Source organism: Roseococcus microcysteis, assembly GCF_014764365.1.
Taxonomy (GTDB): domain Bacteria; phylum Pseudomonadota; class Alphaproteobacteria; order Acetobacterales; family Acetobacteraceae; genus Roseococcus; species Roseococcus microcysteis.
Genome location: NZ_CP061718.1, coordinates 3,397,634 through 3,508,813, shown reverse-complemented (window position 1 = coordinate 3,508,813; position 111,180 = coordinate 3,397,634). Strand labels below are relative to the sequence as shown.

Sequence of the window (111,180 nt, the reverse complement as noted above, 5' to 3'; positions counted from 1 at the left end):
AGGCCATGGGGGCGGATTTCGCCTATATGGGCACCGCCTTCATCGCGACCCCCGAGGCGCGGGCGGTCGAGGACTACAAGCGGATGATCGTGGAGAGCGGGGCGGGCGACATCGTCTACACCAACCTCATCACCGGCGTGCATGGGAACTACCTGAAGCCCTCCATCGCGCGGGCGGGACTCGACCCGGACAACCTGGAAACGGGCGACAAGTCGCAGATGACCTTCGCCTCGGACCGCAAGAAGCGCTGGAAGGACATCTGGGGCGCGGGGCAGTCCGTGGGCGGCATCCATGAGGTGGTGCCGGCGGCGGCGCTGGTGGACCGGCTGGCCGCCGAATATGCCGAGGGTCGGCGGGCACTGGGGGCGCATTCGCCCATCGTGAATCCTGGCTGGGGCCAAGGGGGGAGCCAGGGCGGCGCGCGGGCGGCGGCCGAATAGCGGCGTAACCTTCCGGCTCCGGACGGCGAAGCGGGAGACAGCCCCTCCCTTTCCCTGCACGGATGCTTATCTTCCGGCCATGGAGTTTGAAGCCACCCTGCGGCTGGGCGCCTTCGCGGGCGTCCTGGCCGCGCTGATCCTGGCGGAGCGGCTGCTGCCCTGGGCGCAGCCACGCCCCCTGGGCATGCGGCGCTGGTGGCCCAATCTCGGGCTGGTGGCGGTGGGCTCGGTGCTGGTGCGCTTCACCCTGCCGCTGGCCGCCGTGGCCGCGGCCTTCTGGGCGCAGGCGCAAGGCATTGGGCTGATGAATTGGCTGGACCTGCCGTTGTGGGTGGCCATCCCGCTGACGGTCGTGGTCTTCGACCTGCTGATCTATTTCCAGCACCGCGTCTTTCACCACGTGCCCTGGCTGTGGCGCCTGCACCGCGTCCATCACGCCGACCCGGAGATGGACGCCACCACCGGCGTGCGCTTCCACCCGGTGGAAATCTGGCTGTCCATGGTGATCAAGATCGCCTTCGCGGTGGCGCTCGGCGCGCCGCCCGAGGGGATTTTGGCCTTCGAAATCCTCCTGAATGCCGCGAGCCTTTTCGAGCACGCGGCCATCCGCCTTCCGCCGAAGCTGGACCGCGCGCTGGGCTGGGTGATCGTCACGCCCAACCTGCACCGCATCCACCACAGCGAGCGGGCGCATGAGACCAACAGCCATTACGGCTTCTGCCTCTCCCTCTGGGACCGGCTGTTCGGCACCTGGCGCGGCAAATGGGAGGGCGAACTGGTGCTGGGCGTGCGCGGCCATCGCGAACCGGACCGGCAGACGCTGCGGCGCATGCTGACCCAGCCGCTGGATTAGCGTCCGGTCGGCTTCGGTGGAATCACCGAAGCCGTGAATCAGCTGCTCAGCCCGGCCGCCCGCTGCTGGCGGATGCTCTCGGCCGAAGCCCCCACCTGGTCCCGGAAGCGGGCCAGCCCCTCCCGCACGCCCCGATGGGCATCGGGGAATTCCTGTGGCGGGGTGAAGCGGTCGGGCTGGCTTTCGTCATGGGCCAGCACCGCGTCCATGGTGCGGACCAGGGCCGGCACGTCGCCGAAGGCCCATTCGTTCAGCGGCCGCCCCACGCTTTCCGTCAGCGCGGCGAAGAGGGCGCGGTCCCCATCCGCCGGCAGGTCGGGCCGGGCCACCAGATGCGTCCGGTAGCGCAGCTGGCCCAGGTAGAACACGAAGACCGCATCCTCCCGCTGCCCCGCCCCGAACAGCCGCCCCGCCTCCCGGTAATAGGCCGCGGGGTGTTCGCCATTCAGCCGCGCCCCCAGCGCCGCATCGGCGCGCCCTGCGCGGGGCGCCAGCGCCAGGAGGGGGAGTGCGGCCAAATGGCGTCGGTGCATGGAGCGTCCTTTCCTTCGGTGGGCCAGATCAGCCCAACCCGTTCACAATGCCCGCATAACGCTCCAGCACCAGCCGGCGCTTCACCTTCATGGTAGGCGTCAGCATGCCGTTTTCCACCGAGAAGGGCTCGGTGACGGGGGCCCAGCGGCGGATGCGCTCGACAGGCGAGAGCTTGGCATTCACCCGCGCCACCGCGCCCGCCAGGCTTTCCGCCTGGCCCTCGGCCGCCACCAGCAGGGCCACCACGCCGGACATGCCCTCGCCGGCGGCCACCGCCTGGGCGATCTCGGGCTCGCCCACCAGCAGGGCTTCGAGCTTGGAAGGGGCCACCATGTCGCCGCCCTTCAGCTTGATGAAATCCCGCTTGCGGTCGGTGATGACGAGGCGCCCCTCCTCCATCCGCCCCACATCGCCGGTGTGCAGCCAGGTCTTGCCATCGCCCTCAGGCACGCGCAGGGCGGCCTCGGTCGCCTCCGGGTTGTTCCAGTAGCCATCCATGACGAGGTTGCCCGCCACCAGGATCTCGCCATCCCCGGCGATGCGGACCTCCACCCCCGGCAAGGGCGGGCCCACGCTGCGCCGGGCGTTGTCCCAGGGCAGGTTCACGCTGATGACGGGGCCGGCCTCGCTCTGCCCGTAGCCCTGGATCAGCGGCAGGCCCAAGGCCAGGAAAAAGCCGGACAGCTCGGGGTCCAGCCGCGCGCTGCCCGAGACCAGCGCCCGCACATTGCCGCCGAAGCGGCCGCGGATCTTGTTGCGCACCAGCCGGTCCAGCACCGCATCCTGCAGCTTTTCCAGCAGGTTCAGCGGCGGGCCGTCCATCTTCCGCAGGCCCAGCGCCAGCGCCTGGTCGAAGAGGCGCTTCTTGAGGCCGCCATCCTTCTCCACCTGGGCGGTGATGCGGGCGCGCAGCACCTCGAACAGACGGGGCACGGCGGTGATGATGGCGGGCTTGAACTCGGCCATCTCGGCGCCGAGGCGGTCGGCGCCGCGGGAATAGACCACCTCCATCCCGAAGGAGGGCAGCAGGAAGCCGCCCACCGTGTGCTCATAGCTGTGCGACATGGGCAGGAAGGAGAGATAACGCTCACCCGCCACATGGAGCCGCTCGATCAGCGGGCGCACGCCCTCGCGGTTCGCCAGCAGGGCGCGGTGGGGCAGCATCACCCCGCGCGGCGCGCCGCCGGTGCCGGAGGTGTAGATGAGACAGGCGAGGCGCCCGGCCGGGATCTGCTCGGCCTCGGCCATCAGCGTGACCACGTCGCCCGGCGCGGCCTCCAGCGCGGCCCATTCGGCCAGGCGGCCGCCCTGGGGTTCGGGCGCGCCGGCCTCCATGCACACCAGCAGGTCGAGCCCCCCGGTGCGGCCCGCCGCCTCGCCCACCGCACGCGCCAGCGCGGCGGTGGACACCACCGCCACCCGCGCCCCGCTGTCGCCCAGCACATGGGCGTGGTCGGCCACGGTGTTGGTGACATAGGTGGGCACGGTGACGGCGCCGATGGTCATCACCGCCACATCCGTGATCAGGAATTCGGGCCGGTTCTCGCTGACCAGCAGCACGCGGTCACCGGGCATCACGCCCTGGGCGCGCAGCCAGGCGGCCACCGCCGCCACCTTCATGGCGAAATGCCCCCAGGACAGCGTCTGCCACCGCCCGTCGCGCCAGGCCGTCAGCATGGGCCTGTCCGGCATTTCGCGTGCCAGGCCCAGCATCATGCCGGGCAGGCTGGTCCAACGTGTTCCGGCTTGATTCATGTTTCCCTCCCGGCTCTCCGCGCGTGTGCCTTGGCCGCGCCTTGTCTTGGCATATATGAGAGGAATGCAAGACCGCCCCTTTCCGCTGCGCGCCCCCCTCGATGCCTCCGCGGGGGAAGCCGCCCTCCCCGCCTGGGACCTGTCCGACCTCTACAAGGGGGAAGACGACCCCGCGCTGGAAGCGGACCTGACCCGGGCCGAGGCCGAGGCCAGCGCCTTCCAGGACCGTTTCGCCACGAAGCTGGGCGGGCTGTCCGGCGACGGGCTGGCCCAGGCCATCGCGGAATATGAGCGGATCGAGGAAATCCTGGGCCGGGTGATGAGCTTCGCTCAACTGGTCTTCTCGGGCGACGCGCAGAACGCCGGCAATGGCCGCTTCTACCAGACCATGCAGGAGCGGGTGACGACCATCTCCTCCTACCTGGTCTTCTTCACGCTGGAGCTGAACCGGCTGGAGGAATCCGCGCTGGAGGAGAGGCTGCGCGAAAGCGCGGCCCTGTCCCGCTTCCGCCCCTGGCTGCGCGACCTGCGCGTCTGGCTGCCGCACCAGCTTCCCGACGAGATGGAGAAGCTGCTGCACGAGAAGGAGGTGACGGGCCGCGCCGCCTGGAACCGCCTCTTCGACGAGACCATGGCCAACATGCAGGTGACGGTCTCGGGCGAGGAACTCTCCGTCTCGGCCGCGCTGAACAAGCTGTCCGACACCGACCGCGCGGTGCGCGAGGCCGCGGCCAAGGGCGTCTCGGAGGCCTTCGCCTCGCGCATCCGCCTCTTCTCCCTCATCACCAACACGCTGGTGAAGGACAAGGAGGTGATGGACCGCTGGCGCAAGCACCCGCGCCCCGGCTCCTCCCGCAACCGCGCCAACATGGTGGAGGACGAGGTGGTGGATGCCCTCGTCACCGCCGTCCGCGGCGCCTATCCGCGGCTGTCGCACCGCTACTACGCCATGAAGGCGAAGTGGCTGGGGCTGGACAAGCTGCAGCACTGGGACCGCAACGCGCCCATTCCGCGCGACACCGACGCGACCATCCCCTGGCCCGAGGCCGTCTCCCGCGTGCGCGCGGCCTATGGCGCCTTCTCGCCGGAGCTGGAGCGGGTCGCCGCGCCCTTCTTCGACAAGCCCTGGATTGACGCGGCCCTGCGCCCCGGCAAGGCGGGCGGGGCCTTCGCGCACCCGACGGTGCCCTCGGCGCACCCCTATCTGCTGCTGAACTATCACGGCAAGGCGCGGGACGTGATGACGCTGGCCCATGAGCTGGGCCATGGCGTGCACCAGCGCCTGGCGGCCGAGCAGGGCTATCTGATGAGCGGCACGCCGCTGACCCTGGCCGAGACCGCGTCGGTCTTCGGCGAGATGCTGACCTTCCGCGCCATGCTGGACGCCGAGACGGACCCGCAGAAGCGCCGCCTGCTGCTGATCGGCAAGGTGGAGGACATGCTGAACACGGTGGTCCGCCAGATCGCCTTCTACCGCTTCGAGACCCTGCTGCATGATGAGCGCCGCAAGGGCGAATTGAGCGCCGAACGCATCGGCGAGCTCTGGATGAAGGTGCAGACGGAAAGCCTCGGCCCCGCCTTCGAGTTCACGCCGGATTACGCCGTCTACTGGGCCTATGTGCCGCACTTCGTGCACAGCCCCTTCTACGTCTATGCCTATGCCTTCGGGGATTGCCTGGTGAACGCGCTCTATGGCGTGTTCCGCGACGGCACGGTGCCGGATTTCGAGGCCAAGTATCTCGACATGCTCCGCGCCGGCGGCACGCTGCGCCACAAGGAATTGCTGGCGCCCTTCGGCCTCGACGCCTCGCGGCCGGAATTCTGGAACAAGGGCCTCGACGTCATCGCGGGCTTCATTGACGAGTTGGAACAGACCGCATGAGCGAGCCCCGCGAGAGCACCCTGTTCGGCGAGGTGCGGCGGATGGTCCGCACCTCCGGCGCCGTCACCGGCATCGCGGCCCGCGTGGCGGGCGAGCGCTATCTCGGCATCAAGACCAACAAGGACAGCCATGCCGAGGACCTCAAGGCCATCCTGGGCGGGCTGAAGGGCCCGATGATGAAGGTGGCGCAGTTCCTCGCCACCATCCCCGACGCGCTGCCCGAGGAATACGCGCGCGAACTGGCCACGCTGCAATCCAACGCGCCGCCCATGGGCTGGGCCTTCGTGAAGCGCCGCATGGGCACGGAGCTCGGCCATGACTGGCAGAAGCATTTTTCCGAGTTCGGGCAGGAAGCGGCCGCGGCCGCGAGCCTGGGGCAGGTTCACCGCGCCACGCTGAAGGACGGCACGCGCGTCGCCTGCAAGCTGCAATACCCGGACATGCCGAGCGTGGTCGAGGCCGACCTGCGCCAGCTCAAGCTCGGCATGCAGCTCTACCGCCGCATGGACAGCGCGCTGGACAATGAGGACGCCTACGCGGAAATCGCCGACCGGCTGCGCGAGGAACTCGACTACACGCGCGAGGCCTCGCACCAGCGCCTCTACGACATCATCCTGGCCGATGAGCCGAACGTCCATGTCCCCACGCCCATAGACCACCTGACCACGCGCCGCCTGCTGACCATGACCTGGCTGGAGGGCGGCTCCATCCTGAAGCGCCTGGACGAGGACCCGCCGCTGGAGGAGCGCAACGACTACGCCCGCGCCCTCTTCGCCGCCTGGTACAAGCCCGTCTATCGCTATGGCGTGATCCATGGCGACCCGCATCTGGGCAACTACCAGATCCGCCGCCCGACCGATGGCGCGCCGGGCGGGCTCTCCCTGCTCGATTTCGGCGTGGTGCGGATCTTCCCGCCGCACTTCATCACCGGCGTCATCACCCTCTACGAGGCGGTGCGCGACGGCGATGACGACAAGGCCCACCATGCCTTCGAGGTGTGGGGTTTCCGCAACCTCTCGCGCGAGACCATGCTGGTCCTGAAGAAGTGGGCGGATTTCCTCTACGAACCGCTGCTGGAGGACCGCGTGCGTCTCATCCAGCAATCCAGCGACCCCACGCATGGGCGCAAGGTGGCGGAGGAGGTGCATCGTGGCCTCAAATCCACGGGCGGCGTGCGCATCCCGCGCGAATTCCCGCTGATGGACCGCGCGGCGATCGGCCTGGGCAGCGTGTTCTTCCGCCTGAAGGCGGAGCTGAACTGGCACCGCATGTTCCACGAGCTGATCGAGGGCTACAACGAGGCCGCCCTCGCCCAGCGCCAGGCGGAAGCCCTGGCCCAGGCGCGTGTGCCCGGGCCGGTGGTGGCGCCCACGAAGTAGGGGTCAGCGGCGCGGCTGGACCTCCTCGATCCGGCCGCCGCATCCGCGGAAGCAGCGGTCGAAATCGCCGCTGCACCGCCAGGACTGGTTGAGGCAGGCGGGCGGCTGCACGCAGCCCATGCCGCGCGATTGCACGCAGCGGTTATACGCCGCCATGGCGAAATTCCGGCTGGCGTTGCAGTGCTGGTAGTCGCGATCCGCGAAGGCGCGGCATTGCTGCTGGTCGAAGCGGCATTGCGAGACGCAGGCCTGCCCCTCGGGCCCCGGCGGCGGAATATAGGCGTATTCCGTGCAGGCCCCCAGCGCGAAGAACGCCAGCAACAGCACCCAGCTTCGAAACTTCGTGAACATCCGGCCCGCCATGATCTGCACCGCAGATGATGGCGGGCCGCGTCCGGCTTGGCTACAGGATGTAGCGCGACAAATCCGCGCTGGCGGCCAGCGGTGCCACACGGTCGCGCACCATGGCGGCGTCCACCGTCACCGTCTCGCCGCGGCGGTCGCTGGCGTGGAAGCTGACATCCTCCAGCAGGCGTTCCAGCACGGTGGCGAGTCGCCGCGCGCCGATGTTCTCGACGCTGGCGTTGATCTCGGCGGCGAGGTCCGCCAGCGCGTCCACCGCCTCGTCCAGGAAGACCAGTTCCACGCCCTCGGTCGCCATCAGGGCGCTGGCCTGCTTGAGCAGGGAATGCTCCGGCTCGGTCAGGATGCGGCGGAAATCGTCGCGGGTCAGCGCCTTCAGCTCCACGCGGATGGGCAGGCGGCCCTGCAATTCCGGCAGCAGGTCCGAGGGCTTGGACAAGTGGAAGGCGCCCGAGGCCACGAAGAGGATGAAGTCCGTCCGCACCGGGCCGTGGCGCGTGTTGACGGTGGTGCCCTCGATCAGCGGCAGCAAATCACGCTGCACGCCCTCACGCGAGACATCGCCGCCGCGGAAGCCGCCCTCGCTGGTGCGCGCGCAGATCTTGTCGATCTCGTCCAGGAAGACGATGCCGTTGTTCTCGGCGTTCTGCACGGCGGCGCGGGTCAGCGCCTCGCTGTCGAGCAGCTTGTCGGCCTCGTCGCGGATCAGCGCCTCGCGCGCCGCCTCCACCGTCATGCGGCGGGGCTTGGCACGGCCGCCGAACATCTTGCCCAGCATGTCCTGCATGTTCTGCATCTGGCCAGGGGGCATGCCGGGCATGTCCATCATGCCGATGGGCGTGCCCTGCGGCTCGCTCACCTGGACCTCGACCTCGCGGCCCTCCAGCGTCCCCTCGCGCAGCATGCGGCGGAACTTCATGCGCGTCTCGCCGGACGCGCCCTCGCCCACCAGGGCGGAGATGATGCGTTCCTCGGCCTGCAACTCGGCCTTGGCCTGCACGCCGCGCCGCGCCTGCTCGCGCTGCTGGAGGATGGCGGCCTCCACCAGGTCACGCACGATGCTCTCCACGTCGCGGCCCACATAGCCGACCTCGGTGAACTTCGTGGCCTCGACCTTGAGGAAGGGCGCATTGGCCAGCCGCGCCAGGCGCCGCGCGATCTCCGTCTTGCCGCAGCCCGTGGGGCCGATCATCAGGATGTTCTTCGGCACCACCTCTTCCTGCAGGCTCTCCGGCAGTTGCTGCCGGCGCCAGCGGTTGCGCAGCGCGATGGCCACGGCGCGCTTCGCGTCGTTCTGGCCGATGATGAAGCGGTCCAGCTCGCTCACGATCTCGCGCGGGGAGAGGTTGACCGTCTCGATGGGGGTGATCTCGTTCATGCGGGCAACGTCTCCAGGATGAAGTTGCCATTGGTGTAGACGCAGATATCGGCGGCGATCTTCATGGAGCGGCGGGCGATCTCCTCGGCGGAAAGCCCCTCCACCGTCATCAGCCCCCGCGCGGCGGCCAGCGCGTAATTGCCGCCGGAGCCGATGCCGATGATGGCGTCCTCCGGCTCCAGCACGTCGCCATTGCCGGTCAGCAGCAGGGAGCGGTCCTTGTCGGCCACTGCCAGCAGCGCCTCCAGGCGCCGCAGGTAGCGGTCCGTGCGCCAATCCTTCGCCAGCTCCACGCAGGCGCGTTCGAGCTGGTCGGGGAAGCGTTCGAGCTTGGCCTCCAGCCGCTCCAGCAGCGTGAAGGCATCGGCGGTGGCGCCGGCGAAGCCGGTCAGCACGCGCCCCTGGGCGATGCGGCGCACCTTGCGCGCATTGCCCTTCACGACGGTCTGGCCGAGCGAGACCTGGCCATCGCCCGCCATCGCGACCTTTCCGTCGCGCCGCACGCAGAGGATGGTGGTGCCGTGCCAGCCGATCGGATCATGTGTTGTGTTCGACATGCTGCCGATGTGGCGCGTCGGCCCCGCTTCGGCAATGCGGCTTGCCCGATCGCATGACGGACCCGAACATCGCGCATCTATGGAGAGTGACCCGATGCTGCCCTGCCTCGCCCCGGCCGATTCGCCCGCCCTGCCGCTGCATGTGGTGACGCCAGGCGGCTGGGAGGCCCTGCCCGGCGCCGGTTTCGCCCGCGCGAGTGGCTTCCGCGCCAAGCCGGGGGAACTCGTCCTGCTGCCGGGCGCGGAGGGGTTGGCCGGCGCGTTGCTGGGCGCGCCCGAGACGCCGCACGGCTTCGGCGGCCTGCCCTTCGCCCTGCCCGAGGGCACCACCTGGCGCGTGGAAGGTGCCGATCCGGCCGATGTGACCCTGGGCTGGTGCCTGGGCGCCTACCGCTTCACCCGCTTCAAGCCCGGCAAGCGCCCGCCCGCCCGGCTGGTCGCCGCGCCCGGCCATGAGGACGCCGCCATCGAGGCCGCGGCCATCTGGCGCGCGCGGGACCTGATCAACACGCCCGCCAACCACCTGGGGCCGGCCGAGCTGGCGGCCGCCGTGGCGGAAATCGGCGCCGCGCATGGCGCGCGCGTCGAGATCATCGAGGGGCCGGCGCTGGAACAGGGCTTCCCCGCCGTGGCGGCCGTCGGCCAGGGCAGCCCCCGTGCGCCCCGCGTGGCCGTGCTGGAATGGGGCGAGGCCGATGCGCCCTTGGTGGCGCTCTGCGGCAAGGGGGTCTGCTTTGACACGGGCGGGCTGGACCTCAAGCCCTCCTCCGCCATGCTGCGGATGAAGAAGGACATGGGCGGCGCCGCGGTGATGATCGGGCTGGCGGAGGCGCTGATGGCCTCCCGCGCGCCCATCCGCCTGCTGCTTCTGGTGGGCGCGGTGGAGAACAGCGTCTCCGGCACCGCCTTCCGCCCCCTGGACGTGATCCGTACCCGCAAGGGGCTGACGGTCGAGATCGGCAACACCGATGCCGAGGGAAGGCTGGTCCTGGCCGACCTGCTGGCCTTCGCCACCGAACGCCGTCCCCGCCTGATCCTGGACGGCGCCACCCTGACGGGCGCCGCGCGCGTGGCGCTGGGCCCGGACCTGCCCGCTTTGTTCAGTAACGATGAGAGCCTTGCCGCCGCGCTGCTGGCGGGCGGCGAGGCCGCGGGCGAACCGCTCTGGCGCCTGCCCCTGCACCAGGGCTATGCGGGCTGGCTGGACAGCCCGGTCGCCGACCTCAACAACGTGTCCGCCAAGCCCATGGCCGGCGCCATCGTGGCAGGTCTTTTTCTTCAGCGATTTGCGCCAAGTGACATTCCGTGGGGACACCTGGACCTGTATGCTTGGAATGACAGTTCCCGCCCTGGCCGTCCCGAAGGAGGCGAAGCCACCGGACTGCGCGCCCTGCGCCGAGGGATGATGAACTTCCTGCATGATTGAACCGGCATTCGCTCAACCTGCAAGTTTTTGAACGAGCGGTTGATGAATTCCTTGCAATTTTCTCGGCGCTGATCCCTACTGTTCATATGGCGGCAACCCCATGTGGACGCCATCACAGTCAAATTCCGCGAGCCAGAGGGGCCTCCGACTTCATCCGACCCCTCCAAGGCCCTGCCGGGAAAGGAAGGATGCCATGTCTGTCCACTCCAACCCCGACCAGCTGGTGGGCGTCCTCCGCGACACCATCGTGGCGCTGGTCCGCCGGGATGGGCCGGACTTGTCGGCCCGCCAGCTTGGTGTGTTCCTCACCGTGTATCTGAGCCCGGGGCCGCACACGGTCCGGGGCCTCGCGCATGAGCTGAACGTCTCCAAGCCCGCCATCACCCGCGCCCTCGACCGCCTGGGCGAGCTGGACCTGGCCCGCCGCAAGGTGGACCCCATGGACCGCCGCAGCGTGCTGGTGCAGCGCACCCTCAAGGGCTCGGTCTTCCTGCGCGACCTGCGCCAGACCATGGCCGAGGCCGAGGGCATCATCACCGAGATGCCCCTGCCGGACTCGGCCATCGCGGCCGAGCTGGAAGGCGCGGGCTACCGCTGAGCCCGCTTGCGGGGCGCGGCGGCCTTCAGCCGCCCGCCTCCAGTCGCTTGCCCGTCTCGCCGTCGAAGACGTGCAGGGTGTGCAGCGGGACGATGACGTTGAGCGCGCCATCGGAATAGGCGCTGCCGGGCAGCTTCGCCGTCACTTCCGTGCCATCCGCCAGGCGCGCATGGATGACGCTCTCGCCTCCCAGAGGCTCCACCAGATCAACCTGGAGTTCCAGCCCGCCCTGGCCGGGCGTGAGGTGCTCAGGCCGCACGCCGATGGTCAGCTTGCGGCCGGCCGGGCCTGGGCGCGGGCCGTCATGGAAGGGCAGGACGAGGCCGTTGCTGTCAAGGCGCGCGGCATGGCCGCCCTCCTCCAGCGTGGCGGGGAAGAGGTTCATGGCCGGGCTGCCGATGAAGCTCGCCACATAGGTGTCGGCGGGACGCGCCCAGATCTCCATGGGGGTCGCGATCTGCGCGGCGTGGCCGGCATGCATGACCACCAGGCGGTCGCCCAGGGTCATGGCCTCCACCTGGTCATGCGTCACGAAGAGGCTGGTCACACCCAGGCGCTTCTGCAGGCGCCGGATTTCCGCGCGCATCTGCACGCGCAGCTTGGCGTCGAGGTTGGACAGCGGCTCGTCGAAGAGGAACAGCTTGGGCTCGCGCACGATGGCGCGGCCCATGGCCACGCGCTGCCGCTGCCCGCCCGAGAGCTGCCGCGGCCGGCGTTCCAGCAGCGCGCCGATGCCCAGCAGGTTCGCCGCCTCCTGCACCCGGGCCGCGATCTGGTCGCGCGGCAGGCCCCGGATCTTGAGGCCATAGGCCATGTTGTCGAAGACGCTCATGTGCGGGTAGAGCGCGTAGTTCTGGAACACCATCGCCACGTCGCGCTCGGCGGGTTCGAGCGCCGTGACATTGCGCCCGGCGATGACGACATTGCCGGTGCTGGCCGTCTCCAGCCCCGCCACGATCCGCAGCAGGGTGGATTTGCCGCAGCCCGAGGCGCCGACGATGACAATCATCTCGCCATCGGCCACGTTGAGGTCAATGCCGTGCAGCACATGGGTGGGCCCGAAGGCCTTGGTCACGCCCTGGATGTTGAGGGTCGCCATTACTTTTCGGTCTCCGTCAGGCCCTTCACGAACCAGCGCTGCATGAGGATGACAACGGCGACCGGCGGCAACAGGGCCAGCACGGTGGTCGCCATGACGATGTTCCATTCGGTGTCGGCTTCCGCCCCCAGCATCTTCACGATGCCGATGACGATCGTCTCCACATCCGTGCTGGTCGTGACCAGCAGGGGCCAGAGATACTGGTTCCAGCCATACACGAAGAGGATGACGAAGAGCGCCGCGATGTTGGTGGCCGAGAGCGGCAGGACGATGTCCTTGAAGAAGCGCATCGGCCCCGCGCCGTCCATCTTGGCGGCCTCCACCAGCTCATCCGGGATGGTCAGGAAGAACTGGCGGAACAGCAGCGTGGCCGTGGCGGACGCGATCAGCGGGATGATCAGCCCCTGATAGGTGTTCACCATGCCAAGGTCGCTCACCACCTGGAAGGTGGGGAAGATGCGCACCTCCACGGGCAGCATCAGCGTGATGAAGATGGCCCAGAAGCAGAGCATCCGGCCGGGGAAGGAGAAGAACGCCACCGCATAGGCCGAGGTGATCGAGATGGCGAGCTTGCCCACCGTGATCAGCAGCGCCATCACCGCGCTGTTGAACATCATGGTCGAGACGGGCACGGAGGCGCGGCGGGTGTTCCCCTCGCTCCAGGCCGTCGCGTAGTTGTTCCACCCCTCGGAGCCCGGCAGCAGGGGCACCTCGCCCCGGCCGATGGTGGCCGCGTCATGGGTGGAGCCCATCAGCACGATCCAGATGGGCAGGGCGAAGAGCACCACGCCCAGCAGCAGGATCACATGGGTGGTGAGGTCGGCGCCGAGGAAGCGGCGGCGGCGCGGCGCCTCCGCGGCCAGCGGCACGGGGGCCGCAATGGCGGGCTGAACCTGAGACATCAGTAATGCACCCTGCGTTCGATGAAGCGGAACTGCACCAGCGTCAGCGCCATCACCGCGATCATCAGCACCACCGACTGCGCGGCCGAGGAGCCGAGGTCGAGGTTCACCCGCCCGTCCACATAGGCGCGGTAGATCATGGTCTGGGTGGCGTTGCCGGGCCCGCCGCCGGTCAATGCGTCAATGATCCCGAAGGTGTCGAACACGGCCGAGGTGATGTTGATCACCAGCAGGAAGAAGGTGGTGGGCGACAGCAGCGGGAAGATGACGGTCCAGAAGCGGCGCGAGGGGCTGGCGCCATCAATGGCCGCCGCCTCCAGCACGGATTTCGGGATGGATTGCAGCCCCGCCAGGAAGAAGAGGAAGTTGTAGGAAACCTGCTTCCACGCCGCGGCCAGGATGACGACGAGCATCGCCTGGTCCCCGTTCAGCCGGTAGTCCCAGGGCACGCCGAAGCCGTTCAGCGCCCGGCCGAGCAGGCCAAGGCTCGGGTGGAACAGGAAGATGTAGAGCACCGCCGCGATGGCGGGCGCGATGGCATAGGGCCAGATCAAGAGGGTGCGGTAGGTGTCGCGCCCGCGGATATGCCGGTCCGCCAGCACGGCCAGCAGCAGCGCCACGCCCATGGAGAGCACGGTCACCCAGAAGCTGAACCAGATCGTGTTCCAGACCACCTGCAGGTAGCGATCATCGGCGAAGAGGTCCTGGAAGTTCTCCAGCCCCACGAACATGACCGAGATGCCGAAGGCGTCCTGGCGCAGGAAGGAATACCGGATGGCCTCCGCCGCGGGCCAGAAGAAGAAGATGGCGGTGACGATGAGCTGTGGCGCAAGCAGCAGATAGGGAAGCAGCTTGTTGCCGAAGATGACCTTGCGCCGCATGGGGCCTCACGGAAAGGAAGGGGGGCGGAACAGCCGCCCCCGGGATGGTTCAGTCTCAGCGGCGGTTGGCGCGCTCGAAGTTCCGCAGCACCACGTCGGCGCGGCGGTTGGCGTTGGCCAGGGCCGTCTGCGCGTTCTGCTGGTTCTGGAAGCCGCGCTCAAGCTCTTCCTGGATGATGTTGCGGATTTCCACGAAACCGCCCAGGCGGAAGCCCTGGCTGTTCGGCGTGGGCTCCGCGCGGGAGAGCTGGGTGATGGCGGCGTCCGCGCCCGGGTTGCGCTCGTAGAAACCCTCGGCCTTGGACGCCTCGTAGGCGGCCAGCGTCAGCGGCACATAGCCGGTGACCTGGTGCCACCACTTGTCCTGCTCCACCTCGGAGATGAAGCGGTAGAACTCCGCCACGCCGCGATATTCGGCCGCGGTGCGGTTGCGCGAGGTCAGCGCCCAGAGGCTCGCGCCGCCGATCACGCCATTCTTCGGGCTGGTGGTGATGTCGCCATGGTGCGGCAGCACCACCGAGGCCCAGCGGAACCGCGCCTCGCGCTGCACCGCGGCCCGGCCGGCGGAGGAGTTGAAGCTGATCGCCGCCTGGCCGGCCGGGAAGGCCGCGCCGCCGCCGCCGTCGCGGCCGCCATAGGTGAAGTGGCCGGCGCGCTGCATCTCCAGCAGCATCTCGGTCTGCTTCAGGAAGATCGGGTCCGCGAGGTTCATCCGCGCGTCCAGACCCTGGAAGCCGTTCGCGGGCGTGGCCAGCGCGACGTCGTGGATGGACGACATCTGCTCATACATCACCCAGGTCGGCCAGGCGGTCGTCATCGCCATCTCGGCCGCGTTGCGGGCGCGGATGGCCTGGGCGGCGGCGCGCACCTCGGCCCAGGTCTTGGGCAGGTCGGTGGTGGACAGGCCCGCGCGCTCGAAGGCGTCCAGGTTCAGCCACATCACCGCCGAGGAGGAGTTGTGCGGCATGGAGATCATGCGGCCCTGGGTGTCGCTGTAGTAGCCGCGCACACCGGCCAGGTAGCGCTGCGGGTCGAGCTCGATGCCCGCCTCGCCCAGCAGTTCATAGACGGGACGGATGGCGGGGCCCGCGCCCATCATGGTGGCGGTGCCGACCTCGAAGACCTGCGCGATGTGCGGGGCCGTGCCCGCGCGCCAGGCGGCGATCGCGCCGCTCATCACCTCAGGGTAGGAGCCGCGGAAGGTCGCCACGACGCGGTAGCGGTCCTGGCTCTCGTTGAAGCGCTGCGCCTGTTCGGCCACGCGCTCGCCCAGGGCGCCCGCCAGCCCGTACCAGAACTGGATCTCGACGCGGCCGCCGGCGCCGGTCTGGGCGCGGGCCGAGGGGGCGATGAAGGGAACGGACAAAAGGCCGGCCGAACCGGCCAGCAGTGAGCGGCGCTGCATGAAGGTGCTCTCCCAGGGTGTTGGTCTTGCGGGGCGCTATACGCGCTTGGTTGCCTCGGTGTGACAGTTTCTTTGCAGAATGATGAAGGCGACCATCCCCTGGCAAGAGGCTTCGTTCACCCTCCCGTAAGTTCGGCGTAGAGGGCGGGGTCCGTGGCGCCCTCCGTGCCGAAGACCAGCACCCGGCTGTCCGCCCCCAGGCCGAGCACCGCCCGGGCCGAGACATCCGCCATGGCCGATTCGAAGGCGATCAGCCCCGCCACGGCACTTTCGCCCGCCTCGATGCCCCGCGCATGCAGGGCGCGCATGGCCGGCGCCACGGCCGAATCGGGGACCGCCATGAAGGCGAAGGCCGCCCGCTCCAGCTCCTGCCAGGCGAGCAGGGAGGGCTCGCCGCAGGCCAGCCCGGCCATGATGGTGTCCAGCGCGCCGGTCACGGCCCGCATCTCGCCGGCGGCGGCGCTTTCCAGCAGGCAGGCGGCCTCCTCCGGCTCGGCCACCACCAGCCGGGCGCCGGGGGCCTGGTGGCGCAGCTGGACCGAGACGGCAGCCGCCACGCCGCCCACGCCGCCGGGGACGAAGACATGGGTGGGGGGCGCGGGCATCTGCGCCAGCGCCTCCTCCGCCATCAGGCGGTAGCCCTGCATCACGTCGCGCGGGGGCTCGGTGTAGCCGGGGTAGGAGGTGTCGCTGATGACGAACCAGCCCTTCTCGTCGGCCGCGCGCTGGGCGGCGCGGACGCTGTCATCGTAGTTGCCCGGCACCTCGCGCACCTCGGCGCCGAAGGCGGCGATGGCGTCGCGCCGCCCCTGGGACACGTTCTCGTGCACGAAGATGACGCAGCGCGCGCCGAAGCGCTGGGCGCCCCAGGCCACGCTGCGGCCGTGATTGCCATCGGTGGCGCAGGTGACGGTGATCTGTTCCGTCGCATGGGCATATTGGCCGGATTCCAGGGCTGCGCCGTTCGCGTTGTTGGCCGTGCCGCGCCGCGCCAGCTCCTGCCCCAGCAGCCGGGCCACCGCATAGGCGCCGCCCAGGGCCTTGAAGCTGCGAAGCCCGAAGCGCGCGCTTTCATCCTTGTAGTGCAGGCTGGCGACCCCCTCGGCGGGGATGGCGTGGAGCGGGGTGGGGGCATAGCCCGGCCAGGCGGTGATCTCGGCGCGGGCGCGGCGATACCCCCCTTCGGGCAGGACGATGATGCCGGGGGTGCCGTGGTTGGCGTTCAGGACGAGACGGTGCATGGCCCGCACCTTGGCGGGGCTTCCGGCGCGGGGCAATCTCGGCGTCATGCACATCACCATCCTGGGCGGCGGGGGCTTCCTCGGCCGCAAGCTGGCACAACGGCTGGCGGCGGGCGCCCTGCCCGGCTGCACGGGCCTGACCCTGTTCGACCTGCACGAACCCGCGCCGCTGAACGCCCCCTTCCCGGTGCGCCGCCTGGCCGGCGACGTGGCGGACCCGGCACAGCTGCGCGCCGCCATCCCGCCCGGCACGGGCCTCGTGGTGCATCTGGCCGCCGTGGTGAGTGCCGCGGCCGAAGCGGATTTCGACCTGGGCATGCGGGTGAACCTGCACGGCACGCTGGCCGTCATCGAGGCCTGCCGCGCCCTGCCCGCCCCCCGCGCGTGATCTTCACCTCCAGCGTGGCGAGCTTCGGCGGCGGCCAATCCGCCCATCTGCCCGATGATTCGCGCCAGCTTCCGGCCAATTCCTACGGCGCGCAGAAGGCGGCGGCGGAACTGCTGCTGCAGGACGCCACGCGCAAGGGCTTCATGGACGCCGTCTCCATCCGCCTGCCCACGGTCATCGTCCGCCCCGGAAGGCCCAACAAGGCGGCGAGTTCCTTCGTCTCGGCCATCCTGCGGGAGCCCTTGCTGGGGCTGGAGACGCCCCTGCCCGTGGGCGAGGATTTCGCCGTCTGGGTCTGCTCGCCCCGCCGCGCGGTGGAGTGGTTCCTGCACGCGGCGCGGATGGACACGGCCCCGCTCGGCCTCGACCGGGGCGTGAACCCGCCGGGGCTCTCGGTCACGGTGCGCGAGATGCTGGCCGCCCTGACCCCCGCCGAGCGCGCCCTGGTGAAACCCGAGCCGGACGCCAATGTGGCCGCCATCGTGGGCGGCTGGCCCGCCAGCTTCACCGCAGACCGCGCCCGCGCCCTGGGCTTCACCCCGCAGGAGGGCGTGGCCGACATCCTGGCCGCCTTCCGCGAGGATGACCTGGGGGCCACACGGGCCGAGCGGGGCCTGTGACGGACCTTACCCATTTCGTCCTGGGCGATGGCCCCAGGCGCGTCGCCCCCTTCAGCCATGCGGTGCGGGCGGGGGATTTCCTCTTCGTCACCGGCCAGATGCCGACCGACCCTTCCGACAACACGCGCTGCGTGCCGGGCGGGGTGGAGGCGCAAACGCGCCAGGTCATCGCCAACCTGAAATCCGTGCTGTTGGGCTGCGGCGCGGAGTGGGAGCGCGTGGTGATGGCCCGCATCTACCTGACCGAATTCGCCCGCGACTACGCGGCCATGAATGCCATCTGGGAGGCCGAATTCCCGCCGGGCAAACTGCCCGCGCGCACCACGGTGGGGGTGACGGGGCTGGCGCTGGGCGCGCTGGTGGAAATCGACTTGGTGGTGGCGGTCTAGTTCAGCGCCTGATCCGCGGAGGCGGAATCGCCGGAGCGGTGAATCAGTCGCTCAAACCAGGCTCAGGCCTGCCGCGCGCCGTCCCGCTCCACCATCAGCTTGCGCGCGTCATCGGGGATGGGCGTGGACACGCCATCCTTCACGCAGACCAGCAGCGCCTGGCATTCGAAGACCAGCCCGTTCTTCCACACCGCATACTCATGCACATAGCTGGTGCGGCGCAGGCTCGGGCAGCGCAGCGTCAGCAGCACCTCCTCCTGGAAGCCGATGGCCCGCACATAGCGCGCCTCCAGCTTGGCCACGACCGGCCCCGGCGCATCGGCGCGCAGCACCTGGCCGAGCGAGGCCCAATGCTCGATCCGCATGTCCTCGAACATGATGAGGTAGGCGGCGTGGTTCACATGGCCGTAGAGGTCGCATTCCGCCCAGCGGATGGTGTGCCGCTTGGCCAGGGTCCATTCGCCCTGGACGCCGAATTCCTCCGTCATGCTGCCCGTCATGGCCTGCCCCCCGTTGCGGGCCGCAGCCTCGCGCAAAACGCGCGGCGCCGCTACTCCGGGAGGTAGAGCGACCTGATCTGCAACCGCCGCAGCAGGTTCCGGCAAAGCAGGTCAATTTCCCGCCGGTCGGTCGTCTCGGGATGGACGGTGGCCCAGGCGGCGGCGATGCGGCGCCAGAACAGGCCGAGTTCCGTGAGCCGGTCGCGCAGCCGGGCCTGGGTGTCGGTCATGCGGGTCACGGCTTCCAGGCTGCCCTGCTCCTCCAGCGCGGCCACGGCGGCGGAGAGCAGCATGTCGGCGGTCTGGCGCGGCACCGTCACCAGCGGCGAGACCTGCCGCAACGCCTGGGCGATGAGGTCGCCGGACCAATGGGCGTCGCGCAGCATCACCTTGGTGGTGGCGGTCACCATGCGCTCCATGCCGGGATAGTCGGGCTGGGCGGCGTGGGCGCCCAGCACCTCCGCATGGGCGCGGGCCAGGCGCTTCAGCGCGCGGGCCAGCTTGGCGATGCGCTGCAGTTCGAACTGCCCATCGGTCACGCAGCGCGCCGCCGCCGTCTCGAACATGTCGAGGCCGGGGGGCGTGCGGCGCAGCGCGGCCAGATAGGCCTCGCCCGCCTCGCCGGCACCGCGCGACAAGGCACCGACCAGCGCCGTGGTGGCGGAATAGAGCAGGTGTTCGGCCGGAAGCGGCAGGGGCTCGCCCAGCAATGCGGGCGGCATGGGGTCGCCCGGGACCACGCATTCCACCAGGCGCAGCGCGGAGGGGATCAGCCGCAGCAGGCGGAAATCATGGCTGCCCGGCTTCAGGTCCAGCGCCGAATGGGCCGTGTCCACGTCCAGCACCAGGCGGATGGCGTCATAGCGCCGCACGAAGATGATCTGCCCGTCCATCCCGCATTCGAAGGCGAGGTCATTGCCGCGGAGCCAGGGTGCCTCGAAGGAAAAGCTATCGGGGGGCCATCGCACGCCCTCGGGCACACCGGGGAAGCGGACCGGATCGAACTGCGCGGCATCGAGTTGGGGCACGGGGCAGCCATGCCATCCGGATGGTGAAGGCTTGGTGAAGGCGCCTCAGCCCATGCGGCTTTGCACCCATTCGGCGCGCGTGATGCGGTAGAGGCGCTGCAGGCGCTTGGGATGCCCCTCGGGGATGCGCGGTTCCTCGAAGGTGCCATCCTGCCGCATGCCGAGCTTTTCCATCAGCCGCCAGGAGGGCTCGTTGTCCGGGATGGTCCAGGCCACGATCTCGGGCAGGCGCAGCGGGCCAAAGCCGGCCGCCAGCGCGATCCGCGCGGCCTCCTCCGCATAGCCCTGGCGCTGGTGCGCGGCCGCGATGCGCCAGCCGATTTCCACATTGGGCGTGAAGCGCGCCTCGAAGGCCACGCGCAGCAGGCCCACCATGCCGACCAGCCCCGGCGCGTCGCGGCGGAACACGCCCCAGAAGCCGAAGCCATGCTGGGCGATGTGCGCCGCCATGCGGGCGCGCAAGGCCTCGGAGGCAGCGAAATCCAGCGGCTTCACGAAGTGGCGCATCACCACCGGGTCACCGTTCATGGCGGCGAATTCCGCAGCGTCGGAATCTTCCAGCGGGCGCAGGATCAGGCGCGGCCCTTCAAGGATCATGGCGGCGTCCCCTTCCCCCGATGCCCCTTGGGCATAATCATGCCGGGGGAGGGACGCAACATGACCCCGATAAGCTTGGAGGCGATGGCCGCCTCGATCCCCGATGGCGCGATGGTGGCGGTGCCGCCGGACAACTCCATCCCCTCGGTGGCGCTGGCCAAGGCGCTGATCCGCCGCCGCGCGCGGGGGCTGCGCCTGGTGGGCGTGCCCATCTCCGGCTTCGCGACCGACATCCTGATCGGCGCGGGTTGTGTCGCCGAGGTGAACACCTCCGCCGTGACGCTGGGCGAGGCCGGCTTCGCGCCGCGCTTCTCCGCCGCGCTGAAGGCCGGCACGCTCACGGTGCGCGACGCCACCTGCCCCGCCATGCACACCATGCTCCAGGCGGCCGAGAAGGGCGTGCCCTTCATGCCCCTGCGCGGGCTGATCGGCAGCGACATCCTGGCCAACCGGCCCGACTGGGTGGTGATCGAAAGCCCCTTTGGCACCGGCGAGAAGATCACCCTGCTGCCCGCCCTGCACCCCGACGTGGCCGTCTTCCACGCCGTGATGGCCGACAGCGCGGGCAATGTCTGGGTGGGCCGCCGGCGCGAATGCGCCACCATCGCCCATGCCAGCCAGCGCAGCCTCGTCACCGTCGAGCGCGTGGTGGAGGGCAATTTCCTGGAGGATGAGCGCCTCTGCCCCGGCGCCATCAACGCCACCTACATCAGCGGCATCGCCATCGCCGAACGCGGCGCGCAGCCCTCGGCGCTGCTCGACGAATATGGCTTCGACACGGACTACGTCATGCAATATGCCCGCGCGGCCAAGACCGAGGCGGGCTTCGCCGAATGGTGCGCCGAGCACGTCTTCGACAACCAGGCGGTGGCCGCGGAATGAGCTACAAGACCGAGGAACTTCTGGCCGTCTGCATCGCGCGCCTCATCCGCGCGCGGCCCACGCGGCACATCGCGGTGGGCGCGGCCTCGCCCATTCCGGCCGCGGCCGCCTGGCTCTGCGTGAAGCAGGGCGACCCGTTGCACCTGTCGCTGCTGCACAAGCGCAGCGGCAACCCCTTCACCGATGGCTCGCGCGAATTGTTCGACCTGACGGGCCAGGGCCGCATTGACCTGTTCTTCCTGGGCGGCGGGCAGATTGACGGGCAGGCGAACATCAACCTCATCGGCACCGGCCCCTGGCCGGGGCTGGAGGTGCGCTTCCCGGGCAGCTTCGGTTCGGCCTTCATGTACTACATGTCCGGCCGCACCATCCTGTTCCGCGAGGAACATTCGCCGCGCGTCTTCGTGGACCGCGTGGACCACATCTCCGCCCCCGGCACCTCCGAGCCCGGCGTCTTCCGCCGCGGCCATGCCCAGGCGCTCGTGACGGGCCGCTGCGTGTTCGACTTCCACCCCGATCGCGGCCGCTTCTCGCTCGCCTCCTACCATGCGGGCGAGAGTGTGGAGAGCATCCGCGCCATGACCGGCTTCGACTTCGACGTGCCCGAGGGCGTGGCCGAGACCGTGCCGCCCTCCGACGCCGAACTGGCTTTGCTGCGCGGCGCCGTCTGCGACGAGATGCTGGAAACCTACCCCGATTTCTGCGCCCGCGTGTTCGAGAGAAAGGCCGCCGCATGACCGATGCTGTTCCCATGAATGAGGGCCGCGCGCTGGCCACCGGCCCCGGCGCCCTGTCCGGCCTGCGCGTGGTGGACCTCACCCGCGTGCTGGGTGGCCCCTATTGCACCATGATCCTCTCGGACCACGGCGCCGAGGTCATCAAGCTGGAACCGCCCCAGGGCGACGAGGTGCGCGACTGGGGCCCTCCGTTCAACGCGGATGGCGACGCCAGCTACTTCGTGGGCGTGAACCGCAACAAGAAGTCCGTGGGCCTCGACCTCGGCAAGCCCGAGGGGCGCGAGGTGCTGCTGCGCCTGCTCGAAGGCGCCGACGTGCTGATCGAGAACTTCAAGCCCGGCAGCATGGAGAAGTGGGGTCTGGGCTATGAGGAGGTGCTGTCCAAGCGCTTCCCGCGCCTGGTGCATTGCCGCGTCTCGGGCTTCGGCGCCACGGGGCCGCTGGGCGGCTTCCCGGGCTATGACGCCATCGTGCAGGCCATGGTGGGCCTCATGTCCATCAACGGCACCGAGAATTCCGGCCCCACGCGCCTCGGCACGCCCATCGTGGACATCGCGACGGGCCTCTACTCCGCCATCGCCATCCTGATGGCGCTGCATGAGCGGGAGCGGTCGGGCAAGGGCCAGTATTGCGACATGACGCTGCATGATTGCGGCATGGCGCTGCTGCACCCGCATGCGGCCAACTTCTTCCTCTCGGGCAAGCGGCCGGTGGCCACGGGCAACCCGCACCCGAACCTGGCCCCCTACGCCAAGTTCAAGACCAAGACCTGCGAGATCTTCGTGGGCTGCGGCAATGACCCGACCTTCCGCAAGTTCGCGGCCTTCCTGGGCCTCGGCGACCTGGGCAGCGACCCGCGCTTCGCCACCAATGGCGGGCGCACGACCAACCGCGCGGCGCTGACCGAAATCCTGGAGGCGCGCTTCGCCGAGGAGGACGGGCATGACCTCTGCCAGCGCATGCTGGCGGCGGGCCTGCCGGCCGGCCCCGTGCTGCATGTGGACGAGGCCATGGCGCAGGCGCACACCGCCCACCGCGCCATGATCACGGAGAAGGACGGCTTCGTCGGCCTGGGCACGCCCATCAAGCTCAGCCGCACGCCGGGCGGCACCCGCGCCGCCCCGCCCCGCTTCGCCGAGCACACCCGCAGCGCGCTGGCGGAAAAGGGCTTCTCGGCCGAGGAGATCGCGAAGCTGGAGGAAGCGGGCGTGCTGGTCGAAGCCCGCCGGAAGTAGCGGGTTTTCGCGCGGCTGATTCACCGCGGCGAACCCGCCGCGGATCAGGCGCGGGCCAGCTCCACCACCACCACTTCCGGCGGCACGCCCAGCCGCACCGGAAGGGTGGAGGTGCCGAGCCCGCCGGAGACCACCAAATCCCGCCCGCCCTCGCGCACATGCCCATAGGCGTAGCGGTTGCCGTAGCGCGAGGGCACGCGCGGCGACCAGCCCAGCAGCCTGATCTGCCCGCCATGGGTGTGGCCCGAGAGCTGCACCGCCACCCGCGCCGTGCCCGCCGCGAAGATGTCGGGCTCATGCGCCAGCAGAACCACGGGGGCGTCGTCCGTCACCTGCGCCAGCGTCGCGCCCAGGTCGTCAGCCCCACGATGCGGCCGCCAGGGCAGCGGCAGGAAGGCGATCTGGCTGTCCAGCCCGGCCAGCCAGAAGCCCGGCTCCAGGCGCAGGGCGCGGTTCTGCAGCGGTGTGAAGCCCGCCTCCGCCAAGGCCTCCATCCACAGCAGCGGGCCGCGGCGGCGCGCCATCGCGGCCTCATCCTCCCACCAGTCATGGTTGCCGGCGATGGCGTAGCGACCCAGCGGCGCGCGCAGCCCGGCCAGCAGGGCGCAGACCTCGGCCTGGGGATAGGGTGGACGGATCAGGGGCGTGTTCGGCCCATAATCGCCCAGCAGCACGACCAGGTCCGGCGCCTCCGCATTGGTGGTGGCGACGATGGTGGCGATGCGCTCCAGCGTCATGGCCGGCGCGCCGGCGTGCAGATCGGCCAGCGCGGCGATCCGCAGCGGGCGGCCCACCGGCCAGCCTGGCGGTGACAGCCGGTAGCGCGCCACGCGCGGCCCCCAATAGGGTTCGACGCCGAAGCCATAGGCCGCGGGCGCGGCGCCAGCCAGGCCGGCGGCGATGAGGGCACGGCGTTTCCACATGCGCGCCGGTTAGCACGCGGTGGCTTGCCGCGCGATGAAGCGGGGCCAATTCGGCGCCATGTCCGACCTCCCCGCCCCGAGCCGCGCCGATGGGCTGCGCCGCCTGACCGAATTCGCCCCGCGCATGGGGAGGCACTACGCCTCCGGCCGCAACACCGATCCGGGCCCGGGGGCGCGGCGGGATGTGTCGCTGCTGTCGGCGCATGTCCGGCACCGGCTGCTGCTGGAGAGCGAGCTGGTCGGCACCGCCCTCACGCATCACGGCCCAGTGGCCGCGGAAAAATTCATCCAGGAGGTCTTCTGGCGCAGCTACTGGAAGGGCTTTCTTCAGTTGCGGCCCACGATGTGGGCCGATTACCGCGCGCGCGTCGCGGAGGAACAGGCGACGCTGCTCACCCAGGGCGGCCGCCGCCGCGCGGTGGAACAGGCCATGGCCGGCGCCACGGGTATCGCATGCTTCGACGCCTGGGCGCGGGAACTGGTCGAGACCGGCTGGCTGCACAACCACGCGCGCATGTGGTTCGCCAGCATCTGGATCTTCACGCTGCGCCTGCCCTGGCCGCTCGGCGCCGAGTTCTTCCGCCACCATCTGAAGGATGCGGATGCGGCGTCCAACACGCTGTCCTGGCGCTGGGTGGCGGGCATCCAGACGCCGGGGAAGCACTACCTGGCACGGGCCGAGAACATCGTGCGCCACACGGAAGGCCGCTTCGACCCGCGCGGGCAGTTGGACGAGGACGCGGCGCCGCTGGACGAACCGCCGCCGCCCTCCGCGCGCCCCCTGGCCCCCGCCGACCTGCTCCCCGAAGGCCCGGTGGCGCTGCTGCTGCATGAGGAGGACCTGCACCCGGAAAGCCTGCCGGCCTGCCGCGTCGTGGCGCTGGCGGCCCTGGCGCCGGAGCCCCGCGCGGAGGCCGCCCAGGCCTTCACCCTCGCCGCGCTGGATGACGGGCTGGCCCGCGCCACCGCTCGCTTCGGACTGGAGGGCGAGGTGCTGCCACCCGATGCCATCGCCGAATGGGCCGCCTACACGGGTGCCCGCGCCGTGCTGGCCCCCGAGCCCGCCATTGGCGAGACGGCCGATACGCTGGAGGCGCTGCGCCCGGCATTGGCCGCGCACGGAATCACCCTGCACCGCTGTCGCCGGCCGTGGGATGCGGCCTGCTGGCCGCTGGCCCGGCGGGGCTTCTTCCCCTTCCGCGAAAACATCCCGCGCTTGATCGCCGAACTCTCGCCCACGCCGCCTTGAAACCGCCACAGGCAATGTTTACATTGCTCACATGAGGATGTGCTCCCCACGCTTGCAGCGCCACCCGGCAAGGCCCAACTTGCGCCGCATGGACAAGCCGCGCCCACCCATCCCCTTCGCCTCGGCGCCGCTGCCCGTGCGGCTGGTGCTCGGCTTCACCCTGCTCGCCTTCTGCATGTGGCTGCCGGCCTTCGCCGCGCTGTTCCGCTGATGGGCGCGCAACAGGATTGGGAAGACCGAAAGCGCGCCTGGAAGGACTACAAGCGCGGTTGGAAGGCCCAGCGCCGCGGGGAACGGCGCGAGGAGCGCACGGAACGCCCTGGCCCCATCTTCGGCTGGCGGGTCTGGCTGCTGCCGCTCTTCCTCTGGCCGCTGGCCTTCGACATCCCCATCGAAATCCTGCGCGGCAACGCCAGCCAGCTGGTCGGCGGCATCCTGGGCGTGGCGCTGGCCTGGATGGGTGCCGCCCGCATGGCCCGTGGCGGCCCCGGCGACCTGCGCGCCGGCGCCATCCTGATGGGTGTGGCCGCGGGGCTGACCGCGGGGCTGGCCGCCAAGATCTTTCCGCCCATCGCCGTCGCCATGGGCTTCGGCACCTTCTTCGGCGTGCGGCTGCTGACGGCCGACATGGCGGCGCACGAGCCCCTGCCCCCGCCACCGCCGCAGCCCGCACCACCCCCTTCGCCCGAGGCCGCCTCGCTGGTGGGCCCGCGCGCGCAGATCGCCCGCATCCGCGCCGCCGCCCCGCCTTTGCCCCATGCGCCCCTGCTGCTGGAGGCCGCCTCCGCCATGCAGGGCGTGGTGGATGACCTCGCCGCCCGCCCGGCCCAACTGCACGAGGCACGGCGCTTCCTGGCCGTGCACCTGGACGGGCTGGTGCGGATCGTCGAACGGCTGGAAGCGGGCGCCGAACCGCCCGAGACCCTGCCGCAATTGCTGCGTGACCTGACCGCCTCCGCCCACCGCCTGCGCGGCGAACTGCGCCAGGTGGAAAGCCAGGCGCTGGATATCCAAGTGAAGGTGCTGTCGGACCGGCTGCGCCAGGAGGGCCTATGAACGAAATCGAACCCGCGCGGCAGGAGGAGATCACCCGCCTCGCCAGCGCCATCTCGCTGAAGGACCCGGGCACCATCCTGCGTTTCGGCGCCGCCGCGCAGTCCCGCGCCCAGGCGGCCGCCGACGCCATGCTGGAAGGTGCCCAGAACCGCGAGACGGGCGAGGCGGGGCAGACCCTCTCCTCCATGCTGACGGCGCTGAAGGGCTTCGACGTGACCACGCTGGCCGAGAAGCCCAGCTTCTTCCAGCGCGTCTTCACCCGCGCCGGCGCCGAGGTGACGGCCATCACCCAGAAATACGAGGGCGTGCGCGGGCAGATCGAGGCCATCGGCGACAAGCTCGACACCCACCGCACCAAGCTGCTGGAGGATGTGGAGCGGCTGGAACGCCTCTATGTGGCCACGCTGGACTGGTTCCATGCGCTCGCCGACCATATCGCCGCCGGCGAGATGGTGCTGCGCCAGACCGACGAGGAGATGATCCCGCGCCTGGAAGCCGAGGCCGAGGACCCGGAAAAGCCCCTCGCCCCCCAGCAGCTGCGCGACGCCCGCGCCTCGCGCGATGAGCTGGAGCGGCGGGTGCATGATCTGCGCCTGACGCGCCAGGTGGCGATGCAGGCCCTGCCCTCGATCCGGCTGATCCAGGAAAACGACAAGGCGCTGGCCTCCAAGATCCAGTCGGTGCTGGCCAATACGGTGCCGCTCTGGCGCCAGCAGCTGGCCCAGGCGCTGGCCATCCACCGCATGCGCCAGGCGGGCCAGGCGGTGAAGACGGCCACCGACCTCACGAACAAGCTGCTGGTCGCCAATGCCGAGACGCTGCGCTCCGGCAATGCGGAAGCGCGCAAGGAGCTGGAGCGCGGCACCTTCGACATCGAGGCGGTGAAGCAGGCCAATGCCGCCCTGGTCGGCACCATCGAGGACAGCCTGCGCATCGCCGACGAGGCCAAGGCCCAGCGCCGCACGGCGGAGGCCGAACTCGCCAAGTGCGAGCAGGAAATCCGCCGCGCGCTGACGGCGGCCACCTCGCGCGAGCGGAACATGTCGGCGCGGCCGATGTGATGGGTTGGGGGGCGTGACGCCCCCCTTCACTCACCCGAAGGTCACGTCGCGGTTCACGTCCTTGTAGAGCAGATATTCCACATCCGTGTTCCCCACGGCGTAGATCTGCTGCGGGACATAGGGGCCCATCCAGACGAAGTCCCCTTCCCACAGCTCGTGCCAGTCGCGGCCGAGCAGCTGCAACGCCTGGCCCTGCAGCATCACCATGCCGTGCTCCATGATATGCGTCTCGATGCACCAGAAATGCGCGCCCGGGGCGAAGCACATGATGTTCATCTCGAAATCCATGGGCATGTTGCGCGTCTCGAGCAGGAAGTAGCGCCAGCGCGGGCCGTTGTCCTCGCGCCGGGCGTCGTTCCGATGGCCCAGGATGACGCCGGGCGCGGGCACGCCGGGCGCGGGTTGGTAGGGGCGCTTGACCCAGAGGGCGCGGGCTTCCTCGCCGCCCAGGTTGTTCAGCGTGAAGGGCGTACCGGCCGGCACATAGACATAGCCGCCGGGCGGCAGCGCGGTCTCTCGCCCGCCGACCTTCACGGTCATGCTTCCCTTCTGGACGTAGAAGAAGTGTTCCAGGCCGTTGTCCACCGGCGCATCCGTCCCGGCGCCGCCGGGCATGATCAGCAGGGCCTGGGCGAAGCGCGCCCCCATGGCGGGCGAGGTCTGGAAGCGGATGATGCAGCCGGGCCAGCCGGGCAGCACGCTGTCCATGATGCCCTCGGGCGGGAAGACGCAGTAATGCGGCGTCAGCATCGTGCGGTTCTCGCCGATGATGCCGGGGCGGGGGTGCGGGACGGGGACGCGCATCGCGGAGGTTCCTGCTGGGCTGTGCCCCGCAACATGGGGGGCAGAATGGCGCGCAAGGCAAGGGCCGGGCTGGTCCTGGCGGCCCCGGCATGGCACCTTGCGGCGTCGGTATTTGATCGCGAGGGAAAACCATGACCCACCCCATCCCGCCCCCCTTCCCCCTCTATGAGGTCTCGGGCGGCGCCGAGGCGCGCGGCCTCTCCTATGGGCGCCAGGCGGCGGAGCGGGTGAAGCGCTCCATCGGCCACTACCATTCCCAGCTTTCGGCGGGCGGGCTGGACGGGGCGAAGATCCACCGGCTGGCCCGCGCCTTCACGCCCCGCGTGGAGAATTTCGACGCCGACTACGTGGCCGAGATGCGCGGCATCGCGAAGGGCGCCGAGGTGGCCTTCGAGGATGTGATGCTGCTGAACTGCCGCACCGAAATCCTGCAGCTCGCCAAGCGCGGCCTGCTGCCCGAGGCCGACCCGGATGGCTGCACCGGCGCCATCCTCCTGCCCGAGGCCACGGCCGATGGAAGCCTGATCCATGGCCAGAACTGGGACTGGAAGAGCGAATGCGCCGAGACGGGCGTGGTGCTGCGCATCCGCCGCGAGGACGGGCCGGACATCCTGACCTTCGTCGAGGCCGGCGGCCTGTCCCGCGCCGGGTTGAACGCGGCCGGCATCGCCATCACGGCCAACTACCTGGAGAGCGACCGCGACTACAAGACGGACGGCATCCCCCTCTCGCTGCTGCGCCGCAAGGTGCTGGAGCAGGAGCATGTGGCCCTGGCGGTGAAGACGGTCTACGCCACGCCGAAATCGGCCTCCAACAACGTCATGCTGTCGCATGGCTCGGGCTGGGGCCTCGACATCGAATGCGCGCCCGATGAGAGCTTCCTGCTGGAGGCTGAGGGCGGCATCCTCGTTCACGCCAACAATTGGCGTTCGCCCGTGGCGCTGTCCAAGCTGCGCGACACCGGCATCGCCACCACGCCGGACAGTGTCTACCGCGACCGCCGCGTGCGCGCGGCGCTGGAGGCGAAGCGCGGCAAGCTGACTCTGGAAGACCTGCGCGCGGCCTTCTTCGACGACTGGCAGACGCCCTGGTCCGTGTGCCGCCCGCCGCGGATGAATCTGGGCGGGAACCTCTCGGCGACGGTGGCGATGATCCTGATGAAGCCCGCCGAGGGGCATATGGAAATCGCGCCCCTGCCGGCGCTGAACCGGCAGTTCACGAGCTACAGCCTGGACCCGGCGAAGGTGGCGCGGGCGGCCGAATAGTCAGGCGGTCGCGGCCAGGGCCTGGCGCAGCGCCTGCACCGTCTGCGCCACCTGGTCCTCGCTCACCACCAGCGGCGGCGAGAGCACCATCATGTCGCCCGCCGCGCGCACCAGCACGCCGGCGGCGAGGCAATGGTCCGCCACCTCCGCGCCGCGCGCGCCGGGTGCGTCCGCGCGGGGGGCGAGGTCCACCGCCGCCAGCAGCCCGCAGCAGCGCACATCCACCACATGCGGCGCGCCGCGCAGCGCCAGCAGCGCGTCGCGGAAGGGGGCGGCGATGCGCGCCGAGGCCTCGAACATCCCCTCCTGCTGGTAGGCGTCCAGCGTCGCCATCCCCGCCGCGCAGGCGAGCGGATGCGCCGAATAGGTGTAGCCGTGCAGGAATTCCGGCGCGCCGCGCGGATGCGCCATGAAGGCGTCGAACACCGCCTGCGTCACCAGCGTGGCGCCCATGGGCACCGCCCCGTTGGTCAGGCCCTTGGCCATGGTGATGATGTCGGGCGTCACGCCCAGCGCCTCGCTGGCCGTGCAGGCGCCCAGCCGCCCGAAGCCGGTGATGACCTCATCGAAGATCAGCAGGATGCCGTGGCGGTCGCAGATGGCGCGCAGCCCCTCCAAATAGCCCAACGGCGGCGGATAGACGCCGCCCGAACCCGTCACCGGCTCCACGATGATGGCGGCGACCGTGCTCGGGTCCTGCACGAAGAGAATCTCCTCCAGCGCGGCCATCCAGCGCGGATTCTCCGCCGGGCGTTCGGTCAGGAAGGATTGCGCCGGGTCATGCGGCAGCGGCATGTGGAACACGTCCGCCAGCAGCGGCCCGAATTCCTTCTTGTGCCGCGCGATGCCGCCCACCGACAGCCCGCCGAACCCCACCCCGTGATAGGATTTGGCGCGCCCGATGAACTTGGTCCGCCCCGCATCGCCCCGCGCGCGATGGTAGGCGCGCGCGATCTTCAGCGCCGTGTCCACCGCCTCCGACCCCGAATTGGAGAAGAAGGCCCGCCCCATCATCGGCACGGCGTCCAGCAGGCGGCGCGCGAAGGTGAAGGCCGCCGGGTGGGACATGCGGAAGGAGGAGACGAAGTCGAGCTTGCCCGCTGCCTCGCGGATCGCTTCCGTCACGCGCGGATGCGCATGGCCGGCGTTCACGCACCAGAGCCCCGCCATCATGTCCAGCACGCGGCGCCCGTCGGGGGTGATGTAGTGCATGCCCTCCGCGCGCTCGAACAGCACGGGCGCCTCGTGGAAGGCGCGCATGGCGGTGAAGGGCAGCCAGAAGCCCTCCTCGGGCTCGGGCGTGTTGCGGATCAGGTTCATGCGGCGGGCCTCGCGCGGTCGAGCGCATCGCGTGCCCGGAACCAGAGCGATCCGGCCATGGCATAGAGCGTGCGCAGCGGGTGAAGGGGAATGGGGCGCAGCGGAGTGACGGGCGGCAACGGCAGGTCGCGCGCATCCACCCCCGTCAGCAAATCGGCGAAGGCGGGGCCGGAGGCGGTGCACCAACCCACCCCCTTGCCATTGCACTGCACCGTGGCGAAGACGCCATTGGCCAAGGCGAACAGGCGCGGCAGGCGGTCCAGCGTCACGGCCACCTGCCCGCCCCACCAGTATTGGGGCGGCACATCCGGCAGGGCGGGGTAGAGGCGCGCGCGCATCCGCTCCGGCACGCCGAAGGAATGCGGGCCGCGCGGCGGGCGCAGCGTGCCCTTGCCGCCCACCACCAGCCGCCCGGCCGCGTCGCGCCGCCAGTAGCGCAGCACGCGCCGCGTGTCGGAGACGGCCTGGTGACCAGGCAGCACCGGGCTGCCTTCCGGCAAGGGCGCGGTCGCGGTCTGGAAGGACCAGACCGGGATCATGGTGGCGGCCAGCCCCGGCCAGAGCGCACCGCCCGTGGCATTGGTGGCCAGCAGCACGCGGCGGGCCCGCAGATGGCCCGTGGCGGTGGACAGGCGCCAGTCGCGCCCGTCCGGCGCAATGCCGGTCACGCGCGAAGGCGCATGGATGCGCGCCCCCGCCGCAAGCGCCGCCCGCGCCAACCCGCGCGCCAGGGAGAGCGGCTGCACCGTGCCGCCGCGTAGATCCATCCAGCCGCCCAGATAGCCCTCCGCGCCGGTGATGGCGCGCACCTCCTCGGCGTCCAACGGACGGGCGGGCGCGCCCCACTCGGCCCAGGCGCGGGCGCGCTGCTGGCAGGCGGCGAGTTCGGTCGCGCTATCGGCCACCTGCAGCCAGCCATTACGAACTGCCTCGCAGGAGATGCCGTGGCGTTCGATCAGCGCGAAGGTCGCGTCCGCGTCGCGCGCGCCGTGCTCGTGCAGGCGGCGGCCCAGGGTCTCGCCATATTCGGCGATGAGGTCCTCCACGAAATGCCGCAGCCCCGGGATCACCTGGCCGCCATTGGCGCCCGAGGCCGCGGCGCCCGGCGCCACCGCCTCCAGCACCGTGACGGAGACGCCACGCTCGGCCAGCGCCAGCGCGGTGGAGAGGCCGGAGAACCCCGCGCCCACGATGGCGACCTCCGCCTCCGCCGCGCCTTCCAGCGGGGACAGTTCCGGCGGGGGCTCGGCCGTCGCTTCCCAGAGCGAGTTCTGCGCCCTCATATCCCCGCGCTCACCAGATGTTCCACCAGCAGGGCGGCGGCGCGGGGCGGGCTGCCGGCCTCCAGCGCGTCCAGCACGCGCAGATGTTCGCGGCAGGAGGCATGGGCGCGTTCCTCGCCGAAGCGCCAATCGGCGTTGCGCAGCGCGCGCAGGCGATTCTGCGCCTCCACCGCATCCACGAAGAAGCGGTTGCCGCTGCCGGCCGCCAGGCCGGAATGGAAGGCCGCGTTCATCTCGAAGAAGCCCACCGCGTGGCGGTCCTGCCAGGGGCGCGCCAGCACCGCCTCATGCCCGGCGCGCATGCTCCGCGCGAAGCCGGGGTCGAGGCGATAGCCCGGTTCCAGCAGTGCCGCGGGTTCCAGCACCAGGCGGAAGCGCTGCGCCGCCGCGCGGTCCTCGGCCGAGGTCAGGCCCGGCGCGAAATGCCAGCCCTGCGCCGGGTTGCGCGCCACCATGCCGAGCTTCGCCAACTGCCCCAGCGCGCGGGCCACCACGCCGCGGGGCTGGGCGAAATGGCGCATCAGGTCGGCCTCGCGCAGCGGGTCCTGCAAGGTGCCCTCGCCATGGGCGCGGACCATCTCGGCGGCCAGCGTCTCGGCGGGGTCGCGCGTGGTGTCCTCGGGCAGGTCGCGCGTGGGGTCGGCCAGCAGGGTCGCGCGGCCCTCGCGCCGCGTGATGCCCGCCTGTTCCAGCAGGCGCAGCGCGGCGCGCAACGGGGTGCGCGAGACGGAGAGCCGTGCCGCCAGCGCGGCCTCGGTGACAGGGGTGCCGGGCGGCGTGGCCTCGGCCAGAAACAGCGCCCGGGCGGCGCGGGCCAGTTCGTGGTGGAGGGGTGTGGCCGGAATCATCGCGCTTGTGTTTACCGCCATCTTGGTATTTTCTGCAAATGAAGAACCAAACAGGGGTCACGAAAGGGGTCTGTCCATGCGACTGCGCGCATCATTCCTGGCGCTCGCCGCCAGCCTGGGGCTCGGCCTCGCCACGCCCGCCGCCGCGCAGGACACCCTGCGCATCCGCCTCAACGCCGATATCCGCTCGACCGACCCGGGCGTGAACCGTGACGCCAACACCGATGGGCTGGTCTGGCACGTGCTGGAGGGCCTGGTGGCGCTGCGCGGGGATGCCACCGTGGCGCCCATGCTGGCCGAGCGCGTGGACATCTCCGAGGACGGCCTCACCTACACCTTTCCGCTGCGCCAGGGCGTGCGCTTCCACAACGGCCAGCCCCTGACCTCGGCCGATGTCGCCTTCGCCATGGAACGCTACCGCGCGCGCGAGACCAATTGGCGCTGCCGGGGCGACCTGGACGGTGCCGTCACCCGCATCACCGCCGTCGAGACGCCGGACCCGCAAACCGTCGTGATGCGCCTGGAACGCCCCTCCGCGCTGTTCCTCACCACGCTGGCCCGCACCGATTGCGGCCAGACCGGCATTTTCCACCGCGACAGCCTGAACGCCGATGGCAGCTGGCGCGCGCCCGTGGGCACCGGCCCCTTCCGGCTGGGCGAATGGCGCCGCGGCCAGTTCATCGAGCTGGAGCGCTTCGCCGAATACGCCGCCCTGCCCGGCGAGCCCGACGGCTTGGCCGGCAACAAGACGCCGCATGTGGAGCGCGTGCGCTTCACCGTCATCCCCGATGACGCCGCGGCCCGCGCGGCCCTGCTGGCCGGCAACATCGACATCCTCCCCGATGCCCGCACGCGGGACCTGCGTGACCTGCGCGCGCGGCCGGGGCTGACCGTGCATTCCTCGCCCTCCTTCGACCTGCAGATCATCCTGATGCAGACGACGGACCCGCTGCTGTCCGATGTGCGGATGCGGCGTGCCATTGCCCTGGCGCTGGACGTGCCGGAGCTGGTGCGGGCGCTGACCGAGGGTGGCTCGCGCCCCTCCCGCGCGCCCATTCCGGTGGGTTCGGGCTTCCACACGCCGCTCATGTCCGAGGTGCCGGCGCGGGACCTGGCCGCCGCGCGGCGCCTGGCGCAGGAGGCCGGCTATCGCGGCCAGCCCATCCGCATCGTCACCACCCGCCGCTACGAGGCCTTCTACGAGATCGCGGTCCTCGCCCAGGACATGCTGCGCGAAGCCGGCATCAACCTGGAGCTCGAGGTGCTGGAATGGGCCACCCAGCTCCAGCGCTACACCCGCGGCGAATACCAGATGATGGCCTTCGGCTTCTCGGCGCGCCTCGACCCCTCGCTCTCCTTCGAGATGTTCACCGGCCCCAAGGCCACCCAGCCGCGCAAGGCCTGGGACAACGCGCAGGTGCAGGCGATGCTGGAGGATTCCATGCGCGAAACCGACCGCGCCCGCCGCATCGCGCTGTTCGAATCCATGTTCCGCCAGTTGCTGGAGGATGTGCCGGTGGTGGCGCTCTACTCCTCCACCAACAACGCGGTGACGCCCGCCCATGTGCAGGGCTTCCGCAGCTGGGCGGTGGACGCGCCGCGCGCCTGGGGTGTCCGGTTGGCGCGACGCTGACGTGCTCGCCTATGTCCTGAAGCGCCTGCTCGTCGCCCTGCCCACCTTGCTGCTGGTGGCGGCAAGCGTCTTCTTCCTCATGCGCCTCATCCCCGGCGACCCGGCGACGGTGATCCTGGGCGATGCGGCGACGCCGGAGGCGGTGGCCGACCTGCGCCTGGCCTATGGGCTGGACCGGCCGGTGCTGGTGCAGTTCGCCCTCTGGATCGAACGCGCGCTGGCGGGTGATCTCGGGCGTTCCATCACGAGCGGCGAGGCGGTGGGGCCGCTCATCCTCGCCCGCTTCCAGGTGACGGCGGCCATCGTCTTCGCCTCGGTGGGCATCGCGGTGCTGCTGGCCGTTCCGCTGGGCATGCTGGCGGCGTGGAAGCAGAATTCCTGGGGCGATGTGGCGGCGGTGGCGGCCGCGACCTTCCTGCTCTCCATCCCCTCCTTCTGGCTGGGCCTGATCTTCCTGCTGGTGTTCGGGCTGTGGCTCGGCTGGGTGCCGGTGGTGGGCTATGTCACCTTCGCCGAGGATTTCTGGGGTGCGCTGCACTACATCGCCCTGCCGGTGGTCACGCTGGCGCTGATCGAGACGGGCGTGCTGATCCGCATGGCGCGCGCCTCCACCGTCGAGGTGCTGCGGCTGGACTACATCGCCCATGCGCGCGCCAAGGGCGTGCCCGAATGGCGCGTGCTGGCGCGCCACGCCTTTCCCAACGCCTTCGCGCCGACGCTGACGCTGATCGGCCTCATCATGGGCAGCCTGCTGGGCGGCATCGCAGTGATCGAGACGGTCTTCACCCTGCCCGGCCTGGGGCGCCTGCTGGTGGAGGCCATCTTCGCGCGCGACTACCCCGTCATCCAGGGCGTGATGCTCTTCATCGCGGTGATCTATGTGGTGGTGAATTTGATCGTGGACCTGCTCTATCCGGTCTTCGACCCGCGCGTGACGGCGGGCTGAGATGCGGCTGCGCCCCAATTTGCTCATCGGCGGCACGCTGCTGGGCTTCGTCTTCGTCGTGGCGGCCACGGCCCTGGTCTGGACGCCCTATGACCCGGTGCGGACCAACCTCCGCCGCCGCCTGGTGCCGCCTTCCTCCGACTATTGGCTGGGCACCGATGAGTTCGGCCGCGACGTCGTCTCGCGCCTGATGGAGGGCGCCGTCACCAGCCTCACCGTCGCCGCGTCCACCGTGCTGGTGGCGCTGGTGCTGGGCATGGCCATCGGCCTCGCCGGCGGCTTCCTGCGCGGCTGGACGGACCGCATCCTGGGCGCCATCAACGACACGCTGCTGGCCTTCCCGGGCATCCTGCTGGCGCTGGGGCTGCTGGCGGTGCTGGGGCCGTCGCGCTGGGGAATCGTGCTGGCACTGGGGCTGGCCTACGCGCCCTCGGTCGCGCGGGTGGTGCGCGGCACGGTGCTGTCCATCCGCGAGCGGGAATTCGTCGAGGCGTCGCGCGCGCTGGGCAATTCCGAGGCCTACACCCTGCTGCGCCATGTGCTGCCGCACACCGCCGCACCCGTGACGGTGCTGGCCACCTCCCTCTTCGGCTGGGTGATCCTGTCGGAGAGCGCGCTCTCCTTCCTCGGCCTCGGCGTGCCGCCGCCGGCGGCGACATGGGGCAACATGCTGGCCTCCGCGCGGCCCTTCATGCAGGACGCGCCCATCCTCTCCATCGCGCCGGGCGTCATGATCGCCATCTGCTTGCTGGGCGTGAACCTGCTGGGCGACGCGCTGCGCGACCTGCTCGACCCGAGGGACCGCGCATGACCCCCGTTCTGGAGGTGGACCGCCTCTCCATCGCCGCCGGCGGCCGCCGCGTGGTGGACGGGCTTTCCTTCCGCATCGCGCCCGGCGAGGCGCTGGCGCTGGTGGGCGAAAGCGGTTCCGGCAAGTCCGCCACGGCCCGCGCCGTCATCGGCCTGCTGCCGCCAGGGCTGGCGCCCGATGGCGGGGTGATCCGCTTCGAGGGCGCGCCGCTGGAGGCCGGTTCCGCCGCCCTGCGCCGCCTGCGCGGCCCGGGCATCGGCATGGTCTTCCAGGAGCCGATGACCTCGCTGAACCCGGCCCACCGCATCGGCGCGCAGATGGAGGAAGGCCTTGCCCTCCACACACGCCTGAACCGCGCGGAGCGGCGCGAGGCCTGCATCGCCATGCTCGAACGCGTGGGCATCAAGGATGCCGCCACGCGGCTGGCCGCCTATCCGCATGAATTTTCCGGCGGAATGCGGCAGCGGATCATGCTGGCCTCCGTCATGCTGCTGAAGCCGCGGCTGCTCATCGCCGACGAACCCACCACCGCTCTCGACAGCCTGACCCAGGCCGAGGTGATGGACCTCATGTCCGGCCTCGCGCGCGAGCAGGGCACGGCGCTGCTGCTCATCACGCATGACCTCGGCCTAGTGGCCCGCTACGCCGACCGCGCGCTGGTCATGCAGCACGGCCGCGCGGTGGAGGAAGGCCCCGCCGCGCCCCTGCTCGACAACCCGCGCGAGGCCTATACGCGCGCCCTGGTGGACGCCCTGCCCCGCCGCGGCCCCGCCCGCGCCGTGCCGCCCGCGCCGCCGCTGATCGAAGCGCGCGGCCTCTCAGTCACCTACCCCAAGCGCGGCGCCCTGTTCCGGCGTGCGGAGATGTTCCAGGCGGTGGACAACGTCTCCCTCTCCATCCATCCGGGCGAGGTGGTGGCGCTGGTGGGCGGCTCGGGCTCGGGCAAGACCACGCTGGGCCGCGCCATGCTGCGCCTGGTGCCGGTCAGCGGGGGCAATTGCTGTTCCAGGGCACGGACGTCACGGCGCGCACCGGCCCTGCCCTGCTCGACTTCCGCCTGGTCTGCCAGATCGTCTTCCAGGACCCCTATTCCTCGCTCGATCCGCGCATGCGCGTGCGCGACATCGTGGCCGAACCGCTGCGCCTGCCCGGCGGCATGCCGATCGAGGAACGTCACCGCCGCGCCGAGGCTCTGCTGGAGGAGGTAGGGCTGGGCGGCCTCGGCACGCGCTTCCCGCATGCGCTCTCGGGCGGGCAGCGGCAGCGCGTGGCCATCGCCCGCGCCCTGGTGCGTGACCCGGCCTTCGTGGTGGCCGATGAGGCCGTGAGCGCGCTGGACGCCACGGTGCGCAAGCAGGTGCTGGGGCTGCTGCGCGAGCAGCAGCGGCGGCGCGGCTTCGCCTGCCTTTTCGTGACGCATGACCTCGGCGTGGTCGAGGAAATCGCGGACCGCATCGTGGTGATGCAGCACGGGCGCATCGTGGAGGAAGGCAGCCGCGACGCGGTGCTGGACGCGCCGCGCCATGACTACACGCGGGCGCTGCTGGCGGCGGCGCTGCGAAGGCCGGGCGCGGCGGCTTGATTGAGCGGCTGATTCACGCCTCCGGTGAGGCCACCGAAGGCGATCAGACGACCTTGCCGAGCGACTGATTCACGCCTTCGGTGAAGCCACCGAAGGCGATCAGACGACCTTGCCGAGCGGCTGATTCACGCCTTCGGTGAAGCCACCGAAGGCGATCAGACGCTAGGCGAGGATCGCCGCCCGGATCTCCGCCTCCGGCAAGCCCAGCCGCGTGGCCGTGGCCGAAAGGTCGCCCCAGGTCACGTCATCCAGCGGGATGCCCTGCGCCACACGCTCCGCCCGCGCGCGCCTTTCCGGCTCGCCGGGGAGGATGACGCGGCCCGGCGCGCTGGCCATGACGTGGTCGCTGATGGCGTCCACCTCGGCGGCGAAGGCCGGGCTTTCCGCCAGCCGCGCGGGGTCCAGCAGGATGCCCAGCATGCCGTTCACGATGCCGCGGTCATTGGGCGTGGCGGGCTGGTTGGTGCCGCCGCCCGTCAGCGCCCCGCCCAGGATTTCGCAGACCAGCGCCAAGCCATAGCCCTTGTGCCCGCCGAAGGGCTGCAGCGCGCCGCGCGGGCCTTGGCCGTAGATCACGGCGGGGTCGGTGCTGGCCTCGCCCTCATGCGTCACCAGCGCGCCGGCGGGCACCTGCTTGCCGGCGTTGAAGGCCACCTTCACCTTGCCGACGGCGATGGCGCTGGTGGCGAAATCCAACAGGATGGGGTGCGGGGATTTGGGAATGCCGATGCAGATGGGGTTGGTGCCCATCCGCCCATCCGCGCCGCCGAAGGGCGCCACGAAGGGCACGCCACTGACGGCATTCACGAAGAAGATCCCGATCAGCCCCTCGGCCACCGCCATCTCGGCATAGGCGCCGATGCGGCCGAGGTGGTGGGTGTTCCGCAGCCCGAAGCCCGCCAGCCCGTGCTCCCGCGCGGCCGCGATGCCCGCCGCCGTCGCCTGGCGGCCGACCACCTGGCCGAAGCCCATCCCGCCATCCCACAGCGACAACGCGCCCATGCCGCCCACCTGTTGCGCGCTGGCGTTGGGGGTGATGAGGCCCTTCTCCACATTCGCCACATAGCGCGGCACGAGCTGCATGCCGTGGCTGTCATGGCCCTGGAGGTTAGCCTCCACCAAATCGGCCGCCACTTGGCGCGCCACCGCCGCCTCGGCGCCGACGCGGCCCAGCATGGCGGCGACGAGGGCGATCAGCCCCTCGGAAGACAGACGGGGCATCACAGGGTCTCCAGCATGGCAAGGGCTTCGGGCGGCAGCGGGCCGCGCGTCAGGGCGGCGACGGCGTGGTCCATTTCCTCCACGCTGCCGCTGCCGACGAGGATGGTGCTGATCTCGCGCGGCATGGCGGCGAAGCGCAGCGCCAGCTCCACAAGATCCGCCGCGAAACCCGCCGCCACCAGCGGGCGGAAGCGCTGCGCGGCGGCCACATCCGCCGCGTAGTCCGCGCCCGAGGCGATGGGTGCCGGCGCCGGCACGCCCATGGGCCCGCGCGCCTCGGTGCCGCTCAGCGCGCCGCCGGCCAGCACGCGGATGGCCATGACGCCCACGCCCAGCGCCGCCGCGCCGGCGATGACGCCGCCGAGATCGGGCATGTCGGAGCCGGCCTTAAGGGGCGCCACACCGCTCGGGTTCAGCAGATTGTAGGGCATCTGGGCGGTGGCGAAGCCGCCTTCCTCCAGCACATGCAGCAGGGCCGGCGCATCGCCCAGGCCCGTGATGCCGTAATGGCCGATCTTACCCTGGGCCTGCAGGCGCCGCAGCGCCGGCACGGCCTGCTCCAGGATGGCGTCGGCGGTGAAAGCCGGTGCCGTGCCCGCAGCGGTGATGGGGTTGTGCAGCTGGAAGATGTCCACCCGCTCCCGCCCCAGCCGCGCGAGGCTCGCCTCCAGCGAGGCCGCGATGGTGCCGGCCACGTCGCCGCGCTGCTCGGGGAAGATGCGGACCTTGGTGCCGATGACGGGGTTGGCGGCCAGCCCCCGCAGCGCGCGGCCGAGATTCCGCTCGGAGGCACCGTCGCCATAGGCGCTGGCGGTGTCGAAATAGGTGATGCCCTGGTCGAGCGCGCGGCCGATGGCGCGATCCTGCTCGGCCGCGCTGCCCTTCACCATCAGGCCGCCGATGGCGCCGCAGCCATAGCCGATGACCGAAACCTCAAGCCCTGTGTGTCCGAGTTGCCGCCGTTCCATCTCGCCCCCCTTGATGGGGCGGCATGCTGCGTCAGGCGCCGACGCATCACAATCCGCGCGCGGCGGGCGCGCGCCTGTCCTGACGCGATCCATGGCGGAGAGAGGATGACCTTCGCCGGCCCTGTTCGCGGTGGTGCATGTCGTCACATCACAGCTTGCACCACCATCGGGTAACCAATCGCGCCGCCGCCCGTTGGGTTTTCTCATAGGGAGATCGTCACCTTCCCGCCCTTGGAGGAAGCCATGAAAATCCTGTTTTCCGCGACCGTGGCGGCCTTTGCCCTCTCCGTCGTGCCGGCCCAGGCGCAAGATCTGAACCAGATGCTTCGGCAATTGGCGCCACAGGTCTTCGAGCCGCAGCAGCAGGAGCCGCAGCGCTACCCTGGCCGTGTCGAGCGCCGCGATGACCGCGACTTCCACCGTGATCGTGGCCGGGCCGCCCGAGAGGAGGAGCGGCGCCTCCGCGAGGATCAGCGTCGTCTGGCCGAGCGGCAGGAACGTCTGGAAGAGCGTCAGCGTGAGCTGGAGAGGGAGCGCCGGCGGATCGAACGGGAACGCCGTCGCTGACCGGCTTTGGGCGCTTCACGGGCGTTGGGACGGGAATGGTGGGCGATGTAGGGCTCGAACCTACGACCCGCTGATTAAGAGTCAGCTGCTCTACCAACTGAGCTAATCGCCCGACCGTGGGGCGCCTTCTAACCGGATCGGCGCGGATGTCCAGCCCCAGGCTGCATGGCGGGCATACCGAGAGGGTATTTCCCGCCCCCCTCCGGCCATTCGCGCACATAGGCGGGCCAGGAAAGCCCCGTCACGCGCCCGCGAAGGCGGGCCAGCAGCGCCAGCCCCTCCGCCTCCGGCACATGGAAGCGCGCCGTCCCTGGCGCGGGATCGAGCTGGTGGAGGTAGTAGGGCTTCACCCGGTGCCGCAGCATCGCGCGGAACAGGGCTTCCAGCGCGGCCTCGCTGTCGTTCACGCCACGCAGCAGCACGCTCTGCCCCAGCAGAACCAGGCCCGCGCCGTGCAGGGCGCGCAGCGCCGCCCCGGCTTCGGCCGTGAACTCGGCCGCCGCATTGGCGTGGACGCAGAGGTAAAGCGGCGTCTCCAGCGTCAGCGCCGCCAGAAGCTCGGGCGTGACGCGCGAGGGCTCGGCCACCGGCACGCGGGAATGGATCCGCAGCAGTTCGACATGCGGAATGGCGGACAGCCGCGCCAGGATATGCGCGAGCCGACGCGGCGAGAGGATCAGCGGGTCGCCGCCGGTCAGGATCACCTCGCGCACCGCGGGGGTGGCCGCGAACCAGTCCAGCGCCGCCTCCAGCTCCGCCTCGGTCAGCAGGCCGCCATCGGGGCCCACCGCCTCGCGCCGGAAGCAGAAGCGGCAATAGACGGGGCAGGCCAGCAGGGGCTTCAGCAACGCCCGATCCGGGTAGCGGTGCACCACGCCCTTGATGGGGGTGAAGGGCGCATCCGCCGTCGGGTCGTCCAGCTCATGCGGGGCCGTGACCAGCTCCGCCGGGTCGGGCAGGTATTGCGCGGCGACATCGGCCGCGCCGCCCGCGATCAGCGCGGCCATGGCGGGGGTGACGGCCACGGAATAGCGCGTCTCGACGGGCGCGATCTCGGCCGCGCGGGCGGGGGTGACAAGGCCGGCCGCCGCCAGGTCGCGCGCGCTGCGAAGGGTCCGTTTCATGGTGTGCCGGGCTTTGCCCTGCTAAGCCGGCCGGCGCAATGCCCCACTGGTCCCCCGAGCGGCTCGCCGCCCGCCTGCCCTTCCTCGACACCCGCGCAAGGCTGACGGCCGAAACCCGCGCCTGGCTGACCGCCCGCGGCTATCGCGAGGTGGAAACCCCCTGCCTCGTCCCTGCCCCGGGCATGGAGGTGCATCTGCGCGGCTTCCGCACGGCGTTCGAGCCGCATCTGGGCGCGGGGGCGGCGCAACCCCTCTGGCTGCGGACCTCGCCCGAACTGGCGCTGAAGCGGCTGCTGGTGGCCGGCGCCGGGCCGGTGTTCGAACTGGCCCGCGTCTGGCGCAATGGCGAGGTGGGCCGCACCCACGCCCCCGAATTCACCATGCTGGAATGGTATCGCCCCGGCCTGGCGCTGGATGGGCTGATGGACGAGGCCGAGGCCCTGGTCCGTGCCCTCTGCCCGCCCCGGGTCGCGCACAACGGGGTGGAGACGGACCTCACCCTGCCCTTCGAGCGCATCACCTGCGCCGAGGCCTTCACCCGTTGGGTGGGCCTGGACCTGCTCGCCAGCATCCGCCCCGATGGCAGCGGCGATGCGGCGGCGCTGGGGGCGAGGCCTGGTGAAAGCTGGGAGGACGCCTTCTTCCGCCTGCTGCTCGACCATGTGGAACCGCATCTGGGCCGCGCGCGCGGCAGCTTCCTGACCCATTGGCCCGCCCCCCAGGCCGCCCTCGCCCGGCGTGACCCGGCCGAGCCACGCGTGGCCTTGCGCTTCGAGATGTTCGTGGGTGGGGTGGAACTCGCCAACGCCTTCGACGAGTTGACCGACCCCACCGAACAACGCGCCCGCTTCACCCATGACGTGGCCGAGCGCGTGCGCCTGCACGGCGCCGACAACGCCTGGCCGGTGGATGAGGATTTCCTGGCCGCCCTCGACCACGGCATGCCCGCCGGCAGCGGCATCGCGCTGGGCTTCGATCGCCTCGCCATGCTGGCCAGCGGCGCGCGGCGCATCGAGGATGTGCTGTGGCTGGGCGGCTTCCCGACCGTGCCGGATTAACCCAGCGGCGCCTGTTCGGACACGCGCAGCACCGCCCGGTTCCGCCCGCCGCGCTTGGCTTCGTAGAGCAGCGCATCCGCCATGGCCAAGGCGGAAGCGGCGTCCTCGGGCGGGGCGTGGAAGGTGACGCCCCCGATCGAGGCCGTCACCGCCCAGCCCTGCGCGGCCATGCGCCGGGCGATGCCGGTGCGGACGCGCTCGGCCATGGGTTCCGCCTCGCCGGAGGCCAGCAGCAGCGCGAATTCATCGCCGCCCAGCCGCGCCGCCACATCGCCTGTGCCGCAGGCCAGCCGCAGCTCCTGCGCCACCTCGGTCAGGGCGAGGTCGCCCACCGCGTGGCCCTGGCTGTCATTCAGCCCCTTGAACCCATCCAGGTCGAGGCAGAGCACCGAGAAGCCCGCCCCTGGCCCGATGGCCCGCCCCAGCGCATCCATCAGGGCTGGGCGGTTGGCCAGCCCGGTCAGCGCATCGGTCAGGGCCAGGTTGTGGACCTGGCGCATCACGCGGCGCAGTTCCAGCGTGGTCACCACGGTGCGGGCCAGGCTCTGCATGGTCGCGACCATGTTGGCGTCGTGTTCGCGCACCACCTCGTCCAGCACGCACAGCGCGCCCAGCGCATAGCCCTCGCTGTTCACCAGCGGAATGCCGAGATAGGCGCGCAGATGCGGCGGCCCGGTCACATAGGGGTTGTCCGCGGCGCGCGGGTCGCGCGACATGTCGGAGACGATCATGGGCTGGTCGGGCGTCAGGATGGCATGGGCGCAGAAGGAGACGTCGCGCGGCGTCTCGCTCATGTCCACGCCCTTGCGCGCCAGCAGCACCTGCCGGTCGGAATCGATCAGCGTCACCAGCGCCATGGGCATGGAGGTCAGCCGCGCGGCCAGCTGCACCACATCGTCCAGCACCGAGTCGCAGGCCCCATCCAGCATGCCATAGGCGCGCAGCGCCGCCAGGCGTTGGGCTTCATGCGGTGGAATGGCAGCAGCAGGCATCATTATTCCCTGTGGGAGCAGGGGTTTCAGATAGCAGTCGCGCCGGGCCGGTTAAAGACCGAACCGGATGCATGCCTGCCTTGTGCACACCCATCGCGTGCAAACCGAAAATACAGAGCGGTCTTTGTAACCGGGCAACACTCCTGAATTCTTCAATCCAGCCGCGCGCCCGAAATCCGCACCACCTCCGCCCAGCGCGTGATTTCGGCCTGCTGGAAGCGCGCCAGTTCCTCCGGCGTCGAGGACTGCACGCCGAAGCCCGCCTCGCCCAGCCGCTGCGCCAGCTCGGGCGCGGCCAGGATGCGCACGATCTCGGCGTTCATCCGTGCCACGGCCGCGGGGGGCGAACCGGCGCGCAGGAAGATGGCCGTCCAGATGGAACTGACCAGCGAAGGGTGCCCCAGCTCCGCCGTGGTGGGCACATCCGGGATGGCGCTGCTGCGCGTGGGCGCCATGGTGGCCAGCGGCGTGACACGGCCGGCGCGGATCTGCCCCAGCACATCCGCGATGGAGGGGAACATCAGCGGCACGCGCCCCGCGATCACGTCCGCCACCGCCAGCGCCTGGCCGCGATAGGGCACATGCTCCATCGGGATGCCGAAGAGATGCCCGAACATCTCGCCCGCCAGATGCGTGGGCGAACCATTGCCGGAGGAGGCGAAGGAGCGCTTGCTCGCATCCGCCCGCAGCGCGGCCACCAGCCCCTCCAGGCTGCGCTGCGGCGACGCCGGCCATTCCGGCCCCACGCCGATGAACTGCGCGTAGTCCGCCACCATCGTCACCGGCGCGAAGTCCCGCACCGGGTCATAAGCGAGGCGCGAATAGAGCGAGACATTGGCCGCATGGGTGCCGGTGGTGGCGATGAAAAGCGTGTGCCCATCGGGTGCCGCGCGCGCCGCCTCGGTCGCGCCGATCACGCCGCCGGCGCCCGGCCGGTTCTCGATGACCACGGGCTGGCCCAACGCGCGGGCCAGGGGTTCCGCGATCAGCCGCGCCTGGGTGTCGCTGCTGCCGCCCGCCGGGAAGGGCACGATGAAGCGCACGGGCCGTTCCGGCGACCATTGGCCCTGCGCCAGGGCCGGCGCGGCAAGAAAGGGCGAGGCCAGGATCAGGCGGCGGCGCGTGGGCATGGGGTCACTCCTTGAGGAAGGGCAGGACGATCTCGCCGAAGCGGGCGGGCTCGGTGCGGGAGAGGGCATGGCCACCGCGCGGCTCGAAATGCGCGCGCGCGCCGGGCACCAGCGCGGCGAGTTCTTCCGAGAAGTAGCGGGGCGTCAGGATGTCATCATCGGTGCAGACCACCAGCATGGGCACATCCAGCCCCGGCAGTTCCGCGCGCGGGTCGAAGTCCAGGATGGCCTGCAACCGGCTGCCCTGCACCTCCGGCTCGCCCAGCGCGGCCGCGGCGGCCTGTTCGTCGGCGTCCAGGCGTTCGGCATTGGCGTTGATGAAATAGGGCGGGTGCAGCAGCAGGGTGGTGTAGCGCGCATAGGCGTCCATGCCCGCGCGGTCCATCAGCATGCGGCGCAGCCCCAGCAGCTTCCGGCGATAGGCGTCGCCATGGGTGGTGCTGGCATAGACCACCATGCGCCGGAACACGCCCGGCCGCCGCAGCGCCAGCGCCACGCCGATGGCGCCGCCGGTGGAGTGGCCGAGATAGAGCGGCCGCTCCACCCCCGCCGCGTCCAGCACGGCGGCAAGGTCGTCCGCCATCTGCCAGACCGAGGCCACCGGCACGCGCGAGGAATGGCCCGTGCCGCGCTGGTCGAACACCAGCAGGTGGAAATGCTTCCCCCATTCCTCGAATTGCGGCGTCCACCAGCCATGGGTGCCGCCCAGGCCCGAGGCCAGCACCAGGTCGGGCTTGGACGGGTCACCCCGCCGGTCCCACCAGAGGGTGGCGCCGTCGCGTTCCAGGCTGGGCATCAGCCCTGCCCCGGCTTCCACACCGCCGGCGCTTCGCTGCCCACCTGGGTGGTGATGCGCTGATAGGCCTCCGGCCGGCGATGGGCGGCGAAGTTGAAGATGGTCGTGCGGCCGAGGTTGCAGTCATCCAGGTCGCAATCGGCGGTGATGAGCTCATCGCCCCAGGAGGTGGCCTGGGCCATGATCTCGCCCTGCGGGTTCACGATGATGGAATGGCCGAACAGCTCATGCCCATCCTCGGTGCCACCCTTGGCGGTGGCCACGCCGAAGCAGGCATTCTGGTAGCAGCCCGAGCGGATGGAGAGGTGCGAATGCTCCACCCGCAGGTGGTGCGCCTCGAAGCCGCGATTGTCCATGTTCAGGCTGGGGGTGTTGTAGCCGAGCATCACGATCTCGACCTGCTGCAGCCCCATCTCGCGCCAGGCCTCGGGCCAGCGGCGGTCATTGCAGATCATCATGCCGATATTGGCCTCCTGCCCGCCCACCGGCGCGCGGATCACGGGGAAGCCAAGATCGCCCACCTCGAAATACCGCTTCTCCAGGTGCTGCACCTTGCGGATGGGGTCGAAGTCGCGGTGGCCGGGCAGATGGACCTTGCGGTACTTCAGCACCACCTCGCCCGAGGGGTGCACATAGATCGCGGTGTTGAAGCGGCGCCCGTCCGGCGTCTTCTCGGCATAGCCCAGATGGAAGCCGATGCCGTATTTCCGCGCCGCCTCGAACAGCGGCGCCGTCTCGTTAGAGGGCATCGCGTGCTCATACCAGTGGTCGGCGCGGCTGATGTCCTCCTCATACCAGCGGGGGAAGAAGGTGGTCAGCGCCAGTTCGGGGAAGACCACCACCTCCACGCCGCGCTTGTGCGCGCGCTCCATGAGGCGGACCATGCGGCCCACGGCCACGTCGCGGCCCTCGGCCTTCTGGATGGGTCCCAATTGCGCGGCGGCGAGGGTGACGAGACGGGGCATGGATTTCCCTTCCTTTGGGCGTGGTTGTGGCGCTGTGCGACGGGCGCGCCAAGCGGGGCCGGAGGGCGAAACCTGCCCCGCCGCGCCGCGCTTGCCCAGTCCGGCAGCAGGGATTGCCCGTCAGGCCACCAGGTATTGCTGCTTCACCGCCTCATCCGCCATCAGCGCCTCCAGCGTGCCCTCCCAGCGGATCTGGCCCTTCTCCAGCACGCAGGCGCGGTCGCTGACCAGGCGCGCGAAATGCAGGTTCTGCTCGGACAGCAGCACCGTCAGCCCCTCCCGCTTCAGCGCCAGGATGGCGTCCGCCATGCGCTCGATGATGACGGGGGCCAGGCCCTCGGAAGGTTCGTCCAGCAGGATCAGCCGCGGATTGCCCATCAGCGTGCGGCCGATGGTGAGCATCTGCTGCTCGCCCCCGCTCATCCGCCCGCCCGGCCGCGCGCGCATGGCGCCGAGGCTCGGGAAGAGGGCGAAGACACGCTCCTCCGTCCAGGCCTGCTGCCCCGGGCGAGGCGGGCGGCGGCCGACATCGAGGTTCTCCATCACCGTCAGCTCGGTGAAGATGCGCCGCTCCTCCGGCACATAGCCGATGCCGGCGCGGGCGATCTCGAAGGGCTCGCGCCCCGCCAGGTCCCGGCCCTCGAAGCGCACCTGGCCTTGGCTGGGTCGCACCATTCCCATGATGGACTTCATGGTGGTGCTCTTGCCCGCGCCGTTGCGGCCGAGCAGCGCCACCACCTCGCCCTGCCGCGCGGCGAGCGTGACGCCTTGCAGAATATGCGCGCGGCCGTAATGCGCGTGCAGGCCCTCCACCTCCAGCATCAGGCGATTCCGTGCGTGGCGCCGGTGCCGAGATAGACCTCGCGCACACGGGGGTCGGCGCGGACCTCGGCGGGTTCGCCCTCGGCGATGGGGCGGCCGCGGTCCAGCACCAGGATGCGGTCGGCATGCGCGAAGACGACTTCCATGTCGTGCTCCGTGAACAGCACCGCGATGCCGGAGTTGCGGGCGATGCTGGCCGTCAGTTCCATCAGCGCCACCCGCTCCGACGGCGCCATGCCGGCGGTGGGCTCATCCATCAGCAGCAGCGCGGGGTCATTGGCCAGCGCGATGGCGAGTTCCACGCGCTTGAGGTCCCCATAGGCCAGCACGCCGCAGGGGCGCTGGGCCTGGGCCGCCATGCCCACGCGGTCCAGCAGGGCCATGGCGCGGGTAGGGTCCTCGCGCGTGACGGGGTTCCAGATGTCGAAGAGGCGGTGCGCGTGCGACAGCAGCGCCATCTGCACATTTTCCAGCACCGACATGGAGGCGAAGGTGGCCGTGATCTGGAAGGTGCGCCCCACGCCCATCCGCCAGATGCGCCGCGGCGGCAGCCCCGCGATGTCCTGGCCCTTGAGCACGATGCGCCCGCGGTCCGGGCGAAGCTGCCCGTTCAGCATGTTGAAGCAGGTGGACTTGCCCGCCCCATTGGGGCCGATCAGCGCCAGCAATTCGCCCGCCCGCACCGCGAGCGACACGCCGGCCACCGCCTGCACGCCGCCGAAGGATTTGTGGATGTCCTCGACCAGCAGGGTCATTTCCGGCGCTCCGTCAGCCTTTGCGCCGCCCCCACCAACCCCTGCGGGAAGAACAGCACCAGCGCCACGATGACGCTGCCCAGGAACAGCCGCCACAATTCGAAGCTGCGCATCAGCTGCTCATGGATCCAGGTATAGGCCAGCGCGCCGACAATGGGCCCGCTCACGGTCTGCACCCCGCCCAGCAGCACCATCAGCAGCGCGTCCACGCTGCGCGGAATGGCCATGTAGGTGGGGAAGACGCTGCCCTTGGCATAGGCGAAGAGCCCCCCGCGATGCCCGCCGCAATGGCGGCCAGGATGAAGGCGACCCAGCGGATGCGGAACCCGTCCATGCCGATGGCCTCGGCCCGCAGCGGGCTGTCGCGCCCGGCGCGCAGCGCATAGCCGAAGGGCGCGAAGATGGCCCGGCGCAGCAGCAGCGTGACCCCCACGCAGAGCACCAGCGCCATGTAGTAATAGACCAGCTTCGGCTGCGCCCAGGCGCTGGGCCAGACGCCCAATATGCCATTGTCGCCCCCCGTCACCTCCACCCACTGGAAGGCCGTGGACCAGGCGATCTGCGCGAAGGCGAGCGTCAGCATGGCGGCATAGACGCCCGAGAGCCGCACACAGAACCAGCCGAACACCACGCCCGCGAAGCCCGCCATCAGCGGCGCGGCAAACAGGCCGAGTTCCATGGGGGCCGCGAAATGCTTGGCCAGCAGCGCCGCCCCATAGGCGCCCAGGCCGAAATAGGCGGCGTGGCCGAAGCTCGCCATGCCGCCGGGCCCCATGATGAAGTGCAGGCTCGCGGCGAAGAGCACCATGATGGCGATCTCGGTGAAGACGATCAGCGCGAACTCGCCCATGAAGGGCGGCACCAGTACGGCCAGCGCCAGCGCCGCGAAGCCCAGATAGCGGACCAGCGGCGTCGCCGGCGGGTAGGGTGGCTCCACCACATGCGCGGCATGCGCGCTGGCGGGCGGGCGGCCCAGCAGCCCGTGCGGTCGCACCACCAGCACCACGGCCATGACCAGGAAGGCCAGCACCAGCGTGATCTTCGGGAAGATCAGGATGCCGAAGGCCTGCAACTGCCCCAGCAGCAGCGCGGCCAGGAAGGCGCCCGGCAGGGACCCCAGCCCGCCGATGACGACCACCACGAAGGCCTCGGCGATGATGGCCAGGTCCATCTGCAAATTCACGCTCTCGCGCGGCAATTGCAGCGCGCCGCCCAGCCCCGCCAGCACCGAGCCCAGGAAGAACACGGTCGTGAACAGCATGCGCTGGTTGACGCCGAGCGCCCCCACCATCTCGCGGTCCGCCGTGGCCGCGCGCACCGTGGTGCCCCAGCGCGTGCGGTGGAACAGCAGCCAGAGCAGCCCCAGCACCAAGGGCCCCACGCCGATGAGGAACAGCTCATAGAGGGGAAAGCGCACGCCCAGGATCTCGACCGCCCCGCGCAGCCCGGGCGCGCGCGGGCCCAGCAGATCCTGCGGCCCCCAGATCATCAGCGCCACATCCTGCACGATCAGCACCACGCCGAAGGTGCCCAGAAGCTGGAAGAGTTCGGGCGCCTTGTAGATGCGGCGCAGCAGCAGCACCTCGATGAGCACGCCGATGACGCCCACGATCAGCGCCGCCACCAGCACCCCACCCCAGAAGCCGAGGTGCCCGCGCGGCAGCGCCGTCACCAGCGTCCAGGAGAGGTAGGCGCCCATCATGTAGAGGCTGCCATGCGCGAAGTTCACGATGCGCGTGACGCCGAAGATGACCGTCAGCCCCGAGGCCACCAGGAACAGCGAGGAGGCCGATGCAAGGCCGGACAGGCCCTGCACCAACAGGTTCTCGAACAAGGGCGGACTAGCCCTGCGGGCGCAGGCTGCGCACCACCTCATCCGTGGGCAGGTAGTTGCGCCCATCGGCATAGCGCCAATCCACCATCACCCCGCGGCCGCGGCGCAGCGCCGTGCGGCCGATATAGGCGCCCAGCGTGGATTGATGGTCGATGGCGCGGAACTCCACCTCCGCCTCGCCGAAGGCGGTGGGGAAGGTCAGGCCGCGCATGGCGTTGATCATGGCGTCGGTCTCGGTGCCGCCAGACTTCCGCAGCATGCCGACGATGGCCGAGACGGTGTCATAGGCCACCACCGAACCCAGGCGCGGATGGGTGTTGAAGCGCCGGCGGTAATTCTCGCGGAAGCGGGTGTGGCCTTCCGTGTTCAGCTCCTCCCACGGGTAGCCGGTCACGATCCAGCCCTCCGGCGCCTCATCGCCCAGCGGGTCGAGGTATTCGGGCTCGCCCGTCAGCAGGGAGACGACGCTGCGGCGCTCGAACAATCCGCGCGTGCTGCCCTGGCGCACGAAATTCGTCAGGTCCGCGCCGAAGGTGACGTTGAAGATGCCCTCGGGGTTCGCGCCCGCCAGCGCCTGCACCGTGGCGCCGGCGTCAATGCGGCCGAGTGCCGGGAACTGTTCCGCCACGAACTGCACATCGGGCTTGGCGCGCGTCAGCAATTCCTTGAACCAGCGCACGGCGGACTGGCCGTATTCGTAGTTCGGCGCCACGGTGGCCCAGCGCCGGGCGGGAAGCTTCGCCGCCTCCTCCACCAGCATGGCGCATTGCATGTAGGTCGAGGGGCGCAGGCGGAAGGTGAAGCGGTTGCCGCGCGCCCAGACCAGCGCATCCGTCAGCGGCTCGGACGCCACGTAGAGGCGGCGGTTCTGGTTGGCGAAGTCCGCCACCGCCAGCCCCACATTGGACAGGAACCCGCCCGAGAGCAGCGCCACGCGCTCATTGTTCACAAGCTCGCCCGCATGGCGCACGGCGTCCTCGGGCCGCCCGCCATCGTCGCGGAACACGGTCTCGATGCGGCGGCCATTGATGCCGCCGGCCGCGTTCACCTCGTCCTGCGCCATCATCCAGGCGTTGCGGTAGGGGGTGAGGAAGGCCGGCTGCGCGGAATAGGAATTGATCTCGCCGATGCGGATCGGCCCTTCCTGGGCATGCACCGCGGGGGCGGCCAGGGTGGCGGCGGCGCCCAGCAGAGCGGCGCGGCGTGGCAGGGCGATGGTCATGGCGGGCCTCCGGGGCTGAGGCGCGCAGCAAAGCAAGAGCCCCGCCGCACCGCAACAGGAAATGCGGTGCGGCGGTAAGGTGTTACGCCGCCTGCACCAACCCGCCCAGATCGGAGAGCGAGCGCAGGTGGAAGTCGGTGTCACCGAAGGTGGCTTCGTTCACCGTCAGCCGCTTGAAGTAGTGGCCGGCGGCGTATTCCATCGTCATGGCGATGCCGCCATGGAGCTGGATGGCCTCCTGCCCCACCAGGCGCTGTGACCGGCCGATCTGCGCCTTCACCGCGTGCATGTTGCGCCGACGTTCGGCCGCATCGGAGTCGCGGGCGGCCATGGTGGCGAAATAGGCCATGGAGCGCGACTGCTCGATGGCGACCAGCATGTCGGCCGCCTTGTGCTGCAAGGCCTGGAAGCTGCCGATGGGCTTTCCGAATTGCTGGCGCGTCTTCATGTAGTCGAGCGTCATGGCATGGACCACGTCCATGGCGCCGATGGCCTCGGCGGCGAGCGCCGCGATTGCCTCGTCCACCACCTTGTCCACGAGCGCGAGCCCGTCTTCCGGCGTGCCCAGCGCGTGCTCGGCGCGGGCATTGCTGAACTCCACCTCGGCGGCGCGGCTCCCATCCACCTGGCGGAAGCCGCGCACCGAGACGCCCTCGGCCTTGGCGGGCACCAGGAAGACGCCGATGCCGCCCTTGTCACGACGGTTGCCGGAGATGCGCGCCGTCACGATGAAGTGGTCGGCCGTGTCGCCATGCAGCACCATGCCCTTGCGGCCGGTGATGACCCAGGCGGCGCCATCCTTCTTCGCGGTGGTGGCGACATCGTGCAGGTCATAGCGCGACTGGCGTTCCTGCTGGGCGAAGGCCAGCAGCACGCCGCCGCCGGCCACACCCGCCACCATGTCGGCACGCAGATCCGCCGCCGCGCCATGGCGCAGGAAGCCGCCGCCCAGCACGACGGTGCTGAGCCAGGGCTCCAGCGTGATGTGGCGGCCCATCTGCTCCGCCACGATCATCACCTCCTCGCCGCCGCCGCCGAAGCCGCCATCTTCCTCGTCGAAGGGCAGGCCGAGCAGGCCGAGATCGGCGTATTGCGCCCAGAGCTCGCGGCTCCAGCCCGTCTCGCTGGCCATGTAGGCCTTGCGCTGCTCGAAGCCATACTTGTCCGAGAGCAGCTTGCGGACGCTGTCCTGCAGCATCCCCTGGGATTCGTTCAGGTCGAAGTCCATGTTCTCACAATCCCAGGAAAGCTTTGGCCATGATGTTCCGCTGGATCTCGTTGGACCCACCGTAGATGCTCTGCTTGCGCCAGTTGAAGTAGACGCCGGCCAGGCCGAAGGCCCAGTCGGGCGCCACGTCCCACTCATTCGTGCCCTCGGCGTCGGGGTCGCCATCCACCCAGGCATAGGGGCCGGCGGCCTTCATCAGCAGTTCCGAGACGCCCTGCTGGATCTCGGTGCCCTTGATCTTGAGCACGGAGGTCGCGGGGTCGGGCTTGCCGGTGCCGGCGCGCTTCGTCTCATTGGCGATGACGCGCATGACGGTCATCTCCAGCGCCTTCAGCTCGATTTCCATCTCGGTCATCTGGCGGCGGAATTCAGGGTCCTCGATGAGGGGGCGGTCCCCGTCCATCGTCTCCCGCGCGATGACCTTGAGGCGGCGGATGCGCTCGCGGCTGGCGCCCACTCGGGCCTGGCCGAAGCGCTCATTGCCCAGCAGGAACTTGGCGCAATCCCAGCCCTTGTTCTCCTGGCCGACCAGGTGATCCAGCGGCACCTTCACATCGTCGAAGAAGACCTCGTTCACCTCATGCCCGCCCTCGATCGTGATGATCGGGCGGACCGTGATGCCCGGCGTCTTCATGTCGACGAGGAAGAAGGAAATCCCCTCCTGCTTCTTCGCGGCCGGATCGGTGCGGGCGAGGACGAAGATCCAGTCCGCGTGCTGCGCCAACGTGGTCCAGGTCTTCTGGCCGTTGATGACCCAATGGTCGCCATCGCGCACCGCGCGCGTCTTGAGGCCCGCCAGGTCCGAACCGGCGCCAGGTTCGGAGAAGCCCTGGCACCACCAGTCGTCCAGGTTCAGCATGCGCGGCAGGAAGCGGGCCTTCTGCTCCGGCGTGCCGAACTCGATGATGACCGGCCCGCACATGTTGATGTTGAAGCCGAGCGGCGAGGGCGCCGGCCACATCTGCAGCTCCTCGCGGAAGATGTACTTCTGGGCGGGCGTCCAGCCCGGCCCGCCATGCTCCTTGGGCCATTCGGGGGCGGCCCAGCCGCGCTTGTTCAGCTTGCGCTGCCACTCCACCACCATCTCCTTGGTGGGGGATTTGCCGGCGATCATGTGCTGACGCGTCGCTTCCGGGCATTCGGCGGCGAGGAAGTCGCGCACCTCCTGCCGGAAGGCGCGCTCCTCATCGGTGAAGCGGAGTTCCATGGGTTTCTCTCCTAAGCCGCCCGCTTCGCGCCCATCGTGGCGAAGCTGCCGCCCTCGGCGGCGAGCTTCTCGATGAGGGCGGCGGGCTTGAGGTTGGGGTCGTTGGTCGCCTCGGCATACTGGGCCAGCCGGTCGCGCACGGCCTTGAGGCCCATGCGGTCCGCCCAGAACATGGGGCCGCCGCGCCAGGCCGGCCAGCCGAAGCCGTTGCAGAAAATCACGTCGATATCCACGGCGCGGGAGGCGATGCCTTCCTCCAGGATGCGCGCGCCCTCATTCACCATCGGCAGCAGCATGCGCTCGAGGATTTCGGCGTCCTCGATCTTGCGGCGCTTGACCTGATGCTGCTCGCTCATCTCGACGATGATGCGCTCCACCTCCGGGTCCGGCAGGCGGGTGCGCTTCTCGTCGTACATATACCAGCCCTTGCCGGTCTTCTGGCCATAGCGTCCGGCGGCCACCAGCGCATCGGCGATGGGCGCCTTGGTGCCGCGCGCCTTGCGGACCGCGGCGCCGATGTCGAGGCCCGCGAGGTCCCCGGTGGCGCAGGGGCCCATCGCCATGCCGTAGGTCTCCATGGCGCGGTCAATGTCGGCGGGCAACGCGCCTTCCAGCAGCAGGCGTTCCAGCTGGAAGCCGCGCTTGCCGGTCATGCGGTTGCCCACGAAGCCGTCGCAATTGCCGACGACCACGTTCACCTTGCCGATGCGCTTGCCCACATCCATGGCGGTGGCAATCGCCTCGAAGGACGATGCCTTCCCGCGCACGATCTCCAGCAGCTTCATCACATTGGCGGGGGAGAAGAAATGCATCCCCACCACGAGCTCCGGCCGCTTGGTGGCCGAGGCGATGGCGTCGATGTCGAGCGTGGAGGTGTTGGAGGCCAGCACCACCCCCGGGCGCGCAATGGCGTCGAGTTTCGCGAAGATCTCCTTCTTCACGTTGATGTCCTCGAACACCGCCTCGATGACGAGGTCGGCCTCGGCCACCACGCCCATGTCGGTGCTGCCGGTCAGCAGGGCGCGGCGCTTGGCGTAGTCGGCCTCGGAGAGACGGCCGGACTTCACCGTGCGCTCCCAGTTGGCCTCGCATTTCTTGAGGCCGCGGTCCAGCGCCTCCGCGGTCTGCTCCACCATGGTCACGGGGATGCCGAAATTCGCGAAGCTCATCGCGATGCCGCCGCCCATGGTGCCGCCACCGATCACGACGGCGCGCTTGACGGGCAGCGGGTGCACGTCGGCCGGCATGTCGGGCACGCGCGCCGCCTCCCGCTCGCCGAAGAAGATGTGACGCAGCGCGAAGCTCTGCTCGCCCGCCACCAGCTTCTGGAAGATTTCGCGCTCGGTGTTCAGCCCGTCCTCGAAGCTGCCGGTCAGGGCCGCCCGCACAGCCTGGGCGCAGCCCTTCGGACTTTCCTGCCCGCGCGTGCGCTTCAGCAGGGAGGCCGCCAGCGCATCAAAGGCGGCGAGGTCCGCGCCCTTGATCTTGTCGTCGCGCTTGCGGGCCAGGGTGAAGCTTCGGCCGGAATTCTGCCGCGCCCATTCCACCGCGGCCGCCTCCAGCGGGCCTTCCAGCACGGCGTCAATGAAGCCCAGCTTCTGCGCCTCGGCGGCCGAGACCGGGTCTCCGCCCACGATGATCTTGAGCGCCGCCTCGCCGCCGATCAGCCGCGGCAGGCGCTGGGTGCCGCCGGCGCCCGGCACGAAGCCGCGCTTCACCTCGGGCAGCCCCACCATGGCCGAGGGCGAGGCCACCCGCGCATGGCACACCAGCGCCAGTTCCAGCCCGCCGCCCAGGGCGCTGCCATGGATGGCGGCGATGACCGGCACCTTGCTGGTTTCGATGGCGTCAAAGACCTCAGGCAGGCTGGGCGGCTGGCGGGGCTTGTTGAACTCCGTCATCTCGGCGCCGGCCGAGAACATCCGCCCCTCGCCCATCAGGATGATGGCGCGCGCGCCTTCGCGCAGCGCCGCCGCGATCCCCTCATGCAGCCCGGCGCGGACCCCGGTCCGCAGCGTGTTCACCGGGGGGTTGGCGATCCTGAGGATATGGATGTCGCCGTCGCGCGCATGCTCCACAAACCGCTCTTCGGCCATGGCGTCTTCCCCGTCTTGCTTCGTTTTCATGCCCAAGTGTCGAACCGGGGCCGCGGGGTGTCAACGGGGCCGAAGGGTGTTCCGGGGCGCTTCAGCCCTCCGCGTCGAGGGCGTAGCCGGCCGAACGGACGGTGCGGATCAGGTCCGTGTCGCTGTCGCCGTTGATGGCCTTGCGGAGGCGTCGGATATGGACGTCCACCGTGCGCAACTCCACATGGATATCCCGCCCCCAGACCGCGTCCAGCAGCTGTTCCCGCGTGAACACACGGCGTGGGTGGGACATGAAGAATTCCAGCAGCCGGTATTCCGTGGGGCCGAGGTGCAGCGCCCGCCCGGCCCGCGTCACGCGGTGGGCGTCCTGGTCCATGACCAGGTCCTGGTAGCTCAGGCTGCCCTTGGCCGCGACGGTGGAGGAGCGCCGCAGCAGCGCGCGGATGCGCGCCATCAGCGCCTCCACGGCGAAGGGCTTGGCGATGTAGTCATCGGCGCCGGTGTCCAGGGCGCGCACCGCGTCCTGGTCCTCGGTGCGGGCCGTCACCATGATCACGGGCAGGTCGCGCGTGGCGGGGCGGCGGCGGATCTGCCGGCAGACCTCGATGCCCGACATGGCGGGCAGCATCCAGTCCAGCAGCACCAGGTCGGGCTTGGCCTCGGCGATGCGGAGCAGGGCCTCCTGCCCGTCCGTCGCCTCATCCACATGGAAGCCCTGGCGCTCCAGATTGTAGCGCAGCAGGGCCAGCAGGGGCGCCTCGTCCTCCACCACCAGGATGGAGGGCTTGCCGCCATTCGCGCCGAGAGCTTCGGCCATGGACATGTCCTTCGTTACTCGCCCGGCGGGCGGACGACGGCGGAGGCCGAGACATCCGCCTTCGGCCGCTCCTCCGTCAGCATCTTGCCCAGCACGGCGAAATGCACGCGCTCGGCGATGTTGGTCGCGTGGTCGCCGATGCGCTCCATGTTCTTCGCGATGAAGAGCAGGTGCGTGGCGGCGGTGATGTTGCGTGGATCCTCCATCATGAAGGTCAGCATCTCGCGGAAGATGCCGTTGTAGATGCCGTCAATCGGCGCATCCGCGGCCCAGACCGCATCGGCCTTGGCGGCGTCGCCCTCGACCAGCGCGTCAATGGCGTCCTTCAGGTTTTCCTGCACCATCTCCGCCATGCGGGCGAAGCCGTTGAAGGAACCGAGGCTCGGCTGCTGCGACACCACGATGGCGCGCTTGGCGCCATTGCGCGCGTAGTCACCGATGCGCTCCAGGTCCTGGCTGATCTTCATGCAGGCGATGATGAGGCGAAGGTCCTGCGCCATGGGCTGGCGGAGCGCCAGCAGGCGGACGCAGAAGGCCTCGACCTCGCGCTCCATCTCGTCGAGTGCCGCGTCGCGCTGCACCACATCGGCGGCGAGCTCGGTGTCGCGGCGCATCAGCGCCTGGGCGCTGTCGGCCACCTGGCGCTCCGCGAGGCCGCCCATGCGCGAGATCATCTCGAGCAGGCGCTTCAGGTCGTCGTCATAGGAACGGACGATGTGCTGGGGGGAGGTGTTGGGCATGTCCTGCGTCCTCAGCCGAACCGGCCGGTGATGTATTCCTGGGTCTTCTGTTCCTTCGGCGCGGTGAACATCTCCGCGGCCGGCGAGACCTCGATCAGCTCGCCCAGGTAGAAGAAGGCCACTTGGTCGGCGCAGCGCGCCGCCTGCTGCATGTTGTGCGTCACGATGACGATGGTGAAATCCTGCTTCAGTTCGTCAATCAGCTCCTCGATCTTGAGCGTGCTGATGGGGTCGAGCGCCGAGGTCGGCTCGTCGAACAGGATCACCTCCGGCCGCACCGCGATGGTGCGCGCGATGCACAGCCGCTGCTGCTGCCCGCCCGAGAGGCCCATGGCGTTGGTGTTCAGCCGGTCCTTCACCTCGCCCCAGATGGCGGCGCGCGACAGCGCCCATTCCACCCGCTGGTCCATCTGCGACTTGGACAGCTTCTCGTGCAGGCGCACGCCGAAGGCGATGTTCTCGTAGATGGTCATGGGGAAGGGCGTGGGCTTCTGGAAGACCATGCCGATCCTGGAGCGCAGCTCGTTGATGTCCACGCCGGCATCAATCAGGTTGCGGCCGTCCATCATCACCTCGCCCGTCGCCTTCTGGCCGGGGTAGAGGCTGTACATCCGGTTCAGCACCCGCAGCAGCGTGGACTTGCCGCAGCCCGAGGGGCCGATCATGCCCGTCACCTGGCGGTCCGGGATGTCGAGGTTGATGCCCTTCAGCGCCTTGGGCAGGCCCTCCGCATAGACGAAGTCGAGGTTGCGGACGGAAATCCGCGCCACGCTGTTGAGCTTGGCGCTGGAGCGCGCCTGCAGCCCGCTCATGCTCGGGCCGGCGTCCGCGACGGGCTGGGTGTGGTCGTTCATGGCTGTGGCCTTCCGGTCAGGCGCGCTTGCGCAGCGCGACACGCGCGATGATGTTGATGAACAGCACGCCCAGTGTCACCAGCAGCGCGCCGGACCAGGCGATGTCGATCAGGTCGGGGAAGCCCGAATTGGCCTGCTGGTAGATGGACACCGGCAGGCTCGCCATGGCGCGGCTGAGGTCGGTGCTGAGGATGTTGTTGCCGAAGCTGGTCAGCAGCAGCGGCGCCGTCTCGCCCATGATGCGGGCGAAGGCCAGCAGGATGCCCGTCATGATGCCGGAGATGGCGGCGCGCCAGGCCACCAGCGTGATCATCTTCCACTTGGGCGCGCCCAGGGCCACCACCGCCTCGCGCAGCGTGTTGGGGATGAGCTGCAGCATGTCCTCCGTGGTGCGCACCACCACCGGGATCACGATGATGGCCAGCGCCAATGCGCCCGCGAAGCCCGAGAAGCCGCCCTGCGGCAGCACGACCAGCTGGTAGATGAACAACCCGATCAGCACGGAGGGTGCCGAAAGCAGGATGTCCGAGATGAAGCGTACCGCGTAGCCGAACTTGGACTTGCCCGCGTATTCCGAGAGATAGGTGCCGACCAGCAGCCCGATGGGCGTGCCGATGGCGGTGGCGATGCTGGTCTGGATCAGGCTGCCCACGATGGCATGGATCAGGCCGCCCTTGGGCAGGCTGTCATCGCCATAGCGGGTCGGCTGGAATTCCTGCGTCAAGACGATCAGGTCCAGCGCGACCAGGCCGCGCCACAGCAGCGTGCCCATGATCGAGAGCAGGAAGAACAGCCCCACCACCGTGGCGGTGAGGCAGAAATACATGACCAGCTTGTCCACGAGCTTGCGGCGGCGGCCCAGGCTGCGCTGCTGCTCGATGTTGCGCGAGGCCATGATGGTGGCGGTGGTGGTGCTCATCGGTCGGCCCTCACTTCAGCCGGGGACGCAGGAGGTAGCGCGAGAGCGCCAGCACGAGGAAGGAGATGACGAAGAGCAGGAAGCCGATGGCGAAGAGGGCCGATTGCTGCAGGCTGCCCGTCAGGCTCTCCGGGAACTCCATCGCGATGACCGAGGCGATGGTGGTGGTGCTGTCGAAGAGCGAGGTGGCGATGCGGTTCGCGTTGCCGATGACGAAGGTGACGGCCATGGTCTCGCCCAGCGCGCGGCCCAGACCCAGCATGATGCCGCCCACCACCGAGATGCGGGTGTAGGGGATGACGACGCCCGTCATCACCTCCCAGCGCGTCGCGCCCAGGCCATAGGCGCTTTCCTTGTAGACGGGCGGCACCTGGTCGAACACGTCGCGCATGGTGGCGGCGATGAAGGGCAGGATCATGATGGCCAGCACGATGGCGGCCGAGAACAGCGAGGTGCCGGCGAAATTGGTGCTCTGGAACAGGAAGCCCACCAGCGGAATGGCGGCCAGCTGCTCGCCGAAGGCGAACTGGATGTGCATCTGCACGAAGGGCACCACGACGAACAGGCCCCACATGCCATAGATGATGGAGGGCACGGCCGCCAGCAGCTCGATGGCGGTGCCGATGGGCCGCTTGAGCCAGGGGGGCGACAGCTCCGTGAGGAAGAAGGCGATGCCGAAGGCGACGGGCACCGCGAAGATGATGGCCAGCACCGAGGAGGTGATGGTGCCCAGGATGGCGACGCCGGCGCCGAACTCCTCCTGCCCCTCCACCGGGTCCCAGATCGTGCCCCAGATGAACTCGGCGCCGAAGCGCTCGAAAGCCGGCAGGCCGCCCAGGAAGAGGGTGACGATGATGGCGCCCAGCAGGATCAGCACGAAGCCACCCGCACCCACGCACATCCACTGGAATATCTTGTCGCCGAGTTCCCCCGGCTTGCGGCGGGCGCCGATGGGCGGTGCCTTGATGGTGCTGGCGGACACGGAACCTCGCGCGATGCGGTTCGGGAAGGGAGAGGGGGCCGGCCCCGTTCAGGACCGGCCCCCTCGTTGCATCAGCCGGCGGCGCCGGTCCAGATGGGACGGCCCTGCGGGTCCTTGATGGCCTGCGCCCAACGGCTGCGGATCAGGTCATGCGTCGCGGTGGTCAGCGGGATATACTCCAGCGCGGACGCCGCCTGGCTGCCGTTGCGGAAGGCCCAGTCGAAGAAGCGCATGGTGTTGCGGCTGCCCTCGACGCGGTCGGCCACCGGGTTGGTCGGCAGCATGATGTAGGTGCCCACCGTGATCGGCCACACATTCGGGCCGGACAGGTCGATCGTGTCCGGCGCCATGGTCGGCACGGTCCAGTCGGCGGCGGCGGCGGCGGCCACGAAGCTCTCATTCACCGGGCGGACGAAGTTGCCGGCCTTGTTGCGGATCTGCGTCGTGATCAGGCGGTTCACCACCGCATAGGCGTTCTCGACATAGCCGATGGCGCCCGGGGTGTTGCGGACGATGTTGGACACGCCCTCATTGCCGCGCGCGCCATTGCCGGCGGGCCAACGGACGGAGGTGCCGAAGCCCGGACCCGCGCGCCACTCCTCGCTGATGCGCGAGAGGTAGTTGGTCCAGGCCCAGGTCGTGCCCGAGCCATCGGCGCGGTAGCCGACGGAGACGGGGATGTTGGGGATGCGCAGTTCGCGGTTCAGCTCGACGATGCGCGGATCGTTCCAGCGGTTCAGGCGGCCGAAGAAGATCTCGGTGATGATCTCCGGCGTCAGGCGCAGCGCGTGGTTCTGCACGCCGGGCAGGTTCACCGTCAGCACCACCGAGCCCATCACGGTCGGGAACTGGAACAGGTTGCGCTCGGCCATCTGGGCCTCGGTGAGCGGCGCGTCGGTCGCGCCGAAATCCACCGTGCGCGCCGCGATCTGGTTGATGCCGCCGCCCGAACCGATGGACTGGTAGTTCAGCGAGATGCCGGCACCTTCACGGGCCGCGGCCGACCACCGGTCATAAAGCGGGCGGGGAAAGGTCGCGCCGGCGCCGGTGATGGTGGCCTGCTGGGCGAAGGAGGGGCGGATGATCGCGGGGATCGCGAGGGTGCTGGCGCCGAGCGCGAGCAGGGAACGGCGGTTCATAGGCGTCTCCATCAGGAACTTGCGGTCAGGCTGCCTGAGGGCCGCCCGTCTCGCGCCCTGCCTTAGGGGGGTGTGCGACCTCGGCATTTCACTTTTGTGAAGCTTCGATGACACAGACCTTTTCGCAACCTATCCGTGCAACCGGTGCAAGCCCTGGCACAAGCTGAAAATTTTCGCCCCACGCCGCGCCGGGTTTGATCCCGCACAAGGCAGCCATGCGCCGGGAAGGGCACAAGCGCCATGATGTTCGCCGACTGCCTGCATGACCTGACCGCCCTCGGCCCCGCCGGCATTCCGGCGCTGATGGGCGCGCTGTTCCTCGCCGGGCTGGCTGGGGGGCTGACGCACTGCACCACCATGTGCGGGCCCTTCGTCCTGGCCCAATCCGCCGCCACGGCCGATTCGACGCTGGCGGGCGGGGTGCTGCGCCGCCTCTCGGGCGCGGCCCTGCTGCCTTATCACCTGGGGCGGGCCATCGGTTACACCACGCTCGGCCTGCTGGCCGGAGGCCTGGGCGGGCTGCTGGCCCAGGCCAGCGGGCTGCGCTGGCTGGCGGCGGGGCTGCTGGCGCTCGCCGCGCTGCTGATGCTGGCCCAGGCCTCGTCCACGCTCGCCGCCCTGCTGCCCCGCCTGCCCGCGCCCCGCCTGCCCGTGGCGCTTGAACGGCGCATGGGCGCACTGCTGGCCGCCCCCACCGGATGGCGCGGGGTGCGGCTGGGGCTGCTGCTTTCCGCCCTGCCCTGCGGGCTGCTCTATGCGGCGCTTGCCGGTGCGGCGGCCTCGGGCAGCGCCTTGGCCGGGGGGCTGGCCATGCTGGCCTTCGTGGCCGGCACCGCGCCGGCGCTGATGGCCGTGGCCTTCCTGGGGCGCCTGGCGCGCCACGCCTTCGGGCCGGGGCTGCGCCTGGCCAGCCTGGCGCTGTTCGGCCTGAACGCCGTGGTGCTGTCGGTCCTGGCCATCAGGCTGGTTGCCTGACGCGCGCGCTTGCCGAATAACAGGCGTGTCACGAAGGATGCACGCCATGGACGATGATTTCCGCCGCGCCGCGCTTGACTATCACCGCTTCCCGCGGCCGGGGAAACTCACCGTCGAGCCGACCAAGCGCATGGCCAGCCAGCGCGACCTCGCCTTGGCCTATTCCCCCGGCGTCGCCGCCGCCTGCGAGGAGATCGCGGCCAACCCCGACGCCGCCTGGGAGTACACCGCCCGCGGCAACATGGTCGCCGTCATCACCAATGGCACCGCCGTGCTGGGGCTGGGCGCCATCGGCGCGCTGGCCTCCAAGCCCGTGATGGAGGGCAAGGCGGTGCTGTTCAAGCGTTTCGCCGGCATCGATTCCATTGATATCGAGGTCGAGGCGCGGGAGGTGGACCGCTTCGTGGAGACGGTGGCCGCCCTGGAGCCCAGCTTCGGCGCCATCAACCTGGAAGACATCAAGGCCCCGGAATGCTTCGAGATCGAGGCGCAGCTCCGCGCCCGCATGAACATCCCGGTCTTCCACGATGACCAGCACGGCACCGCCATCATCGTCGCCGCCGCCATCCGCAACGGGTTGCTCATCCAGGGCAAGACGCTGGACCAGGTGAAGCTGGTGAACACCGGCGGGGGGGCGGCGGCCATCGCCTGCCTCGACCTGCTCGTCACCATGGGCCTGAAGCGCGAGAACGTGACGGTCTGCGACATCGAGGGCGTGGTCTATGAGGGCCGCCCCGGCCTCGACGCCAGCAAGGCCCGCTACGCCCAGCCCACCGATGCCCGGAAGCTGGAGGAGGTGCTGGACGGCGCCGATGTGTTCCTGGGCCTCTCCGCGCCCCGCATCCTGAAGGCGGAATGGCTGTCGCGCCTGGCGCCCAAGCCGCTCGTGCTGGCGCTGGCCAATCCCGAGCCTGAGATCCTGCCCGAGGCGGTGCGCGCCGTCCGTCCCGACGCCATCGTGGCCACGGGCCGCACGGACTACCCGAACCAGGTCAACAACGTCCTCTGCTTCCCCTTCATCTTCCGGGGCGCGCTGGACGCCGGGGCGACCACGATCAACGAGGAGATGAAGGTGGCCGCCGTCGAGGCCATCGCCGCCCTGGCCCGCGTGGAGGCCAGCGAGGTGGTGGCCGCGGCCTATGGCGGCATCGCGCCCGTCTTCGGCCCGGACTACATCATCCCCAAGCCTTTCGACCCGCGGCTGATCCTGGAGGTGGCGCCCGCCGTGGCCAAGGCCGCCATGGACAGCGGCGTGGCCCGCCGCCCCATCGCGGACCTCGCGGCCTACCGGCAGGACCTCACGCGCTTCGTCTTCCGCTCGGGCAACCTCATGCGGCCGGTGCAGGAACTCGCCCGCCGCCGCCCCGCCCGCGTCGTCTTCGCCGAGGGCGAGGATGAGCGCACGCTGCGCGCCGTGCAGACCGTCCTGGACGAAGGCACGGCCGAGCCCATCCTGATCGGCCGGCGCGAGGTGGTGGCCGCGCGCGTCGCCGCACTCGGCCTGCGCATGGCCCTGGGCGAGAGCGTGCGCGTGCTGCACCCGGAGGAGGACCCGGCCTTCTTCGCCCCCCTCGTCACCCTCTACCAGTCCAAGGTGGGGCGCCGCGGCATCACGCCCCCGGCCGCCGAGCGCCGCGTGGCCTCCCGCCCCGCCGTCGCCGCCTGCCTGCTGCTGGAGGCGGGCGAGGCCGATGCCGTCATCGCCGGCGGCCGGGGCGACTGGATGCGCGAGTGGGAGCATGTGCTGGCCGTCACCGGCAAGCGCGCCGATGTGAGCCGCGCCTATGCCATGTCGGCCGTGATCAGCCAGGGCGCCACGCTCTTCTTCGTGGACACCCACCTGATGCTGGAACCCACGGCCGAACAGCTCTGCGAAATGACGCTGCTGGCGGCCGAGCAGGTGCGGGAATTCGGCATCACGCCCAAGGTCGCGCTGCTGAGCCATTCCTCCTTCGGCGCCTCGGGGGCCGAGAGCGCACGGCGGATGCGCCGGGCCCTGGCCCTGATCCGCGCCGCGGCGCCCGATCTGGAGGTGGATGGCGAAATGCATGGCGATGCCGCCATCGTCCCCGCCATCCGCGCCCGCGCCGTGCCGGACCCCAAGCTGGAGGGCATGGCGAACCTGCTGGTCTTCCCGAACCTGGATGCCGCCAACATCGCCTTTAACCTGGTGAAGGCGGTCAGCGACGGGCTGCAGGTGGGGCCGATGCTGCTGGGCATGAACAAGCCCGTGCATGTGCTGGTGCCGAGTGTCACGGCGCGCGGCATCGCGAACCTCGCCGCCGTGGCCGGCAGCCAGGCGGCGCGCGCCCAAGGCTAGGGGCAGCGCGTTACCGCGCCGTCGCCCGCACCCCCAGCAGCGCGACGGTCGCGGCGGGCCCCTGCATCATCGCGGCCTGGGCGGCATCCAGCGTCACCGGCGCGGGCGGGCGGGCGATGATCTCCACCTCGCGCGCCTGCCCGGCCACGAAGCGCAGCAGCGCCTCGCGCAGCCCGTCCAGCCCGGGGTCGGGGGCGGGGCCGGTCAGCGCCGCCGTCACAATCTCGCGGTGCTGGTCGCGCACCTGGGCGGGGGTCATGTTCTGGCGCCGGGCCTGGTCGGCCAGCGTGCGCTCATAAAGGGATTGGTCGGCATAGCGCAGCTGGGCCTGCAGCAGGCGCACCGCCTCGGGATTGCCGCCCGGGGTTTCGATGTTCACCCCCTCCATGCTCCAGCCCAGGGCCAGCGCGCCCAGGTCGCGCACGCCGAAGGCGAAGGCGGAGACGTCCAGCCGCTCATTCTCGGGCGTCCAGGAGGCGTCAATGGTGAGGTCCATGGACAGGCGGTCGAGGCCCACCACGTCCAGCACCACGGCCGTCTCCGGCGTGCGTTCCACCACCACCTCACTCACCGCGATGCGGCCGCCGCTGAAGCCATCCGCGCGGGTCTCGCCCTCGATGACCAGGCGGCCCATGCCGGCCACGCTCTGGTCGCCGCGCATCACCTGCACGCCTTCCACGCGATAGGCCTGGCGCCCGGGAGGGGGAGCGCTCGGCGTTTCGCTCCGCACGGCCGAGGTCAACAGCGCCGCGATGTCATGCCCCTCCACCGAGGCCGAGGCCACGCGCACCTGGTCCACGGGCGCGCCGCTGAGGCCCACCTGCAGCCCCTGCATGCCCACGCGGCCCGCCTGCCCGGCCCGCCAGCCCGACAGGTCGAACCGCTCCAGGGTGACCCGCGTGCCATTGCCTTCCAGAACCTCGAGGCCCGAGAGGCGCAAATTCTCCAGCGCGACCTGGTCGGGTTCGCGATCGCGGGGCTCCTGGCCGGGGCGCAGCGCCAGCATGGCCAGTCCCCCGATCTCCAGCCGCTCCAGGGTGACGGCGGCCATGGGCGCCTCGAAGCTGAGGTTGCGCGCCTCGCCGCGGCGCAGCCCCTCCGTGCTCGGCGCCTCCAGGATCAGTTCCTCCACCAGGATGCGCTCGGCGCCCCGGCGCAGATCGGCGTCGCGCAGGGTCAGCACTTCGCCTTCCTGCCGCGCCTCGCCATAGCCCAGCTGCACGTCGTCGGAGAGCAGTTGCCGCAAGGTCGCCAACGCGGCCGGCTCATTGTCCATGCGCGGGGGCATGGCGGGCCAGGACGGGTTGGGGGCCTGGCGCTGGGCCTCCCGCTCATTGGGCGTGCGCGAGCCTGGGCGCGGGCCGCGGTTGTCCGGCGGGATGGAGGGCGGCGTCAGGTGCAGCTTCTGGCTGGCCTGCGGCCCCGTCCCGGGCTGGGCCGGCCGCTGCTGCGGCTGCGCCTGGCGGGGCTGGGGCTGGGGCGGGGGCACGGGCTGTGCCTGGCGCGGCTGCGGTCCCGGCCCCTGGCCGATGGGCGGCGGGGGCGTCAGGTGAAGCTTCTGGCTGGCCTGGGGGCCCGTTCCGGGCTGGCCCTGGCGTGGCTCGGCCTGGCGTGGCTGGGTCTGGTGTGGCTGGGTCGGCGCGGGCTGCGCCTGCCGTGGCTGCGGTCGTGGCGCCTGGCCAATGGGCGGCGGGGGCGTCAGATGCTGCTTCTGGCTCTGCCCACTGGCCGCGGGTCCGCCCTTTCCGCCGGCGGCTGGCGGCGGATCCGGCTGCTTCTGCGCGGCCGCCCCGCCTGCGAGGGCAAGGCCCGCCGCGACGACCAGGGCGGGCATCCAGCGCGTGGCGTTCCGCATGTTGACCTCCTTCGTCAGTTGTTCCGATCAAAGACCAGAACGCCCGAAGGCGCCACCCGCAATGCGTGTACCGCGAATTCCGGGCTTTGCGCCCGGCCCCCGCGCCCCCACCTTGGTAGTGAGATGAGCCAGCTTCCCGCCAAGCCCGCGAACCCGGCCGTCGCGGCCTTCCTGCGAAAGGTCGAGGCCATGCCCGCCGTGCGCGCCACCAGCGCGCGCCGCGGAAGGCTGATCTTCGCCGTGGACGCCACCGCCTCGCGCCAACCCGCCTGGGACCGCGCCTGCCACCTCCAGGCCGAGATGTTCCAGGCCACGCGCGACCTGGGGGGGCTTTCCGTCCAGCTCGCCTATTGGCGCGGCTACCAGGAATTCGCCGCCACCCCCTTCCTGACCGACACGATGGAACTGGCGCGGCGCATGTCGGGCGTGACGGTGCTGGGCGGACAGACCCAGGTGCTGCGCTGCCTGGAACACGCGCTGAACGAAACCCGGCGGGAGCGCGTGAACGCCCTTGTCCTGGTGGGCGACGCGCTGGAGGAGGCGGTGGACCCCGCCTGCCACGCCGCCGGCCAGCTTGGCCTGCACGGCACGCCCGTCTTCTGCTTCCAGGAGGGCGGCGACCGCGCCGCCGAGATGGGCTTCCGGCAGATCGCGAAGGTCTCGGGCGGCGCCTGGGCGCCCTTCGACGCCGGCAGCGCCGAGGCCCTGCGCGACCTGCTGCGCGCGGTCGCCGTCTTCGCCGCCGGCGGACGCGCGGCGCTCACCCGCCTGCCCGGACGTGGCGCCCGCGCCATCGCGGGCCAGCTCCCGGCGCCGAGGTAACCCCGCATGGTCTGGCTGGCGGCCGGCGCCATCGTCCTGCTGGTGGCGATCACCTTCCTCTATCTCTTCATCTCGGCGAGCCCGGGGACGGTGAAGAAATCCCTCATCTGGGGGCTGGGGGCGGCGGGGCTGGTGCTCTTCGCGGTGTTGCTGGCGACGGGGCGCGGGGTCAGCGCGCTCTGGGCCGCCTTCATGTTCGGCCCGGCCATCGCCCAGGCCTTCCGGCGCTGGCGCGCCCGCCGCGCCTTCACCTCTCCGCCCGGCGACGAGGGCGCCACGGTGGTCGAGACGGCCACCCTCACCATGCGGCTTGAGATCGCGACCGGCGCCATGTCGGGCCAGGTGCGGCGCGGCCCCTGGGCGGGACAGGACCTCGCGGCGCTGGACCGCGCGGCGCTGCTGGACCTCATGGCCGAATGCGCGAGCCAGGACCCGGACAGCGTGCCGCTGCTGGAAGCCTGGCTGGACCGGACCGACCCCGAATGGCGGCAGGAACCCCCGCCCCGCCCCGCCACCGGCCCCATGACGCGCGACGAGGCCCTGGCCATCCTGGGCCTGATGGAGGGCGCCTCCCCCGCCGAAATCCGCGCGGCCCATCGCCGCCTGATGCAATCGGCCCACCCCGACCGTGGCGGCAGCGACTGGCTGGCCGCGCGCGTGAATGAGGCGCGGGATTTGTTGCTGGGTTGAGCCGGCCACCCTTGTCGCGCCCATCGCTGCTCAATACATAGGCACCAGTCAGAGACCGCGCATGGGGCGCGGACCACCAAGGGGCTCTGCCCGGTGCCTGCCAGGGCCGGGGTTGAGCCGCCGCACGGGAGCAGGCTCATATGAGCAAAGTCATCGGTATCGACCTCGGCACCACCAATTCCTGCATCGCCATCATGGAAGGCGGCGAAGCGAAGGTGCTGGAGAATGCGGAGGGCGCGCGCACCACCCCCTCCATGATCGCCTTCGCGAAGAATGGCGAACGTCTGGTGGGCCAGAGCGCCAAGCGCCAGGCCGTCACCAACCCGACCAACACCCTCTATGCCGTCAAGCGCCTGATCGGGCGCAAGTTCGAAGACGCCATGGTGCAGAAGGAGAAGGGCCTCGCCCCCTTCAGCATCGTGAAGGCCGACAACGGTGATGCGTGGGTGGAGATCGAGGGCAAGAAGTACGCCCCCCAGCAGATCAGCGCCATGGTGCTGACCAAGATGAAGGAGACGGCCGAGGCCTATCTCGGCGAGAAGGTCTCCGAGGCCGTCATCACCGTCCCCGCCTACTTCAACGACGCCCAGCGCCAGGCGACGAAGGAGGCCGGCGCCATCGCGGGCCTCGACGTCAAGCGCATCATCAACGAGCCGACGGCCGCCGCGCTGGCCTATGGCATGGACAAGAAGACCTCCGGCACCATCGCGGTCTATGACCTCGGCGGCGGCACCTTCGACGTGTCCATCCTCGAGATCGGCGACGGCGTGTTCGAGGTGAAGTCCACCAACGGCGACACCTTCCTGGGCGGCGAGGATTTCGACCAGCGCATCATCGACTACCTGGCGGAGGAATTCCGCAAGGAGAACGGCATCGACCTGCGCGGCGACAAGCTCGCCCTGCAGCGGCTGAAGGAGGCCGGCGAGAAGGCGAAGATCGAGCTGTCTTCCAGCAAGCAGACCGAGATCAACCTGCCCTTCATCACGGCCGATGCCTCGGGCCCCAAGCACCTCGTCATGCAGCTGACCCGCGCCAAGCTGGAGGCGCTGGTGGATGACCTCGTCTCCCGCACGCTGGAGCCCTGCAAGCAGGCGCTGAAGGATGCCGGGCTGACGGCGGGCGAGATCGACGAGGTGATCCTGGTGGGCGGCATGACGCGCATGCCCAAGGTCATCGAGGAGGTGAAGCGCTTCTTTGGCAAGGAGCCCGCGCGCAACGTCAACCCGGACGAGGTGGTCGCCATCGGCGCCGCCATCCAGGGCGGCGTGCTCAAGGGTGATGTGAAGGACGTGCTGCTGCTGGACGTGACCCCGCTGAGCCTCGGCATCGAGACGCTGGGCGGCGTGTTCACGCGCCTCATTGACCGCAACACGACCATCCCGACCAAGAAGTCGCAGGTGTTCAGCACCGCCGACGACAACCAGACCGCGGTCACCATCAAGGTGTTCCAGGGTGAGCGCGAGATGGCGGCGGACAACAAGCTGCTGGGCAATTTCGACCTGACCGGCCTGCCCCCCGCGCCGCGCGGCGTGCCGCAGGTGGAAGTGACCTTCGACATTGACGCGAACGGCATCGTCAGCGTCAGCGCGAAGGACAAGGCCACCGGCAAGGAGCAGAACATCCGCATCCAGGCGAAGTCCGGCCTGTCCGACGCCGACATCGAGAAGATGGTGCGCGACGCCGAGGCGAACGCGGACGCCGACAAGAAGCGCCGCGCCACCGTCGAGGCCCGCAACAGCCTGGACGCGCTGGTCCACTCCACCGAGAAGACCCTGCGCGACAGCGGCGACAAGGTGCCGGCCGCCGAGAAGGCCGAGGCCGAGGCGGCGCTGGCCGAGGCCCGCGGCGTGATGGATGGCGGCGATGTGGACGCGATCAATGCGGCCGCGGAGAAGCTCTCCCAGGCCGCGATGAAGATGGGTGAGGCCCTCTACAAGGCCGAGCAGGCGGCCCCCGCCGCCGAGGAGCCCGCCGCCCCCGGCGGTGCGCCCAAGGACAAGGTGGTGGACGCCGAGTTCGAGGAAGTGGACCCGAACAAGAAGAAGCCCCAAGGTTGAGGTGAGCGGGCATTTGCCCTGAGTGACACCGCGCCCGGGCCAGCGATGGTCCGGGCGTCTCTTCTTCGACCTTTTCTCGCGGGAGCGGGCTGACCATGGCCAAGCGCGACTATTACGAAGTGCTCGGCGTGGGCCGGGAGGCGTCCGAGGACGACCTCAAGAAGGCCTACCGCAAGCTGGCAATGAAATACCACCCCGACCGGAACCAGGGCGATGCCGACGCCGAGGGCCGGTTCAAGGAGGTGAACGAGGCCTATGACACGCTGAAGGACGCCGACAAGCGCGCCGCCTATGACCGCTTCGGCCATGCGGCCTTCGAGGGCGGCATGGGCGGCGGCGGCAATGGCGGCGGCCACCCCTTCGGCGGCGGCGGCTTCGAGGACATCTTCGAGGAGATGTTCGGCCGCTTCGGCGGGCGCAGCGGCGGCGGGCGTGCCGCCAGCGGCCGCGGCGCGGACCTCCGGCAGGAGGTGCACATCTCCATGGAGGAGGCCTTCGCCGGCACCAAGAAGACCATCCGCGTCCCCAGCAGCGTGCAGTGCGAGGCCTGCACCGGCACCGGGGCCGAGGGCGGCAAGCCCAGTTCGCAGACCTGCGGCACCTGCCGCGGCGCGGGCAAGGTGCGCGCCCAGCAGGGCTTCTTCCTGATCGAGCGCACCTGCCCCACCTGCAATGGCTCGGGCCAGATCATCAAGAACCCCTGCAAGGTCTGCCAGGGCGCGGGGCGCGTGCAGCGCGACCGCACGCTGAACGTGACCATCCCGGCGGGTGTGGAGGACGGCACGCGCATCCGCCTCTCGGGCGAGGGCGAGGCCGGGCTGCGCGGCGCGCCGGCGGGTGACCTCTATGTGGATATCGGCGTGCACGCGCACCCGATCTTCCAGCGCGAGGGGCCCAACATCATGGTGCGCGTGCCGCTGCGGATGACGCAGGCGGCCTTGGGCGGCGCGGTGGAGGTGCCGTCCATCGATGGGTCCCGCGCCTCGGTGAAGATCCCGGCCGGCACCCAGACGGGCGACAATTTCCGCCTGCGCGGCAAGGGCTTCTCCGTGCTGCGCAGCGCCGCGCGCGGCGACATGTATGTGCAGGTGGTGGTCGAGACGCCGCAGAACCTGACGCCCAGGCAGCGCGAGCTGCTGGAGGCCTTCGAGGCCGAGGCCTCCAAGGGCGGCAGCCCCGAAAGCGAGGGCTTCTTCGCCAAGGTGAAGGAATTCTGGGACGGGCTGGGACGATGAAGATCGGGATCGCCGGCATCGCCGGCCGCATGGGCAAGCTTCTGGCCGAGGAGGTGGAAGCCGCCGGCGCCACCCTCGCGGGCGGCACGAGGCGCGGGGATGACGCCCGCGCCCTCTTCGACGCCAGCGAGGTGGTGATTGACTTCACCCACGCCCATGCCGCCGCCGCGCATGCCGCCCTGGCGGCCGAGACGGGCAAGGGCCTGGTGCTCGGCAGTTCCGGCCTCTCCGCCGAGGATGAGGCCGCGGTGGCCGAGGCCGCGAAGCGTGCCCCCATCGTCTACGCCGCCAATTTCGCGACGGGCGTGAACCTCGTCATCGCGCTTGCGGAAAAACTCGCCGCCGCCCTGCCCGGCGCGCAATACGACGCCGAGATCGTGGAGATGCACCACCGCCAGAAGGTGGACGCGCCCTCCGGCACCGCCGTCGCCATCGGCCGCGCCGTGGCGAAGGGCCGCGGCACCACGCTGGAGGAAGCGGGCCGCGAATCCGGCCGTGACGGCCACACCGGCCCGCGCGGCACCGGCACCATCGGCTTCGCGGCCCTGCGCGGCGGCCAGGTGGTGGGCGAGCACACGCTGCTCTTCGCCGCCGGGTCCGAGCATATCGCGCTGACCCACCGCAGCTTCGACCGCCGCGCCTATGCCACGGGCGCGGTGCGCGCGGCATTTTGGCTGCAAGGCCGCAACCCGGGCCTCTATTCCATGAACGACGTGCTGGGGCTGTGATGGTGAAGATCGTCCCGCTGGACACCCGCCACCGCGCGGATTGGGAGCGCCTCTACGCGGGCTACGCCGAATTCTACAAGGTGACGCAGACGCCGGAGATGCGCGAAAAGGTCTGGGGCTGGATCCATGACCCCGCGCATGAGGTGAACGCCGTGGTGGCGGAGGATGAGGCCGGCCGCGCCGTCGGCCTCGCGCACTATCGCGCCTTCGCCCGGCCGCTTTCGGCCAGCACCGGCTGCTTCCTCGATGACCTTTTCGTGGACCCGTCGCAGCGCGGCAAGCGCGTGGCCGATGCGCTGCTGGAACACCTGCGCGGCCTGGCGCGGGAGAAGGGCTGGTCCACCGTCCGCTGGATCACGGCCGACGACAATTATCGCGGCCGTGGCGTCTATGACCGGCTGGCCAAGCGCACCTGGTGGATCACCTACGACATGACGCCGTGAAGGCGCGGCCTTAACAGGCCACGCCCTCACTTCTTTTTTGCGCGGCCGATTCACGCCCCGGCTGCGCCGGGACGATCGGACGCAGCTTTCGCGGCCGATTCACGCCCCGGCTGCGCCGGGACGATCGGACGCGGGGCCCCTTACCCCTCCAGCGGCCCGCGCGACCCGCCGATCATCGCGAGAAACTCCCGGCGCGTCGCGTCATTGCTGCGGAACTCGCCCAGCATGCGCGAGGTCACCATCGTCACCCCCGGCTTGTGGATGCCGCGGGTGGTCATGCACTGGTGCGCGGCCTCGATGACGACGGCGACACCCTTGGGCTTCAGCACGCTCTCGATGGTGTTCGCGATCTGCGCCGTCAGCTTCTCCTGGATCTGGAGGCGCTTGGCATAGGTCTCGATCACCCGCGCCAGCTTGCTGATGCCGACCACGCGGCCGCTCGGCAGATAGGCGATGTGCGCCTTGCCGATGATGGGGACCATGTGGTGCTCGCAATGGCTTTCCAGGCGGATGTCGCGCAGCACCACCATCTCGTCATAGCCATCCGTCTCCTCGAAGGAGCGGGCGAGCATCTCCACGGGGTCGCTCTCATAGCCCGCGAAGAATTCCTCATAGGCGCGGGCGACGCGGGCGGGGGTGTCCACCAGCCCCTCACGGTCCGGGTCGTCGCCGGCCCAGAGCAGCAGGGTGCGGACGGCGGCCTCGGCCTCCGCGCGGCTCGGCCGGGTGATGGCCGAGGCCTTCTCGTCGGCAGGAAGGGCGGTCGTGGGCACCTGAATGTTCATGCGCGCGGAAATTCCTCGGTTCCGGCGGGCCCGGATCATCCACGCCCGCCATCAATGTCGAAGCCGCATTTGGGGCGGGGGGCACGAAGCGCAACCACAGGAAATGCAGTCGTGCCTCCCGTTTCCGTCAGGTCAGATCATGAGTTCGATCAGGAAGGGGCCAGGGCGGGCGAAGCTCTGGCTCATCAGGTCCGCCACCTGGTCGAGCGTGGTGGCGGTCGCGGCCTCCACGCCCATGGACTGCGCGAGCTTGGCCCAGGCGATGTCCGGGTTGCCCAGGTCCATCATGTCCATCGCCACGCGGCCGGGGTTGGCGCCGACATTCTGATACTCGCCCAGCAGGATCTGATACTTGCGGTTGGACAGCAGGATGGTGGTCACGGGCAGCTTCTCGCGCGCCTGGGTCCAGAGCGCCTGCACCGTGTACATGGCGCTGCCGTCCGCCTGCAGGTTGATCACCCGCCGCCCGCCGCCACCGATGGCGGCACCCGTGGCCAGCGGCATGCCGCAGCCGATGGCGCCACCCGTGATCTGCAGCCAGTCATGCGGGGCGGCCGCATGGGTCGCGGGGAAGAAGCCGCGGCCATAGCTGACGGATTCATCGGCGATGATCGCGTCCTCGGGCATCAGCGCCGCGACGGTGCGGGCCAGGCCCTCGGGCGAGGGCGCGCCGCGCGCCACCTCGGGCTTCTCGCCATTGGAGGCGATGGCGACCTTGGGCGCGCCGAGCTCCTCCGCCAGCGCCGTCAGCGCGGCCAGGGCGTCCTGCTCCTGCCGGCAGGCCACGGTGATGCTGGCATTCTCCGGGTAGTGCTTCGACGGCTTGCCGGGATAGGCGAAGAAGCCCACCGGCGCCTTGGAGCCCAGCAGCACCAGGTGCTCCACCTTGGACAGGCGCTGGATGGCAAGGTCCACCGGATAGGGCACGCGCTCCAGCGCCATGCGGCCCTGGCCGCGCTGGAAACGGGCGTTGGAGGTCTCGGCCAGGATGTCGCAGCCCGTGTGCGCCACGATGCGCTGCGCGGCCTCCTGCGCCGCCTGGGTCAGCGCCATGGAGCCGCCCAGCAGCAGCAGCACGTTTTTCTTTTCGCGCAGCACGCGGGCGGCGGCGCGGATGGCGTGCGGGTCGGCCTGGGGCACGGCGGGCACCGGCAGGGCGGCGGCGACGGTGCCGCCCTCATCCCAGCAGGTGTCCGAGGGCAGGATCAGGGTGGCGATCTGCCCGGGCGAGGTGCGGGCGGCCTGTACCGCGGCGGCCGCGTCCGCGCCCACATCGGCGGCCTTGTGCGTGGTCCGCACCCATTGCGAGACGCCGCGCGCGAAGCCTTCGGTGTCGGCCGTCAGCGGCGCGTCATAGGGGCGGTGATAGGTGGCCTGGTCGCCCACGCAGTTCACGATCCCCGACCGGGCGCGGCGCGCGTTGTGCAGGTTGGCCAGGCCATTGGCGAGGCCCGGCCCGCAATGCAGCAGCGTGACCGCGGGCTTGCCGGCCATGCGCCAATACCCATCGGCGGCGCCGGTGACGATGTTCTCCTGCAGGCCGAGCACGCAGCGCATGCCGGGAATACGGTCCAGCGCGGCGACGAAATGCATCTCGCTCGTGCCGGGGTTGGAGAAACACACCTCGACACCACTCTTCAACAGGCTGTGGACCAGACTTTCCGCACCGTTCACCGCGTATTCCCCTCTGAACTGGACTGGGGCGCAGCCTGGGCCGAAGATGCCGCCCGGGCAAGCCTGGGGGGCAGCGTGTGTTGAAGGTATTGATCGGAGGTTTCCTCATGGGGGCCCTCTCCGTCCTGGCGTTCCACCAGGGCACCATCCACCTGCTCTACAATTACGGAAACAATGTCGAGGCGCTGACCGCCATCATCGGCCGGGTGCAGGGGCCGGGCTGGGACATGGGGCGGGCCATGGCGAATCCGCCCGTGGCGGGCCTGCACATCCCGCAATTCTTCAGCGCCATGTTCTGGGGCGGCGTCTGGGGCATTTTCATCGCGGCGGTGATCCGCTGGACCCCCCTGCCCGACCTGTTCACCGCGACCTTGATCGGCGCCGTGGGCTGCACGCTGGTGGCGGTGACGCTGGTGGCGCAGCTGCGCGGGGTGCCGATGTATGCCGGCGGCAACACCCAGACGCTGCTGCGCGCGGGGCTGATCAACGCGGCCTTCGGCTTCGGCACGGGCTTCCTGCTGCGGCCCCTGGCCCTGCGCCGGATGAAGGCGCCGCCGCCCGCGCGCCGCGCCGCCCGCCCGCCGCCGCTGCGCCGCCAGGCCTGAGCCTTGCGCGCCGATACCCTAGGCTGCGTGCTGGCGGGCGGCGAAGCGCGGCGGATGGGGGGCGGCGACAAGACCCTGCGGATGCTGCACGGGCGGCCTTTGCTGGCGCACATCCTGGCGCGCCTCGCGCCCCAATGCGCCGCGCTGGCCCTCAGCGCCAATGGCGATGCGGCGCGCTTCGCCGCCTACGGCCTGCCCGTCTGGCCCGATGCCACGCGGGGCCTGGGCCCGCTGGGCGGGGTGCTGGCCGCGCTCGAGGCCTCGCCTTTGCCCTTCGTGCTGACCGTGCCCGGCGACGCGCCTTTCCTGCCGCCCGACCTCGTGGCGCGGCTGCATGCGGGGCGCGGGGCGGCGGCGGTGGCGCAGGCAGGCTCCGGAGGGCGGGGGCATCCGGTGATCGCGCTCTGGCCGCGCAGCCTGGCCCCCGCGCTGCGCCAAGCGTTGGCGGAGGGTGAACGCGCCGTGGGCCGCTTCGCCGCGAGCCAGGGCGTGGCCCTGGTGGAGTGGCCGGGCGAGCCCTTCCTCAACATCAACACGCCCGAGGACCTGGCGCGGGCGCAGCTCACCCCAGGCTGACGGCGAGCCAGCCGCCTGGCTCCATCACCGCCGCATCGCCCGGTTGCAGCAGCACGGTGGTGGTGGGGCTTTCCACGATGGCCGGGCCGGCCACGCGCTGCCCCGCCGCCAGCGCCTCGAAGCGCCAGACGGGCAGCATGGCCCAGCCCCCTTCCAGCAGGCAGCGCCGCTCCGCCTCGGGTGTCGCGGGGCGGGGGGCGCCGGCGGGAAGGCGCGGCAGGGCCGGCAGCACCCCGCGCGCGGCGGCGCGGGCGGTGACCAGCACCACCTCCTCCTCCGGCAGATCATAGGTGAAGAGGGCGCGGTGGCGGGCGTGGAAGGCCTCGCGCAGCGCCGCGCGGGTGGGCACAACGCCATCCAGCGGCACCGTGATCTCGAAGACCTGCTCGCCATAGCGCATGTCGGCGGCGCGGCTGAGGGCGATCTCGCCGCCATACCATTGCGCGAGCTGGGCGCGCGCCTCCTCCGCCAGCCCGCCGAACAGACCGGGCAGCGCCTCATCCTCCGGCATGGCGCCGGCGCCGACCACGCTGCGCGCGATTTCGTGGCGCAGCTCCGTCTGCAACATGCCCCAGGCCGAAAGCCCGGCCGCGAACAGCGGCACCGCGACCCGCGCCATGCCGAGGTCCCGCGCCACCGCGCTGGCATGCAGCCCGGCCGCGCCGCCGAAGGCCAGCAGCGTGGCGCCGCGCGGGTCCACGCCGCGCCGCACCGTCGCCACCCGCACACCATCGGCCATGCGGGCATTGACCAGGCGATGCACGCCCAGCGCGGCCTGGGCCGCGTCCAAGCCCAATGCCCCGGCCAGGGGCGCCATGGCGCGCTCCGCCTCCGCCACGTCCAGGCGCTGCGCGCCGCCCAGGAAGCTTCCGGGGTCCAGATAGCCCAGCAGCAAATTGGCATCCGTCACGGTGGGCAGGGTGCCGCCGCGGCCATAGCAGGCCGGGCCAGGCCGCGCCCCGGCCGATTGCGGCCCCACCTGCAAGGTGCCCCCCGCGCCCAGATGCGCGATGGACCCGCCCCCCGCGCCGAGCGTGATGATGTCGAGGCTGTCCAGCGCGATGCGCTCACCCCCCACCTCGCGCCCCCGGCCGATGGCGGCGGCGCCGTCGGTCACCAGCGCGATGTCGGTCGAGGTGCCACCCATGTCGAAAGTCACGAGGTTGGCGCCCATCCCCCTCCGCGCCAGCGCCACCGCCGCCGCGACACCCCCCGCCGGGCCGGACAGCGCGGTGCCGGCGGCCAGCCGCGCCGCCTCCGCGATCGGCGCCACGCCGCCATGGGAGAGGATGACGAAGACCGGCGCCGCGCACCCCGCCTCGTGCAGCCGCGCCTCCAGCCGCATGAGGTATCGCGACACCACAGGCCCCACATAGGCATTCACCGCGGCCGTCGAGAAGCGTTCGTATTCCTTGATCTGCGGCAGCACATCGGCCGAGCAGGTGACGAAGACGCCCGGCAGCGCCGCCCGCACCGCCTCGGCCGCCGCATGCTCATGCGCGGGCGCGGCCCAGGAATGGAGGAAGCAGATCGCCACCGCCTCCACGCCCTCGGCGCGCAGGGTCGCGATGGCGGCGTCCAGGCTTGCCGCATCCAGCGGAATGTCCACCGCGCCATCGGGCCGCAGCCGCTCCCGCACGCCCAGGCGCAGGCGGCGCGGAATCAGCGGGTCGGGAGCGGGCAGGCGCAAATCATAGCGTGCGGGCTTCAGCCCCTCGCGCATCGCCACCACGTCGCGATGGCCCTCGGTGGTGAGCATGGCGGTCCGCGCCCCGCGCCGCTCCAGCAGGGCGTTGGTGGCGACGGTGGTGCCATGGACGATGCGCGTGGTCGTCTCCAGCAATTCGCCCAGCGTCAGCCCCAGCATGGAAGCGAGGTTCCGCAGCCCCTGGACCACGCCCTCGCTCTGGTCATGGGGGGTGGAGGCGGCCTTGGCGAGGTATTCGCGCCCCTCCTCGTCCACCCCCACCACATCGGTGAAGGTGCCGCCCACATCCACGCCGATGACATAGCGCATCACAGCAGCCCTTCCGCGCGGTCGGCTTCGATGGCGGCAGGGTCGCGCCGCGCCGGATCACCCCAGCCGCCGCCCCCGGCCGAGCGCACCTCGATCACCTCGCCCGGCGCGATGACGATGCCGACCTCCTTGGTGCGGAGCACGCGCTCGCTTCCATCCGCGTGACGCAGGGCGTAGCGGTGCGGCGCGCTGTCCTGCCCGCCATGGATCCCGGCGCTGCCATGGCGCGCGCCATCGCCCGCGGTGTTGGCGCGCGCGGGGCCGGCGCTTTCCACCGCCAGCTCCAGGATGGCGCCCATTCCCCCGCGATGCTGCCCCTGCCCGGCCGAGCCGGGCAGGAATTCATGGCGGCGGAAATGCAGGGGAAAGCGCGCCTCGGCCATTTCCACGCTGCCGAATTTCAGCCCGCCCGCGCTGTGCCATTCGCCGGCGGTGGACCAGCCATCGCCCCGCGCATGCCCGCCCCCGCCCGGCCGCGCGTGGAACAGATGCCAGACGAAGCGCCGTCCGGGCCGTCGCGCATCCTCGCCCGTGATGGCGATGCGGAAGCGCCTTCCCCAGCCGCCCATCACGCGCTCGGGGCAGCATGACTGCATGGCGCGCATGATGGCTTCCACGATCTCGTTGGAGCAGTGGCTGGTGCAGAGCGTCACCGCCGCCCCCTCCCGCGCCCAGACCACGCTGCCCTCGCGCGCCACCACCCGCAGCGCGCGGAAGGCGCCTTCGTTCTTCGCCACCTCGGGGTCGAGCAGATAGGCGAAGGCCATGCAGCAGGCGCTGACCATGTTGGGATAGGACGAGTTCACGAAGCCCCGCACCTGGTCGTCGCTGGCGCTGAGGTCCACGGTCAGCGTGCCGCCCCGCTTGGTGCAGGTGGCGCGGATGGCGATGTTCTCGGCGCCATGGCCGTCATCGTCGAGGAAGGCCTCGCCCGTCCAGCTCCCGTCCGGCCAGGCTTCCACGATGCGCGCGGCATGGGCGTGCGCCAGGTCCAGGATGGCGTCCACCGCGCCCATCAGCGCCGTCGCGCCATGCTGGTCCAGCAGCGCGGAAAGCCGCAGCGCGCCGAGCTTGGCCGCGCCCAGCATGGCGGCCAGGTCGCCGCGGAAATCCCGGTTGATGCGGGTGTTCAGCGCCAGCATGTCCACGAGGTCGGGCCGCATCTCGCCGCCCTCGCCCAGCAGGACGGGCGGGATGCGGAGGCCTTCCTGCCAGATCTCGGTGGCGCCCGGGTTGTAGCCGCCATGGGTGGCGCCGCCGATGTCGCTGTGATGGGCGCGGACGACGGCGAGGAAACGCAGCGAACCTTCGCCAAAAATGGGAAGGATGATGGTCAAATCCGGCAGATGGCTCCCCCCATGCCAGGGGTCGTTCAGCAGATAGACATCGCCCGGCTTCATCGCCGCGCCGAAGCGGTCCAGCACCGCCCGCGCCGCGAAGGGCATGGCGCCCACATGCACCGGGATATGGTCCGCCTGCGCCACCAGCCGACAGGCGCCATCCGTCACCGCGATGGAGAAATCCCGCGAGGAGTTCAGGATCTGGCTGTAGGCGGTGCGCAGCAGCGCCTCGCCCATCTCCTCCACGATCGCGGTGAAGCGGGCGTTCAGCACGGCGAGCGTCACGGGGTCCATGCGGTGTCCTTCACTTGGCGCAGGCGCCAGCGTGGCGCATCCTGCCAGCCACAAAAAGAGGGAGGATGCCCATGGAACTGACGACGCTGGCCGAGGGGTTGCGCTTCCCCGAGGGGCCCGTGGCCCTGCCGGATGGCTCCATCGCGCTGGTCGAGATCGCGCGCGGCACCGTCACGCGCGTGGCGCCCGACGGCACCACCAGCGTCATCGCCACCCCCGGCGGCGGGCCGAACGGGCTGGCGGCGGGGCCGGATGGCACGCTGATCCTCTGCAACAATGGCGGCTTCACCTGGCATGACGCGCCGGGCCAGCTGCGCCCCACCGGCCAGGCGGCCGACTACACCACGGGGCGTATCGAGGTGGTGGACATGGCGACCGGCGCGGTCCGCACCCTGTATGACCGCTGCGGCGACGTGTCGCTCAAGGGCCCGAACGACCTGCAACTCGACGGCAAGGGCGGGTTCTGGTTCAGCGACCTCGGCAAGTCCCGCGCGCGGGATCGCGACCATGGCGGCGTCTACTGGGCGGCGCTGGATGGCTCACGCATCGTGGAGGCCGCGCATCCGGTGCCGGGCGGGGCCAATGGCATCGGCATCAGCCCCGAGGGCGAGACGCTCTATGTGGCCGAGACCGAGACGGGCCGTCTCTGGGCCTTCGACATATTGGGACCCGGGCGCCTGCGCAAATCCCCCTGGCCCAGCCCGCATGGCGGCAACATGCTGTGCCAGTTCCCGGGCTTCCGGCGCCTGGACAGCCTGGCCATCACCGCCGAGGGCAACATCGTGGTGGCCACCCTCGTCTCCGGCGAGATCACCACCGTCTCACCGGCCGGCGAGATCCTGGACGTGGTGAAGATGCCCGAGCCCATGCCCACCAATATCTGCTTCGGCGGGCCGGGGCTGGACGTGGCCTACATCACGCTTTCCACCACCGGGAAGCTGGTTTCCATGCCCTGGCGGGAGAAGGGGCTGCGCCTGCCCTATTGCTGAGCGGGTTGGCCCGCCACCACCACCATGGCGGGCTTCAGCAGGCGGCCATTCAGCGTCCAGGCCGAGGACCAGGCCTGGAGGATGGTGCCGGGCTCCACGCCTTCCGGCGCCGGGGCCTCGCTCATCGCCTGGTGCAGGTCGGGGGTGAACTTCTCGCCCTGGGCGGGTTTCCGCACCACACCATTGGCTTCCATGCGCTGCAGCAGGAAGCGCTCCACCCCCTCGAAGCCGCCGCGCAGCTTGGTGATGATCTCGGGCTCGTCCTCGGCGGCCGCGGGCAGGGCGTCGAGGCCGCGGCGCAGGTTCTCCGCCGCCTCCACCACATCGGCCGCGAATTTCTGCACGGCGAAGTTGCGCGCCTTCTCGACATCGTCGCGGGCGCGGTTGCGGACGTTCTGGATCTCGGCCTCGGCGCGCAGCCAGCGGTCCTTCATCTCGGCCAGCGCCGCTTCCAGGGCCGCGATGCGCTCCTCCGGCGTGGGCTCGGGGGCGGGCGGCGCCTCGGGCGCGGCGGCTTCGGTCTCGGGCTCGGGGGCGGCGTCGGGCTTGGCGTTGTGTTCGGTGGTCATGCGCGTGACGTAATGGGCAGGGCCCGGCCGATCAACCCAAGAGCCGGCCGATGACGCGGGCCGTGTAGTCCACCACCGGAATCACCCGTCCGTAATTGATGCGCGAGGGGCCGATGACGCCGATGGCACCCACGATCTTCTCCTGCCCGTTGCGGAAGGGCGCCACCACCACGGACAGGCCGGCGCTGCTGAACAGCCCGCTCTCCGCGCCGATGAAGATCTGCACGCCCTCGCCGCGCTGGGCCAGTTCCAGCAGGCGCAGCGTGGTCTCCTGCGCCTCCAGCCGCTCGAACAGCGCCTGGATTTCCTGCACGCGGGCCAGGGTTTCCAGATTCTCCAGCAGCTTCGCCTGCCCGCGCAGGATCAGCGCGGCATTGCCACCGCCCGCCCAGGTGGCGAGCCCGGCCGCGATCACCTGCTGCGTCAGGGCATCGAGGGCGGTGCGGTTGGCGGTGATCTCGCCCTCCACCTTCTCCCGCGCCTCCTCCAGCGTGCGGCCGGCGAGCTGCGCGTTGAGATAGTTGCCGGCCTCGATCAGCGCCGAGGGCGGCAGGCCGGGCGGCACCTCGATGACGCGGTTCTCGACGCGCCCATCGCCCTGCACCAGCACCACCAAGGCGCGGCCGGGGCCCAAGGGCACGAATTCGATATGGCGCAGCGGCGCCTCGCCCTTGGGCGCGACCACGAGGCCCGCCGCACCCGCGAGGCCGGACAGCATCTGCCCCGCCTCGGCCAGCGTCTCCTGCAAGGAACGGCCATGGGCGGCGCAGCGGGCGGCGATGGCCTCGCGCTCCTGCTCGCTCAGATCACCGAATTCCAGCAGCCCGTCCACGAAGAGGCGCAAGCCCCGCTCAGTCGGCAGGCGGCCGGCGGAAGTGTGGGGGGCGTAGAGCAGCCCCGCCTCCTCCAGGTCGGCCATGACGTTGCGGATGGAGGCGGGCGAGAGGTTCAGCGGCAGGCGGCGCGAGAGGGTGCGGCTGCCGACCGGTTCACCGGTCGCGACATACACCTCGACGAGCTCGCGCAGCACCGCCGTGGCCCGTTGATCGAGGCCGGAGGCGGCGGCAAGGGGCAGGAGGCCCGGCTTGAAGGGCGTGTGCATCACAATGAGGTAAGGTGGGTCCTGCCGAGAGGCGGGTCAAGCAGGCTCACACCAGCCCCACATAGCGCCCCAGCAGCAGCGGCCAGCCCTGGGGCGAGCCCATGCCCTCCCGCACCGCCTCCCACCCCTCGCCGTGCCGGGCCATGCCGGAATGGGTCAGCACCACGCGGGTGCGGGCACCCTGGGCCTCGAAGACCACCTCCACCTCCGAGGCGAAGGCGGGGTCGGGCTGGGGGGCGCGGTCGGGGGCGATCTGCCAGGTGAAGCACAGGCGCCGCGGCGGCTCCCACAGCGTGATGCGGCCCCAGTCGCAGCGGAAGCCGTGCGGCCCGATCTCGCGGCAGGCGCCGCCCAGCACGGGCTCCATGCCGATCTCGACGCAGGCGGCCCCGCCCCAGGTGTATTCCCGCGGCCACCAGCGGTCGAAGCCATCGGTGAAGAGGCGGAAGGCCGCCATGGGCGGCAGGCCGATCCAGGCCTCATGCGTGGTGCTGTCTTCCGTCATCTGCTTAACCCCTGGCCTTCGCCGCGCGCCCGCGTATGGTGCGGCCGCTTCGCCTTTGCCAAGGAATAATGACCATGCGCCCATCCGGCCGCACCCCCGATGCCCTCCGCCCCGTCGTGATCGAGACGGGAATCGCCAAGCATGCCGAGGGGTCCTGCCTCATCCGCGTGGGCCAGACGGAGGTGCTCTGCGCCGCCAGCGTCGAGACGCGGGTGCCCCCCTTCCTGCGGAATTCCGGCCTGGGCTGGGTCACGGCCGAATACGGCATGCTGCCCCGCGCCACCCACACCCGCGGCGACCGTGAGGCCGCGCGCGGCAAGCAGTCGGGCCGCACCCAGGAAATCCAGCGCCTGATCGGCCGCAGCCTGCGCGCCGTGGTGGACCGCAAGGCGATGGGCGAGATGAGCATCACGCTCGACTGCGACGTGCTCAACGCCGATGGCGGCACGCGCTGCGCCAGCATCACCGGCGCCTGGGTCGCGCTGCACCTCGCTTTCCAGCATTGCGTCCGCAACAACATCATGAGCCAGGTGCCCCTGACCGACCATGTGGCCGCCATCTCCTGCGGCGTGGTGAATGGCGAGGCGGTGCTGGACCTCGACTACCAGGAGGACAGCGCGGCCGAGGCGGACGCCAATTTCGTCCTGACGGGCGGCGGCGCGCTGGTGGAAGTCCAGGCCACGGCCGAGGGCGCACCCTTCAGCGAGGCGCAGTTCCTGGCCATGCTGGATTTGGCGCGCGACGGCGTGGCCGCGCTGGTGGCGAAGCAGAAGGCGGCGGTGGGGCTTTGACCGCTTCGGCCGGCCAGCCCCGGAAGCTTCTCCCCGGCAAGCTGGTCCTGGCCAGCCACAATGCCGGCAAGCTGCGCGAATTCGCCGGCCTGCTGGCGCCCTATGGGCTGGAGGTGGTCTCGGCCAAGGAACTCGGCCTGCCCGAGCCCGCCGAGACCGGCACCACCTTCCTGGAGAACGCCCGCATCAAGGCGCTGGCCGCCACCCAGGCCACCGGCCTGCCCGCTCTCGCCGATGACAGCGGCTGCGAGGTGGCGGCCCTGGGCGGCGCCCCTGGCGTCTACACCGCCGACTGGGCCACCCGGCCCGATGGCAGCCGCGACTACGGCCCGGCCATGGAGCGCGTCTGGCGCGAGGCCCACGCCAACCCCGACCGGGGCTGCGCCTTCGTGGCGACCCTGGTGCTGGCCTGGCCCGATGGCCACACGGAAGGCTTCGAGGGACGCACCGAGGGCCAATGGACCTGGCCGCCCCGCGGCGCCCAGGGCTTCGGCTTCGACCCCATCTTCGTGCCGGAGGGCGAAAGCCTGACCTATGCGGAGATGAGCGTGGAGGAAAAGGCCCGCCTCTCCCACCGCGCCCGGGCCTTCAGGGCACTCGCCACCGCCTGTCTGGGCTGAGGGGCCGTCAGGCCAAGCGCGCGGCCAGCGCCATCGCCGCGTCGCGCGGCATGGGGCGGCCGAGCAGGTAGCCCTGGCCCTTGCGCACCTGCAACGCCTCCAGCGCCTGGCGCTCGGCCTCGGTCTCCACGCCCTCGGCGACGATCTCGGTGCCCGTCTCCCGCGCGAAATAGGTCAGCGCCGCCACCAGCGCGCGGCGGGCGGTGTCGGAATCGAGGCCGCGGGTCAGTTCCACATCCAGCTTGATGATGTCCGGTTCGAGCTGGATGATGTGCTGGAGGCTCGCGAAGCCCGAGCCCGCATCATCCACCGCCAGCCGCACCCCCGCCGCGCGCAGCGGGGCGATGGCGGCGTTCAGCGCGGCATAGTCGCTCACGGGGGCATGCTCCGTCACCTCGATGATCACGCGCCCGCAGGGCCAGTCGCCCAGCGCCTCGCGGAAGCGCCCCCCCAGCAGCGTGGCCGGCGCCAGGTTGACCGAGACGAAGAGCGGGTCCGGCAGGTCGGCCAGGGCTTCGAGCGCACGCGCGGCGGCGGCGAGTTCCAGGGGCTCGGCCAGGTCCGAGGCTTCCGCCTCCGCGAACCAGATGTCGGGCGTGCGGTAGGGCGTGGCGTGGAAGCGGCACAAGGCCTCGAACCCCACCAGGCGAAAGGGGGCGAAGGTGAAGATGGGCTGGTAGTGGAACTCGAATTCCCGCCCCTCGATCACCTGCAGGATGCGGTCGCGCAGGGCATTCGCCTCCTGGTCGCGGGCGCGCTCCCGGTCGATCTGGTGCGCCGCCAGGTCGGCGAAGACGCGCATCACCTGGAGGTCGCGCGGGTTCAGGCTGTGGTTGGGCGTGGGGCTGAGGCAGCAGAACATGCCGTACAACTCGCCATCCGCCAGCCGGATGGGCACGCTCATATGCGCGCCGATGGGGACATTGCGGGTGATGGGCAGGGTTTGGCAGAGCGCCTCGGCCGCGGTGTCGGCAATGAGCTCGGGCAGGCGGCCCGCCACGATGTGCCGGCAATAGACGTCATCGAGGGAAAGCGCGTCGCCCGGCTTGATGAGATGTTCGAGGCCAGGGGCGCTCACCTCGCGCATCATGGAAAGATCGCCTACGAATTCCGAGATATAGGCCACCTCCATGCCCAGGTGGCGGCGGATCGCCTCCAGGGTGGGGGCCATCGGCGCATCCAGGGTTTCGGGGGTAATGACGCTGCCGAGGGCGGATTGTGGCATGCTGACTGCTCCCAGAAGTTGGCTCCGGCCTGCATGGCAGCACCCGAGTGACGACAATGTTGATGCCGGGGTCTGGTTGCAAAGCCCAGGCTTGCCAAGGAATTATCGTGCGCCTGGCGATCGGCGGCACAAGAGGGGATAGGTCCATGGACGTTCAAATGCGGGTCCTGCTGCGCCTGTTCCAATGGTTTCGGCGCCCCCCCTCGCGCCAGCACCTCTGGATCATCGGGGCAACGGTGGCGGTGGCGGTGGTCATCGCCCTGGTCGAATGGGGCTTCGGCTGGCCGGATGCGCTGACGGTGGACCGCGGCCCCAGGGTCATCCGGCAGTGATCCGGTAGGAGGGCGCGGCGTTCCCTGCTAATGGGCGCGCCATGCACGCCCTCCGTCTCCTTGCCGACCGCGACCTCCGTCTCACCGAAGCGCCCCCGCCCCCGCCCCCCGGCCCGGGCGAGGTGCAGATCGCCATGAAGGCCGTGGCGCTCAACCACATTGATGTCTGGGGCTGGCGCGGCATGGCCTTCGCCAAGCGGACCCTGCCGCTGACCGTGGGCGCCGAGGCGGTGGGCGAGGTCACCTCCGTGGGCGAGGGTGTCACGGCGCTGCGCCCCGGCCAGCGCGTCGTGCCCTATGGCGGGATGACCTGCGGCACCTGCAAGCATTGCCTGGCCGGCCGCGACAACCTCTGCGAGAACGTGGCCGGCGTGCGCGGCTTCCATGTGGACGGCTTCGCCCAGGGCCTGGTGAACATGCCCGCCCGCCTCTGCGTGCCCGTGCCGGAAGGCGTCTCCCTCGAGGACGCCGCCTGCGCCAGCATCACCTTCGCCACCGTCCAGCACATGCTGTTCGACAACGCGAAGCTCGAACCCGGCGAGACCGTGCTGGTCCATGCCGCGGGCTCGGGCATCGGCAGCGCCGCGGTGCGGATGGCCAAGGCCATCGGCTGCACCGTGATCGGCACGGTGGGCGATGAGGAGAAGGCCGAGAAGGCCCGCGCCCTCGGCGCCGACCATGTGGTGAACTACAATGTGGACCGCTTCGAGAGCATCGCCCGCCGCGTCACCGGCAAGCGCGGCGTGGATGTGGTGTTCGAGCATGTGGGCGCGGCCACCTGGCAGGGCTCCCTGCTCTCCATGAAGATGGGCGGGCGGCTCGTCACCTGCGGCAGCACCTCCGGCGTCTCGGCCGAGACGAATTTGATGATGCTGTTCCAGCGGCAATTGCGCCTGATCGGCAGCTTCGGCGCCACGGTCCGCAACGTGGCGGAGGGGCTGGACAAGATGGCCCAGGGCATCCGCCCCGTGCTGGACAGCGTGCTGCCGCTGGACCGCTTCGAGGAGGGGCTGGCGCGGCTCGAATCCCGGCGCGTCTTCGGCAAGATCGTCGTCACGCTGTAGGCCCGGGCGTGCGCGCAAGGCTGGCCCTGGCGGGGGAATGGGCGCTCGCGCAGGTGGCGCGCGCCGCCTTCGCCTTCCTGCGCCTGCTGGGGCTGCGTGCGGCCTCGGCGCTGGGCGGCTTCGTGCTGCCGCTGGTGGGGCCGCTGACGCGCAACCACCGGCAGATGATGGACAATCTCCGCCTCGCCCTGCCGGAGCTGGACGCGGCGCAGCACCGCGCCATCGCGCGCCGGGCCTGGGAGAATCTGGGCCGCACCGCCTGCGAATACGCGCATCTGGACCGCATCTGGGATTTCGACGGCGGCCGGGTCTATTCCCACCCCGACACCAAGGCGCGGCTGCACGCCCTGATGGCCGAGGGCCGGCCGGTCCTGACCTTCTCGGCGCATCTCGCGAATTGGGAATTGCCGGCGGTGGTGGCGGCGCGGATGGGGCACCAGGGGGCCATCCTCTACCGCACGCCCAACAACCGCTTCATCGCGGCCGACATCATCGCCCGCCGCGCGCCCATCATGGGCGAGCTGATCCCGGCCAGCGTGGCCGCGCCCATCCGCATGGCCTCCGCGCTGGATGAGGGCAAGTCGCTCGGCATGCTGGTGGACCAACGCTTCGGCCGCGGGCCGGTGGTGCCCTTCTTCGGCCAGCCCGCCGCCTCCAACCCCTTCCTCGCGCGGCTGGCGCGGCGCTTCGAGGCGCCGGTCTATGGCATGCGCGCCATCCGTGAGCCCGGTCCGCGCTTCCGCATCGAGCTGATCGGGCCGGTGGAACTGCCGCGCGACGCCGCGGGCCGGGTGGATGTGGAGGCCAGCACCGCCCTGCTGAACCGCATCATCGAGGGCTGGATCCGCGAGGACCCGGGGCAGTGGCTGTGGATGCATCGCCGCTGGCGGCGTTAGGGATATCGCCGCTGGCGGCGTTAGGGTTCCGCTGGATTTCCGCCGGAATTCCAGGCTACAGCACCCCATGCGCCACCTTGGGGAAGGCGGCGCCCATCCACTTGGGCCATCCACTGGGGGGAGTGGACCACATGCACCGACGCGCGCTTCTCGGCGCCTGCGCCATGGGCGTTCCGCTGGCCATGCTGGCCGGCTGCGGCACCAGCCGCGCCCCGGCGCCGCCCGTCATCGCCGATGTGCCGGGCCATGGGCCCTATGCCGGCATCTCCTGCGTGCCCTATGCGCGGCAGCGCTCGGGCATCCAGCTCGCGGGCGATGCCTGGCAGTGGTGGGACGCGGCGGCCGGCCGCTACAGCCGCGCCCGCCGGCCGGAGCCGGGCGGCGTGCTGGTTCTGGCCCGCACCTCGCGGCTGAATTCGGGGCATCTGTCCGTGGTGCGGCGCGTCGTCTCCTCGCGGGAAATCCGGGTGGACCATGCCAACTGGGCCTCGGGCAGCCTGCGGGGCCGCGTGGCGGAGGACCAGCCGGTGGTGGATGTCTCCCCCCGCAATGACTGGACGCAGGTGCGCGTCTGGTATCCGCGCATCAACGCCCTGGGCAACACGGTCTTCGCGGCGCATGGTTTCATCCTGCCGCGCACGGAGATGGCGGCGCGCTGAAGGGGGATCCCGATGGCCTGCATCCTCGTCTGCCACGGCGCCTGGTCGGGCGGCTGGTCCTGGAAGAAGCTGCGCGAGCCGCTCCGCGCGGCGGGGCATGAGGTCTTCACCCCCACCTACACGGGCCTCGGCGAACGCGCCCACCTGGCCCACCCGCTGGTGGACCTGGAAACCCATATCCAGGACATATTGGGCGTGATCGAGGCCGAGGATCTGCGCGACATCACCCTCATCGCGCATTCCTATGGCGGCATGGTGGGCACCGGCGTGGCCGACCGCGTGCCGGACCGCATCCGCCATCTGGTCTACCTCGATGCCTTCGTGCCGGAGGATGGCCAATCCCTGCAGGACATGGTGGGCGGCGGCGGGCCCGAGGCACCTTTCGAGGGCTGGCTGGTCCCTCCCCTGCCCGGCGCGCCCGACACCGCGCCCGAGGATCTGCAATGGACCCGCCCGCGCCGCCGCCACCAGCCCGCGCGCTGCTTCACGCAGAAGCTGCGGCTCAACCACGCCACGCCACCCTTCGCCCGCACCTACATCCACTGCACGGTGAAGGACGGGCACGACCCCTTCCGCCCCATCGCCGACCGGCTGCGCCACGCCGCCAGCTGGGGTTTTCTCGAAATGGCGGCCAGCCACAGCCCCAACATCACCGCGCCCGAGGCCCTGGCCGCGCTGCTGTTGGAACTGGCGCAAGGGTGATTTCGCCGGGCCGCGTCCCGCCCTATACGGCCGGCAAATGAACCGGAGGCCGCCCATGTCCATCCCCCGCCGCGCCGCCTTGGCGCTGCCCGCCCTGGCCATGGCAGGGGCTGCCCGGGCGCAACCCGCCTGGCCCTCGCGCCCCGTGCGGCTGATCGTGGGCTTCCCCGCCGGCTCCACCCCCGACATCGCGGCGCGCGCGCTCGCGCAGCACCTCCAGCCGGTGCTGGGCCAGCCGGTTGTGGTGGACAACCGGGCGGGCGGCGGCGGCACCATCGGGGTGGACGCGGCCCTTCGCGCCCAGGACGAGCACAGCCTGATCGTCACCATCGGCGGCCCCGGCTCCATCGCGCGGCTGGTCAACCCGCTTCTGCCCTATGACCCCGCGACCGACCTCATGCCCATCAGCCTGCTGGCGCGCATGCCCTTCGTGCTGTCGGTGAACCCGGGCGTGCCGGTGCGTGACGTGGCGGGGCTCATCGCCCATGCGCGGGCCAATCCGGGGCGGCTGAACTACGGCTCGGTGGGGGCGGGCACGCTGGGGCACCTCGTCACGGCGGAATTCGCGGCGCGGCATGGGCTGGAGATGACGCATGTGCCCTTCCGCTCCTGGCCCCAGGCCATCGGCGAGGTCGTGGCCGGGCGCGTGCAGCTGGTGGCCGCCGCCGCCGGCGCCGTGCTGCCGCAAGTGCTGTCCGAACAGGTGCGCCCCCTGGCCGTGACGGGCGAGGCCCGCATGAACCAGCTTCCCGCCATCCCCACCCTGCGCGAACAGAACGAGCCCGATATCGGCGCCTATGCCTGGATCGGCCTGTTTGCCCCGCGCGGCACGCCCGAGGCGCGCATCACCCGCCTGGCCGGCGAGGCCGCCGCCGCACTGGCCGCCCCCGAGACCCACCGGGCGCTCACCACCGCGGGGTTCGAGCCGCTGGGCACGCCGCCCGGCCCGCTGGCCACGCTGGTCCGCGACGAATTGTCCCATTGGGGCGAGGTGATCCAGCGCCTGGGCATCCGCCCTGAAAGTTGACAAGGCCCAACACTTGACAAGTCATTGACGTGCGGCGACCCGCCATGCGCCAATTCCGGAACAAAATGCCTGAAGTGAGGGAGACGCCACGCCATGCCCGATGACGGCCTCATCGCCATCAAGCCCGAGATCGCGGCCAAGGCCCGCGTGACCGCCGAGCGCCGCGCCGCCATGGCCGAGGCCGCCGCCACCGACCCCGACGGCTTCTGGCGCGGCGAGATGAAGCGCATCGCCTGGATGCGCGAACCCACCAGGATCAAGAACACCGACTTCACCGGGGACGTGTCCATCAAGTGGTTCGAGGATGGGGAGCTGAACGCCTCCGTCTCCTGCCTGGACCGCCACATCGCGGCGGGGCGGGGCGACCAGGTCGCCATCATCTGGGAGGGCGACGACCCCAATTCCGACAGCAAGACCACCTACGCCCAGCTTCATGCCCGCGTCTGCCAACTGGCCAACGCCATGCGCAAGCTGGGCGTGAAGAAGGGCGACCGCGTCTGCATCTATCTGCCCATGATCGTGGAAGCCGCGGTGGCGATGCTGGCCTGCGCGCGCATCGGGGCCGTGCATTCCATCGTCTTCGGCGGGTTCTCGCCCGACAGCCTCGCGTCGCGCATCCAGGACAGCGAATGCAGCCTGCTCATCACCGCCGATGAAGGCCGGCGCGGCGGCCGCAAGGTCCCGCTCAAGGCCAATGCGGACGAGGCGCTGAAATCCTGCCCCAGCGTGCGGCACGTCATCGTGGCGAAGAACACCGGCACCGAAGTCGCCATGCAGGAGGGGCGCGACCACGCCTGGGCCGCGCTGTGCGATGGCGAGCCCACGCAATGCGAGCCAGAGCGGATGAACGCGGAGGACCCGCTCTTCATCCTCTACACCTCGGGCTCCACCGGGAAGCCCAAGGGCGTGCTGCACACCACGGGCGGCTACATGGTGTGGGCGTCCTTCACCCATGAGCTGGTCTTCGACTACCGCCCGGGCGAGATCTACTGGTGCACCGCCGATGTGGGCTGGGTCACGGGCCACACCTACATCGTCTATGGCCCGCTCGCGAACGGGGCCACGACGCTGATGTTCGAGGGCGTGCCCTCCTGGCCCGACAATGGCCGCTTCTGGCAGGTGGTGGACAAGCACCAGGTCAACATCTTCTACACCGCGCCCACCGCCATCCGCGCCCTGATGCGCGACGGCGAGGGGCCGGTGAAGAAGCACAGCCGCGCGTCCTTGCGCATCCTCGGCAGCGTGGGCGAGCCCATCAACCCCGAGGCCTGGCTCTGGTATTACCGCGTGGTGGGCGATGAGCGCTGCCCCGTGGTGGACACCTGGTGGCAGACGGAGACGGGCGGCATCCTCATCTCGCCCCTGCCCGGCGCCGTCGCGCAGAAGCCCGGCTCCGCCACCCTGCCCCTGCCCGGCGTGAAGCCCGCCCTGGTGGATGGGGATGGAAAATTCCTGGAGGGGGCGACCGAGGGCAACCTCGTCATCACCGACAGCTGGCCCGGCCAGATGCGCACGGTCTATGGCGACCATGCGCGCTTCGTGCAGACCTATTTCTCGACCTTCCCCGGCCTCTACTTCACCGGCGACGGCGCGCGGCGCGACGCCGATGGCTATTGGTGGATCACCGGCCGCGTGGATGACGTGATCAACGTGGCCGGCCACCGCATGGGCACGGCCGAGGTGGAGAGCGCCCTCGTCGCCCACCCCAAGGTGGCCGAGGCCGCCGTGGTCGGCATGCCGCATGACCTGAAGGGCCAGGGCATCTACTGCTACGTCACGCTCAACGCGGGCGAGGAACCGTCGGACGCGCTGAAGAAGGAGCTGGTGGCCTGGGTGCGGAAGGAGATTGGCCCCATCGCGACGCCCGACGCCATCCAATGGGCGCCCGGCCTGCCCAAGACGCGCTCGGGCAAGATCATGCGGCGCATCCTCCGCAAGATCGCGGCGAACGAGACGGACAGCCTGGGCGACACCTCCACCCTGGCCGACCCCGCCGTGGTGCAGGAGCTGGTGGAGAACCGGGTGAAGTGAGCGCCCGCGCTTCCCGGCCTCCGGCCCGCCGCGCGAACCGCGCGGCATGAACCGGAGCATCGTCTTCCTCACCACCCCCACCAGCGCGACGGCATCGCTGTGGCGCGTCCTGCTTGCCATGAACGGGGGCCGCTACAAGCCCTTCGACATCGTGCATCGGCACTATGTGGCGCAGCGGATGGACCTGGTCGCGACGGAGGTGCCGCCCGCCACGGGTCACCTCGTCAAGCACAACGCGCCGCACCTCTTCAACCGCGCCACCCCGCTGGCCGACTACCGCTTCCTGCTGCACGCGCGCGACCCGCGGGACGTGCTGTGCAACCAGTATCACTGGCACTTCGTCCACCCCTTCCCTGGCGAGACGCCCGAGCAGGAGGCGGCGCGACGTCAACGCATCGCGGCGATGGGAATTGACGAATGGGTGCTGGCGCAGGACTTCACCCCCACCTTCCGCGGCTTCATGGACGTGGCGCAGCGCATCAACCCCGCCGATCGCCTTTTCATCGGCTATGTGCGGTATTGCCTGCACTTCGACGAGGTGATGGAGCGCATCGCCAACTTCCTCGGCACCTCAATAGACGCCATGACCCCCGCCCAGCTTGCCGCGCTGGAGCAGGAGCGCGTGGCCAATCTGGCCGGCAACCCGAAATGGATCGGCCAGACATGGGCCGGGGCGGACACCGCACCAGGCCGCCACCGCCAGGAGTTGCAGCCGCGCACCATCTGGAAGCTGTCCAACCGCTACGCCTGGTTCCTCGACTTCCTGCGCGAGACGGATGATCCGCGCGTCACCGCCGAATACAACTGAAGCGCGGCCCGCTTCGCCCCTGTGAGAGCGGGGGTCAACGTGTTCGGTGATTCCACCTCAACGCATCCCGCCCTATTCCGCCGGCGCTTGCGCCTGCGCCCAGGATTTCGGCCGAAGCCGCCGCGCCACCCAGCCCTCGAAGCGGTCCATGTAGACATAGGCCACGGGGACAAACAGCAGGCTCAGCAGCGTCGAGGTGGCCAGCCCGCCGATCACGACCAGCGCCATGGGCGCGCGGAACTCGCTCTCCGCGCCGATGCCGAGTGCGATATGCGCCATGCCCGCCACCATCGCGATGGTCGTCATCACGATGGGCCGAGCGCGCTTGCGGCAGGCCTCGATGATGGCCGTCTCGCGGTCCACCTGCCCGCCCGCGCGGATCATGATGGCGTATTCCACCAGCAGGATGGAGTTCTTCGCCACGATCCCCATCAGCATCAGCACGCCGATGACGGCCGAGACGCCCATGGCCTGCTGCGTCACCAGCAGCGCCAGCAGCGCGCCGCCCAGCGAGAGCGGCAGCGCCGACATGATGGTGAGCGGCTGCAAGAAGCCCCCGAACAGCAGCACCAGCACCAGGTAGACCAGCAGCACGCCCGTCCCCAGCGCCACCAGGAAGCCGCCGAACAGCTCCGCCATCACCTCGCTGTCGCCGGTGGGGCGGTTCGCGACACCAGGCGGCAGGTCCCGCATGATGGGCAGGGCGTTCACGCGCTGCATGGCATCGCCCAGCGGCATGCCGCCCAGCTCCGCCTCCACCGTCAACTGCCGCTGCCGCCCCAGCCGGTCTATCTGCGCCGGGCCGGCGGCGTGGGCGATGTCCGCCACCGCCTCCAGCGGCACGGGCAGGCCGCCGCGCCCTTCGACGCGCAGCGCGCGCAGCTCCGCCATGTCCGCCCGCGCGCGCTCATCCAGCATGACGCGGATGGGGATTTGCCGCTCGGCCAGGGTGAAGCGCGGCAGGGCTTGGTCCACATCGCCCACCGTCGCCAGCCGGATGGTGTTGGCGATGGCCGAGACCGAGACGCCGAGATCCGCGGCCCGCGCCTCGCGCGGCGTGATCTGCAATTCGGGCCTTGCCAGCGCGGCGGTGGACCGCGCGCCCGAAAGCCCCGGAATGGTCCGCATCTGCGCCGCCAGCGCATCGCCGGCCGCGGCCAGCGTCGCGGGGTCCTGCCCCACCAGCGTCACCTGCAGGCGCGAGCCGCTCTGCCCATCCGCGCCGAAGCGGATGCGCGCGCCGGGAATGCGCTCCAGCTCCGGCCGCAGCGCGTTCTCGATCTGCACCTGGCGCAGCGCGCGCTCCTGGAAGGGCACCAGCGTGGCCAGAATGTTCGCGACGCGCGGATCGCCATTGCGCGTCACGCTGCCGAGGCCCGGCCCGCCCCCGCCGCCCACCTGCGTGCCCAGGCTCGCGAAGACGGTCACCACCTCGGGCCGCGCGCGCAGGATGCGCGTCGCCTCGCGCACCGCCGCGTCCGTCTCCTCGATGGTGGCGCCGGGGGCGAGTTCGAGGGCCATCGAAATCCGCCCGCGATCCGCCCCCGGGACGAAATCGCGCGAGATGAAGGGGATCAGCGCCAGCGACATCGCGAAGAAGGCCACGCCGCCCAGGATGGTCAGCCGCTTGTGCCGCAGGCACCAGCGCAGCACGCCGCCATACCAGCGGCCCACCCGGCCCTCGCGCTCATGGTCATCGCGCGGCGGCTTCAGGAAATAGGCGCCGAGCAGCGGCGTCAGCAGCCGCGCCACCACCAGCGAGAACACCACCGCCGCCGCCACCGTCAGCCCGAATTGCCGGAAGAACTGGCCGGGAATGCCCGGCATGAAGGCCACCGGCACGAAGACGGCCAGGATGGTCGCCGTCGTCGCCACCACCGCGAGGCCGATCTCGGCCGAGGCGTCGAGCGAGGCGCGGAACACGCTGATGCCCGGCGTCTGCCTGATGTGCCGCACCGTGTTCTCGATCTCGACGATGGCGTCGTCCACCAGCACGCCCACCACCAGCGTCAGCCCCAGCAGCGTGACGTTGTTGAGCGAGAAGCCCAGCCACTGCATCACGAAGAAGGTGGGGATGAGCGAGAGCGGCATGGCCAGCGAGGCCATGATCGTCGCCCGCCAGTCGCGCAGGAACAGATAGACCACCAGCATGGCCAGCACCGAGCCGATCACCAGCGCCTCCACCGCCGCGTGGTAGCCGGCCATCACGAAGGTGGCGGTGGTGGTGACGGGTGTGACCTCCACATCCAGCTCGGCCGAGAGGGCGCGGGCGCGGGCCATCACCTCCTCCGCCACGCGCACCTCCGAGGAGCCGCGCGTGCGGACGATCTCGAAGCCCACCACCGGCCTGCCATCCAGCCGCGCCGCGGTGCGGATTTCCGCCGTGCCATCCTCCACATCGGCCAGCTCCGCCAGCCGCGCGGAGCGGCCGCTGGGCAGGATGATGCTGCGCTCGCGCAGCTCCTCCACCGTGATGGCGGAACCCAGCGTGCGGATGGCCTGCTCGCCCGTGCCGATGGTGCCGCGGCCGCCGGGGAGGTTGATGTTCTGCTCGCGCAGCTGCGCGTTCACCTGGCCCGCGGTGATGCCCAGCGCCAGCAGCCGGTCGGGCCGCAGCGCCACGCGGATTTCCCGCGCGACGCCCCCCACGCGGTTCACCTGCGCCACCCCATTCACGGCCAGCATGGCGCGCGAGATGGTGTCGTCCACCAGCCAGCTCAGCTCCGGCACCGTCAGCCGGGGCGAGGAGACGGTGAAGGTGACGATGGCCCCGCCCGTGGCCTCGACGCGCGTCACCACGGGTTCGCGCACGCCGGCCGGCAAATCGCTGCGGATGCGCCCCACCGCGTCGCGCACGTCATTGGCCGCGCGATCTATGTTGGTGCCCAGCGTGAACTCGACGATGGTGGTGGAACTGCCATCCACGATGATCGAGCGGATGGTCTTCACCTGCCCCAGCCCCGCCACCGCATCCTCGACGCGGCGGGTCACCTGGGTTTCCATCTCGGTGGGCGCCGCCCCCGACTGCACCACCGAGATCACCACCGCCGGCAGATCGAGGTCCGGCGTGTTGTTGATTCGCAGCATGGGGTAGGCGAAGATCCCCGCCACCGTCAGCAGCAGGAAGATGACGGTGGTCGCGACCGGGTTGTGGATGGCCCAGCCCGAGATGTTGCGGTGCTGCGGCTCGATGCGGCTCATGGCGCCGCGACCCGCACCAGATCGCCATCGGCCAGGAAGCCCGCGCCGGAGAGCACCACGCGCTCCCCTTCCGCCAGCCCCTCGCGCACCTCGACCATCCCCTCCAGCCGCTGGCCGAGGGTGAGGCGGCGCAGGCGCACCCGCTCCTCGCCCGGGGCCAGGGTGAAGACGGCGGGCGCGCCGTCACGGAACACCACCGTGGCGGCCGGGATCAGCACGGCCGGGCGGGGCGGGCCCATGATCTCGGCGCGGGCGAACATGCCGGGCAGCAGGCCCGACCCGGGCGGCAGCGCCACATGCACGGTGCCCAGCCGGTTCTCTGTGGTGATGGTGGGGGCGATGGCGCGCACCTCGGCCATGATCTCCCGCCCGCCATGGCGCACACGGACGGGCTGGCCGGGCGCGATGCCGGCCAGTTCGAGCTCCGGCACGCGGGCGTTGAGTTCCAGCCTTCCGTCACGCACCAGGCGCAGCGCCTCCTGCCCCGGCGCCGTCACCGCGCCGATGCGCAGCACCACGCGGGAGACCAGGCCATCGGTCGGCGCCAGCATCGTCGCCTGGGCGAGGCGTGCCGCCACCTCCTCGCGCCGCGCGATGGCGGCCGCGAGCCGCGCCTCGGCCTGGGCGGCGACGGATTCGCGCTGCTCCAGCACCTGCCGGGGCCCGATCCCGCCGCTGGCCAGGGTGCGGGCGCGCGCCACCTCGCTCTGGGCGAAGTCCAGCGCCAGCCTGGCCTCGTTGATGCTGGCCTCCACCTGGGCGCCCTGGGCGCGCAGCAGGGCGTCGTCCAGCCGCACCAGCACATCGCCGGCGCGGACCTGGTCGCCCTCCTCCACCCGCACCTCCAGCACGCGCAGGCCGCCCACCTCAGGGCCCAGCACCAGCTCCTGCCAGGGCGCGACGCTGCCATCGCCCACCACGGGCACGGCCAGCGGCCGGGTGGTGGCGGGGATGAGCGGGACGGTCAGCACGGGCGTCGGGCCGATGGCGGCGGGCGCCCGAGGGGTGGCGGCGGGTCGCGGCCAGAGGAACCAAGCCGCGGCGGCCAGGGCCAGCAGCACCAGCACGAGCATGACGACGCGCCCGCGCCGACGCGCGGGGCGGGAGGCCTGGGCCTCCTCCGCCTCCTGGGGACGGGCATCGAGCATGTTCATCGGAAGGAAGGCCGGCCGGCGGGGCGAGGTTGCATTGCCACGCGGTTATCCCACGAAAGGCACTCCCCGCGCAGGCCAATTCCGCGCCATGAGATGATCTGTAACACCCATGATCTACGCCCTCAGGCGCCGGGCGCGCGCTCCGCGCGCTGGGCTTTCGCCGCGCGACGGGTGCGCCTGTGGCGCAGTCGGTGGGGCGGCGCCGGCCGCCTTGCGGCCGGATTCGTCCGACTGAGCGCCCGCCCTATCATGATTCACGTCCTCAGACGCCGGGCGCGCGCTCCGCGCCCTGGGCTTTCGCCGCGCGACGGGTGGGCCCGTGGCGCAGTCGGTTGGGCGGCGCCGGCCGCCTTGCGGCCGGATTGGTCTGGCTGGGCGCCCGCCTTGTCATGATTCACGCCCTCAGGCGCCGGGCGCGCGCTCCGCGCGCTGGGCTTTCGCCGCACGACGGGTGCGCCTGTGGCGCGGTCGGTGGGGCGGCGCCGGCCGCCTTGCGGCCGGATTCGGGCCGGCTGCGCTTATGCCGCCACCCTCGGCCTCGCCAGCCACATGGCCAGGATGCCCGCCAGCGCGATGCCCAGTCCCAGCAGGTCCGTCATCCCCTCCGGGATCAGCAGCAGCAGCCCGCCCACCAGGATGGGGATGCGCGCCCAGGTCGGCGTGGCCCCCACGCCATAGACATACCCCTCGAAGGCCGAGGCCAGCATGAAGATCGCCACCCCCGCCGTCGCCACCGATTGCAGGATCAGCGGCAGGTCGCCCCGCAGGATCAGCGCCGGCTGCAACACGAACAGCACCGGCAGCAGCATCAGCAGGCAGCCGATGCGCAGCGACATCAGCCCCGTCTTCATCGGCGAGGATTTCGCGATGGAGGCCGCGGCGATGGCCGCCAGCGCCACCGGCGGCGTGATGAAGGAGACGATGCCCCAGTAGAGGACGTAGAGATGCGAGGCCATCGGGTCCAACCCCGCCTGCACCAGCGCCGGCGCCAGCACGATGGCCAGGAAGATGTAGCAGGCGGACGCCGTCATCCCCATGCCCAGGATGAAGCTGGTGATGGCGCCGAAGAACAGCAGCAGCCCGATATTGCCCGCCGCATACTGCACCAGCTCGCGCGAGAAGGAGTTGGCGACGCCCGTGACGGACAGCGCCCCGATGATGAGGCCGATGCCCGCGATGAGGGCCACGATCTGCGCCACCGCCTGCCCGCCATCCACCACCAGCCGGCAGAAGGACATCAGGTTGAACCCGGTCACCTTGCGCCGCAGCACCGCCACGACCAGCAGGAAGAGGCAGACCCAGAAGGGCGCCTGCGCCTCCATCCGGAAGGCCAGCAGCAGCACCGTCAGCCCCACGATGGCGCCGATGAAATACCAGCCCGAAGCCAGCGTGGGGCCGAGCGGCGGCACCTCCGACTTCGGCACGCCCCTGAGCCCCTTCCGCACGGCATAGAGGTCGGTCTGCAGGAAGAGTGCCGCGTAGAACAGCACCGAGGGCAGCAGCGCCGCCAGCATCACCTCGGCATAGGGCACGTTCAGGAAGGTCGCCATGATGAAGGCCGCGGCCCCCATCACGGGCGGCATCAGCGCCCCACCCGTGGAGGAACAGGCCTCCACCGCCCCCGCGTAATGCGCCGAATAGCCGCAGCGCTTCATGGTGGGGATGGTCAGCGTGCCTGTCGTCAGCACGTTGGAGGTGGGGCTGCCCGAGAGCATGCCGAAGGTGGCGGACGACACCACCGCGACCTTGGCCGGCCCGCCGCGCGAGGTGCCCATCAAGGCCAGCGCGAAATCCATGAAGAAGGCGGCCCCGCCCGTGGCGGAGAGCACCACGCCGAAAACCAGGAAGCCGATCAGCGTGTCCGCCACCACCTGCATGGGGATGCCGATGATGCTCTCGGTGCCGAAGACATGCTCGCGCACCGTGTCGAGCGGGCTGAACTCCACGCCCCAGAGGAAGCCCGGCATGTCGCCCGCGAAGATGGGAAAGGCGCCGAAGATGAGGCAGGCGAAGAACAGCACGTTCTCGCCCGTGCGCCGCACCCCATCCAGGATCATCACGATCAGCGCGACACCCAGCCAGGCCGCCCAGTCGGGCGCCGTCGCGTTCCAGCCCGCGAGCTGGATGGTGAGCGAGACGGTGGCCAGCCACACGCTGATGCCCAGCGTGGCCGCCGCCAACAGCCAGTCGAACCAGGGCACATGCGTCTTCTGCCGCTTGATGGCGGGGAAGGCCAGGAAGGCGAAGCCGCCGAAGCAGCCGATGATGAGGTAGTAATAGGCCGTGCTGATTGGCCGGAACCCGCCCACGCCCAGGTTGAAGACCTGGTTGATGGTCAGCAGCAGCCCCGCCGCCGACAGCACGAAGGCCGCCCAGAAGGCGGCCCCGGTCAGGCGTCCCGATCGCGCCTCCGGGTCCTCGATGACAGGGGCGGCGGCGACGGTGCTGGACATGCGGGGAAACCGGACGGGAGGTGAAAGAAAAACCGCCGCCGGGGGTCCGGCGGCGGTGAAGGGGCTCAGCCGAGGGTGGCGAGTGCGGCGCGGCGCCGTTCCGTCCAGGCCTCGGCGAAGGCTTCGGCCGGCTGGCTGCGGGCGCCGGGCAGGAATTCGGCCCAGGCGGCGCGCAGCGTGTTCAGGCGGGTCAGCGTCGTGTCCTGCCAGCGCTGGATGTCGGCGTTCCAGATGTTGCGCTCGCGCAGGAAGCGGATGGCGCCTTCGTGGAAGGGCGCGTCCATCGGCGGCGTGCCGGCCAGGTTCATGGCCCAGCGCGGCATGATGGGGTTCGTGTCCTTGAACATGTCGAAGCTGTCGGTGATGGCCGTCATCAGCGCATAGACCTCGGCCTCGGCCGCGTCCGCGTTCACCGTGATCATGGGGTAGCGATAGCCCATGACATTGGCCGGATTCTGCTCGGACATGCCGGCGCCGATGGTCTCGGCGAAGGGCTCCACGAAGGGCACGGCGCGCTGCGCCCGCGCCCAGCCCTCGGCGTTGTTGGGGTCGAGCTGCACCCAGGAGATGCCGCGCGGGCTCGCCTCCAGCTCCCGCAGCACGGCGGCCGCCGGGGCGGCGCCGGCGCAATCGGCCCGGCCCTCGATCAGCGCGCGCAGGCTCGCGGCGTAGGAGGGGAACTGCACGATCTGCACGTCGTTCAGCGTGAGGCCGGCAAAGGCCAGGATGGGCTCGACCTTGATGTTCACCGAGGAATTGGCCGGCACCCAGGCCATGCGCTTGCCGCGCAGATCCTCGGGCTTCGTGATCCCGCTCTCGCGCGTCGCCACCACCGAGAAGGCGTTCTTGCGCCCGGCCAGCACGCGGAAATCCTGCGGGCCCCAATCCGGCGTCGCGTATTCGTAGAGGCCCTCGGCGGCGAAATAGAGTTCGTTGGCCAGCCAGGCATGGCTCGCGCGGCGCTGCTTCAGCGGCAGGATGCGGCCGATGGAGGTGCCCGAGGGCTGCAGCCGCACGCGGGTGCCATGGGCGCGGCCCAGCGCGTCGGAGATGGCCGAGGCCTCGACATAGCCCGTCGAGCCCACGTCATAGACGGACCAGATCATGGTGGCGGGCAGGTTGGCGAGGTTGCGGCTCTGCGCCAGCGCGGGCGTGGCGAGGCCCGCGGCGCCAAGCGCGCCACCAAGGGCGAAGGTGTTGCGACGGGTGATCATCTGGACGGCCTCCTCGGTTATTCGTTGCGAGGTTTGTCGGCCAGGAAGACGCGGCCTGTCAACGCGCCGCGCCCCAGCCATTCTCCAGCATGAAAGCCTCGACCAGCGCGTTGAAGGCGGCCGGCTTCTCGAAATAGGCGGAGTGCCCGGCGGCCGGGATCATCGCCACCCGCGCGCCCGGAATGGCCTGCACCATGCCGGCGGGGGCGAAGGGCGGCAGCACCTGGTCCTCGCCATTCGCGAGGAACAGCACGGGGCAGCGCGCGGCCGCCAGGTCGGCCGGCGGGCGGGTGCGGGCGGCGCCCAGGCGGGCGCGCAGCGCCTCGCGGTCCCAGCCCTGGGTCAGCCCGTTGATCTGCCGATACAGATGCGCCAGCGCCGGGCTTTCCGCCGCCATGCGCGGGCCGGAGGCGGGCAGGATGTGGCGCTCCAGCATGGCGGCCCGCGCCGACGCACTCTCCGCCTGCCAGGGGGCGAGTTGCTCCGGCACCGGCGAAGCGGCCTGGCGCGGGTCGAGCGAGCCGGTGGTCGCCGCCAGCACCAGCGCGCGCACCCGGCCGGGATGGGCGATGGCGAATTCCACGCCCGTCCAGCCGCCCATGGATTGGCAGACCAGCGCCACCTCGCCATGGCCCAGATGGTCCAGCAGCGCCGCCAGATCCGGCGCGTATTCGGCCGGGTCCACCCCCATCTCGGGCGCGGTGGAGGGATAAAAGCCCCGGTGCGAGAAGGCGATGCAGGTGTAGTTCGCCGCGAAATGCGCCACCTGCTGCCACCAGGACATCAGGCAGCCCCCCAGCCCATGCGCGAAGACCAAGGGCGGCCCCTGCCCCGTCACCTCATAGGCCAGCGTGCAGTCGGGGCGCGCCAGCGTGCCGGCGCGGTGGGGGAAGCTCATGCGGGGCGGGTTCCGGAAAAAGGGGGGCGCGACGGCCGCGCCCCCGGAGGCATCATTCCATGCGGATGCCGAGGCGCGTCACGATCTCGCGCTCATAGGCCGCGCGCTGGACGATGAAGTCGCGATACTGCTCGCTGTCCAGATAGACGGTCGGCATGTCGAACTGGTTGCGGACGCGGGTGTTCTCCTCGCTCATCAGCGCCTGCTTGAAGGCGTCATGCAGGATGCGGACGATGCCCGGGTCCATCCGCGGCGGGCCGCTGATGCCGTAGTTGGAGGTGACCACGATGTCATAGCCCAGCTCGCGCAGGGTCGGCACGTCGGGGAAGCGCGGCGCGCGCTCGGCGCTCCAGACGCACAGCGCGCGCATCCGCCCCGCCTCCACATGCGGCGCCCAGGTGGAGCTGTCGGCGATCATGGTCACCTGCCCGCCCAGCACGGCAGTGATGCCCTCGGTGGCGCCGCGGAACGGGACATGGGTGAACTCCACCCGCTCCCGCGCCGAGATATCCTCCATCGCCAGGTGGTTGGTGGTGGCGATGCCGGAGGTGGAATAGCTCAGCTCACCCGGCCGGCGGCGCGCCTCGGCCAGCAGGTCCTGGAAGGTGCGGATGGGGCTGTCGGCCCGCACCGCGATGCCGAAGAGCCAGCCCGTCAGCCCGATGATGTGGGTGAAGTCCGTCGTGGAGTCCCATTGCGGCTGGCGCACCAGGAAGGGCCGGCGGACGACGGAGAGGTGCATCTGCCCCACCGTGTAGCCATCGGGCCGCGCCTCGCGCGCCATGTGGATGGCGTGCAGCGTGCCGCCGGCGCCGGCCCGGTTCTCGATCACCACGGGCTGGCCCAGATGCCGCTGGGCCATTTCCGCCAGGTTGCGCAGCTGCACGTCGGAGCTGCCGCCCGGCGGCCAGGGCACGATCAGGCGCACGGCGCGCGTCGGGAAGGCGGCCTGGGCGCCGGCGAGGCGGGGTGCCGCCAGCGGCGCGGCCACGGCGGCGGCAAGGGCGGTGCGGCGCGGAAACGGGCCGGGCTTGAAACTCATGCGGAAGCTCCTCCTTCGGGCAGGGCGCATCTGCCGGCGCCCTTGACGTGGCCATGGTGGACCGCGCCCGCGCCCTTTGCCAAGCAGGAGTGTGCCGTCGCGCCTTGCATCCTGGGCCGCCCCGCGCCAAGGTCCGCCCGCATTTCCGGGTTGAGGGGCAGAACATGTCCGAAGCGTTCGACGTCATCGTGATCGGGGCTGGCCCCGGCGGCTATGTGTGCGCCATCCGCGCCGCGCAGCTGGGTCTCAAGGTCGCCTGCGTGGAGAAGCGCGCCACGCTGGGCGGCACCTGCCTGAATGTGGGCTGCATCCCCTCCAAGGCGCTGCTGCAAAGCTCCGAGCATTACGAGGAGGCCCTGCACAAGCTGGCCGACCATGGCGTGCAGGTGGGCGGCGTGACCCTCGACCTCGCGCGGATGCAGGCCCGCAAGGGCGAGGTCGTCTCGGCCAACGTCAAGGGCATCGAATTCCTGTTCAAGAAGAACAAGGTGACCTGGCTGAAGGGTGCGGGGCGCATCGTCTCGCCCGGCAAGGTGGCCGTGGACGGCACCGAATACGAAACGAAGCACATCGTCATCGCGACCGGCAGCGAGAGCATCCCGCTCCCCGGCGTCGAGGTGGATGAGAAGCGCGTCGTCACCAGCACGGGCGGCCTGGAGCTGTCCGAGGTGCCGAAGCACCTGGTCGTCATCGGCGGCGGCTATATCGGGCTGGAGCTGGGCAGCGTCTGGCGCCGCCTGGGCGCGGAAGTGACGGTGGTGGAATTCCTCGACCGCCTGGTGCCCGCCATGGACACCGAGGTCGGCAAGGCCTTCGAGCGCGTGCTGGGCAAGCAGGGCTTCAAGTTCCGCCTCAAGACCAAGGTGACGGGTGCGAAGGTGGACGCCGATGGCGTGGACCTGACGCTGGAGCCCGCCGCCGGCGGCGCGGCCGAGACGCTGCGCGCCGATGTGGTGCTGCTGGCCATCGGCCGCCGCCCGTATCTGGCGGGCCTCGGTTTGGAGGAAGCGGGCGTGGCGCTGGACGATCGCGGCCGCGTCGCCACCGATGGGCATTTCGCGACCAATGTCCCGGGCATCTGGGCCATCGGTGACGCCATCGCCGGCCCCATGCTGGCCCACAAGGCCGAGGAGGAGGGCGTGGCGCTCGCCGAGCAGCTGGTCGGCCAGAAGCCGCACCTCAACCCGCTGACCATTCCGGGCGTGGTCTACACCTGGCCGGAGGTCGCCTCGGTCGGCGAGACCGAGGAGATGCTCAAGGCCCGCGGCCAGGGCTACAAAGTCGGAAAATTCCCCTTCACCGCCAATGGCCGCGCCCGCGCCATGGGCGAGCTGGACGGCTTCGTGAAGCTGCTGGCCGACGACAAGACGGACCGCCTGCTGGGTGCCCACATCATCGGGCCGGATGCCGGCACGCTGATCGCGGAGATCGCGCTGGCGATGGAGTTCGGCGCGTCGAGCGAGGATGTGGCGCGGACCTGCCACGCGCATCCCTCGCTGAACGAGGCGGTGAAGGAAGCGGCGCTCGCTGTCGCAGGGCGCGCGCTTCATATCTAAGTTGCGAGGGCGAGCGTTTTATTTTTCGCCCTCAGGCGCCGGGCGCGCGCTCCGCGCGCTTGGCTGCGCCGCGCGACGGGTGCTCCGGTTGGCGCTGTCGGTTGGGCGGCGCCGGCCGCGTTGCGGCCGGATCCTCGACGGTCAGTTCTAAGATGCGGCAGGGGCACCCCCTCAGCTCGCGCTGGCCGCCTTCAGCGTGGCCTTGCCGGAGGGCGCCTTGGCCGGGGCGGCGCCCACCTCCGCGCCACGCTCCTGCGCGTTCCGCAGCAGGGCGAGGCCCCGATACACCCCATGCACCATCTTGCTGTAGGGCAGCACCAGGAAGAAGGCGAGCACGAGGCCCAGATGCACCGCCAGCATCACGCCCATCGCCCCCGTGTGCCGCACCACCAGCAGCAGCAGCCCGGTGATGGACACCAGGAACAGCAGCGACAGCATGGCGTATTCGCTGCCCAGCAACTTCTTCGACACCGGTCCCGGGTCCGTCACCGTCTTCACCCAGATCAGCCCTGCCGTGCCGATGCACAGCAGCACGCCGCCCCAGGTGCCGAACTGCACCGGCAGGCTCAGGAAATGGTGCGGTGACTTCCAGCCCAGGAAGTGGTGGTAGAAGGCGCCCGTCGTCGTCGCCGCGAAGCACAGCATGAAGCCGTAGAACATGGCGTGGTGCAGCCAGCGCCGCTTCTGCGCGAAGCTGTCGTCAATGTCGTTGCAGCCATGCCCGCCGCCGCCCAGGTTGCGCAGCGTCAGGATGTCGAAGGCCGCCGTGGCGACGGGTGCCGGCGTGATGGGCCTTTGGCCCGCGCCAGGGGCCGTCGCGCGCCAATAGCGCAGCGCGCCCATCGCCATGGCGAAGAGCGCATAGCCGAAGGTAACCGTCGCCAGCCCCGTCATCAGCCAATAGGGGATCACGCGGAAGAAGGCGCCCGTGCCGGTTTGCGCGGTGTAGAGGATGGCCGGGTCCTGCAGCCCCATGGTCAGCAGCAGCACGGCGGTCAGCGCCAGGAAGGTCACCAGCACCACCACCGTGCCGTTGCGCTCGAACAGCCGGCCCATCGCCGGCGGCCAGGCGTATTCGGCATAGCTCTCGGCGCGGAGCGTGGCGAAGGTCTGCGGGATGTTCACCCCAAAGGCGTGCGGCGGCGCGTATTGGCAGGCGTGGTAGCAGCCCTTGCAGCCATGGCAGAGGTTCGCCAGGTGCGTGAGGTCGCCGGTCGAGAATTCCCGCCGCATCGCCATGGCGGGGAAGACCGCGCAATACCCCTCGCAATAGCGGCAGGCATTGCAGATTTCCATCTGCCGCCGGGCTTCGGCCGTGGTCTCAGTTTCGCGCATTTTGGGCCGCCCCCTCCCCGGCCAGCCGCCCGAAGACGGTGCCGATCGTCATTCCGAAACCCGCCAGATAGCCCTGGCCCAGGATGTTGCCAGCCATGATCTCGCCGCTCGCGAACATGTTCGCACTCGGCTTGCCGTCCGCCATGATCACGCGCGCCTTGTCGTTCACCTTCACGCCCAGGAAGGTGAAGGTGATGCCCGGCGCCAGCGGGTGGCCGATGAAGGGCGGCGTATCAATCCGCCGTGCCCAATGGCTCTTGGGCGGCGTCAGGCCCTCCGTGCGGCAGTCATCGGGCTTCATGGGCGTGAAGGTCCCGTCCCGCACGCTGGCGTTGTATTCGGCCACCAGGGCTTCCAGCTTGTCCGGATCAAGGTCCAGCATGCCCGCCAACTCGCGGATGCTGTTCGCCTTCATCGGCGGAAACACGCTGGGCAGGTAGTTGTGCAGCGCCTTGCTGTCCGTGATGGCATAGGCGCGCGACATCGGCTGCTGCGCGATCATCCGCCCCCAAATGGCGTAGCGCTTGGGCCAGACATCCTCGCCCTCGTCGTAGAAGCGCTCGACCTTCTGGTTCACCACGATGGAGAAGGGCACGCAGTCCAGCCGCATGGCCAGCCCGCCATCCTCCATCGGCGCGCGCGCGTCATTGGCCACGGCATGGAACTGGGTGGGGTCGCCCACCTCCTGCACGCCCGAGGCCAGCAAATCCTTCAGCACCGTGCCCTGGGCATAGGGCGTGCCGCGCACCTGGAAGCGGTCGGCCGCATCGCCCCAGTATTGCCGCAGCCATTCGCGGTTCGCCTGGAACCCGCCGGCCGAGGCCACCAGCGCCTTGAAGCGGATGCGCTGCGGAAAGCCCCGCCAGGAGACGATGGCCTCGGTCGCATGGCCCTCCTCCACCGCGATGTGCTGCACCTCGGTGTCGTAGAGGATGGTGATGCCGAGCTTCTCCGCCGTGCGATACAGCGCGTTCACCAGCGCCTTGCCGCCGCCCAGGAAGAAGGCGTTGGTGCGCGACAAGGACAGCGTGCCGGAGAGCGAGGGCTGGAACACCACCCCGCAATCCCGCAGGAAGCCCGGCGCGTGCTCGCTCGCGCGGATGCACATGCGGGCCAGATGCTCATCCGTGCGGCCGCCGGTGACGCGCAGCAGGTCGTCCCAGTATTCCTCCTCGAGGTAGCTTTCCGTCAGCACCTCGGTCGGGGCCGGGTGCAGCGCGCGGAGGTTGCGGGTGTGGCGCGAATTGCCGCCGCGCATCGGGCGGGGGGCGTGCTCCGCCACCACGACGGAGGCGCCGAGCTTGCGGGCGGTGATGGCGGCGGACAGCGCGGCATTGCCGCCCCCCACCACCAGCACGTCATAGACCGTGTCGAAATCCATCCGGATGATTTACCCCGCGCCGGAGGGGCCGACCAGACGGGCCCGCTCAGCGCGAGCAGGACGCCCCGCCCAGCACGCAGAAGGTCGCGCAATGTGGGTGGTTCAGCGAAACGGGCCGCGCGGCCTCTTCCAGCGTGGCGCCCAGCTCGAAGCGCGCGTCATAGGCCAGCAGGGTGCAGGCCAGCACCGCGGGCCGTTCGGCGCCCTTGCGCTTCACCACCATGCGCGAGGAGGCGCACATCAGGCTGTCCGGCGACTTGCCCAGGATGCCCCAGCAGGATTCCGTGATCTCGGGCACGTCGCGCCCCGCATCCATCTCCGGGAACAGCATCAGCGCCACGGGGTCCGTGGCATCCACCGGAATGCCGTGGCGCGCGAAGACCGCCGCATAGCCCGCGCGCATCGCCGCCTCCCCGTCATGGCCGAAGCCGACGCGGCCGGCCACATGGATCGTGAAGCCCTCCCGCGCCAACCATTCCAGCCCTTCCAGGGTGCGGGCATAGCTGCCCGCGCCGCGCTCGATGTCATGCACCGCCGCGTCGTGGTGGTCGAGGCTGACGCGCACCACCAGCCGCTCGCCCCCATGCTTCGCCAGGAGCGCGGCCAGCGGCTCGGCATAGCGGCGCATTGGCTGCATGGCGTTGGTCAGCACCAGGGCGCGCAGCCCGCGCGACAGCACGTCGTCCAGCATGGGCACCAGGCCCGGATTCATGAAGGGCTCGCCGCCGGTGAAACCCACCTCGCGCACGCCCATCCCTTCCGCCTCGTCCAGATAGGAAGCGACCTCGGCGGGCGTGATGTAGACCAGCGCGTCGTTGCGCGGGCTGCTCTCGATGTAGCAGTTCGCGCAGGTGATGTTGCACAGCGTGCCGGTGTTCACCCACAGCGTGTCGAGGGAAGTCAGCGCCACGCTCGCCCGGCGCTCGCCCTTCAGCGTCACCTCGGGGTGCTGGAACTTGGCCGGGTTCAGGCGCGGGGCGTCCTGGGTACGGATGGACAAGCTCAGGCTCCTTCACAACGCGGCTGGATGGGCAGGTGGGCCCCACCGGACGGGGTGGCAAGGCATGGTCAGCGCGCGGCCAGGCGCTTGCGCAGCGGAATCGCGGCCAGCGACAGCGCCGCCAGCCCCAGCAGCCCCGCCAGGATTTCCGGCGAAAGCACCGAACGCAGGTCCAGCGTGCCGCCCGCATCCAGGATATTGCCCAGCCCCGCCCCGGTCAGGCTGAACACGGCCGTGCCGGGAATGATGCCGAGGAAGGTGGTCACGACATAGACCGGCAGCCGCACCCCCACGAAGGCCGGCACCAAATTCACCAGGAAGAAGGGGAACAGCGGCACCAGCCGCAGCACCAGCAGATAGGAGGCCGCGTTGCGCCGGATGGCCTCGGCCAGGCGCCGCGCCGGCGCGCCGAAGCGGTCCAGCGCCTTCTCGCCGAAGAGCAGCCCCGCGAAGAGGAAGACGCCCGTCGCCCCCAGCGTCGCCCCCACCACCGCCAGCGCCGTGCCCCAGAACGCGCCGAAGAGGAAGCCGCCCGCCAGCGTCAGGATCACCGCCCCCGGCACGGAAAGCGCCACCGCCGCCGCATAGACCGCCACATAGACCAGCCCCGCCAGCACCGCATTCCCCGCCACGAAGCCCGACAGCGTGGCCCGGTGCCGCGCCAGCGTCTCCAGCGAGAGGAAGTCGCCCAGCCCCGTGAAGCGCAGCGCCAGCACCAGCGCCACAGCCGCAAGGGCCAGCCACAGCCGCCGGTCGCGCAGCATTCTCACGGAAGCACCCGCTGGATCAGCCCCACCAGGAACCGTGTGCGCGCGGAGAACAGCGACGGGGTGTAGTAGGCCCCCGCCGCCCGCTTCGAGATCTCGGACATGGTGGGATAGGGCGCCATCATCTGCGCCACATCGCCCACGCGCAGCCGCTTCTGGATGGCCAGCCCCCAAAGCCCGATCATCTCGCCCGCGCGCGGCGCCAGGATGGTCGCGCCCAGGATGCGCCCGCGCGCGCCGAGGACGAGCTTCACCAGCCCCTCCCCCGCGGCCTCGGCCCGGGCGCGGTCATTGCCGGAGAGGGATTCGGTCAGCACCGTCACCGCCTCGCCCGCCTCTTTCGCCTCCGCCTCGCCCATGCCCACATGGGCGAGCTCGGGGTCGGTGTAGGTCACCCAGGGCAGCGCGCGGTAATCCACCTTGGCCGGCAGGCCGAACAGCGCGCGGCGGATGACGATGCCCGCGTGATACCCCGCCACATGCGTGAATTGCGGCCCGCCCGCCACATCGCCGATGGCGAAGATGCGCCGGTTGCTGGTGCGAAGCCCGCCATCCACCGTGATGCCGCGCGGGGTGTGGTCCACCCCCGCCGCCTCCAGCCCCAGCTGCCCGGTGTTGGGCTGCCGCCCCGCCGCCACCAGCAGATGCGAGGCGCGCAGCGTGCGGCGGCGGCCGGCCTGGTCGAATTCCAGCTCCAACCCCGCCCCTTCGGCGGCAGGATGCAGCGCGGCCACCTGCGCCCCCTCCTCGATGGTCACGCCCTCAGCCAGCAGGTGGCCACGCAGCAGGGCGACGGCCTCGGGCGCGTCGCGCGGCAGGAGGGTGGCGCGCTCCAGCACCGTCACCGCCGAGCCCAGGCGGCGGAAGGCCTGGGCCATCTCCACCCCGATCGGCCCGCCGCCCATCACCACCAGGTGGTCCGGCCGCTCCTTCAGGTCGAAGACGCTCTCATTGGTGAGGTGCGGCACACGGTCCAGCCCCGGGATGGGCGGCACCGCGGCGCGCGAGCCGGTGGCGATGACGAAGCGCCGCGCGCGGATCACCTGCCCGCCCGCCTCCAGCAAATCCGGCCCGGTGAAGCGCGCCTCAGCGCGGATCACGGTGCAGCCCAGCCCCTCGAAGCGCTCCACGCTGTCATGCGGGGCGATGGCGGCGATCACGCCATGGACGTGGCGGTGCACGCCCGCGAAGTCCACCTCCGGCGCGGGCAGATGGATGCCGAAGCGCCTCGCTTGCCGCGCCGCATGGGCGGCATGGGCGGCGGCGATGAGGGATTTGGACGGCACGCAGCCCGTGTTCAGGCAGTCGCCGCCCATCTCGCCCTTCTCGATCAGCACGACCGAGGCGCCCATCCGCACCGCCCCCGCCGCCACCGACAGCCCGCCCGAGCCCGCGCCGATCACGCAGAGATCGGTGTGCAGCACGCCATTCTTCAGCCGGGGGGTGCGCGGGTGGGCCATGGGGTATCCGTTTCGGGGTCAATGGCCGTTACGTGCGGCCGGGACGGAAGGTTACGCCGGAACGCGCCAGGCGAGGCGCGGGCCGAACAGCGCCGCCAGCCCCGTCACGGCCAGCACCGCCACGCCATGCCAGGCCAGCACCATCAGCGGCCCGTAGGTGGGGTGCACCAGGGTCAGCCCGATGCTGGCGAAGGCGGCGGCGGACAGCGCGCCGAAGCCCGCCACCGGGAGAGGCCTGATCCAGGCCGCGTGCCGTGTCAGCCACAGCATCAGCCCCGCCATGGGCAGGCCGAGCCCGATGATGAATTGCAGGCAGTGCCAACTGACATGGAAGCGGATGCCCTCGGCGCCGAGCCGCACCAGCTCCCCCACGCAGCCCACGCCCATGGTGCCGAGCCACAGCCCGATGGCGGGCAGGGGCAGCCAGGCCCAGCGCCGGTCGCGGTCGGGCAGGGAAAGCTCGAAGGCCGCCAGCCCGGCCAGCAGCGCGGTGAGCAGCGCGGCCAGGCTGTGCATCGTCTCGAAGCCGGTCATCGGCCGGTCGAGCCCCGCCCGCGTGCCGAAGACCAGGGCCGCGAGGCCGATGACCGCGGCGGCCAGCAGCGTCCACAGCGCCAGCAGCACCAGGGGCGAGGGCATCCGGCGCACCGGCCGCAGGCCGCAGGCCAGCCGGGCGATCATCTCCTCGGTCCTCATGGCGCATCTC

Annotated in this window: 105 protein-coding genes, 1 tRNA gene and 1 pseudogene (2 of these 107 only partly in view); 45 read left to right on the top strand and 62 right to left on the bottom strand. The window is 70.6% G+C overall.

Annotated elements, in window-relative coordinates; translation table 11 throughout:
- Nucleotides 1–440: the end of an NAD(P)H-dependent flavin oxidoreductase gene (locus ICW72_RS16890; protein WP_191083776.1), read on the top strand. Its footprint begins 583 nt before the window's first position; 440 of the gene's 1,023 nt are visible here — the last part of the coding sequence; its start codon lies beyond the left edge, outside the window; it ends in the stop codon at nt 438–440.
- Nucleotides 441–519: 79 nt separating this feature from the next.
- Entirely contained in the window at nt 520–1,293 is a 774-nt protein-coding gene (locus ICW72_RS16885) for a sterol desaturase family protein (RefSeq protein WP_191083775.1), read from the top strand.
- 38 nt (nt 1,294–1,331) lie between these two features.
- On the opposite strand, the gene ICW72_RS16880 is transcribed toward ICW72_RS16885, so the two are convergent.
- Together ICW72_RS16880 and ICW72_RS16875 are read right to left on the bottom strand one after the other, a co-directional pair.
- Entirely contained in the window at nt 1,332–1,826 is a 495-nt protein-coding gene (locus tag ICW72_RS16880; protein ID WP_191083774.1) for a hypothetical protein, read from the bottom strand.
- A gap of 28 nt (nt 1,827–1,854) precedes the next feature.
- Nucleotides 1,855–3,582, bottom strand: a complete 1,728-nt coding sequence (locus ICW72_RS16875; protein ID WP_191083773.1) for an AMP-dependent synthetase/ligase — start codon at nt 3,580–3,582, stop codon at nt 1,855–1,857.
- Nucleotides 3,583–3,646: 64 nt separating this feature from the next.
- Here ICW72_RS16875 and ICW72_RS16870 point away from each other — a divergent pair, with 64 nt between their 5' ends.
- Together ICW72_RS16870 and ICW72_RS16865 are read left to right on the top strand one after the other, a co-directional pair.
- Entirely contained in the window at nt 3,647–5,464 is a 1,818-nt protein-coding gene (locus ICW72_RS16870; protein ID WP_223880645.1) for a M3 family oligoendopeptidase, read from the top strand.
- Nucleotides 5,461–6,843 (top strand): ABC1 kinase family protein, encoded by a 1,383-nt coding sequence (locus ICW72_RS16865; protein ID WP_191083771.1) that lies wholly within the window; start codon nt 5,461–5,463, stop codon nt 6,841–6,843. The genes ICW72_RS16870 and ICW72_RS16865 overlap by 4 nt, the downstream gene beginning before the upstream one ends.
- 3 nt (nt 6,844–6,846) lie before the next feature.
- Here ICW72_RS16865 and ICW72_RS16860 read toward each other — a convergent pair whose 3' ends face one another.
- Genes ICW72_RS16860 through hslV form a run of 3 tightly spaced genes read right to left on the bottom strand, consistent with a single transcriptional unit; the run spans nt 6,847 to nt 9,141 of the window.
- Entirely contained in the window at nt 6,847–7,194 is a 348-nt protein-coding gene (locus tag ICW72_RS16860) for a hypothetical protein (RefSeq protein ID WP_191083770.1), read from the bottom strand.
- Nucleotides 7,195–7,246: 52 nt separating this feature from the next.
- Nucleotides 7,247–8,566: an ATP-dependent protease ATPase subunit HslU gene (gene hslU / locus ICW72_RS16855; protein ID WP_269749858.1), complete on the bottom strand. Its 1,320-nt coding sequence runs from the start codon at nt 8,564–8,566 to the stop codon at nt 7,247–7,249.
- A gap of 14 nt (nt 8,567–8,580) precedes the next feature.
- Nucleotides 8,581–9,141: an ATP-dependent protease subunit HslV gene (gene hslV / locus ICW72_RS16850; protein WP_191083768.1), complete on the bottom strand. Its 561-nt coding sequence runs from the start codon at nt 9,139–9,141 to the stop codon at nt 8,581–8,583.
- A 94-nt stretch (nt 9,142–9,235) separates the two neighbouring features.
- On the opposite strand from hslV, the gene ICW72_RS16845 reads away from it, so the two are divergent.
- On the top strand, nt 9,236–10,567 hold the full coding sequence (locus ICW72_RS16845; protein ID WP_191083767.1) for a leucyl aminopeptidase family protein: 1,332 nt from the start codon (nt 9,236–9,238) through the stop codon (nt 10,565–10,567).
- Between the two features lie 193 nt (nt 10,568–10,760).
- A complete protein-coding gene (locus tag ICW72_RS16840; RefSeq protein WP_184382872.1) occupies nt 10,761–11,165 on the top strand; it encodes a MarR family transcriptional regulator in 405 nt (134 codons plus the stop codon).
- Nucleotides 11,166–11,190: 25 nt separating this feature from the next.
- On the opposite strand, the gene ugpC is transcribed toward ICW72_RS16840, so the two are convergent.
- The 5 genes from ugpC to ICW72_RS16815 all read right to left on the bottom strand — a co-directional run bounded on the left by ugpC (nt 11,191) and on the right by ICW72_RS16815 (nt 16,693).
- A complete protein-coding gene (ugpC, locus tag ICW72_RS16835) occupies nt 11,191–12,264 on the bottom strand; it encodes a sn-glycerol-3-phosphate ABC transporter ATP-binding protein UgpC (protein WP_191083766.1) in 1,074 nt (357 codons plus the stop codon).
- Nucleotides 12,264–13,166: a sn-glycerol-3-phosphate ABC transporter permease UgpE gene (gene ugpE / locus ICW72_RS16830; protein WP_191083765.1), complete on the bottom strand. Its 903-nt coding sequence runs from the start codon at nt 13,164–13,166 to the stop codon at nt 12,264–12,266. Before ugpE ends, ugpC begins: the two co-directional genes overlap by 1 nt.
- Entirely contained in the window at nt 13,166–14,047 is an 882-nt protein-coding gene (ugpA, locus tag ICW72_RS16825; RefSeq protein ID WP_191083764.1) for a sn-glycerol-3-phosphate ABC transporter permease UgpA, read from the bottom strand. The genes ugpE and ugpA overlap by 1 nt, the downstream gene beginning before the upstream one ends.
- Before the next feature lie 55 nt (nt 14,048–14,102).
- Nucleotides 14,103–15,452, bottom strand: coding sequence for a sn-glycerol-3-phosphate ABC transporter substrate-binding protein UgpB (ugpB, locus tag ICW72_RS16820; protein WP_191083763.1), 1,350 nt, complete (start codon nt 15,450–15,452; stop codon nt 14,103–14,105).
- 116 nt (nt 15,453–15,568) lie between these two features.
- Entirely contained in the window at nt 15,569–16,693 is a 1,125-nt protein-coding gene (locus ICW72_RS16815) for a diaminopropionate ammonia-lyase (protein ID WP_223880644.1), read from the bottom strand.
- On the opposite strand from ICW72_RS16815, the gene ICW72_RS21135 reads away from it, so the two are divergent.
- The 3 genes from ICW72_RS21135 to ICW72_RS16805 are packed head-to-tail and all read left to right on the top strand — an operon-like array spanning nt 16,692 to nt 18,090.
- Nucleotides 16,692–17,081: an NAD-dependent epimerase/dehydratase family protein gene (locus ICW72_RS21135; RefSeq protein ID WP_269749824.1), complete on the top strand. Its 390-nt coding sequence runs from the start codon at nt 16,692–16,694 to the stop codon at nt 17,079–17,081. The genes ICW72_RS16815 and ICW72_RS21135 overlap by 2 nt on opposite strands.
- A complete protein-coding gene (locus tag ICW72_RS21130; protein ID WP_269749823.1) occupies nt 17,078–17,701 on the top strand; it encodes an NAD-dependent epimerase/dehydratase family protein in 624 nt (207 codons plus the stop codon). Before ICW72_RS21135 ends, ICW72_RS21130 begins: the two co-directional genes overlap by 4 nt.
- Nucleotides 17,698–18,090, top strand: a complete 393-nt coding sequence (locus ICW72_RS16805; protein ID WP_191083761.1) for a RidA family protein — start codon at nt 17,698–17,700, stop codon at nt 18,088–18,090. The genes ICW72_RS21130 and ICW72_RS16805 overlap by 4 nt, the downstream gene beginning before the upstream one ends.
- Nucleotides 18,091–18,152: 62 nt before the next feature.
- Here the strand turns inward: ICW72_RS16805 and ICW72_RS16800 are convergent, their stop codons facing one another.
- Genes ICW72_RS16800 through ICW72_RS16790 form a run of 3 tightly spaced genes read right to left on the bottom strand, consistent with a single transcriptional unit; the run spans nt 18,153 to nt 20,215 of the window.
- A complete protein-coding gene (locus tag ICW72_RS16800) occupies nt 18,153–18,590 on the bottom strand; it encodes an acyl-CoA thioesterase (RefSeq protein ID WP_191083760.1) in 438 nt (145 codons plus the stop codon).
- Nucleotides 18,591–18,640: 50 nt separating this feature from the next.
- Nucleotides 18,641–19,618: a hypothetical protein gene (locus tag ICW72_RS16795; RefSeq protein WP_191083759.1), complete on the bottom strand. Its 978-nt coding sequence runs from the start codon at nt 19,616–19,618 to the stop codon at nt 18,641–18,643.
- Nucleotides 19,619–19,663: 45 nt separating this feature from the next.
- Nucleotides 19,664–20,215 carry a GNAT family N-acetyltransferase gene (locus ICW72_RS16790; RefSeq protein ID WP_191083758.1) on the bottom strand — a complete coding sequence of 184 codons (552 nt, stop codon included), beginning with the start codon at nt 20,213–20,215 and terminating at the stop codon, nt 19,664–19,666.
- Nucleotides 20,216–20,275: 60 nt separating this feature from the next.
- Here ICW72_RS16790 and ICW72_RS16785 point away from each other — a divergent pair, with 60 nt between their 5' ends.
- The 3 genes from ICW72_RS16785 to ICW72_RS16775 are packed head-to-tail and all read left to right on the top strand — an operon-like array spanning nt 20,276 to nt 23,069.
- Entirely contained in the window at nt 20,276–21,097 is an 822-nt protein-coding gene (locus tag ICW72_RS16785; RefSeq protein ID WP_191083757.1) for a CoA transferase subunit A, read from the top strand.
- A complete protein-coding gene (locus ICW72_RS16780) occupies nt 21,094–21,834 on the top strand; it encodes a CoA-transferase (protein ID WP_191083756.1) in 741 nt (246 codons plus the stop codon). Before ICW72_RS16785 ends, ICW72_RS16780 begins: the two co-directional genes overlap by 4 nt.
- Nucleotides 21,831–23,069 carry a CaiB/BaiF CoA transferase family protein gene (locus tag ICW72_RS16775; protein ID WP_191083755.1) on the top strand — a complete coding sequence of 413 codons (1,239 nt, stop codon included), beginning with the start codon at nt 21,831–21,833 and terminating at the stop codon, nt 23,067–23,069. The genes ICW72_RS16780 and ICW72_RS16775 overlap by 4 nt, the downstream gene beginning before the upstream one ends.
- 44 nt (nt 23,070–23,113) lie before the next feature.
- Here ICW72_RS16775 and ICW72_RS16770 read toward each other — a convergent pair whose 3' ends face one another.
- Nucleotides 23,114–23,992, bottom strand: a complete 879-nt coding sequence (locus tag ICW72_RS16770) for a metallophosphoesterase (RefSeq protein ID WP_191083754.1) — start codon at nt 23,990–23,992, stop codon at nt 23,114–23,116.
- A gap of 58 nt (nt 23,993–24,050) precedes the next feature.
- Here ICW72_RS16770 and ICW72_RS16765 point away from each other — a divergent pair, with 58 nt between their 5' ends.
- The 4 genes from ICW72_RS16765 to ICW72_RS16755 all read left to right on the top strand — a co-directional run bounded on the left by ICW72_RS16765 (nt 24,051) and on the right by ICW72_RS16755 (nt 27,358).
- Complete coding sequence (locus ICW72_RS16765; RefSeq protein WP_191083753.1) at nt 24,051–25,241, top strand: FAD-binding domain-containing protein; 1,191 nt, start codon at nt 24,051–24,053, stop codon at nt 25,239–25,241.
- 88 nt (nt 25,242–25,329) lie between these two features.
- A complete protein-coding gene (locus tag ICW72_RS21125) occupies nt 25,330–25,452 on the top strand; it encodes a hypothetical protein (protein ID WP_269749822.1) in 123 nt (40 codons plus the stop codon).
- On the top strand, nt 25,452–26,297 hold the full coding sequence (locus ICW72_RS16760) for a hypothetical protein (RefSeq protein WP_191083752.1): 846 nt from the start codon (nt 25,452–25,454) through the stop codon (nt 26,295–26,297). The genes ICW72_RS21125 and ICW72_RS16760 overlap by 1 nt, the downstream gene beginning before the upstream one ends.
- The gene (locus ICW72_RS16755; RefSeq protein ID WP_191083751.1) at nt 26,294–27,358 is read left to right on the top strand and encodes a toxic anion resistance protein; all 1,065 of its coding nucleotides are present in this window, start codon (nt 26,294–26,296) and stop codon (nt 27,356–27,358) included. Before ICW72_RS16760 ends, ICW72_RS16755 begins: the two co-directional genes overlap by 4 nt.
- 30 nt (nt 27,359–27,388) lie before the next feature.
- Here the strand turns inward: ICW72_RS16755 and allE are convergent, their stop codons facing one another.
- Nucleotides 27,389–28,162 (bottom strand): (S)-ureidoglycine aminohydrolase, encoded by a 774-nt coding sequence (allE, locus tag ICW72_RS16750; protein ID WP_191083750.1) that lies wholly within the window; start codon nt 28,160–28,162, stop codon nt 27,389–27,391.
- 131 nt (nt 28,163–28,293) lie between these two features.
- Here allE and ICW72_RS16745 point away from each other — a divergent pair, with 131 nt between their 5' ends.
- Nucleotides 28,294–29,427, top strand: coding sequence for a C45 family autoproteolytic acyltransferase/hydolase (locus ICW72_RS16745; protein ID WP_223880643.1), 1,134 nt, complete (start codon nt 28,294–28,296; stop codon nt 29,425–29,427).
- On the opposite strand, the gene ICW72_RS16740 is transcribed toward ICW72_RS16745, so the two are convergent.
- The 3 genes from ICW72_RS16740 to ICW72_RS16730 are packed head-to-tail and all read right to left on the bottom strand — an operon-like array spanning nt 29,428 to nt 32,878.
- Nucleotides 29,428–30,747 carry an aminotransferase class III-fold pyridoxal phosphate-dependent enzyme gene (locus ICW72_RS16740; protein WP_191083749.1) on the bottom strand — a complete coding sequence of 440 codons (1,320 nt, stop codon included), beginning with the start codon at nt 30,745–30,747 and terminating at the stop codon, nt 29,428–29,430. It abuts the gene before it with no gap.
- On the bottom strand, nt 30,744–32,030 hold the full coding sequence (locus tag ICW72_RS16735) for an NAD(P)/FAD-dependent oxidoreductase (protein WP_191083748.1): 1,287 nt from the start codon (nt 32,028–32,030) through the stop codon (nt 30,744–30,746). The genes ICW72_RS16740 and ICW72_RS16735 overlap by 4 nt, the downstream gene beginning before the upstream one ends.
- Complete coding sequence (locus tag ICW72_RS16730; protein ID WP_191083747.1) at nt 32,027–32,878, bottom strand: GntR family transcriptional regulator; 852 nt, start codon at nt 32,876–32,878, stop codon at nt 32,027–32,029. The genes ICW72_RS16735 and ICW72_RS16730 overlap by 4 nt, the downstream gene beginning before the upstream one ends.
- 76 nt (nt 32,879–32,954) lie before the next feature.
- On the opposite strand from ICW72_RS16730, the gene ICW72_RS16725 reads away from it, so the two are divergent.
- The 4 genes and pseudogenes from ICW72_RS16725 to ICW72_RS21365 all read left to right on the top strand — a co-directional run bounded on the left by ICW72_RS16725 (nt 32,955) and on the right by ICW72_RS21365 (nt 37,850).
- On the top strand, nt 32,955–34,511 hold the full coding sequence (locus tag ICW72_RS16725) for an ABC transporter substrate-binding protein (RefSeq protein ID WP_191083746.1): 1,557 nt from the start codon (nt 32,955–32,957) through the stop codon (nt 34,509–34,511).
- 1 nt (nt 34,512) lies between these two features.
- Nucleotides 34,513–35,457, top strand: a complete 945-nt coding sequence (locus ICW72_RS16720) for an ABC transporter permease (protein ID WP_191083745.1) — start codon at nt 34,513–34,515, stop codon at nt 35,455–35,457.
- A gap of 1 nt (nt 35,458) precedes the next feature.
- A complete protein-coding gene (locus tag ICW72_RS16715; RefSeq protein WP_191083744.1) occupies nt 35,459–36,268 on the top strand; it encodes an ABC transporter permease in 810 nt (269 codons plus the stop codon).
- Nucleotides 36,265–37,850, top strand: a pseudogene (locus ICW72_RS21365) (dipeptide ABC transporter ATP-binding protein). The gene ICW72_RS16715 and the pseudogene ICW72_RS21365 overlap by 4 nt, the downstream one beginning before the upstream one ends.
- 162 nt (nt 37,851–38,012) lie before the next feature.
- On the opposite strand, the gene ICW72_RS16705 reads toward ICW72_RS21365, so the two are convergent.
- Nucleotides 38,013–39,071 (bottom strand): malate/lactate/ureidoglycolate dehydrogenase, encoded by a 1,059-nt coding sequence (locus ICW72_RS16705; RefSeq protein ID WP_191083743.1) that lies wholly within the window; start codon nt 39,069–39,071, stop codon nt 38,013–38,015.
- Nucleotides 39,071–40,039 (bottom strand): aldo/keto reductase, encoded by a 969-nt coding sequence (locus ICW72_RS16700; RefSeq protein ID WP_191083742.1) that lies wholly within the window; start codon nt 40,037–40,039, stop codon nt 39,071–39,073. The genes ICW72_RS16705 and ICW72_RS16700 overlap by 1 nt, the downstream gene beginning before the upstream one ends.
- Nucleotides 40,040–40,270: 231 nt before the next feature.
- Here ICW72_RS16700 and ICW72_RS16695 point away from each other — a divergent pair, with 231 nt between their 5' ends.
- The gene (locus ICW72_RS16695) at nt 40,271–40,606 is read left to right on the top strand and encodes a hypothetical protein (RefSeq protein ID WP_191083741.1); all 336 of its coding nucleotides are present in this window, start codon (nt 40,271–40,273) and stop codon (nt 40,604–40,606) included.
- Between the two features lie 36 nt (nt 40,607–40,642).
- Here ICW72_RS16695 and ICW72_RS16690 read toward each other — a convergent pair.
- Nucleotides 40,643–40,718 (bottom strand) — tRNA-Lys (locus tag ICW72_RS16690).
- A 16-nt stretch (nt 40,719–40,734) separates the two neighbouring features.
- Nucleotides 40,735–41,730 (bottom strand): lysine-2,3-aminomutase-like protein, encoded by a 996-nt coding sequence (locus tag ICW72_RS16685; RefSeq protein ID WP_191083740.1) that lies wholly within the window; start codon nt 41,728–41,730, stop codon nt 40,735–40,737.
- Between the two features lie 38 nt (nt 41,731–41,768).
- Between ICW72_RS16685 and epmA the strand changes: the two genes are divergently transcribed.
- The gene (gene epmA / locus ICW72_RS16680) at nt 41,769–42,788 is read left to right on the top strand and encodes an EF-P lysine aminoacylase EpmA (protein WP_191083739.1); all 1,020 of its coding nucleotides are present in this window, start codon (nt 41,769–41,771) and stop codon (nt 42,786–42,788) included.
- On the opposite strand, the gene ICW72_RS16675 is transcribed toward epmA, so the two are convergent.
- The 18 genes from ICW72_RS16675 to pstS all read right to left on the bottom strand — a co-directional run bounded on the left by ICW72_RS16675 (nt 42,785) and on the right by pstS (nt 61,277).
- Nucleotides 42,785–43,783, bottom strand: coding sequence for a sensor domain-containing diguanylate cyclase (locus ICW72_RS16675; RefSeq protein WP_191083738.1), 999 nt, complete (start codon nt 43,781–43,783; stop codon nt 42,785–42,787). The two genes, epmA and ICW72_RS16675, sit on opposite strands and share 4 nt — an antisense overlap.
- Nucleotides 43,784–43,932: 149 nt before the next feature.
- The gene (locus ICW72_RS16670) at nt 43,933–44,910 is read right to left on the bottom strand and encodes a Bug family tripartite tricarboxylate transporter substrate binding protein (protein WP_191083737.1); all 978 of its coding nucleotides are present in this window, start codon (nt 44,908–44,910) and stop codon (nt 43,933–43,935) included.
- Nucleotides 44,911–44,914: 4 nt separating this feature from the next.
- A complete protein-coding gene (locus ICW72_RS16665) occupies nt 44,915–45,706 on the bottom strand; it encodes an alpha/beta fold hydrolase (protein ID WP_191083736.1) in 792 nt (263 codons plus the stop codon).
- Nucleotides 45,706–46,671, bottom strand: coding sequence for an N-carbamoyl-D-amino-acid hydrolase (locus ICW72_RS16660; protein WP_191083735.1), 966 nt, complete (start codon nt 46,669–46,671; stop codon nt 45,706–45,708). The genes ICW72_RS16665 and ICW72_RS16660 overlap by 1 nt, the downstream gene beginning before the upstream one ends.
- 120 nt (nt 46,672–46,791) lie before the next feature.
- Nucleotides 46,792–47,493 (bottom strand): ABC transporter ATP-binding protein, encoded by a 702-nt coding sequence (locus ICW72_RS16655; protein WP_191083734.1) that lies wholly within the window; start codon nt 47,491–47,493, stop codon nt 46,792–46,794.
- Nucleotides 47,493–48,248: an ABC transporter ATP-binding protein gene (locus ICW72_RS16650; RefSeq protein ID WP_191083733.1), complete on the bottom strand. Its 756-nt coding sequence runs from the start codon at nt 48,246–48,248 to the stop codon at nt 47,493–47,495. Before ICW72_RS16650 ends, ICW72_RS16655 begins: the two co-directional genes overlap by 1 nt.
- The gene (locus ICW72_RS21415) at nt 48,245–48,475 is read right to left on the bottom strand and encodes a hypothetical protein (protein ID WP_456300164.1); all 231 of its coding nucleotides are present in this window, start codon (nt 48,473–48,475) and stop codon (nt 48,245–48,247) included. Before ICW72_RS21415 ends, ICW72_RS16650 begins: the two co-directional genes overlap by 4 nt.
- A complete protein-coding gene (locus ICW72_RS16645; RefSeq protein ID WP_456300163.1) occupies nt 48,442–50,082 on the bottom strand; it encodes an ABC transporter permease in 1,641 nt (546 codons plus the stop codon). Before ICW72_RS16645 ends, ICW72_RS21415 begins: the two co-directional genes overlap by 34 nt.
- 7 nt (nt 50,083–50,089) lie before the next feature.
- On the bottom strand, nt 50,090–51,304 hold the full coding sequence (locus tag ICW72_RS16640) for an ABC transporter substrate-binding protein (RefSeq protein WP_191083732.1): 1,215 nt from the start codon (nt 51,302–51,304) through the stop codon (nt 50,090–50,092).
- Nucleotides 51,305–51,386: 82 nt separating this feature from the next.
- Nucleotides 51,387–52,532 carry an acyl-CoA dehydrogenase family protein gene (locus ICW72_RS16635; RefSeq protein WP_191083731.1) on the bottom strand — a complete coding sequence of 382 codons (1,146 nt, stop codon included), beginning with the start codon at nt 52,530–52,532 and terminating at the stop codon, nt 51,387–51,389.
- 4 nt (nt 52,533–52,536) lie between these two features.
- A complete protein-coding gene (locus ICW72_RS16630) occupies nt 52,537–53,739 on the bottom strand; it encodes an acyl-CoA dehydrogenase family protein (protein WP_191083730.1) in 1,203 nt (400 codons plus the stop codon).
- 11 nt (nt 53,740–53,750) lie between these two features.
- Nucleotides 53,751–55,835, bottom strand: coding sequence for a 3-hydroxyacyl-CoA dehydrogenase NAD-binding domain-containing protein (locus tag ICW72_RS16625; RefSeq protein ID WP_191083729.1), 2,085 nt, complete (start codon nt 55,833–55,835; stop codon nt 53,751–53,753).
- A 91-nt stretch (nt 55,836–55,926) separates the two neighbouring features.
- The gene (phoB, locus tag ICW72_RS16620) at nt 55,927–56,643 is read right to left on the bottom strand and encodes a phosphate regulon transcriptional regulator PhoB (RefSeq protein WP_191083728.1); all 717 of its coding nucleotides are present in this window, start codon (nt 56,641–56,643) and stop codon (nt 55,927–55,929) included.
- Between the two features lie 14 nt (nt 56,644–56,657).
- Nucleotides 56,658–57,383, bottom strand: a complete 726-nt coding sequence (phoU, locus tag ICW72_RS16615) for a phosphate signaling complex protein PhoU (RefSeq protein ID WP_191083727.1) — start codon at nt 57,381–57,383, stop codon at nt 56,658–56,660.
- Between the two features lie 11 nt (nt 57,384–57,394).
- Nucleotides 57,395–58,195: a phosphate ABC transporter ATP-binding protein PstB gene (gene pstB / locus ICW72_RS16610; protein ID WP_191086302.1), complete on the bottom strand. Its 801-nt coding sequence runs from the start codon at nt 58,193–58,195 to the stop codon at nt 57,395–57,397.
- A gap of 58 nt (nt 58,196–58,253) precedes the next feature.
- Entirely contained in the window at nt 58,254–59,156 is a 903-nt protein-coding gene (pstA, locus tag ICW72_RS16605) for a phosphate ABC transporter permease PstA (protein WP_191083726.1), read from the bottom strand.
- A 10-nt stretch (nt 59,157–59,166) separates the two neighbouring features.
- The gene (gene pstC, locus ICW72_RS16600) at nt 59,167–60,138 is read right to left on the bottom strand and encodes a phosphate ABC transporter permease subunit PstC (protein WP_223880642.1); all 972 of its coding nucleotides are present in this window, start codon (nt 60,136–60,138) and stop codon (nt 59,167–59,169) included.
- A gap of 71 nt (nt 60,139–60,209) precedes the next feature.
- Nucleotides 60,210–61,277 (bottom strand): phosphate ABC transporter substrate-binding protein PstS, encoded by a 1,068-nt coding sequence (gene pstS / locus ICW72_RS16595; RefSeq protein WP_191083725.1) that lies wholly within the window; start codon nt 61,275–61,277, stop codon nt 60,210–60,212.
- 240 nt (nt 61,278–61,517) lie between these two features.
- Between pstS and ICW72_RS16590 the strand changes: the two genes are divergently transcribed.
- The gene (locus ICW72_RS16590; RefSeq protein WP_191083724.1) at nt 61,518–62,252 is read left to right on the top strand and encodes a sulfite exporter TauE/SafE family protein; all 735 of its coding nucleotides are present in this window, start codon (nt 61,518–61,520) and stop codon (nt 62,250–62,252) included.
- Nucleotides 62,253–62,298: 46 nt separating this feature from the next.
- A complete protein-coding gene (locus ICW72_RS16585; protein WP_191083723.1) occupies nt 62,299–64,572 on the top strand; it encodes an NADP-dependent malic enzyme in 2,274 nt (757 codons plus the stop codon).
- 10 nt (nt 64,573–64,582) lie between these two features.
- Here the strand turns inward: ICW72_RS16585 and ICW72_RS16580 are convergent, their stop codons facing one another.
- A complete protein-coding gene (locus ICW72_RS16580) occupies nt 64,583–66,427 on the bottom strand; it encodes a hypothetical protein (protein ID WP_191083722.1) in 1,845 nt (614 codons plus the stop codon).
- 123 nt (nt 66,428–66,550) lie between these two features.
- Between ICW72_RS16580 and ICW72_RS16575 the strand changes: the two genes are divergently transcribed.
- The 6 genes from ICW72_RS16575 (at nt 66,551) to ICW72_RS16550 (ending at nt 72,402) form a co-directional block, all read left to right on the top strand.
- Nucleotides 66,551–67,249, top strand: a complete 699-nt coding sequence (locus tag ICW72_RS16575; RefSeq protein ID WP_191083721.1) for a VWA domain-containing protein — start codon at nt 66,551–66,553, stop codon at nt 67,247–67,249.
- Between the two features lie 6 nt (nt 67,250–67,255).
- Nucleotides 67,256–67,939 carry a J domain-containing protein gene (locus ICW72_RS16570; RefSeq protein ID WP_191083720.1) on the top strand — a complete coding sequence of 228 codons (684 nt, stop codon included), beginning with the start codon at nt 67,256–67,258 and terminating at the stop codon, nt 67,937–67,939.
- Between the two features lie 140 nt (nt 67,940–68,079).
- Nucleotides 68,080–69,996, top strand: a complete 1,917-nt coding sequence (gene dnaK, locus ICW72_RS16565) for a molecular chaperone DnaK (RefSeq protein ID WP_191083719.1) — start codon at nt 68,080–68,082, stop codon at nt 69,994–69,996.
- Nucleotides 69,997–70,091: 95 nt separating this feature from the next.
- Nucleotides 70,092–71,231, top strand: coding sequence for a molecular chaperone DnaJ (gene dnaJ / locus ICW72_RS16560; RefSeq protein ID WP_191083718.1), 1,140 nt, complete (start codon nt 70,092–70,094; stop codon nt 71,229–71,231).
- Entirely contained in the window at nt 71,228–71,959 is a 732-nt protein-coding gene (gene dapB, locus ICW72_RS16555) for a 4-hydroxy-tetrahydrodipicolinate reductase (RefSeq protein WP_191083717.1), read from the top strand. Before dnaJ ends, dapB begins: the two co-directional genes overlap by 4 nt.
- Nucleotides 71,959–72,402 carry a GNAT family N-acetyltransferase gene (locus ICW72_RS16550; protein ID WP_191083716.1) on the top strand — a complete coding sequence of 148 codons (444 nt, stop codon included), beginning with the start codon at nt 71,959–71,961 and terminating at the stop codon, nt 72,400–72,402. The genes dapB and ICW72_RS16550 overlap by 1 nt, the downstream gene beginning before the upstream one ends.
- Nucleotides 72,403–72,542: 140 nt before the next feature.
- Here ICW72_RS16550 and folE read toward each other — a convergent pair whose 3' ends face one another.
- On the bottom strand, nt 72,543–73,187 hold the full coding sequence (gene folE, locus ICW72_RS16545) for a GTP cyclohydrolase I FolE (protein ID WP_223880641.1): 645 nt from the start codon (nt 73,185–73,187) through the stop codon (nt 72,543–72,545).
- Between the two features lie 132 nt (nt 73,188–73,319).
- Nucleotides 73,320–74,861 carry an acetolactate synthase large subunit gene (locus ICW72_RS16540; RefSeq protein ID WP_191083714.1) on the bottom strand — a complete coding sequence of 514 codons (1,542 nt, stop codon included), beginning with the start codon at nt 74,859–74,861 and terminating at the stop codon, nt 73,320–73,322.
- Between the two features lie 107 nt (nt 74,862–74,968).
- On the opposite strand from ICW72_RS16540, the gene ICW72_RS16535 reads away from it, so the two are divergent.
- Nucleotides 74,969–75,466 (top strand): hypothetical protein, encoded by a 498-nt coding sequence (locus ICW72_RS16535; RefSeq protein WP_191083713.1) that lies wholly within the window; start codon nt 74,969–74,971, stop codon nt 75,464–75,466.
- 3 nt (nt 75,467–75,469) lie between these two features.
- On the top strand, nt 75,470–76,042 hold the full coding sequence (mobA, locus tag ICW72_RS16530) for a molybdenum cofactor guanylyltransferase MobA (protein WP_191083712.1): 573 nt from the start codon (nt 75,470–75,472) through the stop codon (nt 76,040–76,042).
- Here the strand turns inward: mobA and ICW72_RS16525 are convergent.
- Both ICW72_RS16525 and ICW72_RS16520 read right to left on the bottom strand, forming a co-directional pair.
- Nucleotides 76,029–78,059 carry a hydantoinase/oxoprolinase family protein gene (locus ICW72_RS16525; protein WP_191083711.1) on the bottom strand — a complete coding sequence of 677 codons (2,031 nt, stop codon included), beginning with the start codon at nt 78,057–78,059 and terminating at the stop codon, nt 76,029–76,031. The two genes, mobA and ICW72_RS16525, sit on opposite strands and share 14 nt — an antisense overlap.
- Nucleotides 78,059–79,693 (bottom strand): hydantoinase B/oxoprolinase family protein, encoded by a 1,635-nt coding sequence (locus ICW72_RS16520; RefSeq protein WP_191083710.1) that lies wholly within the window; start codon nt 79,691–79,693, stop codon nt 78,059–78,061. The genes ICW72_RS16525 and ICW72_RS16520 overlap by 1 nt, the downstream gene beginning before the upstream one ends.
- Before the next feature lie 71 nt (nt 79,694–79,764).
- On the opposite strand from ICW72_RS16520, the gene ICW72_RS16515 reads away from it, so the two are divergent.
- Nucleotides 79,765–80,682, top strand: a complete 918-nt coding sequence (locus ICW72_RS16515) for an SMP-30/gluconolactonase/LRE family protein (protein ID WP_223880640.1) — start codon at nt 79,765–79,767, stop codon at nt 80,680–80,682.
- On the opposite strand, the gene ICW72_RS16510 is transcribed toward ICW72_RS16515, so the two are convergent.
- The 3 genes from ICW72_RS16510 to ICW72_RS16500 are packed head-to-tail and all read right to left on the bottom strand — an operon-like array spanning nt 80,673 to nt 82,858.
- The gene (locus tag ICW72_RS16510; protein WP_191083708.1) at nt 80,673–81,251 is read right to left on the bottom strand and encodes a nucleotide exchange factor GrpE; all 579 of its coding nucleotides are present in this window, start codon (nt 81,249–81,251) and stop codon (nt 80,673–80,675) included. The two genes, ICW72_RS16515 and ICW72_RS16510, sit on opposite strands and share 10 nt — an antisense overlap.
- A gap of 31 nt (nt 81,252–81,282) precedes the next feature.
- Nucleotides 81,283–82,353 (bottom strand): heat-inducible transcriptional repressor HrcA, encoded by a 1,071-nt coding sequence (gene hrcA, locus ICW72_RS16505; protein ID WP_191083707.1) that lies wholly within the window; start codon nt 82,351–82,353, stop codon nt 81,283–81,285.
- A 46-nt stretch (nt 82,354–82,399) separates the two neighbouring features.
- Nucleotides 82,400–82,858, bottom strand: coding sequence for an SRPBCC family protein (locus ICW72_RS16500; RefSeq protein WP_191083706.1), 459 nt, complete (start codon nt 82,856–82,858; stop codon nt 82,400–82,402).
- A gap of 74 nt (nt 82,859–82,932) precedes the next feature.
- Between ICW72_RS16500 and rph the strand changes: the two genes are divergently transcribed.
- The gene (rph, locus tag ICW72_RS16495) at nt 82,933–83,649 is read left to right on the top strand and encodes a ribonuclease PH (RefSeq protein WP_191086300.1); all 717 of its coding nucleotides are present in this window, start codon (nt 82,933–82,935) and stop codon (nt 83,647–83,649) included.
- On the top strand, nt 83,646–84,269 hold the full coding sequence (gene rdgB / locus ICW72_RS16490; protein ID WP_191083705.1) for an RdgB/HAM1 family non-canonical purine NTP pyrophosphatase: 624 nt from the start codon (nt 83,646–83,648) through the stop codon (nt 84,267–84,269). The genes rph and rdgB overlap by 4 nt, the downstream gene beginning before the upstream one ends.
- Nucleotides 84,270–84,276: 7 nt before the next feature.
- Here rdgB and ICW72_RS16485 read toward each other — a convergent pair whose 3' ends face one another.
- The gene (locus tag ICW72_RS16485; protein ID WP_223880639.1) at nt 84,277–85,494 is read right to left on the bottom strand and encodes a sensor domain-containing phosphodiesterase; all 1,218 of its coding nucleotides are present in this window, start codon (nt 85,492–85,494) and stop codon (nt 84,277–84,279) included.
- 146 nt (nt 85,495–85,640) lie between these two features.
- On the opposite strand from ICW72_RS16485, the gene ICW72_RS16480 reads away from it, so the two are divergent.
- The 8 genes from ICW72_RS16480 (at nt 85,641) to ICW72_RS16445 (ending at nt 93,013) form a co-directional block, all read left to right on the top strand.
- Entirely contained in the window at nt 85,641–85,826 is a 186-nt protein-coding gene (locus tag ICW72_RS16480; protein ID WP_184382810.1) for a hypothetical protein, read from the top strand.
- Nucleotides 85,827–85,867: 41 nt separating this feature from the next.
- Entirely contained in the window at nt 85,868–86,890 is a 1,023-nt protein-coding gene (locus ICW72_RS16475) for a zinc-binding dehydrogenase (protein ID WP_191083704.1), read from the top strand.
- 8 nt (nt 86,891–86,898) lie between these two features.
- Entirely contained in the window at nt 86,899–87,786 is an 888-nt protein-coding gene (locus tag ICW72_RS16470; RefSeq protein WP_191083703.1) for a lipid A biosynthesis lauroyl acyltransferase, read from the top strand.
- Between the two features lie 131 nt (nt 87,787–87,917).
- Nucleotides 87,918–88,445, top strand: a complete 528-nt coding sequence (locus ICW72_RS16465) for a CHAP domain-containing protein (protein ID WP_191083702.1) — start codon at nt 87,918–87,920, stop codon at nt 88,443–88,445.
- Between the two features lie 12 nt (nt 88,446–88,457).
- A complete protein-coding gene (locus ICW72_RS16460) occupies nt 88,458–89,147 on the top strand; it encodes an alpha/beta fold hydrolase (RefSeq protein ID WP_191083701.1) in 690 nt (229 codons plus the stop codon).
- 55 nt (nt 89,148–89,202) lie between these two features.
- Nucleotides 89,203–90,174: a Bug family tripartite tricarboxylate transporter substrate binding protein gene (locus ICW72_RS16455; RefSeq protein ID WP_191083700.1), complete on the top strand. Its 972-nt coding sequence runs from the start codon at nt 89,203–89,205 to the stop codon at nt 90,172–90,174.
- 93 nt (nt 90,175–90,267) lie between these two features.
- Nucleotides 90,268–92,205 (top strand): acetate--CoA ligase, encoded by a 1,938-nt coding sequence (gene acs, locus ICW72_RS16450; RefSeq protein ID WP_191083699.1) that lies wholly within the window; start codon nt 90,268–90,270, stop codon nt 92,203–92,205.
- Nucleotides 92,206–92,251: 46 nt separating this feature from the next.
- Nucleotides 92,252–93,013, top strand: a complete 762-nt coding sequence (locus tag ICW72_RS16445) for a hypothetical protein (RefSeq protein ID WP_191083698.1) — start codon at nt 92,252–92,254, stop codon at nt 93,011–93,013.
- 72 nt (nt 93,014–93,085) lie between these two features.
- Here ICW72_RS16445 and ICW72_RS16440 read toward each other — a convergent pair whose 3' ends face one another.
- The 6 genes from ICW72_RS16440 to ICW72_RS16415 form a co-directional block, all read right to left on the bottom strand.
- Complete coding sequence (locus ICW72_RS16440; RefSeq protein ID WP_191083697.1) at nt 93,086–96,214, bottom strand: efflux RND transporter permease subunit; 3,129 nt, start codon at nt 96,212–96,214, stop codon at nt 93,086–93,088.
- Entirely contained in the window at nt 96,211–97,368 is a 1,158-nt protein-coding gene (locus ICW72_RS16435; protein WP_191083696.1) for an efflux RND transporter periplasmic adaptor subunit, read from the bottom strand. The genes ICW72_RS16440 and ICW72_RS16435 overlap by 4 nt, the downstream gene beginning before the upstream one ends.
- A gap of 518 nt (nt 97,369–97,886) precedes the next feature.
- A complete protein-coding gene (locus ICW72_RS16430; RefSeq protein ID WP_191083695.1) occupies nt 97,887–99,821 on the bottom strand; it encodes a TRAP transporter permease in 1,935 nt (644 codons plus the stop codon).
- 65 nt (nt 99,822–99,886) lie between these two features.
- The gene (locus tag ICW72_RS16425; RefSeq protein WP_191083694.1) at nt 99,887–101,035 is read right to left on the bottom strand and encodes a TAXI family TRAP transporter solute-binding subunit; all 1,149 of its coding nucleotides are present in this window, start codon (nt 101,033–101,035) and stop codon (nt 99,887–99,889) included.
- Between the two features lie 58 nt (nt 101,036–101,093).
- Nucleotides 101,094–101,933 (bottom strand): alpha/beta fold hydrolase, encoded by an 840-nt coding sequence (locus tag ICW72_RS16420; protein WP_191083693.1) that lies wholly within the window; start codon nt 101,931–101,933, stop codon nt 101,094–101,096.
- A gap of 52 nt (nt 101,934–101,985) precedes the next feature.
- Complete coding sequence (locus ICW72_RS16415) at nt 101,986–102,975, bottom strand: tripartite tricarboxylate transporter substrate binding protein (RefSeq protein ID WP_191083692.1); 990 nt, start codon at nt 102,973–102,975, stop codon at nt 101,986–101,988.
- Nucleotides 102,976–103,139: 164 nt separating this feature from the next.
- Here ICW72_RS16415 and lpdA point away from each other — a divergent pair, with 164 nt between their 5' ends.
- Nucleotides 103,140–104,531, top strand: coding sequence for a dihydrolipoyl dehydrogenase (gene lpdA, locus ICW72_RS16410; RefSeq protein WP_191083691.1), 1,392 nt, complete (start codon nt 103,140–103,142; stop codon nt 104,529–104,531).
- Between the two features lie 171 nt (nt 104,532–104,702).
- Here lpdA and tcuB read toward each other — a convergent pair whose 3' ends face one another.
- The 7 genes from tcuB to ICW72_RS16375 all read right to left on the bottom strand — a co-directional run.
- Nucleotides 104,703–105,866, bottom strand: a complete 1,164-nt coding sequence (gene tcuB / locus ICW72_RS16405; protein WP_191083690.1) for a tricarballylate utilization 4Fe-4S protein TcuB — start codon at nt 105,864–105,866, stop codon at nt 104,703–104,705.
- Nucleotides 105,853–107,247, bottom strand: coding sequence for an FAD-dependent tricarballylate dehydrogenase TcuA (gene tcuA / locus ICW72_RS16400; RefSeq protein WP_191083689.1), 1,395 nt, complete (start codon nt 107,245–107,247; stop codon nt 105,853–105,855). The genes tcuB and tcuA overlap by 14 nt, the downstream gene beginning before the upstream one ends.
- 46 nt (nt 107,248–107,293) lie before the next feature.
- On the bottom strand, nt 107,294–108,247 hold the full coding sequence (locus tag ICW72_RS16395) for a radical SAM protein (RefSeq protein ID WP_191083688.1): 954 nt from the start codon (nt 108,245–108,247) through the stop codon (nt 107,294–107,296).
- A 68-nt stretch (nt 108,248–108,315) separates the two neighbouring features.
- On the bottom strand, nt 108,316–109,011 hold the full coding sequence (locus tag ICW72_RS16390) for a TVP38/TMEM64 family protein (RefSeq protein ID WP_191086298.1): 696 nt from the start codon (nt 109,009–109,011) through the stop codon (nt 108,316–108,318).
- A 2-nt stretch (nt 109,012–109,013) separates the two neighbouring features.
- Nucleotides 109,014–110,474 carry a dihydrolipoyl dehydrogenase family protein gene (locus tag ICW72_RS16385; RefSeq protein ID WP_191083687.1) on the bottom strand — a complete coding sequence of 487 codons (1,461 nt, stop codon included), beginning with the start codon at nt 110,472–110,474 and terminating at the stop codon, nt 109,014–109,016.
- A 51-nt stretch (nt 110,475–110,525) separates the two neighbouring features.
- The gene (locus ICW72_RS16380) at nt 110,526–111,170 is read right to left on the bottom strand and encodes an NrsF family protein (protein ID WP_191083686.1); all 645 of its coding nucleotides are present in this window, start codon (nt 111,168–111,170) and stop codon (nt 110,526–110,528) included.
- Nucleotides 111,167–111,180: the end of a sigma-70 family RNA polymerase sigma factor gene (locus ICW72_RS16375; RefSeq protein WP_223880638.1), read on the bottom strand. 556 nt of this gene lie beyond the right edge of the window; only the last 14 of its 570 coding nucleotides appear in the window; its start codon lies beyond the right edge, outside the window; it ends in the stop codon at nt 111,167–111,169. Before ICW72_RS16375 ends, ICW72_RS16380 begins: the two co-directional genes overlap by 4 nt.

Bases quoted from the DNA above. Each gene is read 5' to 3' on its own strand.
- ICW72_RS16885 (WP_191083775.1), top strand. From the start codon at position 520: ATGGAGTTTGAAGCCACCCTGCGGCTGGGCGCCTTCGCGGGCGTCCTG.
- ICW72_RS16880 (WP_191083774.1), bottom strand. From the start codon at position 1,826: ATGCACCGACGCCATTTGGCCGCACTCCCCCTCCTGGCGCTGGCGCCC.
- ICW72_RS16875 (WP_191083773.1), bottom strand. From the start codon at position 3,582: ATGAATCAAGCCGGAACACGTTGGACCAGCCTGCCCGGCATGATGCTG.
- ICW72_RS16870 (WP_223880645.1), top strand. From the start codon at position 3,647: ATGCAAGACCGCCCCTTTCCGCTGCGCGCCCCCCTCGATGCCTCCGCG.
- ICW72_RS16865 (WP_191083771.1), top strand. From the start codon at position 5,461: ATGAGCGAGCCCCGCGAGAGCACCCTGTTCGGCGAGGTGCGGCGGATG.
- ICW72_RS16860 (WP_191083770.1), bottom strand. From the start codon at position 7,194: ATGTTCACGAAGTTTCGAAGCTGGGTGCTGTTGCTGGCGTTCTTCGCG.
- hslV (WP_191083768.1), bottom strand. From the start codon at position 9,141: ATGTCGAACACAACACATGATCCGATCGGCTGGCACGGCACCACCATC.
- ICW72_RS16845 (WP_191083767.1), top strand. From the start codon at position 9,236: ATGCTGCCCTGCCTCGCCCCGGCCGATTCGCCCGCCCTGCCGCTGCAT.
- ICW72_RS16840 (WP_184382872.1), top strand. From the start codon at position 10,761: ATGTCTGTCCACTCCAACCCCGACCAGCTGGTGGGCGTCCTCCGCGAC.
- ugpC (WP_191083766.1), bottom strand. From the start codon at position 12,264: ATGGCGACCCTCAACATCCAGGGCGTGACCAAGGCCTTCGGGCCCACC.
- ugpE (WP_191083765.1), bottom strand. From the start codon at position 13,166: ATGTCTCAGGTTCAGCCCGCCATTGCGGCCCCCGTGCCGCTGGCCGCG.
- ugpA (WP_191083764.1), bottom strand. From the start codon at position 14,047: ATGCGGCGCAAGGTCATCTTCGGCAACAAGCTGCTTCCCTATCTGCTG.
- ugpB (WP_191083763.1), bottom strand. From the start codon at position 15,452: ATGCAGCGCCGCTCACTGCTGGCCGGTTCGGCCGGCCTTTTGTCCGTT.
- ICW72_RS21135 (WP_269749824.1), top strand. From the start codon at position 16,692: ATGGCCCGCACCTTGGCGGGGCTTCCGGCGCGGGGCAATCTCGGCGTC.
- ICW72_RS16815 (WP_223880644.1), bottom strand. From the start codon at position 16,693: ATGCACCGTCTCGTCCTGAACGCCAACCACGGCACCCCCGGCATCATC.
- ICW72_RS16800 (WP_191083760.1), bottom strand. From the start codon at position 18,590: ATGACGGGCAGCATGACGGAGGAATTCGGCGTCCAGGGCGAATGGACC.
- ICW72_RS16790 (WP_191083758.1), bottom strand. From the start codon at position 20,215: ATGATCCTTGAAGGGCCGCGCCTGATCCTGCGCCCGCTGGAAGATTCC.
- ICW72_RS16785 (WP_191083757.1), top strand. From the start codon at position 20,276: ATGACCCCGATAAGCTTGGAGGCGATGGCCGCCTCGATCCCCGATGGC.
- ICW72_RS16780 (WP_191083756.1), top strand. From the start codon at position 21,094: ATGAGCTACAAGACCGAGGAACTTCTGGCCGTCTGCATCGCGCGCCTC.
- ICW72_RS16775 (WP_191083755.1), top strand. From the start codon at position 21,831: ATGACCGATGCTGTTCCCATGAATGAGGGCCGCGCGCTGGCCACCGGC.
- ICW72_RS16770 (WP_191083754.1), bottom strand. From the start codon at position 23,992: ATGTGGAAACGCCGTGCCCTCATCGCCGCCGGCCTGGCTGGCGCCGCG.
- ICW72_RS16765 (WP_191083753.1), top strand. From the start codon at position 24,051: ATGTCCGACCTCCCCGCCCCGAGCCGCGCCGATGGGCTGCGCCGCCTG.
- ICW72_RS21125 (WP_269749822.1), top strand. From the start codon at position 25,330: ATGGACAAGCCGCGCCCACCCATCCCCTTCGCCTCGGCGCCGCTGCCC.
- ICW72_RS16760 (WP_191083752.1), top strand. From the start codon at position 25,452: ATGGGCGCGCAACAGGATTGGGAAGACCGAAAGCGCGCCTGGAAGGAC.
- ICW72_RS16755 (WP_191083751.1), top strand. From the start codon at position 26,294: ATGAACGAAATCGAACCCGCGCGGCAGGAGGAGATCACCCGCCTCGCC.
- allE (WP_191083750.1), bottom strand. From the start codon at position 28,162: ATGCGCGTCCCCGTCCCGCACCCCCGCCCCGGCATCATCGGCGAGAAC.
- ICW72_RS16745 (WP_223880643.1), top strand. From the start codon at position 28,294: ATGACCCACCCCATCCCGCCCCCCTTCCCCCTCTATGAGGTCTCGGGC.
- ICW72_RS16740 (WP_191083749.1), bottom strand. From the start codon at position 30,747: ATGAACCTGATCCGCAACACGCCCGAGCCCGAGGAGGGCTTCTGGCTG.
- ICW72_RS16735 (WP_191083748.1), bottom strand. From the start codon at position 32,030: ATGAGGGCGCAGAACTCGCTCTGGGAAGCGACGGCCGAGCCCCCGCCG.
- ICW72_RS16730 (WP_191083747.1), bottom strand. From the start codon at position 32,878: ATGATTCCGGCCACACCCCTCCACCACGAACTGGCCCGCGCCGCCCGG.
- ICW72_RS16725 (WP_191083746.1), top strand. From the start codon at position 32,955: ATGCGACTGCGCGCATCATTCCTGGCGCTCGCCGCCAGCCTGGGGCTC.
- ICW72_RS16715 (WP_191083744.1), top strand. From the start codon at position 35,459: ATGCGGCTGCGCCCCAATTTGCTCATCGGCGGCACGCTGCTGGGCTTC.
- ICW72_RS16705 (WP_191083743.1), bottom strand. From the start codon at position 39,071: ATGCCCCGTCTGTCTTCCGAGGGGCTGATCGCCCTCGTCGCCGCCATG.
- ICW72_RS16700 (WP_191083742.1), bottom strand. From the start codon at position 40,039: ATGGAACGGCGGCAACTCGGACACACAGGGCTTGAGGTTTCGGTCATC.
- ICW72_RS16685 (WP_191083740.1), bottom strand. From the start codon at position 41,730: ATGAAACGGACCCTTCGCAGCGCGCGCGACCTGGCGGCGGCCGGCCTT.
- epmA (WP_191083739.1), top strand. From the start codon at position 41,769: ATGCCCCACTGGTCCCCCGAGCGGCTCGCCGCCCGCCTGCCCTTCCTC.
- ICW72_RS16675 (WP_191083738.1), bottom strand. From the start codon at position 43,783: ATGATGCCTGCTGCTGCCATTCCACCGCATGAAGCCCAACGCCTGGCG.
- ICW72_RS16670 (WP_191083737.1), bottom strand. From the start codon at position 44,910: ATGCCCACGCGCCGCCGCCTGATCCTGGCCTCGCCCTTTCTTGCCGCG.
- ICW72_RS16665 (WP_191083736.1), bottom strand. From the start codon at position 45,706: ATGCCCAGCCTGGAACGCGACGGCGCCACCCTCTGGTGGGACCGGCGG.
- ICW72_RS16660 (WP_191083735.1), bottom strand. From the start codon at position 46,671: ATGCCCCGTCTCGTCACCCTCGCCGCCGCGCAATTGGGACCCATCCAG.
- ICW72_RS16655 (WP_191083734.1), bottom strand. From the start codon at position 47,493: ATGCTGGAGGTGGAGGGCCTGCACGCGCATTACGGCCGCGCGCATATT.
- ICW72_RS16650 (WP_191083733.1), bottom strand. From the start codon at position 48,248: ATGACCCTGCTGGTCGAGGACATCCACAAATCCTTCGGCGGCGTGCAG.
- ICW72_RS21415 (WP_456300164.1), bottom strand. From the start codon at position 48,475: ATGGCCATTCCGCGCAGCGTGGACGCGCTGCTGATGGTGCTGCTGGGC.
- ICW72_RS16640 (WP_191083732.1), bottom strand. From the start codon at position 51,304: ATGACCATCGCCCTGCCACGCCGCGCCGCTCTGCTGGGCGCCGCCGCC.
- ICW72_RS16635 (WP_191083731.1), bottom strand. From the start codon at position 52,532: ATGGACTTCGACCTGAACGAATCCCAGGGGATGCTGCAGGACAGCGTC.
- ICW72_RS16630 (WP_191083730.1), bottom strand. From the start codon at position 53,739: ATGGAACTCCGCTTCACCGATGAGGAGCGCGCCTTCCGGCAGGAGGTG.
- ICW72_RS16625 (WP_191083729.1), bottom strand. From the start codon at position 55,835: ATGGCCGAAGAGCGGTTTGTGGAGCATGCGCGCGACGGCGACATCCAT.
- phoB (WP_191083728.1), bottom strand. From the start codon at position 56,643: ATGGCCGAAGCTCTCGGCGCGAATGGCGGCAAGCCCTCCATCCTGGTG.
- phoU (WP_191083727.1), bottom strand. From the start codon at position 57,383: ATGCCCAACACCTCCCCCCAGCACATCGTCCGTTCCTATGACGACGAC.
- pstB (WP_191086302.1), bottom strand. From the start codon at position 58,195: ATGAGCGGGCTGCAGGCGCGCTCCAGCGCCAAGCTCAACAGCGTGGCG.
- pstA (WP_191083726.1), bottom strand. From the start codon at position 59,156: ATGAGCACCACCACCGCCACCATCATGGCCTCGCGCAACATCGAGCAG.
- pstS (WP_191083725.1), bottom strand. From the start codon at position 61,277: ATGAACCGCCGTTCCCTGCTCGCGCTCGGCGCCAGCACCCTCGCGATC.
- ICW72_RS16590 (WP_191083724.1), top strand. From the start codon at position 61,518: ATGATGTTCGCCGACTGCCTGCATGACCTGACCGCCCTCGGCCCCGCC.
- ICW72_RS16585 (WP_191083723.1), top strand. From the start codon at position 62,299: ATGGACGATGATTTCCGCCGCGCCGCGCTTGACTATCACCGCTTCCCG.
- ICW72_RS16580 (WP_191083722.1), bottom strand. From the start codon at position 66,427: ATGCGGAACGCCACGCGCTGGATGCCCGCCCTGGTCGTCGCGGCGGGC.
- ICW72_RS16575 (WP_191083721.1), top strand. From the start codon at position 66,551: ATGAGCCAGCTTCCCGCCAAGCCCGCGAACCCGGCCGTCGCGGCCTTC.
- ICW72_RS16570 (WP_191083720.1), top strand. From the start codon at position 67,256: ATGGTCTGGCTGGCGGCCGGCGCCATCGTCCTGCTGGTGGCGATCACC.
- dnaK (WP_191083719.1), top strand. From the start codon at position 68,080: ATGAGCAAAGTCATCGGTATCGACCTCGGCACCACCAATTCCTGCATC.
- dnaJ (WP_191083718.1), top strand. From the start codon at position 70,092: ATGGCCAAGCGCGACTATTACGAAGTGCTCGGCGTGGGCCGGGAGGCG.
- dapB (WP_191083717.1), top strand. From the start codon at position 71,228: ATGAAGATCGGGATCGCCGGCATCGCCGGCCGCATGGGCAAGCTTCTG.
- ICW72_RS16550 (WP_191083716.1), top strand. From the start codon at position 71,959: ATGGTGAAGATCGTCCCGCTGGACACCCGCCACCGCGCGGATTGGGAG.
- folE (WP_223880641.1), bottom strand. From the start codon at position 73,187: ATGAACATTCAGGTGCCCACGACCGCCCTTCCTGCCGACGAGAAGGCC.
- ICW72_RS16535 (WP_191083713.1), top strand. From the start codon at position 74,969: ATGGGGGCCCTCTCCGTCCTGGCGTTCCACCAGGGCACCATCCACCTG.
- ICW72_RS16525 (WP_191083711.1), bottom strand. From the start codon at position 78,059: ATGCGCTATGTCATCGGCGTGGATGTGGGCGGCACCTTCACCGATGTG.
- ICW72_RS16520 (WP_191083710.1), bottom strand. From the start codon at position 79,693: ATGGACCCCGTGACGCTCGCCGTGCTGAACGCCCGCTTCACCGCGATC.
- ICW72_RS16515 (WP_223880640.1), top strand. From the start codon at position 79,765: ATGGAACTGACGACGCTGGCCGAGGGGTTGCGCTTCCCCGAGGGGCCC.
- ICW72_RS16510 (WP_191083708.1), bottom strand. From the start codon at position 81,251: ATGACCACCGAACACAACGCCAAGCCCGACGCCGCCCCCGAGCCCGAG.
- hrcA (WP_191083707.1), bottom strand. From the start codon at position 82,353: ATGCACACGCCCTTCAAGCCGGGCCTCCTGCCCCTTGCCGCCGCCTCC.
- ICW72_RS16500 (WP_191083706.1), bottom strand. From the start codon at position 82,858: ATGACGGAAGACAGCACCACGCATGAGGCCTGGATCGGCCTGCCGCCC.
- rph (WP_191086300.1), top strand. From the start codon at position 82,933: ATGCGCCCATCCGGCCGCACCCCCGATGCCCTCCGCCCCGTCGTGATC.
- ICW72_RS16485 (WP_223880639.1), bottom strand. From the start codon at position 85,494: ATGCCACAATCCGCCCTCGGCAGCGTCATTACCCCCGAAACCCTGGAT.
- ICW72_RS16480 (WP_184382810.1), top strand. From the start codon at position 85,641: ATGGACGTTCAAATGCGGGTCCTGCTGCGCCTGTTCCAATGGTTTCGG.
- ICW72_RS16475 (WP_191083704.1), top strand. From the start codon at position 85,868: ATGCACGCCCTCCGTCTCCTTGCCGACCGCGACCTCCGTCTCACCGAA.
- ICW72_RS16465 (WP_191083702.1), top strand. From the start codon at position 87,918: ATGCACCGACGCGCGCTTCTCGGCGCCTGCGCCATGGGCGTTCCGCTG.
- ICW72_RS16460 (WP_191083701.1), top strand. From the start codon at position 88,458: ATGGCCTGCATCCTCGTCTGCCACGGCGCCTGGTCGGGCGGCTGGTCC.
- ICW72_RS16455 (WP_191083700.1), top strand. From the start codon at position 89,203: ATGTCCATCCCCCGCCGCGCCGCCTTGGCGCTGCCCGCCCTGGCCATG.
- acs (WP_191083699.1), top strand. From the start codon at position 90,268: ATGCCCGATGACGGCCTCATCGCCATCAAGCCCGAGATCGCGGCCAAG.
- ICW72_RS16445 (WP_191083698.1), top strand. From the start codon at position 92,252: ATGAACCGGAGCATCGTCTTCCTCACCACCCCCACCAGCGCGACGGCA.
- ICW72_RS16440 (WP_191083697.1), bottom strand. From the start codon at position 96,214: ATGAGCCGCATCGAGCCGCAGCACCGCAACATCTCGGGCTGGGCCATC.
- ICW72_RS16435 (WP_191083696.1), bottom strand. From the start codon at position 97,368: ATGAACATGCTCGATGCCCGTCCCCAGGAGGCGGAGGAGGCCCAGGCC.
- ICW72_RS16430 (WP_191083695.1), bottom strand. From the start codon at position 99,821: ATGTCCAGCACCGTCGCCGCCGCCCCTGTCATCGAGGACCCGGAGGCG.
- ICW72_RS16425 (WP_191083694.1), bottom strand. From the start codon at position 101,035: ATGATCACCCGTCGCAACACCTTCGCCCTTGGTGGCGCGCTTGGCGCC.
- ICW72_RS16420 (WP_191083693.1), bottom strand. From the start codon at position 101,933: ATGAGCTTCCCCCACCGCGCCGGCACGCTGGCGCGCCCCGACTGCACG.
- ICW72_RS16415 (WP_191083692.1), bottom strand. From the start codon at position 102,975: ATGAGTTTCAAGCCCGGCCCGTTTCCGCGCCGCACCGCCCTTGCCGCC.
- lpdA (WP_191083691.1), top strand. From the start codon at position 103,140: ATGTCCGAAGCGTTCGACGTCATCGTGATCGGGGCTGGCCCCGGCGGC.
- tcuB (WP_191083690.1), bottom strand. From the start codon at position 105,866: ATGCGCGAAACTGAGACCACGGCCGAAGCCCGGCGGCAGATGGAAATC.
- tcuA (WP_191083689.1), bottom strand. From the start codon at position 107,247: ATGGATTTCGACACGGTCTATGACGTGCTGGTGGTGGGGGGCGGCAAT.
- ICW72_RS16390 (WP_191086298.1), bottom strand. From the start codon at position 109,011: ATGCTGCGCGACCGGCGGCTGTGGCTGGCCCTTGCGGCTGTGGCGCTG.
- ICW72_RS16385 (WP_191083687.1), bottom strand. From the start codon at position 110,474: ATGGCCCACCCGCGCACCCCCCGGCTGAAGAATGGCGTGCTGCACACC.
- ICW72_RS16380 (WP_191083686.1), bottom strand. From the start codon at position 111,170: ATGAGGACCGAGGAGATGATCGCCCGGCTGGCCTGCGGCCTGCGGCCG.